Below are 113218 nucleotides of genomic sequence, written 5' to 3' on the forward strand. Positions count from 1 at the left end.
GGGGTCGCGAGCAGGTAGCCCTGCCCGATCCCCACGCTGATCGTGTCGCCGGCGTACCACTTCTGCTTGAAGCGCTGCCACTTCCAGTCGGTGGAGGGCTGCAGCCCCGACAGTTCGCCGTCGATGTCCACGCCGGTTCGGGAACCGAAACCGAACTGCGTCATGAACCGGTGGATCGCATCGACGCCCAGGTCGTTGGCGACCCCGTAATAGTACGTGTCGCACGAGACCACGATGGACTTGTGCAGGTTCACCATGCCGTGGCCTCCCGGCTTCCAGTCTCGGAAGGGACGCGAGACCCCCGGCAGCATCCAGTGGCCGGGATCCGAAATCGTGTACTCGGGCGTGCGCTTGCCGTAGGTAAGCGCCGCAAGCGCCATGAACGGCTTGATGGTCGAGCCCGGCGGATACTGCCCGCGCAGGGCCCGGTTGTTGAGCGGCTTGTCGGGCGAGTTGTTGAGCGCGTCCCAGTTGACGGGGTCGATGCCGTCCACGAAGAGGTTGGGGTCGAACCCGGGCCGTGAAACGAGCGCCAGGACGTCGCCCGTCTTCGGGTCGAGGGCCACGAGTGCGCCGCGATAGTCCTGGAAGGCCTCCTCGGCCACGCGCTGCAGCTTGATGTCGAGCGTGACGAACAGGTTGTTGCCCGATTGCGGCTCGGAGCGCGAAAGCGCCCGGATGGCGCGCCCGCCCGCGTCGATCTCCACGCGCTCGCTGCCGGTGATGCCGTGCAGCTCCTTCTCGTAGGCGCCCTCGATGCCGAGCTTGCCGATGTGGTCGGTGCCCTTGTAATTGGTCGTGGCACCCTGGGCGTCGATGTTTCGCACGTCGGCCTCGTTGATGCGGCCGATGTAGCCGACGGCGTGCGAGGCGAAATCCCCGTGCGGGTAGGAGCGGAAGAGGCGCGCCTTGATCTCGAAGCCCGGGAAGCGGTAGCGGTTCACCGCGAATCTCGCCACCTCCGCCTCGGTGAGGCGCGTGCGGATGGGCAGGCTCTCGAAGTTCTTGCTCTCTTCCTGCAGCCGCTTGAACCGCCGGCGGTCGCGGTGGCTCACCTCGATCACCTGCGAGAGCTCGTCGATGGCGCGTTCCACGTTGCCTACCTTGCTCGGCGTGATCTCGAGCGTGTAGGCCGAATAGTTGGCGGCGAGCACTTCCCCGTTCCGGTCGAGGATGAGGCCGCGGTTGGGGACCACCGGGACGACCGAGATGCGGTTCGCCTCGGCGAGCGTGTGGTAATGCTCGCGCTGGACCACCTGCAGCCAGACGAAGCGGGCGACGAGCAGGCCGAAGGCCGCGAGCGCGAGGACCCCCGTCACCGTGAGGCGGGCGCGAAAGACGTTCAGCTCGGCGCGCTGGTCGCGAAGCGCCTGGCCGACCATCATGCGGACGACTCCCCGCGCATGCGGCGCAGCCAGGGCAGGTAGAGGATCCAGGTGAGCGGTCCCCACGCGACCGAGGCGAGGAGCGGCGATAGCGCCATGGCGAGCCCCGGTGGCGGGGCGGCCAGGAGGAGGTTGAGCACCACGATCACGATCGTCGCCCCGGCGAAGAGGCCGAGCACGTGCAGCGTCTGCTCGAGGATCGGAAACGCAAGCACGCGCACGCGCAGCACCTGCGCGCCGTAGGTGGCGACGACGTAAGCGAGCGCGTGCTGGCCCAGGAGCGTCGAGTCGCCCACGTCCATGGCGAGGCCAATGGCGAAAGCCAGTCCCTGGCCGACCGATCCGGGTTGGTGGATGACCCAGAACAGGAGGACGACCAGCACGAGGTCCGGCCGCGCGAGCAATGCCCACCCCGCCCAGGGCAGCGAGTTGAAGAGGTAGGCGGCGACGAACGAGGCCAGAATGAGCCCCGGTCCCGCCGGAACCTTCATGAAGTCACGTGCGACTGGCGTGAGATCGGCCGGTCTCATGGCTGGCGCCGGCCCTTGCCGGCCGGGCGCTCCCTGACCGGCCGCTTCTCGTCCGCGCGCGCATCCGGCAGCGGCGCAAGCGCGGGGCGAGTCGTGGTGAGGATGCGCACGAAGCGATGGTTTTCCACGCCGGCCGCGGGCCTCGCGGTGATTTTCGCGAAGACGTAGGCCGCGTTCTTTTCCACCGCGGTGATGCGGGCGACCAGGAGACCGGCGGGATAGGTGCCGTCGATGCCGGAGGTCACGAAAAGGTCGCCGTTCTGGATGTCGGCCGACACGGGCATGAAGGGCACGTCGATCGAGCCGTCCTTGCCCGAGCCGACGGCGATCGCGCGCAGGCCGTTGCGGGTGAGCATCACCGGGACGGACTGGTCCTTCTCGGTGAGGAGGGTCACTTCGTTGGTGAACGTGCCCACGGCCGTCACCTGGCCCACGACGCCCTGCGCGTCGATCACGGGCATGCCCGCCTTGATGCCCTGAGCGAGACCCTTGTCGAGGATCAGCTTGCGCACGAACGGATTGCGCCCGTAGGAGAGCACTTCCGACAGGACGCCGTCGGTTGCAAAGCGGCTTCTGGCCGGCGTCATGGCGAGCAGGTGATCCTGCTCGGCCTGCAGCAGCTTCGACTGCTGCGCGGCGGCGGCATACTCTAGGAGCCTCGCTTTCAGCTCGTCGTTCTCGCGCAGCAGGCGCTCCTGCGAGGAAAAATAATCCGTGACGCGCGAAAGCGCCATGGCGGGCGCGCCAGCCACCTGCTGCAGGGGATGGACGAGCACCGAGAGCGAGAGGCGCACCGCCTCTAGCGCGCCGAAGCGATGGTCGGCGATCATCGTCGCCACCGCGAGCAACGCGAAGAAGGTGAGGCGCGCGAGCGGGCTGGGCCCGCGGTGGAAGAACTGAGGCGGCTCGCGAGTCACGCCGGCGAAGCCGTCAGTCGTTCGTGAACACCGTTCCGAGCTTGTCCATCTCCTCCAGCGCCCGCCCGGAACCGCGTACCACGCAGGTGAGCGGGTCGTCGGCGACGATCACCGGCAGGCCCGTCTCCTCCATGAGGAGGCGGTCGAGTTCGCGAAGGAGGGCGCCGCCGCCGGTGAGCACCATGCCCTTTTCGGCGATGTCGGCGCCCAGTTCGGGCGGCGTCTGCTCGAGGGCGCTCTTGACGGCGGAGACGATGGAGTTGAGCGGATCGGTGAGCGCTTCGAGGATCTCGTTCGAGGAAATCGTGAACGAGCGCGGGATGCCCTCGGCGAGGTTGCGGCCCTTGACTTCCATCTCGCGCACTTCCGAGCCCGGAAAGGCGGAGCCGATGGTCTTCTTGATGTTCTCCGACGTCGATTCGCCGATGAGCATGCCGTAGTTGCGGCGGATGTAGTTGATGATGGCCTCGTCGAACTTGTCGCCGCCCACGCGAACGCTCGCGGAATAGACTATGCCGCCCAGCGAGATCACGCCCACTTCCGTGGTGCCGCCGCCGATGTCCACGACCATGGAGCCCGTGGCGTCCGCGATGGGCAGGTCCGCGCCGATGGCCGCGGCCATGGGCTCCTCGATGAGGAACACCTGCGAGGCGCCCGCGCCGATGGCGCTTTCCTTGATGGCGCGCCGCTCCACCTGCGTGGAGCCGTAGGGCACGCAGATCACGATGCGCGGGCTCGGCCGGAACCACTGGTTGTCGTGGATCTTCTTGATGAAGTACTTGAGCATCTGCTCCGTGATCGTGAAGTCCGCGATCACGCCGTCCTTCATGGGGCGGATGGCCGTGATGTTGCCCGGCGTGCGCCCGAGCATCTGCTTGGCCGCGAGGCCCACGGCCTGGATGGTCTTCTTGCCGCTGGGGCCGCCTTCCTGGCGGATGGCGACGACCGACGGCTCGTCGAGAACGATGCCCTTGCCGCGTACGTAGATGAGCGTGTTGGCGGTGCCAAGGTCGATGGCGAGGTCGGTGGAAAAGTACTTGGAAACGAAAGAGAACATCTTGATCCGTATGAGAATTCGGGTTGAAGCCATTCCCCGGGGGGCGGGGGTCGCCTATAATAGCCCAAAATCACGATGAATTAAGGCCTTAGAGCACTTTTCGCATGCTGTCCCTTGATGAAGTCCGAGCCATCGCGGAACTCGCCCGGATCGAACTGCCCGAGACCGATGTTGCCGCAATGCAGCAGAGCCTCAACGGCATCTTCGGCCTGATCGAGCAGATGCGCGCCGTCGACACCGCCGGCGTGGAGCCCATGGCGCATGCGGTCGATGTCACGCAGCGTCTTCGCGACGATTGCGTGACGGAGCATGACCAGCACGTTCTGTTCCAGGCCGCCGCCCCGCAGGTCGAGGAAGGGCTCTACCTCGTGCCCAGGGTCATCGAGTAGAAACGGCGCGGCGCGGATTGTCGCCGCGCCCCGACACGCCTGCCCATGTTCGACCTCACTCTTTCCGCACTCGCCTGCCTGCTTCGCGACCGCAAGGCCACGAGCGAGGAGCTCACGCGGCTCTTCCTCGGCCGCATCGCGACGCTCGACCCCGGCCTCAACGCGTTCATCACCGTGGACGAGGAAAAGGCGCTTGCGGCCGCGCGCGCCGCCGACCTGCGCCTCGCGAAGGGCGAGGCGGCCGCGCTCACCGGAATCCCCATCGCGCACAAGGACCTCTTCTGCGCGAAGGGATGGAAGACCACGTGCGGCTCGAAGATGCTCGCCAACTTCGTATCGCCCTACGACGCCCACGTGGTGGAGCAGTTCGGGCGCGCGGGCGCCGTGCTGGTGGGCAAGACCAACATGGACGAGTTCGCCATGGGCTCGTCCAACGAGAACTCCTTCTTCGGACCGGTGAGGAACCCCTGGGACCGGACGCGGGTCCCGGGGGGAAGCTCCGGCGGATCGGCCGCGGCCGTCGCCGCGCGACTGGTCCCCTGCGGCGACGGGCACCGACACCGGAGGCTCCATCCGCCAGCCCGCCTCTCTCACGGGCACCTGCGGCATCCGCCCGACCTACGGCGCGGTGTCGCGTTACGGGATGGTCGCGTTCGCCTCCTCGCTCGACCAGGGCGGCGCCTTCGGCAAGAGCGCCGAGGATCTCGCCCTGATGCTGAACGTCATGGCCGGGTTCGACGAGCGCGATTCCACCAGCATCGAGCGGCCCCGGGAGGACTACACCCGGGACCTCGCCAAGCCCCTGGCGGGCCTGCGCGTGGGGTTGCCGAAAGAGTATTTCACGGCCGATCTGGCGCCCGATGTCGCCTCCTGCGTGATGGCGGCCGTCGGGGAGCTGAAGGCGCAGGGCGCCCGGATCGTCGAGGTGAGCCTTCCCAACCAGGCGCTCGCGGTCCCGGTGTACTACGTGATCGCGCCGGCGGAGGCGTCGTCGAACCTGTCGCGTTTCGACGGCGTGCGCTACGGGCATCGCGCGGCGCACTACGCCGACCTGAACGACATGTACCGGAAGAGCCGCGCGCAGGGCTTCGGCGCCGAGGTGAAGCGGCGCATCCTCGTGGGCGCCTACGTGCTCTCGCACGGCTACTACGACGCCTACTACCTGCAGGCGCAGAAGGTGCGCCGCCTCATCGCGCGCGACTTCACCGAGGCCTTCGCGCATTGCGACGTTATCGCGGGCCCCGCGGCGCCCACGGTCGCGTTCCCGATCGGCGAAAAGACGAGCGACCCGGTGCAGATGTACCTGGAGGACCTGTACACGATCTCGGTGAATCTCGCGGGCCTGCCGGGGCTCTCGGTGCCTTGCGGCTTCGGCGCGCACGGGCTCCCGGTGGGGCTGCAGCTCATCGGCAACCATTTCGACGAGGCGCGAATGCTGAACGCCGCGCACCGCTACCAGCAGGCGACCGACTGGCACCGCCGCCGTCCGCCGGGGATCGATTGACCATGCGGTGGGAAGTCGTCATCGGGCTCGAAACCCACGCGCAACTGTCCACCGCGTCGAAGATCTTTTCCGGCGCCTCGACCGCGTTCGGCGCCGCCCCCAACACGCAGGCTTGCGCCGTCGATATCGCGCTTCCCGGCGTGCTGCCGGTGCTGAACAGGGCGGCGGTGGAGCGCGCCATCCGCTTCGGCCTGGCGGTGGGCGCCGCGATCGCGCCCAGGAGCATCTTCGCGCGCAAGAACTATTTCTACCCGGACCTTCCCAAGGGCTACCAGATCAGCCAGTACGAGGCGCCGGTCGTCTCCGGCGGCGAGATCCTGATCGTCGTGGAGGGCGTGGAAAAGCGCGTCCGCCTCACGCGCGCGCATCTCGAGGAGGACGCGGGGAAAAGCCTGCACGAGGATTTCCACGGCATGAGCGGCATCGACCTGAACCGCGCCGGCACGCCGCTCCTCGAGATCGTGTCCGAGCCGGACATGCGCAGCGCGAAGGAGGCGGTCGCCTATGCGAAGGTGCTGCACTCGCTCGTGCGCTGGATCGGCATCTGCGACGGCAACATGCAGGAAGGCTCCTTCCGCTGCGATGCCAACGTGTCGGTGCGGCCGTCGGGCTCCGAAACGCTCGGCACGCGCTGCGAGATCAAGAACCTCAATTCCTTCCGCTTCCTCGAAAAGGCCATCGAACACGAGGTGCACCGCCAGATTGCGCTGATCGAGGACGGCGGCAAGGTCCGCCAGGAAACGCGACTGTGGGACCCGCAGAAGGGCGAGACGCGCTCGATGCGCTCGAAGGAGGACGCGCACGACTACCGATACTTCCCGGACCCCGACCTGCTCCCCCTCGAAATCGCGCCGTCGTGGATCGAGCAAGTGAGGATGTCGCTCGGAACCTTACCGGCCGCCAGGCGCGCCAGATACAGGGACGATCTCCACCTGTCGCCGGCCGAGGCGTCCATTCTTGTTTCGTCACGGGAGGTCTCGGAGTATTTCGATCGCTCGCTCGAGCTGACACTGGCGCGTCTGCGTGGCGATGATCGATTCACGGACACACGTGAGCCGGGCGTGGCCAAGGCCGTGTGCAATTGGGTCGCCGGGCCGCTTTCCGCACGATTGAACGAAGAGGCCATCGATGTCGAAGGTGCCCGCGTCGGCCCTCCCGACATTGCAGCCCTGATTCATCGCAGCTTCGATCAGACGCTGAACAATCGGTCGGCGAAGGACGTGTTCGATGCGATCTGGAATGGCGAAGGCGGCGTCGATTCCATCATCGAGAAGCGGGGCCTGAAGCAGATCTCGGACACCGGCGCCATCGAGGCGATCGTGGACCGGGTGCTGGCGGCGAACGCGAAGCTGGCGGATGACTACCGGGCCGGCAGGGAAAAGGCCTTCAACGCGCTGGTGGGGCAGGTGATGAAGGCCACGCAGGGCAAGGCCAACCCCGCGCAGGCGAACGCTATCCTGAAGAAGAAACTGGGCTGACCTCCCCGCAGACCGGGGAAAGCACGCGCGGGCGCAAGGCTCAGTTGGCCGGCACGAGGTAGAGGTTGTATTTCTTGACGCCCTGCTGCTTCGACGGGTCGCCCTTCCTGGCCGCCTCGATTTCCTTCTGGTCGCGCAGGTCCAGCTTGCCTTCGCGCTTGAGCTGCTTGAGCGCCACCCACCGCTTCTTGTCGGTCTCGTAGCGGCTTCGCACCTCCTGCATTTCCTTCTCGTACTCCACGATCGCCTTGGCGAGCACCACTTTCTCGTTCTTCGTGCGTTCGAGGTCGGACTTGAGCTGGGCCGGCGCCTCGCGGGTCTTGCCGGTCGCCTTGCTGCTCTTGCCCGCCTTGTAGAACTCCATCTCGGCTTCGAGCTCCGCCAGGCGCTTGTCGACCTCCACCGTCCGGTCCTGCGCGCTCTTCATCCGCAGCTCGATCGGCTTGAGGTTCAGGTCGCGCGAGGTGTCGATGTCCTTTTCCGAGCTGTAGGTCGCGATCAGCGCCAGGTCCTTGCGGCGCTGCTCGGCCGCGGCCTTCTCCGCCTCCTTCAGACGCGCGGCCTCGTCGTCCCTGGCCTTGATCTGCTCGGGCGTGAGGGAGGGCTCGATCTTTCGCAGGACCATTCCCGACCGGGACATCTCGTACATCACGACGTTGGCGCACCCGGCCGGGGGCGTGTCCCCGATGTGGGTGATGCCCTTCTCGTCCTTGCACTTGTAGGCCGCCTGCGCTGCGCCAGCGGCGAAAATCGCCAAGATAAGCAGAATCCTCATCGCACTTTCCTTTGCGCCCGGGCCGGGCTTCTGCGAGCCCGTGCACCATCAATCCTGTTATGGGGTCATACCCCGTACTGCCGCCGGTACTCCTCGATCGCAGGAACTCGATCACGCAAGTCCGCCCGCCCCCGCAGGGTGGCGACGACGTCATCCAGCGTTGCAATGGCAGTCACGGGGATGCCGTAGGCCCGGCTGACTTCCTGCGTGGCGGACATCGCTGCCCGCCCCCGTTCCTGCCGGTCCAGAGCAATTAGCACGCCAGCCGGAACGGCCCCGGCGGCCCGGATCATCGCCTCCGATTCGCGTACCGAAGTCCCTGCCGAAATCACGTCGTCGATGATCAGGACCCGTCCTTCGAGCGGCGCCCCGACGATGTTCCCGCCCTCCCCGTGATCCTTCGCTTCCTTGCGATTGAATGAAAACGGCACATTGTGACCCATTTGCGCCAGTGCAACGGCCGTCGCGCTGGCGAGCGTGATGCCCTTGTAGGCCGGCCCGAAGATGAGGTCGAAGGCGATCCCCGAGGCGAGGGCCGCCTGGGCGTAATACCGGGAGAGCTCCCCGAGGCTCGCGCCATCGCTGAAGAGGCCCGCATTGAAGAAATAGGGGGAAAGCCGCCCCGCTTTCGTCCTGAATTCCCCGAAGCGAAGCACGCCCGTCCGAATGGTGAATTCGACGAATTGGCGACGGAAATCCTGTCCGGTGACGGTGTTGGCGGTGTCCATGGAGGTCGGGACCATTAGAATGCCCACTATTTTCCCCCAAACAGCCCCCAGAAAACGAGCTTTTCCGTGCGAATCGTCACTCTCAATGCCAACGGCATCCGGTCGGCCGCCTCCAAGGGCCTGCTCGACTGGATGAAGCGCCAGAAGGCCGACCTGGTCTGTCTCCAGGAAATCAAGGCGCAGGAGGCCGACCTCCCCGGCGAGATCCTCGCGCCCCGCAAGCTGCACGCCTTTTTCCACCCCGCCGAAAAAAAGGGCTACAGCGGCGTGGCCATCTATTCGCGCAGGGAGCCCGACCGCGTGGTGCGGGGACTGGGCATCAAGGACATCGACGCGCAGGGCCGCTACCTGCAGCTCGATTTCGGCAACCTCTCGGTCGTTTCGCTCTACCTGCCTTCCGGTTCCTCGGGAGAGGAGGCGCAGGCGCGCAAGTTTTCCTTCATGAAGCGCTTCCTGCCGAAGCTGAAGGCGATGATGGCCTCGGGGAGGGAATTCGTCCTGTGCGGCGACTGGAACATCGCGCACAAGGAGATCGACCTGAAGAACTGGCGCTCCAACCAGAAGAATTCCGGGTTCCTGCCGCAGGAGCGCGAGTGGCTCACCGGCGTGCTCGACAACGTGGGCTGGGTGGATGTGTTCCGCACGCTCAACCCGCTGCCGGAGCAGTACACCTGGTGGTCCAACCGCGGGCGCGCGTGGGACAAGAACGTGGGCTGGCGCATCGATTACCACATCGCCACGCCCGGAATCGCGCGCTCGGCCGAGTACACGCGCATCTACAAGGACGCGCGTTTCTCCGACCACGCGCCGCTCACCATCGACTACGACTTCACCCTGTAGTGCTCAAGCTCTCCAACATCACCCTGGCGCGCGGCGCGCGCGTCCTGCTGAAGGACGCGTCCGTCACCGTCTTTCCCGGCCACCGCGTGGGGCTGGTCGGCGCCAATGGCGCCGGCAAGACGAGTCTCTTCGCGCTCATCCGGGGAGAGCTGCACCAGGACGCGGGCGAAGTGGAGTTGCCGGCGCGCTGGGTGCTGGCCCATGTCGCGCAGGAGCTGCACGACACGGACCGCGCCGCGCTCGACTTCGTGATGGACGGCGACACGGAGCTTCGCGAAGTGGAAGCGGCGATCCGGGAGGCGGAAGCGGCGCACGAGGAGGGCGAGCGCGCGGCGCTGCTCCACGGACGCTACGACGAGATCGGCGGCTACGCGGCGCGTCCGCGCGCGCAGTCGCTGATGTCCGGCCTGGGCTTCGCCCCCGAGGCAGAGGCAAGCCCGGTGGCCTTCTTCTCTGGCGGCTGGCGCATGCGCCTCAATCTCGCACGCGCCCTCATGTGCCGCTCCGACCTTCTCCTTCTCGACGAACCCACGAACCACCTCGACCTCGATGCCGTGATGTGGCTGGAGGACTGGCTGAGAAGCTACCCCGGCGCGCTCCTCCTCATCACGCACGACCGCGAGTTCCTCGATTCCGTGGTGGACACCATCGTGCACGTGGACGCGCAGAAGCTCACGTCGTATGCGGGCAACTACTCGGCCTTCGAGCGCCAGCGCGCCGATCGTCTCGCGCAGCAGCAATCGGCGCACGAAAGGCAGCAGCGCACCGTCGCGCACCTGCATGCCTTCATCGACCGCTTCCGGGCGAAAGCCACCAAGGCTCGCCAGGCGCAAAGCCGCATCAAGGCGCTGGAGAAGCTGGAGGTCATCGCCGCCGCCCACGTGGACACGCCCTTCACCTTCGTCTTCCGCGAGCCGCCCGTGAAGCCCAAGCTGCTCTTCCGCGTGGCCGAAGCGAGCGTGGGCTACGACGGCGAGGCCGTGGTATCGGACATCGAATGGAGCGTGTACTTCGGCGAGGCCATCGGGCTTCTGGGCCCCAACGGCGCGGGCAAGTCCACGCTCCTGAAGACGATCGTGGGCGACCTGCCGCCGGTGGCCGGGACGATCATCCGCTCGCCCGACCTGCGCATCGGGTACTTCGCCCAGCACCAGGTGGAAAACCTGCGCCTGGATGAAAGCGCGATGTGGCACGTCGCACGGCTGGCCCCCGGCGTGCGCGAGCAGGAACTGCGCAACTTTCTCGGCGGATTCGATTTCCGCGGCGACCAGGTCTTCCAGCGCGTGGCCGATTTCTCGGGTGGCGAGAAGGCGCGCCTGGCGCTCGCCCTCATCGTGTGGGAGCGGCCCAACCTCCTGGTGCTGGACGAGCCCACGAACCACCTGGACATCGAGATGCGCGAGGCCCTCGCACAGGCGCTGCAGGACTTCGAGGGCACCCTCATCGTGGTGGCGCACGATCGCCACCTGCTGGAGGCGGCAACCGACCAGTGGTGGCTGGTGGCCGACGGCGCGGTCGCGCCTTTCGAAGGCAACCTGGACGATTACCGCGAGTGGTCGCGGCGATATCGCACGCGAGGCGCCAAGCCCGACGAGCCGGGCAGGGGCGCCGATCGCAAGTCGCAGAAGCGCGCGCAAGCCGAAGCCAGGCAGAAGCTCGCCGATGCGAGGAAGCCCCTGGAGAAGAAGATCGTGGCCATCGAGAAGGAGCTGGCCAGGCTGCAACCCGAGAAGGAGTCGCTCGACGCCTGGCTTGCAACGGGCGAGGCGTACGAAGAGGCGAAGCGCGCGGAGCTTTCCGAGCGTTCGAAGCGCCATGGCGAAGTGGTCGCGCGCATCGTGCAGCTCGAGGAGGACTGGCTCTGGGCCAATGCCGCCATGGACACCGAGGTCAACCGCGTTCGCGAATGAGCGTTGTCCGGTATGCGGCCGCGCATATCGACGCGGCCTCACCCACCGGAGGCCCCATGCATCTCGAATCCGCATTGCCCATCGTGAAAGCGCTGGCGGACGGCGTGAATCCCGTCACCGGCGAGCAGTATCCCGAAGACAGTCCCTATGCCGAGCCCCGCGCCCTTCGCGCGCTCTTCTCCGCCGTCGATCTCATGCAGCGGGAAGTGGAAAAGGAAAAGCGCCGCGAGCGCCTGCCCGCCAACTTCGGCAAGCCCTGGAACGAGGGCGAGGACCGCGCCATCGCCGTGGCCTTCGACGCGGGGGTGGCGATACCCGACATGGCCCGCAAGCATGCGCGCACGCAGGGCTCCATCCGGCTGCGGCTGGAGAAGCTCGGCAAGCTGCCGCCCTCCGGCGAGGCGCGCTACGAAACCCGCGCTATCGCGGCTTGAGCCTGAGCGAAGCGGAGTTCATGCAGTAGCGCTTCCCCGTGGGCTTCGGGCCGTCGTCGAACACGTGGCCGAGGTGGGCGTCGCAGTTGGAGCACACCACCTCGACGCGAGTCATGAACAGGCTCACGTCGGCCTTTTCCTCGACGGCGCCGGGCGTGACGGGCTGCCAGAACGAGGGCCAGCCGCAGCCCGGGTCGTACTTCGTCTCGGAGGTGAAGAGGTCCTGCCCGCAGCACACGCACAGGTAGGTGCCGGGCGTGTTGCAGTCGTTGTACTCGCCGGTGAAGGCGCGTTCGGTGCTGCGCTTCCTCGTCACTTCGAACTGCCGCGGGGTGAGCTGCTGCTTCCACTCTTCGTAGGTCTTCAGGATCTTGGCCATGGCGGTCTCTCGGGCGGCCCGTCCGGGCCCGGGTAAACGGGGCATTCTAGACCTCGACAGGCGGGGACGAGCAAGGTTCCGGTATCCTTCCGGCACCTCGTTGCCGCCCCTTGGCGACGACTTCGGGGTGGTAAAGGAGCCGCGAAAATGGGGGTGAATGCATGGGGGATGGCAGCGGCGCTCGTGTTCGTCACGGGTGCGGCCGCCGTCGACTTCGGAAGCAAGGGCGGACCGGCGCCTGACAACATCGACGAAGTCATGGAAGTCCTGCGCAAGGACCCGTACGACCTGGAGCTCCTGATCAGCTTCGGCACTTCGAAGGGAGGGTCCGCGGGCCACCTGGCCCTGGCCATTCGCGACCAGGCGCCCGGCGACGACCGGGTCTATTCCGCCAACTTCTACGCCGACCGGGCGCCTGAGCACGAGAAGGACTTCTACGCGGACGACCTCGTGGTCCGGATCCCGAAGAAGGAGTACCTGTTCGGGACGGCCTCCTCGCTCGGCGACAAGGCCTCGTTCGGCCTCGATTTCGGCGAAACCTACAAGCGGTCGGTCATCGGCGTGCGCGTGTACGGCGTCCCGGCTCGGGAGAAGGAGGCGCTGACGGCCTTCTTCGCGCGCGTGAACGACGATTTCCACGGCCGCACGCGGGGGACCGAGTACCACACCGGGGAGGTCAAGTACGGATACCTCACCCTCAACTGCGCCAAGACGATCGGCTCGGCGTTCCGATACGGCGCCGGCTACGAGGGCCTCGATATCAGCGGCGCATGGCTCTTCCAGGGGATCCGGCTGGTGGCGGCCCTGACGGCCAATACGCCGACGGACATGGCGGTGAAGCTGCTCGGGCAGTGGAACGCGCGCGGCTACGGGATGGACGTGGTGCTGTACGGCAAGTACGCGGCCTCCACGTATGTGGATCCGCACGAAGACGAGCCCGTGGAGTTCCGCGACCTGCCCAACCGGTTTCCCTCGGTGCTCTCCCGCGACTTCCGGAAGGACGCCGGCGAATACCGGGATTTCGACAACCTCTACGCGATGTACCTCTTCTACAACCTGGGCAAGTACGTCGTTCGCGTGGACGAGGCGACGAAGCGGCTCGGGATCGAACGCGCCAGGAAACCCATGGCCTACCCCGAAGCGGCGGAACTCGCTGCGCAGAGCGCCCGCTCCGACAGCGCGGCCTACGAACAGCGCGCCGCCTTCAAGCCGCGGGGGACGAGGATCGGGGAGGTCGCGCAGGGCGATGAGCGCACAAGCGCGCCCTAGTTCGCGGGCTGCGCCCGGGGACGCGCCGGCTTCCGGTATTCTCTTCGCACCTTGGCGTCCCACGACTACTCTGCCGTCTTGCGCGACCGCAACCTCGCGGTCATCCTGATCCTCGGTTTCTCCTCGGGCCTGCCGCTGGCGCTCACCGGCGGCACGCTGCAGGCGTGGATGACCGTGGAGGGCGTGGACCTCTCCACCATCGGCTTCTTCACGCTCGTCGGGCTGCCGTACACCTGGAAGTTCCTGTGGGCACCGATGATGGATCGCTTTGTGCCCCCGTTCCTCGGGCGCCGGCGCGGGTGGCTGCTCGTCACCCAGTTCGCGCTCGCCGGAGGTATCGCGGCCATGGCCTTCGCGTCACCCACGGGCAACCTGGCCTGGCTCGCGGCGCTGGCCGTCCTCGTGGCTTTCACCTCCGCCTCGCAGGATATCGTTTTCGACGCCTACCGGACCGATGTCGCGAAGCCCGAGCAGCGCGGCCTTGCCGCGGCATTCACCGTCGTGGGCTACCGTGTGGCGATGCTCACCTCGGGTGCCGCAGCGCTCGTGCTCGTGGGCGGGTCGGGGTTCATTCCGGCGCTGGGCTGGAAGAACACCTATCTCGTCATGGCGGCGTTGATGGCCGTGGGAGCCGTTGCGACGCTATGGGGGCCGGAGCCGGAGACGGTTGCGCCGCCGCCGCGCACGCTCGATGAGGCGGTGTGGGCGCCTCTCAGGGAATTCTTTTCGCGGCCCGGCGCATGGGTGCTGCTGGCGCTCATCGTCCTCTACAAGCTGGGGGATGCCTTTGCGGGCTCGCTCACGACGGCATTCCTGCTGCGCGGCGCGGGTTTCTCGCTGGACGATGTGGGCTACGTGAACAAGGGCATGGGGCTCGCGGCGACGATCTTCGGCGCGCTGTTCGGCGGCGCGCTGATGGTGCGCCTGGGCCTGTACCGCGCGCTCATGGTCTTCGGCATCCTTCAGGCTGTCTCGAACCTGGGCTTCATGGCGCTCGCAAGTGCCGGGAAGAGCTGGCCCCTGATGATCTTCGCCGTCGGCTTCGAGAACCTCTGCGGCGGAATGGGCACGGCGGCCTTCGTGGCCCTCCTCATGGCGCTGTGCGATCACCGTTTCACCGCTACCCAGTACGCGCTCCTGTCGGCGCTGGCTGCCTTCGGCCGCGTCTACGTGGGACCCGCCGCCGGCTATGCCACGGACCCGAAGTTCCTCGGCCTGTCGTGGACCGCGTTCTTCTTCCTCACCTTCATCGTCGCGCTGCCGGGCCTGCTGCTCCTTTGGTGGAAGCGCGAGTCGCTGCGGGCCCTCGAATGAACGCGGGGACCGTTCCGGGGCCCCCCACGCCCGTCCCCCTTGCCGCGAGGGCCGTGCAGCGGCCACCGGCAGCAGCCAGGGGCCGGGAAGAGCCGTGCCCGGCGGCTGGCAAAGGCGGCGCTACCCTCGCCGGCGGAACCGGAATACGCCCAGGCTGCCGAGGAGGTTCGGCAGCGTCTCGACGATCTTTCCCTCGTGCAGCACGCGCTCGTCGAGGATCTGCGCGCCCACCTTCACGCACAGGTCCTCGAAGTCCTTTACCGTGCAAAGGTGGATGTTGGGCGTGTCGAACCACTCGTAGGGGAGCGACTCCGACACCGGCATGTGGCCGCGCAGGATGGCGAGGCGGTGCTTCCAGAAGCCGAAGTTCGGGAAGGTGACGATGCCCTCGTGGCCCACGCGCAGCATCTCGCGAAGGATGAGGTCCGAGCGGCGCATCGCCTGCAGCGTCTGCGACAGGATCACGAAGTCGAAGGCGTCGTCCTCGAAGGCGGAAAGCCCGCTCTCCAGGTCCATCTGGATCACGTCGACTCCGTGCGCCACCGCCGCGAGCACGCGATCGGGATCGATCTCCACGCCATAGCCCTTCACGCCCCGCGTGGCTTCCAGCCCCGCGAGCAGCTCGCCGTCGCCGCAGCCCAGGTCCAGCACGCGCGCGCCCTCCGGAATCCAGGAAGCGATGAGGTCGAATTCGAAGCGCGGCGTCATGGTTTCACCCGCCCGGAATAGCCCTTCATTTCCTCCAGCTCCGTGCCGCCGACGATGAGGGTGCGCTCGCGCCGGCCCGCCCCGACTTCCTGCGCCACGTTGTCCAGGTAGGCCGCCACCAGCCGGTGGTAGTGCGCGTTGTCGAGCAGGAATGCGTCGTGGCCGTGCGGCGCGTCGATCTCCGCGTAGGTGACGTGCTTGCCGCCCTTGACCAGCGCCTGCACGATCTGGCGCGAGCGCTCCGGGGGAAAGCGCCAGTCGCTCGTGAACGAGACCACGAGGAAGCCCGCCTTCGCCGGCGCCATGGCTCTTGCAAAGTCGCCGCCGGTCTCGCGCGCCGGGTCGAAGTAGTCGAGCGCCTTGGTCATGATGAGGTAGGTGTTCGCGTCGAACACCTGCGCGAACTTGTCGCCCTGGTGGCGCAGGTACGACTCGATCTCGAATTCCACCTCGTAGTTGAACCCGTAGTCGTCGCCCTTGATCTCGCGGCCGAACTTCTCCCCCAGCAGGTCCTCGGACAGGTAGGTGATGTGACCGAGCATGCGCGCGAGCCTGAGCCCGCGCGCGGGGAAGGTTTTCATCGCGTAGAAGTTGCCGCCGTGAAAATCGGGGTCCGACACGATCGCCTGCCGCGCCACGTCGTTGAACCCGATGTTCTGCGTGGAAAGCTTGGGCGCGGCCGCGATCACGAGGGCGTGGCGGATGCGATCCGGAAAATCGAGCGTCCATTGCAGCGCCTGCATGCCGCCCAGCGAGCCGCCCATGGCCGCCGCTAGCCGCTCGATGCCGAGCCGGTCCATGAGCCGCGCTTGCGATGCGACCCAGTCTTCCACCGTGACGAGCGGAAAGGCCGCGCCGTAGGGCTGGCCCGTGGCGCGATCGATGGAGGCGGGCCCCGTCGATCCGTGGCAGCCGCCGAGGTTGTTCACGCCGATCACGAAGAAGCGGTCGGTGTCGATCGCCTTGCCGGGCCCCACCATGTTGTCCCACCAGCCGGGCTTCTTCGGGCTGTCGGCGTGCCAGCCGGCGACGTGGTGGTTGCCCGAGAGCGCGTGGCAGACGAGCACGGCATTGGAGCGGTCGGCGTTCAGCTTCCCGTAGGTTTCGTAGACGAGCTCGTAGGAGGCAAGCGTGCGCCCGCCCTTGAGGATCAGGGGCTCGAGGAACCCCGCTCGCTGGGGAGCCACCTCACCCACCGAGCCGATGGCCATTGCATTCATGACGTGTCCCGCAAATGAAAAACCCGACCGGCTGTCGCGGGGTCGGGTTCTCGTCGGGAGACCTGCCTTTCGCTTTAGCCGTATTTGTTTCGCGCCCGCAAGCTGAAGCTCAAATCGGCGCGTGAGGACATTCTAATCCGGATTGTCGGCTGGAGAAAAGCCCGCGCGGGAACCTTCGCGCATGCCTTTTCCGGGCCGCAAACGGCGAAACGCCCGGCCAGTGCCGGGCGTTTCGTTTTCCAACCGGAGACCCGTTGCCGGGCGCGGAACCTAGAACCTGAAATCGGCGCCGATGAGGTAGCTGTCGACGTTGATCTTGTCGTTCTTCATCCATTCGCCGAACAGGCCCCACTGCTTGTTGAAGTAGTAGTGCGCGCCGACGCCGTACGTGGCCCCGGTCTGCTTGTCGGAGTCGTTGGCCGTCAGGGTGGCCGAGTTGGCGTTGGCTTTCAGTTCGGACTGCTCGATGCCGATGCGGGCGTAGACGTCGAAGGATTCGTGGATCGGCGCGATTCCGACCACGGAAATCCCCCACGACTTGGCCTTGGCCGAGCCGGAGATCTCCGTCGTGCTCGTCGGGGCCAGCCTGCCCGAGAAGCTGTAATTGCCGAGATCGTAGTAGCCCAGTTCCACGGCGATGTTGGGCGAGAACTTGTAGCCGCCGCGAATGGTATAGGTCGTGTCGCTGTCGTCGACGCTTGCGTTGTAGAGGCCCGTGAGGTCGGTGCCGCTCTTGTTGAGGTTGCCGACGCCGACACCGGCGCCGAAGTACCAGCTCTGCGCAAACGCGGGGGCAGCCGCGAGACCGGCGGCAAGGACAAGTGCAGTGGTGAGGCTCTTCATCGTTTGATGCTCCTGATCAGGTTCTGGAAGGGAAATTCTGATACCATATGCGGCGGCGAATTGCGCCTTCATGCTGCGGTGCATTATACACACGCACCTTTCGGTCGCCTGCTTGGCCCAAACACCTCGCATGGATTGCTGGACACCAGTCCCCCAAGAAGATTCCTTTTGGAGCGTCGCATGCACCCCTTCCAAGCTGTTCCGAAAGTCCTGTTTGCCCTGACCTTCCTGGCCGCGCCATTGGTCACGCTGGCGCAATCGCCGCCGCCGACCGCAGCGGCTGCCGCGCCGGCCGCGAAATCCTTCTCGCAGCAGGACCTCGACCAGATCCTTGCGCCGATCGCGTTGTACCCCGACGCCCTCATCGCGCAGATCCTCATGGCCTCTACCTACCCGCTGGAAGTGGTGGAAGCTGCGCGCTGGTCCGCGGCGAACCCGAAGGTGACGGACAAGGCGCTGGAAGCGGCGATGGAGAAGCAGCCTTGGGATCCGGCCGTGAAGGCGCTGACTGCCGTGCCGCAGGTGCTCAAGCAGATGAACGACAACCTTTCCCTCACGCAGAAACTGGGCGACGCCTTCCTGGGCGATCAGGCCGCGGTGCTGGCTACCGTCCAGAACCTGCGTGCCAAGGCCCAGGCGGCGGGCAACCTCAAATCGACGCCGGAGCAGAACGTGAAGACTGAGCAGGAGGCGGGCAAGACCGTCTACATCATCGAGTCGGCGAAGCCGGAAACGGTGTACGTGCCGGCCTACAACCCGGCCACGATCTACGGCCCGTGGTGGTACCCCTCCTATCCGCCCTATTACATGTACCCGCCGGGCTACGCCTATGCGCCGGGCCTCGCGTTCGCCACGGGCGTCATCGTCGGCGCCGCGATCTGGGGCAACTGCAACTGGCGTGGCGGCAACGTCAACGTGAACGTCAACAACTACAACCGCTACAACAAGGCGAACATCAGCAACGGCAACTGGAACCACAACGTCGACCACCGCAAGGGCGTGTCGTACCGGGACAACGCCACGGCACAGAAATACAACCGGGGCGGCGACGCGAAGGCGGCGCAATCGCGCGACCAGTTCCGCGGCCGCGCCGAGCAGGGGCGCTCCGAGATGGGCAGCATGGACAAGAGTCAACTGCAGAATCGCTCGCAGCAGGCTGATCGGGGATCGGCGGGAGATCGCGCCTCGGCAGGCGATCGGGCATCGGCGGGCGATCGGTCCTCCGCGGGCAATCGCGCCTCGACGGCGGACCGTTCCGGCGGCGGGAGCGCGTCGCGGGGAAGCGGCGATGGCGGCGGCGGATTTTCGGGCGCGGGCAGCGGATCGTCGACGCGTCAGGCCAGCTCGCGCGGCAGCAGCAGCCGGGCATCTTCGGGTGGTGGCGGCGGCGGCGGGCGCAGCGGCGGGGGTGGCGGCGGGCGTGGCGGCGGTGGCGGCGGGCGTCGCTAGCCGTTCCCCCACCAATCGATCCGGAGAATACAGACATGAACACGATGAAATGGATGGCCGCGGCGATCGCCGGTGCGATGCTCGCGGCGGCAGGACCCGGGGCCTTCGCCCAGGAGAAGAAGGCGCCCGCGGCAAGCACTGCTTCCAAGGCGGCTGCACAGAAGACGTTTGCAACGCCGGAGGATGCGGCGAAGGCCCTTGCGGATGCCGTGCGCGCCGGGAGCACGGACGCGTTGCTCGCGGTGGTGGGGCCGAAATCGAAGAGCTGGCTCTTCACGGGCGACGACGTCGCGGACAAGGCGGAATGGGCGAAATTCCTCGCCTGCTACGACAAGAAGAATTCCATCGCGAAGCAGGGGGAGGCGAAGGCGGTGCTCAATTGCGGCGGCGACGACTGGCCGTTCCCCGCGCCGCTGGCGAAGAAGGGCGACAAGTGGTCCTTCGATGCCGAGGCAGGGCACGAGGAGATCGCGAATCGCCGCGTCGGCCGCAACGAGCTCAACGCGATCCAGGCGATGCTCGCGATCGTGGATGCGCAGCGTGAGTACGCGGCGACCGATGCCGACGGCAACGGGACGTCCGACTACGCAGCGCGGTTCACTTCCACTCCCGGAAAGAAGGACGGGTTGTACTGGGCGACGAAGGACGGAGAGAAGCCCAGCCCGCTCGGGCCGATCGCCGCAAAGGCAGTCAGTGAGGGTTACGGCGCGAAGACGCGGGCCGGCAAGCCGGAGGCCTTTCATGGCTACTACTACCGCATGCTGACTTCGCAGGGCAAGGATGCGCCCGGCGGCGCGTTCGACTACGTGGTCAAGGGAAAGATGTGGGGCGGTTTCGCCGTCGTCGCGTATCCCGCGTCGTACGGCAATTCCGGGGTCAAGTCCTTCATCGTGAGCCACGACGGGGTCGTGTACGAGAAGGATCTCGGCCCGTCCTCGGCGTCGGCAGCCGGAAAGATGAAAGCCTTCAATCCGGACAAGACCTGGAGCAAGGCGCAGTAGGCCAATCGCGCGGCCGGATGGTGCATTCGATCCGGCCGTCTTGCGCCCGGCAGCGGCTGTCCCGGCTCTCTTTCCCCGTCAGCCCGTGACGAAGAGCACCCACGGCGTTCCCACCAGCAGGAACACCGCCATGAAGACGAGCGTGATCGAGAGCCCCAGGCGATAGAGCTCGCCCTGCGTGAGATAGCCGCTTGCCGCGAAGATGATGTTCTGGCTCCCGCCCTGCGGCGTGATCACCGAGAAATAGCTGCTCGCGAAGAGGAGCCCGAACGCCATCAGCGGCACCGGCACCCCGCCGCGCGCGCCCACGTCGAGGAACACGCCCAGCAATGCCAGCACCTGCGAGGACTGGCTCACGAACAGGTAGTGGATCGCCACATAGAGCACGATCAGGGTCACGTAGGTGACTGGCCACGAAAGGCCCCCGAGGTGCGAGGCGAGCCGCTCGCCGGCGTAGCTCATGAAGCCCAGCTCGTTCAACTGGCCGCTCAGGGCGAAGAGGACCGCGAGCCAGAGGAAGGTGGCGAGCGTGTCGCCCATGGCGGCGATGTCGTCGAGGGTGAGCACGCCCGCGAGCAGGAGCGTCCCCAGCCCCGCGAAGGCGATGCTGGTGACGTTTAGCTTGAGGGAATCCGCCGCTACCCAGCCGACGACCATGATCACGAACACCACGGCGGTGATGCGCTCCGCGCGCGACATCGGCCCCATGCCGGCGAGCTCAACCTTGGCAGCCTTCGGCGCTTCGGGCGTCTTTCCCACCCGTGGCGCAAACAGCTTCGACACGACCCATGGCAACATCGCGATCGTCGCGATGGCGGGCACGCAGGAGGCGAGCAGCCAGCTGCCGAAACCGATCTCCAGGCCGAACTGCTTCGCGATCTGCACGCCGATCGGGTTGGCGGAGGTGGCGGTCATCCAGAGCGCGGAGGAGACCGCAAGGCTCGCCATGCAGCAGAACATGAGGTAGCCGCCCAGGCGGCGCTTGTTCTCGTCGCCGGGTACCGAGCCCGCGCCCTGCGCGACGGAAAGCACGATGGGGAACAGCACCCCTGCGCGCGCCGTGTTGCTCGGAAATGCCGGTGCAATGAATGCGTCGGTCATGACGATGCTGTAGGCAAGCCCCAGGGACGAGCCCCCGAAGCGGCTCACCATGAACAGGCTGATGCGCCGCCCGAGCCCGGACTTCACCACGGCCTGCGCCACGATGAAGGCGACGACGACGAGCAGGACGCTCGCGTTGGCGAAGCCGGAGTAGGCCTTTGCCGCGTCGATGGTGCCGGTGAGGATGACGGCCGCCACCGCGATCATCGCCGCGGTGAGCAGCGGGAAGGCCCCCACGAGCACGGACGAAATCGCCGCGACGAACACGGCGAAGAGGTGCCAGGCCTGGGCGGTGAGGCCGGCCGGCACGGGAACCAGCCAGATGCCGATCGCGATCGCGAAGGGCAGAGCGCCCTTGAGCAGCTTGCCGGCCGGAATCATCTTGCCCCTCCTTGCGCCGCCGCCCCGATGCGGAAGCGGCCTTTCAGGCCCGTGGCGCGCCCCTGGATCGTCCCGTCCTCGGTCTCGGCCACGTATTGCCAGGAGTACTCGTAGCCCCCCGTGATTCCCGCGAATCGCCCCGTGCCGCCGGTGAACGTGCCGGTGATGCGGTTCTTCGCGGCCGTGCCTTCCCCGGTGAATTCGCTGTAGACCTGGTCGCCGCGCTCGTCGGTCCATACGCTGCGGCCCACGAGGCCCGTCCTTGCGTCGGCCAGCGCGATCGACTCCGCGCGGAAGCCGACGCCGGGCCGGCCCGCGCCCCCGAGCAGCATCGTTCCCTGGAGATCCAGGAGGGAACTGCGGCCGCGTTCGCCCAGGGTGAGCGTGCGGCGCGTGCCAACCGCATTCCAGGTGCCATCGAACTCGTGCCAGCCCGAAGAGGGGGGAACGGAAACCGGGGGCTGCTGCGCCGGTCCGCAGGCGGCTGCTGCGAGACCCAGCATCGCGACGATGGCATGACGTCCGTGCATGAATTCGCAACCGCTCTTTCGTCAGGCACCCGAGAAGCCCGGGAGGAATTCCTGAAAGTGTGCCACGCCTTTGGTATCGTCACATGAGCCGAATCAACCAACCGAGGCGATGCCCGTGTTCAAGCTTTTCCAGTCGATTTTCGGGGCGGGCGGGGACGCAGGCGATCGCTACCCCGCGGCGCTTCGCGCAGCCGCGCTCGACCGGGCGCTCGAGGCAACCGATCCGCGCATCCGTGCCGTTTCCGGCCACCGCGCCAGGCTCGAGCCGGCGATCCTGCACGCCATCGGGCACGTCGTCGGGCTCGTCGACGCACTTCCCCCGGCCATCGAGGCGAGCCGGAAGGCCTGTGGCACCGACGACCGGCTCGCGGCCTTCTTCGCGTCGGCCGACCGCATGGCGGAGGTCTTCGGCGCCGACCGCGCGCTCATCGAGTTTCTCGCGAGTCCTGCGGGGGACGGCACCGAGCCCGTGTTGGCGCTCCTGCTCGTGGAGCGCAGCGAGAAGAAGGTGCTCGGCATGGCCTTGCAGGGGGACCAGGTCCAGCATGAGGTCGCGCAGGTGCAGGTGAGCTTCGACCGTCACCGGCTCCTCGACCCGTCCGCCACCGACGAGGAGCTGCGCCGGCTGCTCAAGCGCCGCGCGTTCGACCACCTCCTCACGATGGCCCTCGCGCGCATCACGGAGGTCGCCAGCGAACGCGAATCCCTGGAACAGTCGCAGTCGCTTCTTCGCGCCAAGCTGCGGGCCCTGCAGTCGGCCCGGCTGGGATTCGAGCGGGAGCAAGGAAACGACACGCCGGATGCGGCGTCGATCGAGTCGCGGCTCGCCGAGATCGAGCTGAACCTCGCCGCAGTGGGGGCGGGGTCGACGGCACTGCCCAGGCATCTCGACATCCTCGTCGAGACGCTCTCCAGGGCGGAAGTGCAGACCTGGGTCGAGCCGGTGAGTGTTGTGATGGACCGCCTCGGCATCAAGCAGGCGGTTCCCGGCGGCCCCGTCATCGAGCTCAAGCTCCAGGAGCTGCGCAATTACGCGGGGCAGAGCGCCGTCCTGCTTCCGGTCGCCATTCCGCGCGGCGAGATCCGCCAGCGCGACGTGATGGCGCAAATCCGGCGCGAGCTCTGGTGAGGCGCCTCTAGGCGTTCAGCTTGTCCAGCAGGGCGACGAGTTTGTCCGGCTCGTCGGCCTTCATCACCCGCGCCACGATCGGCGCGATGTCCGGAAGGCTCGTCGCGAGCACGCGCTGCTTCACCGCGAGGATGCTCGTCGGGTGCATCGAGAAATTCCGCAGGCCGAAGCCCAGCAGCAAACGCGTGAGTTTCACGTCGCCCGCCATCTCGCCGCACACCGCCACCGGCTTCTCGTGCTGGAGGGCGGTGCGGATCACCGCCGAGATGAGGGAGAGCACGGCAGGGTGCAGCGGATCGTAGAGGTGCGCCACCGCGTCGTCGGCCCTGTCGATGGCGAGCGTGTACTGGATGAGGTCGTTGGTGCCGATCGAGAGGAAATCGAGCTTCCTGATGAACATCGGCAGCGCGATGGCCGCGGCCGGGATCTCCACCATGCCGCCCACGGGCACGAACTCGTCGAACTTCACCCCCTCGTCCTTCAGCTCCTCCTTGGCGCGGGCCACGGCCGCCAGCGTCTGGTTGAGCTCCAGGTACGAGGAGAGCATCGGGATGAGGATCATCGCCTTGCCGTGGCGCGAGGCACGCAGGATGGCACGCAACTGCGTGTTGAATATCTGCGGCTCCGCCAGGCAATAGCGTATCGCGCGAAGTCCCAGCGCCGGGTTCTCGGTGGTGTGCTCCTGGCCACCGATCACCTTGTCCGCGCCGATGTCGAGCGTGCGGATGGTGACCGGCCGCCCCTTCATGCCCTCGATCACCTCGCGGTAGGCCTCGAACTGCTCGTCCTCGTCCGGCAGGTCGCGCCGGTTCATGAACAGGAACTCGCTCCTGAAGAGGCCGATGCCCGAAGCGCCGCTCGCCCGGACCGCCTCCACGTCCGAGGGCAGCTCGATGTTCGCGTAGAGCTGGATCGCGGTGCCGTCCAGGGTGGCGGCCGGCGCGGTCTTCAGGCGCTTGAGCTTGTCCTTCTCGAGCCGCGCCTCGTTCTGCTTCAGCCGGTACTCGGCAAGGACAGCGCGGTCCGGGTTCACGATCAGCACGCCCTGCGTGCCGTCCACGATCACCAGCTCGTCCTCGCGGATCATGGTTCGCGAGTGGTGCAGCGCGACGATCGCGGGGATGGCAAGCGAGCGGGCGATGATCGCCGTGTGCGAGGTGGCGCCGCCCATGTCGGTGACAAACGCCGCGAAGGGGTGCTCGCGGAAGAGGATCACGTCGGCGGGCGACAGGTCGCGCGCGACGAGGATCATGTCGGAATCCTGGCGGGTCGGCTTGATCGCGATGCGCCGCTTGGATCCGGCCAGGGCGCCCAGGACGCGCTCGGCCACCTGCCGCACGTCCGCCTCGCGCTCGCGCAGGTACTCGTCCTCGATGTCGTCGAACTGGGCGGTCAGCTCGTCGAGCTGCGTGCGCAGGGCCCACTCGGCGTTGCAGCGTTGCTCGCGGATGATGTCCCGCGGGGCCTCGGAGAACGCGCTGTCTTCGAGCAGCATCAGGTGAACGTTCACGAACGGCGCCAGCTCGGAGGAAGCGCTGTGGCGCACGCTGTCGGCCAGCTCCTTCAGCTCGTCGCGCACTTCCTTGATGGCACGGTCATAGCGGCGCTGCTCCCGCCCGATGTCGTAGTGGGCGATGTCGTAGTGGTCCACCTCGGTGGACATGCCCAGGAAGAGGTGCGTGTGCCCGATGGCGATGCCATTCGACACCCCGATGCCGTGCATCGTGAAGCAGACGTTGTGCCCGGCCGGGGCGGGTGTGTCGGTGGCCATGGCGGGCGCCTTCCTACTCGCCTTCGTCGAACTTGTCGGCGATGAGCTTCACGAGGGCGGCCATGGCGGCCTCCTCGTCCTCGCCGTCGGTCTCGATCTCGACCGTGGCGCCGATGCCGGCGGCAAGCATCATCACGCCCATGATGCTTTTCGCGTTGACGCGCTTTCCGTTCCTCGTGAGGTGCACGCCGCACGCGTGCTGCGCCGCGGCCTGGGTGAGCTTGGCGGAAGCGCGGGCGTGCAGCCCGAGCTTGTTCACGATGGTGACGGTCTGCTTCTGCACGGGCGCGGGGCCTCAGACCTTCGCGGGCATGCGCGTCACGCCCTCCGTGCCGCCGGAAAGCGCCTTGGCGACGACCGCCTCGAGCGGCTCCTCGCGGTAGGTGAGGGCGCGGATGAGCATCGGCAGGTTCACGCCCGCGATGCCTTCCACGCGGCCGGGCTCGAGGAGCCGCGAGGCGATGTTCGACGGCGTGGCGCCGTAGATGTCGGTCATCACCAGCACGCCCTGGCCCTGGTCGAGGAAGCGGATGAGGTCTCTCGCCGTGGGAAGGATCTCCTCCGGGTCGTCGTGGACGGTGACGCCCAGCTGGCGCACGTAGAGGGGGCGCTTGCCCAGGACGTGGCTCGCGCAGTGGATGAGGCTTTCGCCGAAGGCGCCGTGGGAAACGAGGAGGATTCCGATCATGGGGGCATTTTAGGCTACCGGCGCGGCATCGGCGATAATAGGGGCCGAATCCGCAATGACCGGGCTCCGGCCCCTTCCCCCATGGACAGCAAATCCCCCCGCCCGACGGAAATCAAGCTGCACCAGAAGTCGCGCCTGCTCGAGATCGCGTTCGACGACGGCAAGCGCTACAGCCTCCCCTGCGAATACCTGCGTGTGTTCTCTCCCTCCGCCGAAGTGCGCGGCCACGGCCCGGGGCAGGAAGTCCTCCAGGTCGGCAAGCGCAACGTGGAGATCAGGGAGATCGATCCGGTGGGCAACTACGCGGTGAAGCTCGCGTTCTCCGACGGCCACGACACCGGCCTCTACTCCTGGGAATACCTGCACGAGCTGGGCGAAAAGCAGGCCTCGAGCTGGAAGACCTACCTTGCGCGCCTCGAGGAGGCCCACGCCTCGCGCGACCCGAAATGAGCGACAAGACCACCCACTTCGGCTACGAGCAGGTCGCGGAGGCCGAGAAGGCCACCCGAGTGGGTGAAGTGTTCAGCTCGGTCGCGACGAACTACGACCGGATGAACGACCTCATGTCGCTCGGCATGCACCGGCTGTGGAAGCACTTCGCCATCCAGATGGCGGACGTGCGTCCCGGTCAGCGCGTGCTCGACGTGGCCTCCGGCAGCGGCGACCTTGCGCTCGCCTTCGCGAAGCGCGCCGGCCCCACGGGACAGGTGGTGATGACCGACATCAACGGCGCGATGCTCGCGGTGGGCCGCGACAAGGTCCTCGACCACGGCCAGGTGGCCCCGCCGGCCCTGTGCAATGGCGAGAAGCTCCCGTTCCCGGACGACACGTTCGACTGCGTCACGATCGCCTTCGGGTTGCGCAACTTCACGAACAAGGATCGCGGCCTGGCCGAGATGGCGCGCGTGACGCGCCCGGGTGGCCGCGTGCTCGTCCTCGAGTTCTCGAAGATCTGGAAACCCCTCGCGAAACCCTACGACACGTATTCCTTCTCGGTGCTCCCGTGGCTCGGCAAGCACGTGGCAAAGGACGAGGAAGCGTACCAGTACCTCGCCGAATCCATCCGCATGCATCCAGACCAGGAGACCCTCAAGGCGATGATGGAGGCCGCCGGGCTGGTGAAGGTGGAGTACTTCAACCTGACCCTGGGCGTGGTGGCGCTGCACCGCGGCTTCAAGCCGTGATCGCGTCGGCTTCCGCCTCGCTTGCCGCGGGCGCGATCAACCGGCTCACCGCTGCGACTCCGATGGCGCGCGAACGCCTGGCGCGCTTTGCCGGGAAAACAGCCGCCTTCCGCGTGGGGCCGCTTCCCGTCGCGCTCACCGTGCAGACGACGGGCGAGGTGCTTCCGGCGCAGGAATCGGCCGCGAGCGACCTCGAGGTTCGCCTCTCTGTCTTCCTGCTGCCGCGCCTGGCCGCGCACGACGAAAGCGCCTATCGCGACGTCGAGACCACGGGCGACGTGGAGTTCGCCGGCGAGGTCGCGTTTCTCGCGAAGCACCTCAAATGGGATGCGGAGGAGGACCTCTCGAAGATCGTGGGCGATGCCGCCGCGCATCGCATGGCGTCCGTCGTGCGCGATGCCGCGGCGTGGGGCAAGGACGCGTCCGGGCGAGTCGCGGCCGGCGCTGCCGAATACTGGACGGAAGAAGATCCCCTCATCGCCTCGCGCGTGAAGGTGGAAGGGTTCGTCGCGGGCGTCACGGAGCTGCGCGACGCGGTCGAGCGGCTGGAAAAGCGCATCGAGAGACTGGAGAGGGATTGAACAAGAAAAGGGGACAGACCCCTTTTCATGAAATGGGGTCTGTCCCCTTTTTTTATCCAGGCATCGCGTTCATCGTCATCTCCGCCTGCGCGTTCGGCGCGATGGCGATCTTCGCCCGCTACGCCTACGCGGGCGGGGCCAACGTGACGGGCGTTCTCGCGGCGCGCTTCTCGATCGCGGGGATTCTCCTTGCCGCGGTGATGATCGCCACGAAACGCCCGTGGCCCCGCGGCCGCCCCCTCGGGGTGGCCATCGGCATGGGCGCCGTGGGGTACGTGGGGCAGGCAGTGTGCTTCTTCGCCGCGCTCAACTACGCTTCCGCGGGTCTCGTGGCGCTGCTCCTCTACGCGTATCCCACGCTCGTCGTGCTGCTTTCGGCCGCCTTCCTGGGCGAGCGGCTGACGGTCGAGAAGATCGCGCTGCTCGCAGTGAGCTTCGCGGGACTCGCCCTGACGCTCGGCGGGGGACAGGGGACGGTCACGGGCGTTGCGCTGGGGCTCGCGGCCGCGGCGTTCTATTCCGTTTACATCGTGATCGGCGCACGCGAGCTCAAGGACACCGACGCCCTCGCGAGCACCACCGTCGTCTGCCTCTCGGCCGCTGCGGTCCTCGCGCTGTCCACCCTCGTCACCGAGGCACGCTTTCCGGACGCGCCGTGGGGCTGGGCGGCGATCGGCGCCATCGCGATCGTGTCCACGGTCGTCTCGATCCTCGCTTTCTTCGCGGGCCTCAAGCGGGTCGGGCCGGCGGTCGCATCCACCGTCTCCACGCTCGAGCCCGTGGTCACCGTGGCGCTCGCCTGGATCGTGCTGGGCGAGAGCCTGGCACCGCTGCAACTGGCGGGAGGCGCCCTCGTCCTCGCCTGCGCCATCCTGCTCGCCCGCGCCCATTGAGGGCCTGTCCCTTAATGGGATAATTGCGCATGTCTCGAACCCTGCAGGCCAGGTGAGCGCGCGCGCCGCCGTCGCATTCGTCGCTCTCCTGGTCGCCGGGGTCGCATCGGCCACGCAGGACGGGGAAGCCGCCACTCATCCGGTCCAGTGGGACGCGCCCCAGGAATTGCGCGTCCTTTTCGAGCAGCACCTCCCGCCGCCGCCCGTCGATGCGAGGGATGATCGCGGGGCACTTCGCCGCTGGATGCGCGATGCGCGCCGCCGCACGGTGGAGATCGCCGCGGCCGAGGGATGGTTCTCGGCGCAGGTGGAGGTGACCGAAGCCGAGGGCCGCGTGCGCGTGGCCCTCACGCCCGGCGAGCGGGCGACGGTCGGCTCGGTGACGATCGAATTTCAAGGCGACCTTGGGAAAGAGGGCGCCTTTCGCGCTTCGCGACGCGGCGCACTCGAGCAGTCCTGGCTCCTCGGCAAGGGCAAGGTCTTCCGCCAGGCCGACTGGGACGAGGCCAAGGCGCGGCTCATCGAGGCGCTCACCGCCGACGACTATGCCGCGGGCGAGCTCGCGATGAGCCAGGCGCAGGTCGATGCGGCATCGGCGCAGGTGAGCATCACGCTCGTGCTCGACAGCGGCCCCGCGTTTTCGCTGGGGGAAGTGCAGGTCACGGGCCTGTCGCGCTATCCGAAATTTCTCGTCGATCGGGCCCTGGACATCGACCCCGGCGAGCCCTACCGCACCGACCGCCTGCTGGAACTGCAACGCAACCTGCAGAGCGCGCCGTGGTTCGCGAACGTGGTGGTGGAGATCGAGCGCGACCGTGCCCACCCCGTGCGTGTCCCCGTCCGCATTTCCATCCTCGAGCGGCCCGCCGCGGATGTCGGCTTGTCGCTGGGTTACGGTTCCGATGTCGGCGCGCGCGGCGAGGTGTCGTTTCGCTACCGGAACGCCTTCGGCCGCGGCTACGACATGCATTCGGCGATGCAGGTGGACAAGACGCAGCAGGTCGGTTACGCGGACTTCTACCTCCCGACGGGCACCCTCGGCGGCGCGCACCTCGGGACCCTGGCGACCCGGGACAGCTTCGGATTCCTCGCCGAGCACAAGTCCAGCCAGGGCCTCGACACGCGGCGCGGCGCGGTCGCGGGCTATCGGCAGTTGTTCTTCGAGAAGCTGGAGCTTCGCCTGGGAGTTTCCTTCCAGGTCGAGCAGGCCACGCCGGGAGGCGGCGAAACGTCGGTCAACCGCGCGCTGGCGCCCGTGGGCCAGTTGACCTGGCGGCCCGTTGACGACGTACTGAACCCGACGCGCGGCGGCGTGCTCAACGTGCAACTGGCGGGTGGCTCGAAGGCGGTCCTTTCCAGCCAGGACTTCATCAGGACCTACGCGCAGTACCAGCACTGGTTCGCGCTCTCGCCGGTGGACCAGGTCATCGTGCGGGCCGAAGGCGGCTACACGATCGCCCCGAGCAGCACCGGCATCCCCGAGGATTTTCTTTTCCGCGCGGGTGGCTCGCGCTCGGTGCGCGGCTACGAGTACGAGAGCCTGGGTCCCATCGAGAACGGTGCGGTCGTGGGCGGGCGTTACCTGGCGACCGGCTCCGTCGAGTACGTGCGCTGGTTCTCGCCCCGATGGGGAGGGGCGCTCTTCCTGGACGCGGGAGACGCGGCGGATGCGGTCAGCGATCTTCGCGTGAACAAGGGGTACGGCGTGGGGGTGCGTTGGCGCACGCCGGCGGGACCGCTTGCGGTGGACCTGGCCTACGCCGACCGCGATCGCAAGGCGCGGCTGGTCTTTTCCGTCTCGGTGGCCTTCTGAGGAAGCGATGAGCCCACCGCGTCGAATCTCGCTGCTGCGCCGCTGCGTCCTCGGGGGTGCGTGGGCCACCGCTGCGGCGGCCGTGGCGGTCGCAGCCACGGCCTTCTGGCTACTCGCGACGGCTTCCGGCGCTCAGTTCGTGTTCGATCGTGCTGCGGCGTTCGCAGGCGGCCGCGTGGGCGTGGTCGAAGGCCGCCTCGTGGGGCCGCTTGCCCTCGAGGCGATCGAGATCGCCTCGCCCGGGCTTCGCGTGCGTGCAAGGCAGGTGGCGTTCGACTGGTCGCCCCTGCGCCTCCTGGGCAGCGAGTTGCGCGTGGTGCGGCTGCAGGCGGCCCTGCTGGAGATTTCCACCGCGGCGTCGAGCGATCCGCTGCGCGAGCCCGCCACGCTGGCGCTGCCGCTACGCCTCTTCGTGGAGCAGGCCCGGGTGGAACGGCTTCGCGTGGGCACGATCGGGGACGATGCGGGCGGCGTCGAATTCCTCGACGTATCGGCGAAGCTCGCGGCGGACCGGGCCGCGTGGATACTCGGCGGCCTGGAGGCAATGACCCCCATCGGGCGGGCAAAGGCGGCCGGGACGCTCGCTGCAAGCGCGCCATTCGCCCTGGACGTGAAAGGCGAGCTCGCCGGCACGAGGAACGGCGCCGGCTATCGGGCGACCGTGGCGGCGAAGGGCACGCTCGCGAAGCTGGAAGTGACGCTCGCGGCGAGCGAGGGCGGGCTCTCGGGCACGGGTTCTGCCATGCTCGAGCCGTTCGCCTCCGTGCCCCTGCGCAAGCTCTCGGCGAAGCTCCACGGCGTGGACCTGGCCGCGTTCTTCGCTTCGTCGCACACAATGCTCGCGGTCGAGGCGGACCTCGCGCCAAGCAAGGACGCGATCCTCGCCGGGACAGTGAAGGTCGCCAACACCGCAATCGGTCCCCTCGACCAGCAACGCCTGCCCATTGCATCGGCCACGGCGCAGCTCGCCATCGAAAGGAATCGCATCGAGGCGAAGAAGCTTGCCCTGTCGTTTTCCGGCGGTGGCCGCGCCGAAGGACAGGCGGTGTGGGCCGGCGGCAATCTCGACGCGTCGCTCGCGGTGAAGGATCTCGACCTCCTCGCGTGGCATTCGTCCCTCAAGGCCACGAAGCTTGCGGGGACCCTCACGGCCGTCGCGACGGCCGAGGCACAGTCGTTCGGGGTGGCGCTCGCCGATCCGCGCTTCGAGATCCGCGGCGATGCCCGGATCGCCGATGGACGCCTGACCGTCGAGCGGGTGCGGTTGGCGCGCGGAGCGGCGTTCGCGCAGGCGAGCGGCTCCCTGGATCTGCGGGGAGGGCGAGAGTTCCAGGCCAGCGGGCGCATCGAGCGGCTCGACCCGGCCGCCTTCGCGAACGTGCCGGCGGGTGACGTAAACGCTTCCTTTGCCGCGAAGGGAAACCTCGCGAAGGGGCCGGTCGGCGAGGTGACGCTGGAAATCGCGAAAAGCCGGTTTGCCGGGCTTGCCGCCGTAGGCCGGGTTGCGATCGTCACCGACGGCGCCCGCCTTTCGCGAACCGAAGCGGACGTGTCCCTCGGCGCCACGCGGCTCGTTGCGGCGGGTGCGCTGGGCCGTGCCGGCGACTCGCTGGAGGTGAAGCTCGCGTCCCCCGACCTGGCTCCGCTCGGCCGCGCGTTCGGCCTTGTGTTGGGCGGCCGCGTCGATCTCGATGCACGCGTCTCCGGGGAGTTCACGGCGCTGTCGGGCCACGCCTGGCTCGACGCAACGGACCTTGCGTTGCCCGGCGCGATCCGCGTGGCGAAGGTCACCTCCCGCATCGAGCTGGGCTCGGGCGACCAGGGCGCGGCGAACGGGCATGTGGATCTGCGCGGCGTGGCGCGAGGCGCGGACAAGGAGGCGCTCGTCGAAAGCGTCGTGCTCGAGATCAAGGGGACGCGAAGCTCGCACGAGATCCGCGTGGAGTCGGCGTTCCCCGACAAGTTCTCGGTGCGGGCGTTGCTCGACGGCGGCATCGTGCCCGGCGCGCGTCTGCCCGAGTGGCGCGGTCGCCTCGAGTCGCTCGACATCGCGGGCCGCACGGCCTTTGCGCTGTCGGCGCCGGCCACGCTCGTGGCGGGCGCCGACCGCATCGAACTGGGCGAAGCGGTGTTCGTCGGCGAGCCCGGCCAGGTGCGCCTCGCCGTCACGAGCTGGACACCTGCGGGCATCCAGACCCGCGGCTCGTCGAGCGCGCTCGTGATCCGCACCATCCGGCAGATTCTCAACGTGCAGGGCGAAGTGGGTTCGAGCCTCGTGCTCGCGGGCGATTGGGACTTGCGCATCGGCGAGACGGTGGACGGGTTCGTTTCCATCCGGCGCGACCGGGGTGACGTGCGCGTCGGCGAGCCGAGGGTGGGATTGGGGCTCGAGACGCTTGCGCTTCGTGCGGACGCGAGTGCGGGGCGCGTGAAGGCGACAGCGGACATTCGTGGCACGCAGGCAGGCCAGTGGAAGGCAGAGGCGTCCGTGACGCTGCGACGCGGCGATGAAGGCTGGGAAGTTTCGCCGGTTGCGCCCGTGGAGGGCCATTTCACCGTCGATGTGCCGGACCTCGCGTGGACCGCGGCGTGGATCGGGCCGGAGGCGCGCGTGCGCGGCCGCCTTGCGGGGGAGGGCACGCTCGCGGGCACGTTGCGCGAGCCGACGTGGAGCGGACGGCTGGAAGCCACGGGACTTGCGGTTCGCGAGCCCACGCTGGGCGCGGAGGTGGCGGATGGCACGATCGCCATCCTGCTCAAGGACCGCGAGGCGCGCATCGAGCGCTTCACGCTCTCCATGCCCTGGCAGCCGTCGGAGGAAGCCGCGCGCGCGATCTCCGCGGTGAAATACCCCGCCACCGGAACGGTCACCGCCGAGGGCGCGATCGATCTCGGCACGCGCAAGGGGACCATCCGCGTGAAGGCCTTGGGGTATCCGTTGACGCGGCTTGCCACGCGCTTCCTTGCGGTGTCGGGAGAGGGTCGCGCCGAGCTGGATGGCAATTCGACCGTGATGACGGGTGAGTTCACGGCCGACGCCGGCTGGTTCGGCATCCCGGGTTCTGCGCCGCCTTCGCTATCGGACGACGTGATCGTGATTCGCGGGAGCCAGGCTCCGCTCGTGGCGAGGGACGCGGAGCACACGCGCATGGACCTGCGCGTGAACCTGGGCGAGCACCTGCACTTCCGGGGGCGCGGGCTTTCCACGCGGCTGGCGGGATCCTTGCGGCTCGCGGGCGAGCTTGGCGTCAACTTGCGCACGACAGGCACGATTCGCGCCGTGGGCGGCACCTACGATGCCTACGGCCGGACCCTCACTCTCGAGCGCGGCGCGCTCAACTTCCAGGGCCCCGTGGACAACCCCGGGATCAACATCCTCGCGCTGAGGAAGGGGCTGGCGGTGGAAGCCGGGGTCGAAGTGCTGGGCACGGTCGCGCGGCCGAAGGTGCGACTCGTGTCTTCTCCCGAGGTTCCCGAAGCGGAAAAGCTTGCCTGGCTCGTACTCGGTCGCGGCCGGGGCGACGTTTCCGCCGCCGATGCGGCCACGCTCGTCGGAGCGGCCAGCACCCTGCTGGGCGAGGGGGCCTTGCCCACGGCAAAGCTGATCGGCGGCCTGGGGCTCGACGAGGTGAGCGTCGGTTCCGGACTCGCATGGGGTCCTCGGGGCACTGCCCCAGAGCACCATCGCGGGACGGACAGGCGCAACGTCGGCAGCCGAGGTGGTCACCGTGGGCAAGCGCCTCTCCGACGATATCCATGTGTCCTACCGCCAGGGCCTGGCGGATGCGGAAGGATCGCTGAATGTGGCCTGGCAACTCACGCGAAGCCTGCAGCTCATCCTGCGCGCCGGCTACCTTCCCGGTGTGGATATCGCTTACCGCTTCACCTTCGACTGAAAACGCCAGGGGACAGACCCTCGAGGCCCTTCGGGCGCCATGCATGAGGGTCCGTACCTTGACTGCCCGTCCTTTTTTTTCCTAACCCCTGTCGGGGCTCTGCGAGGTGACCACCTCGCGCTCATCCAGCTCGGCTTCGATGGTCAGCAGCACCTCGTCGTTGATCTCGTCCGCGGCGTGCATCTCGTGCAGCCGGGAGCGCTCCGCCTCGATGGCCGACAGGCGCAGCCGCCGGGCGACGGCGATGCGCTCGGCGAGCCTGGTCGCCTGCTGGGGATCGGCTTCGCGAAGGGCGACCTTGTCCTCGTAGCGCTCCACCAGTTGCCGGGCGAAAGCGACGTCTTCGGGGTCCGCAAGCGATTGCTGCGCGGCCGTCACGGCGGCGATGGCCGCCCGCGCGACTTCCGCCCTCGCGGCGTTTTCGTCGGGCTTCTCGCGCGCATCGCTGCGCGCCTTGAGCTTGCGGATGATCCACGGCAGCGGAACGCCGTTCAAAGCGAGCGTGAGAATGATGGTGGCGGCGGCCAGGAAGACGACGAGTTCGCGTTCCGGAAACGGTGCGCCCGACATGGTGAGAATCGGCACCGAGAGGGCGGCGGCCAGCGTGATGGAACCGCGAACCGCGGCCCAGCTCACCAGGAACATCCGCCGGGAATCGGGGCCCGATTCGCCGCCTGCCCATCCCCAGTGCAGCCGGAAGCGCACGTGGGCGGAAGCCCACACCCAGCCGATCCGCAGCACCATCAGCAAGGCCCACAGCGCGAAGGCGTAGAACGCCAGCGCGCCCGCGTCGTAATGCCCCACGGCCGCGAGCATGTGACGAAGCTGCAGGCCGAGCAGCACGAACACCAGCCCGTTGAAGGTGTAGGAGAGCATCCGCCACACCTCGCGCGCATGGCGCCGGCCCTCGGGGGACAGCCCTTTCACCTCCTGCCCACCGGCCCACAATCCCGAGGCGACCACCGCGAGTATCCCCGAGACGTGCAATGACTCGGCCGTCAGGTAGGCCGCATAGGGAACGAGCACCGCCAGCAGCGTCTGCAGCATCTGGTCGTCGGCCTCGAAGCGCAGGAGCCGCTCGCGAAGCTTCCGGCCGCTCCACTCGATGATGATGCCGACGCACACGCCGCCGCCGGACAGGATCACGAACTGGCCGGTGACTTCGTTCATCGACACGGTGCTCGCCGCCGCGGCCGCCGCCACCGCGAGCTTGAAGGCGACGAGGCCGGTGGCGTCGTTGAGCAGGCTCTCGGCATTGACGATGTGCATCACGCGATTGGGCAACGGCAGCGCCGTCGTGGTCGCGACGGTGGCCACGGCATCCGTCGGGGAGACGATGGCACCCAGCGTGAAGGCGACCGCAAGCGGAATCGACGGGATGAGCCAGTGGATGAAATATCCCACGGTGACGACCGTGAGCACGACCAGGCCCAGCGCGAGGAGCAGCACCGGCCGCAGCACGTGCAGCAGGTCGCGGCGCGGCAGCATCCGCGCATCCGCGAAGAGGATCGGCGGGATGAAGAGCAGCAGGAAGAATTCCGGATCCACGCCGACCGCCTCGAGGCCCGGCAGGAAGGACGCGGCCGCTCCCACGACCACGAGGAAGACGGGCAACGGCAGGCGGCTGTAGCGGAAGAACGCGCCGGCCGCGGCGGTCAACAGAAGGAGGGCGAGGGTGAGCTGGACGACAGCCATGGGAAAGCCGGTCGGGGGGATCGAGGCGCTGCCGAATGTTACGGCGGGAAGCCGCTCCGGGACTTGAGCAGGCGCAAATTGAAAAAGGGGTCTGTCCCCTTTTCCTAAAGAGGGGACAGACCCCTTTTCGTCAAATCGCCTCGATCGCCGCGACGACCTTTTCACGAACCTGGCGGGCCATCGGCTCGATGTCCGCCCGGCCGGTGAGGGTCACCATCGTCTCGGGGTCGAGCACGGAAACGACCGTCTTCCCGTCCGCGGGGTTCTCGTACACCGTGACGTTGCAGGGAAGCAGCAGCCCGATGTCGATCTCGCTCGAGAGTGCCTGGAACGCGAATCCGGGATTGCAGGCGCCCAGGATCACGTACTTCGTGAAGTCCTTGTCGATCTTCTTCTTGAGGGTGGCCTTCACGTCGATCTCGGTGAGGATGCCGAAGCCCTGTTCCTTGAGCGTCGCGGTCACGCGCTCCACGGCCTGCTCGTAGGAAAGCGCAACCGTGCGCGAGTAGCCGTAGTTGCCCTTCTTCACGTTCGACATGTCTGTCGCTCCTGGCACAATGAGTCAGCAAGAGCTTATTTTACTCCCTCGGGGCGATCATGCCGCCGCAGTGCATGGGTCGTCACCGCCTCGAGCACGCGCCGCCGGCCCTCGTGCAGGTCGGCAGCATCGAGATCCTCCACGACGACGCACGCGATGCGGTCGCACGCGCTCGTGAAGCGGGGATAGCCGTCGAACTTGAAGTGTGGAACGGCCTGCCGCATGTCTGGCATGCTGTCGCCCACCTGCCCGAGGCGCGCCAGGCCGTTGCCCGCATCGGCAGGTTCATCCGCCGCGCCGTCCCTGACAAATTGCAGGCGTTGCCATCGCCACCGCCTTCCGCCGGAACCATGCCCATGCTCGGACTCATGCAGAAAGCCCCGCTGCTCATCTCGTCGCTCATCCGCCACGCCGACCGCCACCATGGCGACGTCGAGATCGTGTCGCGGCGTGTCGAAGGCGACCTCCACCGCACGACCTACCGCGAGTTGCACCGGCGCTCGCAGAAGCTCGCCAATGCGCTTGATGCGCTCGGCGTCGGGCCGGGGGACGTCGTCGGCACGCTCGCCTGGAACGGCTACCGCCACATGGAGCTCTACTACGGCGTGTCGGGCAAGGGCGCCGTCCTGCACACGATCAACCCGCGCCTGGCCCCGGACCAGGTCGCGTGGATCGCGAACCACGCGCAGGACAAGGCGCTCTTCTTCGACTTGACGTTCCTGCCGATCATCGAAAGGATGGCCCCGCATTTCCGGACCGTGAAGGCGTTCGTGGCGATGACCGACCGCGCGCACATGCCGCCCGGATCGCCCATCCCGAACCTCCTGTGCTACGAGGAATTGCTGGACGCTGCGCGCGACGGGTACCACTGGCCCGTCTTCGACGAGAACCAGGCCTCCTCGATCTGCTTCACCTCCGGCACGACCGGCAACCCGAAGGGCACGGTCTACAGCCATCGCTCGACGATGCTGCACACTTTCGCCATCGCGCTCCCCGATGCGCTCAACGTTTCCGCGCGCGACGTGGTCCTTCCCGTCGTGCCGATGTTCCACGTGAACGCCTGGGGCCTGCCCTACGCGTGCGCGATGGTGGGCGCCAGGCTCGTGTTCCCCGGCCCCGCCCTCGACGGGAAATCGGTTTACGAGCTGATCGAGGCCGAGAAGGTGACCGTGTCGGCGGGCGTGCCCACGGTGTGGCAGGGCCTGCTCAATCACACCGGCCTGCACCACCTGAAGTTCTCCACGATGCGGCGCACGGTGGTCGGCGGCGCGGCGCTTCCTCCGGCGATGCTGCGCCTGTTCGAGGAGCAATACGGCGTGGCGGCACTGCACGCGTGGGGCATGACGGAGATGAGCCCCCTGGGCACCGCCAACGCGCCGCGTCCCCGCCATGCCGATCTGGATCCCGAGGAGCGGTACAGGATCAAGGCGAAGCAGGGGCGCGCCGTTTTCGGTGTCGACATGCGGATCGTCGATGCGGATGGCAAGGAACTGCCGTGGGACGGCAACGCCTTCGGCGACCTCCAGGTGCGCGGTCCGTGGATCCTGCGCGAGTACCTGGAAGGCGACGGGGGCGATCCGCTCGTTACCGACGCGCAGGGGCTGCAGTGGTTCCCGACGGGCGACGTCGCGACCATCGACGCCGAGGGCTACATGCAGATCACCGACCGCAGCAAGGACGTGATCAAGTCGGGCGGCGAATGGATCAGCTCGATCGAGATCGAGAACGTGGCGGTGTCGCATCCAGCCGTCGCGATGGCGGCGTGCATCGGCCTGAAGCATCCCAAGTGGGACGAGCGGCCGCTGGTCGTGGTGATGAGAAAGCCCGACGCCCCGGTCACGCGCGAGGAGCTGCTTGCCCTGTATCAGGACCGGGTCGCGAAGTGGCAGGTGCCCGATGACGTCGTCTTCGTCGACGCGATCCCGCTGGGGGCGACCGGCAAGGTGCAGAAGAACAAGCTGCGCGAGCAGTTCCGCGACCACTTTTTCAGGCAGGACTGAATCAACGGGCGCTCGGGGGCACAAGACGTGATGCGCCCGCTTCGCGGCAGGACCGATCGGGGGGATGTCCTGCCCCTAAGCGCATCGCTCGCACCATGTTTTCGGCCACGACAACCGGCGACCAGCGGCTCGCTCTTACCTGACCACAAGGCGACGGATGAGCCACGGTACGCGTCGACGGCGAGCTACATTCTGGAAGTTCCGGGAACCGTACGCACCGATATCGACTAAGGGACAATGGGGGTGCTGCCCCTTCCGGGCGGCCTGTTGACCATACCCGAAACCCCCTAAATACTGCGGGACGGGCGATCGGATGTCCCTTAGCCCCACCCAAGACAGGACGACATTCCTTGAGCACCTTTGAACGGCGGCTGTCCGCCATTGCACCCGGTGCGCTCGCAGGAATCCTGCGCGGCGTGGAAAAGGAAGGGCTGCGCGTGCGGCCCGACGGCAGCCTGGCCATGACGCCGCACCCGGCAGGCCTCGGTTCGGCCCTCACGCACCCGCACATCACGACCGATTTCAGCGAGTCGCAGCTCGAGCTGATCACGGGCGTGCACACGACGCCCGAGGCGTGCGTCGCGGAGCTGACCGAGCTGCACCAGGTCGTCTACCGCAACCTCGACGGCGAGCTGCTGTGGTGCGCGAGCATGCCCTGCAGGCTGCCGGCCGACGACGAGATCCCGCTCGGGCAGTACGGAAGTGCCAACCTCGCCCGCATGAAGACCACGTACCGGCACGGGCTGTCGCATCGCTACGGCCGCCGGATGCAGACGATCTCCGGCATCCACTACAACTTCTCGCTGCCCGAGGAGGCATGGCCGCTCCTGCAGCGCGCGGAAGGCGACGACGGGCCGGCGGAACTCTTCCAGGACCGCGGCTACTTCTCGCTGATGCGCAACTTCCGCCGCCACTCATGGTTGCTGCTGCTGCTGCTCGGTGCGTCGCCCGCCGTGTGCGGCACGTTCGTCCGCGACCGCCCGCATCGCCTCCTGCGCTGGGACACGGGCACGTATGTCGCGCCATTCGGCACCTCGCTGCGCATGGGACCGTTGGGTTACCAGAGCGACGCGCAGGCCTCCCTGGCGGTGAGCTTCAACAGCCTGCGTGGCTATGCCGCATCGCTCAATCGGGCGTTGAGCGAGGCCTATCCCGCCTACGAGGCCATCGGTCTCAGGGACGCCACGGGCAACTACCGGCAACTCTCGACGACGCTGCTGCAGATCGAGAACGAGTTCTACGGCACCGTCCGGCCGAAGCGCCGCATCCATCGCGGCGAGCGGCCGCTGCGCGCGCTGGGGGAGCGCGGCGTCGAGTACGTCGAAGTGCGCTGCATCGACGTGAGCCCGTACCATCCGGTCGGGATCGATGCGGCGGGCATGCGGATGATCGACCTGTTCCTGCTGCACTGCCTGCTGACGGACAGCCCGCTGGACTCGCCGCGGGAAATCGCGTCGATGTCGCGCAACCAGTATGGAATCGCGGAGCGGGGGCGCGAGCCGGAGTTGCGCCTGGAGCGCGGGGTCGAGGCGATGGCGCCGGCCGCGTGGGGACGTGAGTTCCTCGCGCAATGCGAGCCGATAGCCGCGGCCCTCGACGCGGCGCACACAGGCACGGCATACCGCGAAGTTCTCGAGGCCGCTGTGGCGACGCTCGCCGAGCTTTCGCTGCTGCCGTCGGCGCGCATCCTGGAAGAGACGCAGTCGCGCTTCGGGCGTTCGTATCCGGCACTGGCGCTCGCGTATTCGGAGCGCCACCGCGACACGCTACTGGGGATGGCGCTGGACGCCGGGGCCGCAGCGAAATACGCGCAGATGGCCGCCGGGTCGATCGCGGAGCAGCGGGAAATCGAGGCGGCCGACGATGTCCCGTTCGAGACCTTCCGCGAGCGCTACCTCGGTCAGGACATGGTCTCCGGCGCGCATTTTCGCGAGACACGCTGACTGGGCGGCCAAGCGAAGTGAAGACCATCCTCGTTTTGGGCGGAAGCGGGCAGGTCGGAAGGCAGATCGTGGCCCAGGCCCTCGCCCATGCGGCGGTAGGGTGGGTTGTGGCCCCGACCCGCCAGCCGCTGGCGCCCGCCGCGAAGCTGTTCAATCCGCAAGTCGATTTCGCGCGGCTGCCCGAAGCGGCGGCCTGGTGGGCTGCGGACGCCGCGATCTGCGCGCTGGGAACGACGCGCCGCCAGGCCGGTTCGGCCGCCGCATTCCGCATGATCGACCACGACTACGTGCTCGCGGCAGCACGCCTTGCGCGAAAGGCCGGGACGCCGGTCTTTGTCTACAACTCCTCGCTGGGCGCCAACGCCGGCGCCGCATCGCTGTACCTTCGCGTCAAGGGAGAGATCGAGCGCGATCTCGGTGCGCTGGGCTTTTCTTCGTTATGCATCGTCCGCCCGTCACTGCTCGACGGCGGCCCGCGGCAAGACTCCCGTCCCGCGGAGGGCGTGAGCCTCTGGCTCGCCAAGGGTCTCGCGCCGATCATTCCACGCCGGTATCGCGCCATCCCCACGCGCGCCGTCGCAGGCGCGATGCTCGGTGCGGCGCTGGACGCGCGTCCAGGCACGCGCGTAATCGAATCGGACCAGCTGCACGACTACTAGCAGGGCAAAGGTCCGAAACGGGATGCTACCGTACCGGGAGCGGCTGCGTTTGCGGCGTGCGGCGGAATGCGCTGCGATCGAAGCCGAGCGTGGCGGCGCGATCCAGAGCGGCATCCAGCGTCGCAGCATCGAGCACAGGCTGGCGCGCCAGCACCCAGGCGTACTTGCGCGAAGGCTCGCCCACCAGCACCCACTGGTAACCCTTGTCCAGCGCCAGCACCCAGTAGTCGCCATAGAACGGGCGGAAGAAGCTCACGCGCAGCTTGGCGCCGTTGCTGCCTTCCACCACCTTCGCGATGCCGGTGGCCTCTTCGACCTCGCCATCGGACTTTCGGCAGCGATTGGTTACCCGTACCGTGTCGCCGTCCAGGCGATAGTTGGCCTGGGTATCCGCCACGCACATGGACTGGAACGAATTCGGCAGGAGGGCGATTTCATGCCAGGTGCCCGCATAGCGGACGAGGTCGACGGCCTCCACCGTGGGCAGGGGAACGGTGGGTCCGGTTGCACAGCCGCCCACGCACAGCAGCAAGGCGGTCCGAACGGTGGTGCACCAACGCAAGCGATCGTTCATCAGTTTCCCCGGATTCCCGGTCCCGGCATCAGGAGGTCGATTGCCGCGACCTGGCTGTCCGTCACACGCACCGCAATGCGGGCCCGCGCCGGTCGTAGCGACACCACGAACGCAGCGGCGATGGCCACGAGAACGAAGATTGCGCTCACCATACCCGCGAGAGCAATCGCCTCGCGCGTGGCGAGCTCATCCCGGACGCGCTCGTCCAGTGGCCACTTGAGCTCCTGCTCGGTGGACGCCCGCTGCCACGTGCGCGTGAAGCGCAACACGATCGAATCGATCTGTCCCGAAGTGATGACGGTCCGGCCGGATCCGGGGCTGCCGCCGTCCTGGAAGTGAAACGCCGGCGCAACGTGCCGGATTCGCCCCGTGTGCTATCGGGCGCCGGAAGTGCCCCGGAGGTTAGCTGCCGATGATTTCATTCAGGCCCTCGACAACATGGGCCAGCTCTTCGGGTGTGGAACGACCGAGCTTGGCGCCTATTCGTTCCACCGAAAGGGTGCGAATCTGGCTGATCTTGACCCAGGATCGCTTCGGCAGCTTGAGTGACTGGAGTTCATGGGTCAGCGGGAACGCGGCCCGTTGAGGTTGGCTGGTCAGTGCCAGGGCGATGACTGTTCCGGAGCGCTCGTTGAACACGTCCTGACTGAGGATCAGGACGGGGCGCAAGCCGGCCTGTTCGCGACCACGGACTGGATTGAAGTCTGCCCAGCGAATTTCGCCCCTCAATATTCTGGCCACGCCTCGAGCTCCTGGCCCAAACCTTCCTCCGCAAGCGCCTTTTCGAAGTTCGGGTCGAGCTTGGCGCACTCGGACGCGAGCCGGCTTCGTTCCATCCGCGCGAGTTTTTCGGTCACGGCTGCCTGGATCGCGCGACTGCGGTTGGGAAAGAGGTTCTTCGAAACCATGCCGTCGAGGCGGTTCAGGGTCTCACGGTCGATTGTAATCGCCACCTTGACGCTGGCCATGTCGCATTCCAAAAGTATGACAATAAATCATACCATGATGCGGTGCGGCAAGGAGTCCGGTGGCGCCCATGTTTCGGTCGTTGCCTTGTACGCCGATACCGTCAAAAGCATGCACCGGAGGAAATGGAGGGTGGAAGAACAAATCTCCATTTCCCTGCGCCGGATTTTCAGGGGGTGTACCAGATCGATGCCGTGCAGGCGCGTTCGGTGATCGTCAACCGCGTGCCGATCTTCGGTTTCAAGGGCGCTTGCACGCCCGTTCCCGCTACCAGTGGAAAACAGCGCCCAGCATGGGTCCGTTGAAGTTCAGGTTCTCGACCGGCTTGCCCGACTTCATCTTGTAGTCGAGATAGCGCCAGGTGGCGACAAGTCCACCCCACTTGAACTCGTAGCCGAGCCCGATCACGCCCTGCCATGTCAGGTCGGAATCGCCCGTGCCCACGTCGAGGTAGTAGGGGACGTACCATTTTCCGCCTTCGCCCAGGGCGATCCGCCCCTTGACGCCGACGATCGCATCCCAGTTGGTGGCGTCCACCTCACGGTTGCCCGCACGGCCCGGCGTCGGAATCGGACCGAGGTTGCCGGTCAACTCCCATTCCAGCTTCTGCTTGATGTCGAGCATGCGTGCCCCGGCGATGAGATCCATCGTCGAATCCGGCTTCGACACCATCCGCCAGGTTCCCCCCAGCGTCCACGCCAGGCCCTTGAGGTCGTAGTGCGCGTTCCCGTTGACGCCCGCGGGCAGCTCCAGCCCGCCCAGCGTCAGGTCGCGGGTTCCCGATTTCGAGCCGCCGAGATCGATGTAGATCACGTCGGTGAGCGCGCCCCAGCGCCCGTTGCTCGCCTCGAGCGTGCCCATGAACGCGAATTTCAGGCTGTCGAGGATCTTCTCGGCGTCGACGCTGATATCGCTGTTGCTTCCCGAGCCGCCGGTGCCCGGAGGAGGGCCCTGGAAAGTCGTCTTGCCGCTGATGGTGGGCAGGTAGAGATAGATGATGCCATCGTACTTCCAAGTATCCGACGTCTGGGCGTCGGCGTCGGCGGGTATCAGTGTCGCCGACGCGCACAGCGCGCAAGCGGTGATGGCAACGATTCGTTTCATGGTCTTCTTCTCCGTTGGGTCCGATTTTCGATCGATTCCCGGCCTGAAAATCCGTCACGCGTTCGCAGCGGCCTGGTCAACCCGCTATTGAAACACGACCCGTCGAAGCGGGCCCGTATTGCCTGTGCACCGAGGGGCAGTCGGCATGCGCGCCCGTTTCATTTCCTTGACGAGAGCCCGCATCACGGCCTGACCCTCGAAAACTCGACCGCGAACGTCTGTTTCTCCACCGCCTGGAAGTAGGTGCCCTGCAGTCGGTCGGTTGCCGCGTCGTATTGCAGCCTGTAGGTCGACCCGGGGTAGTTGACGTCGCGCAGTTCCACGAACACGGCCATCCGGCCGTTCGTCCTGCTCGCTTCAGCCCGGAACACCTTGATCGGCCGGGGGTTGAAGTAGGTGGCCGAGGCGCGGCCGTCCTTTCCGATCTCGCGCAATTCGAGGACATAGCCGCCATCCGATCGCCTCCAGCGCCCTTCCAGGCGCTGAAAATCCGCGTCCTTCGGCGACTGCATCCCCGGACCCGCCGTCTCGGACGCCATGACCTGCGCCACCGGCATCGCCGTGATGCCGATCGTGGCAAGGCCCAGGAAGAGCAGGCGCATCCGCGTCATCTGCGGCTTTCGATCGGCCGGTTGATGATCAACGGCGCCTTGACTGCATCCATCACGAGTGAAACGGGCAACCCGTTCTGGAGCAACTGCGTCATGGCGTGCAGGTACTTGCGGATGTGGCGGAAGAATTTCTTGTGCCCCGCGCACAGGTAATGAAGCCCCGCCTGGCCGTCATGCGTGGTGAGGAAGCGGTGCTTGGGGCATCCCCCCTGGCACGCGGCCAGCACCTCGCACTCCCTGCACGAGCGCGGCAGCGCCGTCTCCTTGGTCACGCCGAACCCGGATTGGAGCGATTTCTCCACCATGCCCGGCAGCGTGTCGGCCAGGATGTTGCCCAGCCGGTACTGCGGATAGACCGAGTGGTCGCAGGCATAGACGTCGCCGTTGTGCTCCATCACGAGCGAGCGGCCGCACTGCTTCGCATGGACGCAGACGGCCGCCGGATTGCCGATCCACGAATTGAGCGCCCACTCGAAGTTCATGACGAAGACCTTGCCCACGTCGAGGCGGACCCATTCCTCGAAGATGGCGATGAGGAAGTCGCCGTAGGGTTCCGGCTGCACCGACCACGGCGTGACTTCGGCCTGCACTTCCTTCCTGTCCAGCGCCGCAGGGGCGGCCAGGCGCAGGCCCAGCTTTGCGCTGCTTGCATCCGGGGGGCGCTCGACGATCGGGATGAACTGGATGAACTCCACGCCCGCCTCGCGGAAGAAGCGGTAGACCTCGAGCGGCCTGGCTGCCGTGTCATGGGCCACGCAAGCCAGCACGTTGTATTCGACCCGGTGCTTCTGCAGGAGCTTCAGCCCGCGCGTTGTTTCCTCGAAGGTCCCCAGGCCCTTGCGGGTCTTGCGATAGCGGTCATGGATCTCCTGCGGACCGTCGAGGCTGATCCCGACCATGAACTCGTGATGCTTGAGGAAGGCGCACCACTCGTCGTCGAGCAGCACGCCGTTGGTCTGCAGGGAATTGCGGATCGTCTTTCGCTTCAGGTACGGCTTCTGCAGCTCGATGACCCGCCGGAAGAAGTCCAGCCCCAGCAGGGTGGGTTCCCCTCCCTGCCAGACGAACTCGACGACGGGTGTGGGCTGCGCCGAGACGTAGCTTTCGATGAAGGCGCGAAGGACCTCGTCGGACATCCGGTACGAGTCCTTCGCGGCGAACAGCGCCTTCTTCTCCAGGTAGAAGCAGTACTCGCAATCGAGGTTGCACGCCGGGCCGATGGGTTTGGCGACGACGTGCAATCCCTGCGCTGCACCAGAGGCCTGCGGCACGGGGCCCTCCATGACCTTCATGCCGATTGCTTTCGAGCCAGGGTCAATCCTTGGTCTTCATCGCCGCTTCCATCTTCTTGATGTCGGCGGGCGACAACTGCGGCCGGTCGAGCTTGACCGTCAGCTTGTCGAGCCTGGCAGTCAGGGTGAACGGCGGCTTGTAGTCGGCGTCGTTCACGCCGGTGAGCGTGTCGGAGCCGATGTCGAAGCTCTCGTCCCACTGCAGGATCATCGGCAGGGTCTTGGGCATGGTCCTGGTGGCGACGACCTTGCCGTCGACCTTGAGCGTGCCCGTTCCGGGGCGGCCGACGCCACTGAAGTTGTTGTAGGTCAGCGTGCCCGCGCCCAGGCCGTCGTACTTGAAGTCGAACTCGACGGTGTGCTTGCCGGCCGTGAGCGCGTCCGGGCCTTCCCACTTGATTCGCTCCAGGTCGACCATGTTCCACAGCCACACCGGCTTGCCCTTGAGCAGGTAGAAGCCGTAGCCGGCGAACCGGCCACCCGAGGTGAGGATCATGCCCTCGGCGCCGCCCTGCGGCACCTCGATTTCCGCCGTGACGGTATAGGAGGTGTTCAGCAGCAGCGGAGAATCACCCTGCGGCAGGCCGACCATCGGCCGCGTATAGACGAACTCGCTGCGCCCGGCGGTGATGTTGGGCCGCGGTGCCACGATGCGCGCGGCCACCGATGCGTCCATCGGGAACACATGGTGCTGTTTCGCCTCGGCGATGAATTTCTGCTTCATCGCCTTGACCCTCTGCGGGTCCTTCGCCGCGAGGTCGTTGGTCTGGCTGAAGTCGGTGTTCAGGTCAAAGAGTTCGAGCACCTGGTTGTTCAGCGGGTCGGCATTCGCCGGGCCCGAAACCTCCCAAGGTGCACGGTTGACCTTGGTGCTGAGGAACCAGCCGTCCTGGTACAGCGCCCACTGGCCGAACATCTCGAAATACTGGGTCTTGTGGCGCGTTGCGACCTTGGCGTTGGTCGCGTCGAAGGTGTAGGCGAAGCTCGTGCCTTCGATCGGCGCCTGCCTGATGCCATCCACCATCTCGGGCGCGCGGATGCCGGCCGCCTCGAGGATCGTCGGCACGACGTCGATCACGTGCACGAATTGCTCGCGCAGGCCGCCCTTGTCCTTGATGCGCGCCGGCCACGACACCACCATGTTCTGGTTGACGCCGCCCAGTTGCGAGGCGTTCTGCTTGAACCACGAGAACGGCGTGTCGAAGGCCCAGGCCCAGCCGGCCGACATGTGGTTGTAGGTCTGCTCGGTGCCCCACACGTCGTAGAACTTCATCTGCACCTCGGCGGGCAGCTGGTTCACGCCGTTGAAAAACGCCACCTCGTTCGGCGTGCCCAGCGGCCCACCCTCGGCGCTGGTGCCGTTGTCGCCGTTGATGTAGATGACGAGCGTGTTGTCGAGCCGGCCCAGGTCCTGGAAGCTCTGGATCACGCGCCCGATCTCGTGGTCGTTGTAGGCGGCGTAGGCGGCGAAGATCTCGACCTGGCGGATGAAGAGCTTCTTCTCGTCGGCGCTCAACTGAGCCCACGGCTTCAGCATTTGCGAAGGCCATGGCGCGAGCTTCGTGTCCTTGGGGATCACGCCGAGCCGCTTCTGGTTCTCGAAGATGCGCTCGCGCACCTTCTCGTAGCCGTCGTCGAACAGCTTCATCTTGGCGATCTTGTCCACCCACTCCCTGGTCGGGTGGTGCGGCGCGTGCGTGGCGCCCGGCGCGTACTTGATGAAGAGCGGCTTGCCCGGCTGGATCTGGTGCATGCGCGTCATGTAGTCGATGGCGTCATCCGCCATGCCGGTGACGAGATTCCAGCCCGGCTTGCCCTCGAACGGATAGATCTGCGTCGTGTTGCGGAACAGGTTCGGCTGCCACTGGTTGGCGTCGCCGCCGTTGAAGCCGTAGAAATACTCGAATCCCATGCCGGTCGGCCAGAGGTCGAATGGCCCGGCCTGGCTGGCGGTGAAAGTCGGCGTGTTGTGATTCTTGCCGAACCACGAGGTGGCGTAGCCGTTGTCCCTGAGGATGCGGCCGATGGTGGCCTTGTCCTTGGCGATGATGCTGTTGTAGCCGGGGTAGCCGGTCGACTGCTCGGACACGACGCCGAAGCCGGCCGAGTGGTGGTTGCGGCCGGTGATCAGCGCGGCACGCGTGGGCGAGCACAGCGCCGTCGAGAACATGCGGTTGTAGCGCAGGCCTTCGTTCGCGATGCGGTCCATCGCCGGCGTCGGGATCACGCCACCGAAGGTGCTGGGCACGCCGAAGCCGGCGTCGTCCGTGATGATCAGCAGCACGTTGGGGGCGTCCTTGGGCGGCGTGATGCGCGGCGCCCACCACGGCTTGGATTGCAATGCACCTTCCTTGATCACGCCGCCGAACTTCGGGTCGGGCGCGGGAAGCTGCTTGCCGCTGATGGTCGTCGTGGCGCTGGGCGCGCCCGCCACGCCGGTAACCGTCTGCGCGCGGGATGCCGTCGTACCCAATGCCGCGATCGCGGCGACCAGCACGGCGATGGTGTGCCTCTTCATGGTGAGCTCCTTAGTCATTTCGGAAACATGAACTGGACCTGCGCACGCAACTGCCAGTTGGCGGCGCTATCCGGCTTCACGACGTTGTAGTAGGCGCCTATCTGCATGTTCACGGGCAGCCTGCCGAAGTGGAAGATGTGGCCGATGCCGCCGCCGAGCGGGACGGTCCATTTCTCGCCGTTGTCGGCCTTCCAGTTGACCGTGACGACGGGGGAAGTCGTGAGGTACGTCCCGCCCGGCAGGTTGTAGTTCAGGAAGGGCTGGATGAGGCCGTTATTGTACGACGGGGAACTGCTGCTGCCGAGCGACCAGACGTTGTTCACGAGCACCCCGTAGACCCACGGGTCGCCCTTCTCGAGCCGCAACACCACGACCGAGGGGCCGAGCCCCCAGTTCTTGTTGCCCAGCTCGTCGTTGCTGTGCGTGGGCAGTTGCGCGATCGCGCCCGCGCCCCAGATCACCTTGCCCGGTGCGGCAGGCGACAGGAAAGCCGAGAACTGGACGTCGCCGATGCCGCTGGTGCTGCTGTCGCCCGGGTAGAGCGAGGGCAGCCAGACCGCGGGAATGATCGTGCGGGTGATGATGTTCCAGTCCTTGTCCACCGAGACCGGGATCACGGGCTGGATGTTGAGCACGTTCTGCGTGCCGTCCTGTGGCCCGTAGGCGAAGTTGGTGTTGTTCTGGAATGGCACGCTCACCAGGTTGCCGATCGGGTTCTGCGCGAGCTTCGCCAGTTCCTCCTTCGACAACTCCGCGTGTGCGTGAACGGCGAACAGCGCGCCCAGGGCAAGAGGCGCTACGGCCAGGATCGGTTTCGGCAAGGTCTTCCCCTTCGTTGCCGTGGAAACGGTCCCGGCGCGGCTGGCCGGGACTTCGATTGCGGACTAGCGGCGGTTGCCGTCCGCCGCGAAGCACCCGGCGTTGTCTTCCGAGCACAGGACCACCAGCGTCTGGCGCTTGCCACAGCCCTCGACGCCGATCGTGAACTGCGCACGTTCCGGCCCGCGAAAGCGCGGGTTGCTCACGAGCGGCTCGATATCCTGGGACGAAAGCACGGTGCCCGTGGCCGCGGGGCAGTTCATGTCGAAGCGCGCCCGCGTGAGTGCCGTTTGCATCGCTTGCGACTGCTTGACCTCGGTGAGCGGCGGCTGGGCCGCACAGCCGAACATCAGCGCCATGACAGCGAAACAAAGTGCCTTGCCCGTCAGTTCCTTCATGGTGAATCTCCCGTGTGGATGTATCCGGATCGGCGACGTATGACTGGATTGGCGGCGCGTTCGATCGCCGTCCCGAGGCTCGAGGCGCCGCGGCAAACGCGTCCAGACGCGTCCCGACGCGAATTGTCCATTTACGCGCCCCCGGGCGCTTGACGGTTCATGACAACGCCTTGACAATTCACGACACAGATGTTCAGGGCAGGCAAATGAGCCGCGTTAACCCCGTCCGACGTCGTTCCGGAACGAAGCGGACCGTGCAACGGTCCGTTGCCGAAGGCACGGCTCGCGTCGGGCCGCTGATGGCCATCCCGGCCCTGCTGCACGAGTTCGGCGTCGATCCCGTCGGCTTGCTCTCCGAATTCGACCTCGACCCGGGACATTTCGACGAACCCGAGAATTTCATCTCCTTTTCGACGGGGGGCAGGATACTCGGCCGCTGCGTGGAGCGGACGGGCTGCGCGCATTTCGGACTGCTCGTCGGCCAGCGTGCGGGCCTGTCGGCGCTGGGCGCGTTCGGGTTCCTGATGCAAAGCGCTCCCGACGTGCGCACGGCGCTCAAAGGCCTGGTGGAGCACCTGCGAGTGCAGGACCGTGGCGCGATCGCGACCTTTTCCGAGGAGGGGGCCTACGCGGTACTCGGCTATGCGATTCTCAAGAGCGGGGTGGAGAACTGCGACCAGATCCTCGACCTGGCGCTCGCGATCTTGCTGAACGTCATGCGCGGGTTGTGCGGACAGAACTGGCATCCGACGCAAGCGCACTTCGCGCACCAGCGGCCACATGACGAAGCGTCGTATCGGCATGTCTTTCGGGCCTTGCCCCGCTTCAACGCCGAGCAAACGGCCCTTGTCTTTCCCGTCCGGTGGCTGGATCGGCCCATCCCCAGCGCCGACCCCCTGCTGCACAGGCTGATGGGGGAGCGCGTGAGCGAGTTGGAAAGCCAGATGGGCGAGGATCTCGTCGGCCAGCTGCGCCGCGTACTGCGAACCCTGGTCCCGTCGCCCGGTTGCTCGCTTGCTGTCGTGGCGAAGCGGGTCGGCATGCACGGGCGCACCCTCAATCGCCGCCTGAGTGCCGAGGGCACGAGCTTCCTGCAGCTGAGGGAAGAAGTCCGCTACGAGGCGGCGAGCCAGCTGCTCGAGAACACCCGCACCCCGGCGAACCAGATCGCGATGATGCTCGGCTACACCGACGCCAGCTCGTTCACGCGGGCGTTCAGGCGCTGGTCGGGGATGGGGCCGGCGCAGTGGCGAGCTTCACGCAGCCAGCGGTCGCACTCAGGCTCGCGGGGACGCAAGCGCGCCTGAATCGCGGCCACCCCGCCGGCGGGGCGCTTCCACGCGCCGGCGATCACCGGTGCATCCCGAGCGCCGGTCAAGCCCTGCGGGTTCTGGCGAGCACGGCGTCGCGCACGACCTGGATGTGCGCGCGAAGGTCGTAGTTGTCCTTCGCTTGCAGGATGGACCCCCGGACGCGCGCGGCCTCGTCGTCGATGCGGTCGAGTTCGCGAAGCAGCTCCTCGAGAACGGGAGGCGACTCGCGGTCCTCGATACGGCGCTCGACGAGCCGCAAGTCCGCGTACCACCGGTAGATGCGCTGCCTCGACATCCCCGCGCTCGCCGCGGGCAGCCAACGCACCAGCGGAAACACGACCACGGCGACGGGGATGCCGAGCGTGACGACGCGCTGCAGGAAATCGGCCAGCCACAGCGGCAGGTAGCGGCGCAGGAAGCTCGGGCCGCTGCGCGCGTAGAGCACGGCCTGCTTCGAAACCGGAACGTCGTCGACCTGGATCGTGTGCGGGAACTCGCCCCGCTTGCCGAAGTACCCTTGGCCGCCGTGGATCTCGCGGGCGGCGTCGACGAAGAGGTCGATCACCGTCGGGTGGAGGCCCTCCCGGGCCGCCATCATGGCCGTCGTGCCGATCAGCTCCACGTTTTGGTCGGGGATGTTCCGGACCATGTCGAGAGTGCCCGCGGGCAGGTCCAGGCGCGTGATGTGGGGGAAGCGGCGCGAGTAGGCGTCCGCCCGCTGGAAATCCATGAGCCGGATGCCGGAGTCGAGGAGTGCATCGCGAAATTCCGGCAGGCTCGGGCCTTCGCCCGTGAACAGGGCGTCGACTTCTTCCGCCTTCAAGGCTCGCAGCGCCTCCAGAGTGGAAACGTGGAGCAGCGTCGCGCTGTCCGCGGAAATGCCGTTGGCGGCCAGCAGCGGTGCGATGGCCGTCGCAATGCCGCTTCCGGGAGCGCCGACCGCGATACGCTTGCCCCTGAACTCCGGCAGCCTGGTGATTTCCCGCGGACCGCGATACAGGCACCACACCGGCGCGTAGAGGAGGTTGGACAGGTTGATGATGCCCTTGGTGGCGGACCCTGAGATGGTGCCGGCGACCACGATTGCCGCGTCGACTCCCGACACCGGATCCCGGAGGAGATCAGCGTTCTCGCCTGCGCCGCGGGTGGCGCGCACCTCAACGGTGACGCCATCCCTGGCCAGGATCTCCCGATAGCGCAGGCCGAGGGCATGCAGGGCGCTTTGCTCCGGACCGGCCGCCAGCACGATGCGGCGAGGAGGCATGGGGGTAAGGAACTGCGCGGCCAGCCAGAATGAGGCGGCGAGGAGAACCAATGCCGGAATCGCGATCAGCAGCCGGTCGCGGCGCGACAGGCCGGTCAGCACTTCGAATCGGGAAATCCGTTGCGGCATGGGTTCTGGGGGAGGCAGGGCGGAGGCGGCCGGACCATGATCCCTGCGCGCCGCGCGACGCGTCAACCACAGCCCGGGCTATCGCAAGCGCATTTGCCTGCGCCCACACGCGATGTCGCGAAATGCCGATTCCCTGTCGGCAATCGTCGAGTGGCGGCGCGGCGGAGGTCGCAGAATCACGGGGTCCACGCGAAGGAGAAAAACATGTCCGTGAAACCGCATCTCTCGCGGGCGGCGAGGTTCATTGCGCCGCTCATCGTGCTCTTCGTCTCGGCCCTGCCCCAAGGGGTGGCCGCCCAGCCCGCGGGTATCGATCCGCAGGCGGAAAAGCTGCTCAAGGGTTCGATGGCGTACCTCGGCGGGCTCAAGCAGTTGAGCGTCGAAGCCAGCAATTCCATCGAGGCGGTGCTCAAGAGCGGCCAGAAGATCCAGTTCAACGGCGTGGCCACGCTCTCGCTGCAGCGTCCGAACAAGCTGCGGGCCGAGCGAAAGGCGGACCTGGTGGACCAGGTCTTCTACTACGACGGAAAATCGCTCACGCTGTACAACCCGAAGGACAGGTTCTACGCCACCGTCGCCGCTCCCGGCTCGCTGGACGAGGCGATGGACTTCGCGCGCACCTCCCTCGATATCGTGTCGCCGGGCCAGGACCTGCTGTATGCCGACGCGTACGCGTTCCTCATGAAGAACGTGAACTCGGGGTTCGTGGTGGGAAAAAGCGTGATCGAGGGCGTGCGCTGCGACCACCTGGCCTTCCGGGGCGCCGGGACCGACTTCCAGATCTGGATCCAGGAAGGCAAGCAGCCGCTGCCGCGCAAATTCGTCATCACGACGACGGACGTCGCGGGCTTCCCCCAGTTCTCGGTCGTGATGTCGAAGTGGAACGTGGCGCCGGCGCTGGCAGACAAGACGTTCGCGTTCGTTCCTCCGAAGGGCGCGAAGAAGGTGGAATTCCTCCCCCCGCCCGGCAGTGCGCCCAAAGCCAAGTGAATCCCAGGAGCCTGCGATGAAGATGACCATGAAACCCCTCTTGCTGGCCCTTTCCGTTCCCGTGCTGCTGCTGGCGGACGTCTCGCCGCAAACTGCGTTCGGGCTCGGATTCGTCCGCGATGCCGCGGCCATCATCGGCCGGCCGTTCACCCCGATGTCCTTCGCGGGCGTGGCCCGGCGGACGACATTCCGCTTCGCTGCGGCGGAGACCACGGCGGTGGTGGCCACGAGCGCCGCTGTTGCGACGACCGCCGCTGTCGCGGCTTCTGCATCGGCGCAGCAGTCGGCGGCGGCAGCGCAGCAGTCGGCAGCCGCCGCGAAGGCCGCCGCACCTGCCTCACCCATGCCCGCCGGCGCTCCTCCGCTCGGCTCGATGGTACCCATGCTGCCGGCGGGTTGCGTAACGACCCCCAAGGGCGGCGTCGAGTACTACCACTGCGCCGGCGTGTTCTACCGCCCCGCGTTCCAGAGCAACAATCTCGTCTACGTGGTCGTTCCGCAGCCCTGAGGCGGTTTGGGGGCGTGTTGGCGAGCACGTCCCCGTAATTTCTCCGTGGCGGGCGCCGGTGCCCGGCGCGCAGGCGCGGCTTGCTTTCCGGTGGCGCTACAATGCGCAGAACCTCAAGCGCACCGGAAATCCGCGAACCCCCATGAGCAAGATGAACGGCGCCGACGCCCTCGTGCGCATGCTGCAGCTAAACGGCGTGAAGCACATCTTCGGGCTGTGCGGCGACACGAGCCTGCCGTTCTACGACGCCCTGGCGAGGCTCGACCACGGCATCGATCACATCCTCACGCGCGACGAGCGTAGCGCCGGCTACATGGCGGATGCTTACGCCCGCGTGACGGGCAGGCCCGGCATCTGCGAAGGGCCGAGCGGCGGCGGCGCCACTTATCTGCTGCCCGGAATCGTCGAGGCCAACGAGTCCTCCATCCCGGTGCTCGGCATCACGTCCGATGTCTCGGTGGGGTCACGCGGCAAGTTCCCGCTGACGGAGCTGGACCAGCGCTCGCTCTACCGCCCGCTCACCAAGTGGAACACCACCATCGACCGCGCGGACCAGATTCCCGGCGCGGTGCGAAGCGCCTTTCGCGCCATGACCACCGGCCAGCCGGGCGCCACGCACATCTGCCTGCCCTACGACGTGCAGAAGCACGAGGTGGATTCCGCCGACGTCTGGGCACAGGCGGGACACGCAAGGTTTCCTGCCCAGCGAACTCGCCCGGATCCCGCGGAGGTGGAACGGGCCGCGCAGAAGCTGATCGCGGCGCGCTCTCCCGTGATCATCTGCGGCGGCGGGGTGATCCTGTCGGGCGCCTGCGCGGAACTGGAGGCGCTTGCGACGATGCTCAATGCCCCGGTCTGCACCACCGTGAGCGGCAAGGGAACGCTGGCCGATGCGCACCCGCTCAATGCCGGCGTCGTCGGCACCAATGGCGGCGTGGCCGCCACGCGCGAGGTGGTGATGCAGGCCGACCTCGTGCTCTTCATCGGGGCCCGAGCCGGCTCCACGACGACGGAGCACTGGAAGCATCCCGCGCGCGAGGTGCCCATCATCCACATGGACGTGGATGCCATGACCATCGGCACCAATTACCGCACGGACGCGGCGCTGGTCGGCGATGCGTTGCTCGCCCTCACGGACCTGAACGAGGTGCTGGGCGCGCGCCTCGACCGGCGCCCTCGGGACGCTGCGGACGGCCGCGCCATCGCGGGCCGGGCGCGGGCGAAGAAGCTCGCCGACTTCGCGGCCCTGGCCGCCTCCACCGACGCGCCGATCAAGCCGGAGCGCGTGGTCGATTCCCTCAATCGCCAACTGCCCGCCGGCGCGATCGTCGTGGCCGACCCCGGCACGCCCTGCCCGTACTTCGCCGCGTTCTTCAATGCGCCGCAAGCCGGCCGGCATTTCATCACCAACCGCGCGCACGGGGCGCTGGGCTTCGCGATGTCCGCCGGCGTGGGCGCCTGCTTCGGCCGGCCCGATGCGATGGTGGTGGCCGCGATGGGCGACGGCAGCTTCAACTTCACCTGCGGGGAGCTGGAAACGATCGTGCGCCGCAGCGTGCCGCTCAAGATGATCGTCTTCTCCAACACCGTGTTCGGCTGGATCAAGGCGAGCCAGAAGACGGGATACGGCGAGCGATATTTTTCCGTGGACTTCAACCGCACCGACCACGCGCGCGTGGCGGAGGCTTTCGGGGTCAAGGCATGGCGTGTCGAGAACCCGGTCGATATCGACGCTGCCATCAAGGCGGCCCTCGCGCACGACGGCCCGGCGCTCGTGGACGTGATCTCGCAGCAGTTGCAGGACACCGCCGTTCCCGTGAGCCAGTGGATGGGCTGACTTCGCGCATTCCCCCGAACCAGGAGCCTCGAACCATGACCGCGGAAAGGAACCCGGTACATGTACCCGGTTCGTGAACCGGGTTCATTGACCATGCGACTCGACCATATCGTCATTGCTGTTGCGGACCTGGCCCGCGCCGTGGAGGATTACCGCGCGCTGGGCTTCACGGTGCAGATTGGCGGCCGGCATCCGGGACGCACGTCCCACAACGCCCTCGTGGTGTTCGAGGACGGCGCCTACCTGGAGCTCATTGCGTGGGAAGCGCCGGGCCCCGCCGAACGCTGGTACAACACGCACGCAACGCATGGCGACGGCTTCATGGATTTCGCGTTGGTTCCCGAGGACACGGCAAGCGCGATCGCGGGGGCGAAGGCGCGCGGCCTCGTTCTGGACGGGCCCCTGGACGGTGGGCGCGTTCGGCCCGATGGCCGGCAGGTGAAATGGCAGACCGGCCGTCAGGCGACATTCGATCTTCCCTTCCTGTGCGGCGACATCACGCCGCGCGAGCTGCGCGTGCCCACGGGCGAGGTGCGTTGCCATGCGAACGGAGCGCTGGGCGTGGCGAAGGTGGCCGTGGCGGTAGAGGACCTGAAGGCGTCCCTCCCGCGCTACCGGGCCCTGCTCGGCATCGATCCGGGCAGCGGCGGGCAAGGCGGAATCAGGATCGATTCGCCGGTGCTGTTGCCGAAGAAGGGAATTCGCGCCGCTGTCATCACGTTGGGCGAGACGGCGCTGGTGCTGATGACGCCTTCCGGTTCAGCCACCGCGGACAAGGACCCGGTCGCCCAGGCGTTGCGTGAAAGGCTTGCCTCGCGCGGCGAGGGTCCTTGCGCGATGTCCCTGCGCACGTCGGCCGGGCACAAGGCTTGCACGCTCGATCGCGCGCTCGCCCACGACGCAACGATCGAAATGTTTCCGGTGGGTGATGTCACTTCACGGCAAGGCGCAGCCGGGATCGTCCGGCGCGAAAGTCAGGGAGATTGGTGATGAGACGCATGGCGGCATTCGCAGCAACAACGATACTGGTCCTGTCCGGCGCGATGGCATCGCTCGCGGCGCCGATGCTCGAGCAGGTCGGGGAGTTCCCCGTTCCCGAGGCGAACCAGGGCGTTGGCGTCGACGCGGCGCACTTCTACGCCGTGGACAATTACAGAATCGGAAAGTACGACAAGAAGACCGGCAAGCTGGTGAAGAAATGGCAAGGCGACAAGAAGGGGCCGATCCAGCACCTCGACAGCGCGATGCTCATGGACGGCAAGCTCTACTGCGCGCACTCCAACTATCCCGAGTGGCCCATGACGAGCTCGCTCGAGATCTTCGATGCAGCCACGCTCGACCACGTCGGCACCCACAGCTTCGGCATCCGGTACGGCTCGCTCACCTGGGTGGACTGGCACGACGGCCACTGGTGGATGGTCTTCGCCAACTACGACCGGCTGCTCGGGCCCGGCAAGACGCCGTACGGCCACAAGGCGAACACGGTGATGGTGAAGTTCACGCGTGAATTCCAGCCCCTCGAATCGTGGACGCTGCCCAGGTCGATCCTCGACAAGTTCGAGGACATGAGCAATTCCGGCGGCACGTGGGGTCCGGACGGGTTCCTCTACCTCTCCGGCCACGATCCGGCGGAGCTCTATCGCATGCGCCTGCCGAAGGCCGGAAGCGTGCTCGAGCTGGTGGACGTGATCCCGATGAATATCCGCGGCCAGGGCATCGCCTGGGACCGCACGCAACCGGGCGTCATCTACGGGATCATCCGGGCGACGAAGAAGGAACTGGAGGCGGGCGGCCAGCACAAGGTGACGGTGTTCAAGCTGGGGGAAAGGCCGTAGGCGCGGATCGCGCGGCGACCCGGAAAGGCCCATGACATCCATCGAGGTGAGCGAGAAGCAAGGCGTGCGCACGCTGCACTTCGGCTCGCACCTGGTGCAGGGCGCGATGCGCATCGCGCGCCCCTGGTCGCTCGAGCTCGCGTACACGCGGGACATGATGTTCCCGCTGTTGCTGAACGCGCGCCCGGCGTGGCCGGCGCGCGTGCTCCAGATCGGCCTCGGCTGCGCGTCCGTCACCAAGTTCCTCGATCGCCACTGGCCTGAGGCGAGGATCACCGTCGTGGAGATCCTGCCGGAAGTGGTTGCGGCCGCGCGGCAGTTCTTCAAGCTTCCCGGGGAATCGCAGCGCCTGCGAATCGAGATCGGCGACGGCTGCGATTACGTGGCGGCCAGCCGGCGCAAGTTCGACCTGATCCTCGTGGACGGCTTCGATGCCGAGGGCCGACCGGGCATGCTCGACACCGTGCCCTTCCACCTCAACGTGCGGCAGCGGCTCTCGAGCGGCGGGATGGCTTCGTACAACCTCCTGACCGGCCGCCATGGCCCGGCGAAAAATGTCGAGCGGCTGCGGGAGGCATTCGAGGATCGCGTCCTTGTGCTGCCACATTGCGATGCAGGTAATACGGTGGCGATCGCCGCGTGCGGACCGATTCCCCGCCTGAGTGACGACGACCTGAATGCCGCCGCGCTGCGCCTCAAGTCGAGAACCGGCCTCGATCTGGCGCCGACGGTGGCGCGGATGACGCATGAGCCTTGAGGGCAACGCGGACGCAAATCGACTTGTGGCCGAAGGGGCGCGCGGCTGACCTGGCACGTCGGCCACGTCGTCGCGTGGGTCAACGTGGAACTCACGAAGAACGCCGCCGAGATCGGCTACGCGCGCTATCTCTACGCCGCCAGGAGCGGCTGAGATCAGGAAGCTCCGGGGCCGGCACAATCCCCACCGGTCGAGGAGACAGCCATGCGAAAAGCATTCAAGATCGGATTCATCCTCATTGCCGAGACGATCCGGGATCTCCTGTCGTTCGGGTTGAAGCGGTGGGCCGAACGTTCATTTTCTGAAGCGAAGGAAGCACCCATGATCCCCACTCTTGTCCGCGCCCGTTCCCGCATCGGGGGCGTGGCGGCGGCAGCGATGCTGTCCCTTTTCTCGGCAATGTCCGGCGCGAGCCATGCCGCCAGCCCCGCTGCCGGCAACGCGTCCAAGGCTCGCCCTTCGGCCGCGGTCGCGATGGTCGGCGTGCCCGACTTCGCGCGGATCACGCAGCTCTACGGCCCGGCCGTGGTCAACATCAGCGTGACGGGCATGCGCCAGGTCTCCGCGGGAACCAACGACGACACGGAGGACGATGGGGAGAGCGACGGCGACTCGGCGTCCGACCCGATGCGAGGCTTCCTGCGCCGCTTCCAGCAGCAATTCGGCGGCACGGGCGCGACGATGCAGGTGCCGGTTCGCGGGCAGGGGTCGGGCTTCATCGTGAGCGAGGAAGGCCTGATCCTCACCAACGCGCATGTGGTGGCGGATGCGAGCGAGGTGACCGTCAAGCTCACCGATCGGCGCGAATTCCGTGCGAAGGTCCTGGGCAGCGACCGGAAGACCGACATTGCGGTCCTGAAGATCGAGGCCAGCGAACTGCCCGTGGTGGCGGTGGGGAATCCCGATGACCTGCTCGTGGGCGAGTGGGTCCTCGCCATCGGCTCGCCGTTCGGCTTCGACAACAGCGTCACGGTGGGCGTGGTCAGCGCCAAGGGCCGCACGTTGCCCGACGGCAGCGCCGTGCCCTTCATCCAGACCGATGCCGCGGTGAATCCCGGCAACTCGGGCGGTCCGCTGTTCAACGCTCGCGGCGAAGTGGTCGGCATCAATTCCCAGATCTACAGCCGCACGGGCGGCTACCAGGGGCTGAGCTTTGCGATTCCCATCGACCTGGCACAAGGCGTGCAGCGGCAGATCGTGAGCACCGGAAGGTATACCCATGGTTTCCTGGGTGTTGCCGTGCAGGAGGTGAACCAGGCGTTGGCCGACGCTTTCAAGCTGGCCCGGCCCGCGGGAGCCCTCGTCTACGAAGTGCAGCCGGGAGGTGGCGGCGCCAATGCGGGCCTGCAGGCCGGAGACGTGATACTCCAGGTCGACAGGAAGCCGATCGTCTCCCCCGGCGAGCTGCCGGCCCTGGTGGCGATGTCCCAGCCCGGCCTCCAGATCGAACTCAAGGTGTGGCGAAACGGCGAGTCGCTGCAGCTGACGGCGACGCTCGGTGACTCGAGCCAGGCCCACGAACCCGCGCCGAGCGTTCCGGCCAAGCCCGCGCCAGGACAGCTCGGCATTGCGCTGCGGCCGCTGGACACCGCCGAACAACGCATGGCCGGGGCAGCGGCCGGGTTGATGGTCGAAACCGTGAGCGGCCCTTCCCAGGAGGCCGGCGTGCGGGCCGGCGACGTGATCCTGGCCGTGAACGGCAAGCCGGCTGCGTCGGTCGAGCATTTTCGCGAGGCTGTGAAGGGCGCCGGCAAAGTGGTTGCGCTGCTCATCCAGCGCGAGGGGGAAAAGAGCTACCTGCCCATCCGCGCACCTTGATGGGCGGCCATGTCGCCGGCGCGCCGAGGGACCCGCGAGCCCCGGATCACGCGATGCCCTTGAAAGGCGCTCCCCCGGACCCCAATTGACCAGGACACGGTCGACGGGAACGCACTTTCATGCTGTTCGGAATTCTCGCAGGTGTCGGCCTGCTGGTCGCGGCCTGGATCGCGGCGCAGCCCTGGCTTGCTTCGCTGCGGCGAAAGCGCGTTCGCAACCGGCCTTTCCCGGTGGCATGGCGCGCGATCCTGCGCGAACGCGTGCCTTACGCGCGCCTCCTGCCTGCCGACCTGCAGCGCCAGCTCAGGCAGCACATCCAGGTCTTCGTCGCGGAGAAGAGCTTTGTCGGCTGCGGTGGCATCGTCATCACCGACGAGATTCGCGTCACGATCGCCGCGCAGGCTTGCCTGTTGCTCCTGAATCGCCCGGACCACTACTATCCGCGCCTGCACCAGATCCTCGTCTATCCGGGGCCGTTCATCGTCAATCGCCAGAAGACCGACGGCATCGGCCTCGTCCAGGACGAGAGCCGGGTTCTCACCGGGGAATCCTGGGCGCGCGGGCAGGTGATCCTTTCGTGGCCGGACGTGCTCGAAGGGGCGGCGATCGTGAACGACGGGCGCAACGTGACGATCCACGAGTTCGCCCACCAGATCGACCAGGAAAAGGGCTATGCCAACGGCGCGCCGGACCTCGTCGACTTCCAGCGCTATCCGCGTTGGTCCCGGGTGCTGGGCCAGGAGTACGGCGCGCTGCGCGAGCGGCTTCAGAACCAGGAAGCGAGCGTCCTGGACCCCTACGCCGCCACGGATCCGGCCGAATTCTTCGCGGTCTGCTCCGAGGTCTTCTTCGAGCAGCCGCACCGCATGGCGGCGGAGCATCCGGCGTTGTACGACGAGTTGAGCCGCTTCTACCGCATCGATCCGCTGTCCTGGTAGTGCAGCGGCTGCCTCACCGCGCCCGGCGCAATGACCGCTCGCTGCGAGGGGACGGTCGCCTCGTCACGTCCCACCGATTGGCCGTCACCCGGGTGTGACCGTGAAGCAGGCCTTCCGGACCGGGATATCCCGGAGACTGAAGATGCCGATACGAAGCTTCCAGGGGAACGCGGCGTTTCCTTTGGAGGCCCGTGGTTTCCCGTATCGATGTCCAAGAAGTAGTCTGCCCAATCGGAAGCAGACCCAAATGAGGAGAAATATCGGCAAGCGGGCCGCGGTTGCGATGATGGTCGCGGCAGGTTTGTTCATGGAGGTACCCACGGCATCGGCCGACAAGCAGAGCGCGATGCCCTTCCACGGGGAATATGCATGGTGGCCATGGGCACCTGCCTCTCGTCGCCCAACGGGTTCTACCCCAACCGTGTTGCGATCGAACCGAGCTCGTCCAGCCCCGTCGTCAACCGGGGCATCCTGGCCTTCGAGCGTAACGGGACGGGGAGAGCAAGGGTTACGCAGACCGGGTTGAACGTTCCTCCCGCCGCCTTTTCGTACTCGGGCTCGGCGGAGATTTCATTCGACTTCACGTACGCGGTCATGGACGACGGAACGGTCACGGTCGACATGTTGCTCGCAACCTATTCGGCGACCTATCTCACCGGACCCGCGGCGGGAATGACCGCGGCGTTCGTGACCGATCCTCCGCTATCGCCGTTCTGGAGGTGGTCCGGCATGATCTCGGAGGACAGGAAGACCATGCTTCTCTCCAACGGGGACACGGTCTCGAAAGTCCGCTTGTCCACCAACGCGATCTCGAACGTGATTTGCCAATTCGAGCGCGTACTGGCGCGCCTGGGCCCGGAGAGGGCGCCCCGAAAAGTAGTCATCGCGCCGATGCGTGCGTTGCCCTGCACATGCGCGCGTCGGCCAGGCCGTTCCGCACGGAGCGAGGCTATAGCTCGAACACCGTGCCTTCCATTCCCGGCGTGAGCCGATAGACAGGCTTCCTCTCTTCATTGGCCTGCGCCATCATTCGGTCGATGTCCGCGTCCGTGTGGTCGGGGTCGTGGTGAAACGTCACGAGTTGCTTCACCTCGGTGAGCGTCCCGAAATCCAGCGTCTGGATGAGCGAGCTATGCCCCCAGCCGCAGTGGCCGGGGTACTCGGCGGCGCTGTACTGGCTGTCGTGAATCAGCAAGTCCGCCCCCGCAGCCAGGGTTCCGCCCGAAGTCCATTCCCGCGGCAGGGATGGAAAGCGCAGTGCGGCGAGCGCGGGTTCGTGGTCGGGCAGGTAGGTCAAAACGCTCCCCTCGGGCGCCGTAATGCGGTATCCCACGGTGGGGCCGGGGTGACACACCAACGCGGAACAGACGCGAAATTCCCCGATGTCGGTCTCGCCGCACGGGACTTCATGGAAGACCAGCTTGCAGGGCAATTCGGAAAGATTCACCGGAAATAGGGGGGGCGAAAGGTAGCGCATGAGGCGCGCCTGCAAGCGCAGGGTGGCGCTGCCCGGGCCCCAGATGTGCACTTCCAGGTCGGGCTGGCAGAGCGGGGCGAAAAATCCCAGCCCCTGGATATGATCCATGTGCAGATGCGTCAGCAGGATGTCCACGCGGCGCACGGTTGGCGCAATCGTCGCCGCCAGGCGGCGGATGCCCGTGCCCGCGTCCAGGACCAGCACCGTGCCCGCGTGCCCGACGACACTCACGCACGAGGTGTTTCCCCCGTATCGCGCCATCTCCGGCCCGGGCGTGGCGAGCGAGCCGCGCGTGCCCCACAGGGTGACCCGCATCTCAGACTTCCCAGAAGATCATCTGCGCGCCGAGGAACTGGCGTCCCTCGCCGATGAGCGGAATGGCGGTCATGTTCACGTGCAGCCACTCCCGGTGCCCGCATCGCATCCAAATCGTCCGGGAGTAGGGCTTGCGCTCGGAGATCGCCATCATCGTGGGCCGGTTTTCCTTTGCGATGGGCTTGCGCTCCTCGTCGGCGACCGCGAACAGCTCGCTCCACGCATCGGCGGGCATCTCCCCCGTTTCGTCGAAGCGCTGATCCAGGATCACCTCGGCCGGCTCGTTGTAGAAAACGAGCGTCCCTTCCGTGTCCAGGATGAGGATGGGCATCGCAAGGCTGCTCGCCAGCTGCCGGGCCAGGATGAGCTGTATGGGTTTGGGGGAGGTAATGGCGTTGCTCCTGATTCAGGCGTCGCTCGATCGACGGCGTTCACGCCAGTCGAGCGGCGATGATCGCTTCCGCCCAGGCCGGCGGTCGGTCTGCTGCCGCACACTGGGGGAGCACGGGGATCGGCGCACCGCAACCAGCGAGACCCCATCACCCGGCAACAACCCTGCCTTGCTCTCCGTGCGCTAGCGCATAGAACAGCCGCCCCGCGAAGGGGAGACTGGCGGCTGCGGGCGATGCCGGGTCACGGCAGTCCGCCCAATGAACGGAGGCAATCATGCAAGTCCTGTTGATCCTGGGCATCGTCTTCGCCATCGGCGCCGTCGCCTTTGCCCTGCAAAACAGCGTCCCGGTGACCGTGGCCTTTGCTTTCTGGCACTACGACAGCTCCCTGGCGGTGGTGCTGCTGGTGGCACTCGGCCTGGGCGCGTTGATTGCCGGGCTCGTGTCGACCCCGAGCGTGATCAAGGGGCAGTGGCTGGGTGCGCGGCTGCGGCGCCAGGTCGCGATCCTGGAAGACGAACGGGCGACCCTCGAACGTCGCGTGCATGATTTCGAGGCGGAGGCGGCAAGGAACGCGCCGGTTCCCGCGGTGGTGGCGGAAGAGCAATTGCCGTACGTCGGGTTGAAGGCACTGATCCTGGGCCACGAGGAAAAGTCGCCAGGCTGATTGCGACGGGCCCCGGATTCGGGGCACCATCGCCGGCCGCGAGCTCAGCCGCCCTGTCGTATCGCGAGCAAGCCGCGGGCGGATTCCATGTCGCTGCGATACTGCGCGTTCGCCTGCGCCACGCAATCGGCGCGTCCTGCCTGAACGACGCGGCATTCCTTCAGCGCCTCGCCCCGAACCGCTTGCGCCTCCTTCACCTGCGTCTCGTACTTGAGCTTCGGCGTGTCCGCGGGCACGTACCAGCGCGCGGGATCGCCACGCTCCGCGTCGAGGCCGACATGCTCGACGGGCGCGGGGGACGAGGACCAGGCGAGCGTTGCGGCGAGCGCGCAAAACACCGCCGTCACACTGCGAAGGGTGGGGCGCAGGAAGGATTTCATGGGTACCTCGATTCTGGAGTTGCGGCTGTTCGGAGCGCCGGATTCGCGCCGTGTGTACCGACAGCATCCCAAGGTATGGGGCACCTGTCCGTCCGGCACCCCACATAGGGAATTCAGCGCCCGGAACATGCCTGCCGCCGCCTCAACGGGCCGGATTCAGGAAGGCGTTCGCAATCAGCTCGTAGGAGCGATGCCGCGCGGCGGGATCGTGGGTCCAGGTGTTGATGACGATTTCGCCCAGGCCGAACGACGCCGCGAGGCCCTCGAGCTTCGATGCCACCTGCTCCGCCGTGCCGGCGATGGCCCGCTCGCGCAGGCGCTGGATGATCGAGCGCTCGGCCTCGGTATAGGGGTGAGCCGCCGCCGCCTCCGGAGAGAGAAGCGGCGTGCGCAGCCCCCGCTCGAAGCCCACGCGCCAGTGCTCGCGCGTCATCAACAGGCGCCTGGCTTCGGCTTCGGTGTCGGCGGCAAGCGCCCAGACGCAGATGGTGGCCAGCGGCTCGGGGTGGCGCCCGCTCGGGCGGTAGTTGCGCCGGTAGAGGGAGAGCGCCTCCTCGGTTCCGCGACCGTCGGTGAAGAAATACGCGTACGCATAAGGAAGCCCGAAGTGCGCCGCGAGCTGCGCGCCGTAGTCGGAGCTGCCGAGGATCCAGATCTCCGGCGTCGTGGGGCCCTGGGGATGCGCGCGAATCTCGCGGAACGGGTGCCCCGCGGGCAGCGGCTCGCCGCGCAGCCACGAGCCCAGTTCCTGTACCTGGACAGGGAAGTTCTCCGCCGCGTTGGGGTCGGGATTGAGCGCCATCGCCGTCATGCGGTCGGAGCCGGGAGCGCGGCCCACGCCGAGGTCGATGCGGCCGGGCGCGATCGCTTCGAGCACGCGAAACTGCTCGGCGACCTTGAGCGTCGAGTAATGCGGAAGCATGACGCCGGCGCTGCCGACGCGGATGCGTTGCGTGGTCGCCGCGATGGCCGCCATCAGCACCTCTGGCGCGGTGCCGACGATGCTTGAGCTGTTGTGGTGCTCCGAGACCCAGTAGCGGTGGTAGCCGAGCGCGTCGCAGTGCCTGGCGAGCGCCAGGGATTCCCGGATGGCGTGGTCCTGGGTCTTGTCCTGCGCGGCGGGGGATTGGTCGAGGACGGAGAGCTTCAGGGAGCTCGCCATCTAGCGGGCCCCGGCGGTCTTCACGAACTCGATCGAGGCCTGGAACAGCTCGAGATCCTCCCCGTAATCCGCCGCCTCTACCCGGTTGATCTGTATCCACTCCCTCGAGCTGGCCAGGCCGCCGGGCTGGAACGCGGCGACGTTCGCCCTCGAGAACTGCAGCTCGGTCGCGGAGGCGACGGGCAGGCGCAGCCCGACGCCGTCGCCGCTGATGCAGGCGAACATGCGGTCGCCGACGAAGTAGGCGTCGAGCCCGCTCAACTTCTTCGTGCTGACGCCCGGGAGCTTCAGTAGCACCGCGTCGATGAGTTCCTTGCGGGTGGGTTCCGGCTTGTCGGCTTTCACGGGCTTGCGTTCTCCCTTGATCTCGTCCTGGAGGAAGCGGTAACGGCCATGGAGTATGCAGCCGCGCATGCCCGGATCACAGACGGCGCCCCGGACAAGCTGGCATACGCCGTCGGTATCGTGCGGACAGGACCAGGAACTCATGAATGCATTCTTGCCCCAGCCGGGGCACTTTCGCAAGGGCGCAATGGCGACCGTGGCCTATGGCCATGTGGGGAGCGATCGGTTCATGGAGGGAAGCGGCGAATCGGGGTCAGTCTTCCCGTTGCCGCAGCGCCCGTTCGATGCGGCGGTCGGGCACCAGCCAGAGGAGCGCCACGGACGCATAGATGGCGAGGGCGATCCACTGGGTCCAGCCCGCCGCGACGATCGCGACGATGTAAAGGGCGGGCGAGAGCTTTCCCTTCCAGTCGCGCCCCACGGCCTTCGCGAGCATCGAGCCGGGGCCTTCGGAGGCGATGATCGTTCGCTGCAGCACCCAGTAGGCGATGGCGGCCATGAGCAGCACGAATCCATAGAGCGCCGCGGGCCCGGGCGCGAAATGATTCTCGCCCATCCATCCCGTGGCAAAGGGAAAGAGCGACAGCCAGAACAGGAGGTGGAGATTCGCCCACAGCATCGCGCCGGTCGCCTTGCCGCATGCGTGGAGCATGTGGTGGTGATTGTTCCAGTAGATGCCGACGTAGACGAAGCTCAGCACGTAACTCAGGAACACGGGCAGCAGCGGAAGCAGCGCATCCAGCTCCTCGCCGTGGGGCACCTTCATTTCCAGCACCATGATGGTGATGATGATGGCGATCACGCCGTCGCTGAAGGCTTCCAGGCGGCCCTTGCCCATGGCGGTCATTTCGGGTTCGTGGGCGCGGCCGGCCTGCCGCCCTCGTCCTTGAATTCATGGCGAGGAGGGTTGCCCGTCTCCCCGCCGTTCACCTTAACGCCGCGCTTGCCCATGCTGAAGAATACGTACATCGCGAAAAGGTTGTCGATATCTTCGTAGCGTCCTTCCCTCTCACGATCGCCGGCTCATTTCCACCCTCAGGCCGTCACATCCCGAAGCCGCTTGGCCATTCCTGAATCACGATCCTTGCCACGCGGCCGTGCCTGGCGCGAGCCGCTCTTCGAAATGGCGAGCGCGGGCAGGTTGCGCGCGACCTCGCGGGCAACGCGTTCGAGCTGTGCTGCAAAGGCCTGCGCCGCCGGGGAAAGGCTGCGATCGCGGCGGCGAAGCAACCCGATCCTGCGCCGGGCGGTGGCGTCCTCCAGCGGCCTTGCGAGCAGCCCGTCGAGGTTCAACTCGGGCAGGGCCAGCAGAGGCAGGACGGTGATGCCGAGGCCTTGGCGGACGAGCCCCGTCGCTGTCGTCATGTGCGTCACGTCGTAGCGTGACGAGTCCCCGGGTGCCAGGGCACCGACCTGGACCGCCTGGTCGTAGCGCGCCCGCACGCTCGAGCCGCGCGACAGCAGTATCAGGTCGTAGGGCACGACATCGCGCCAACGCAGCTTCGCGCGCGCCGCGAGGGCGTGCTTCACCGGGAAGACGGCCATGAAGGTGTCGTCGACGAGCGGCTGGAACGCCAGGTCGGAGTCCTGGTCGGGCCGGGCGGCCAGGGCGAGCTCGATCTGGTTCGTGCGGACCATGAACACCAGCTCTTCGTTGTGCGCCTCCACCACGCGCACGCGCAGCGTCGGATGCGCGATGCGCAGGTTGCGCAGCGCCGGCGGGATCAACGTGAGCGCGGTCGACGGCAGCGCGCCCAGCACCACCGAGCCGCGCCTGGCCGCGGCGAGATCGAGGATGCTGCGGTAGGCGTCCTCGAGGTCGGATATCGGGCGCTCGATGCGCGCCAGGAACTCGCGTCCCGCGGCCGTGAGCTCGATCGCGCGCGTGGTGCGGTCGAAAAGGCGCGCGCCCAGGATGTCTTCCAGGTCGCGGATCAGCGCGGTGAAGGAGGGCTGCGTGACGCCGAGGCGATCGGCGGCATGGGTGAAGGATCCGGTCTCGACGGCGAGGAGGAATGCCTTGAGCGGGCGATACTTGATATTCATTGCCATAGACTAATAATACCCATGCAATATCGAATTGTCCCAATCGGAGCGAGGGATGAAGATGTCCGTCTCGCTCAAGCGGTCCGGATGGGCCCCAAGGAGTTCCGCCAATGAACGCAGTGACCGCCAAGCCTTTCCAGGTCGGCCCCGAGTGGCGCTCCGGCCGCGGCGCCGAGGACGTGATCACCTCCATCAACGCCGCGGATGGCAGCGTGGCCGGAGTCGTGGTCCGCGCCCGCCCGGCGGACGTCGCCCACGCAGTGGGTGTCGCCGAGGAGGCGTTCCGCCGCCAGCCCTGGCGAAAGCTGCGTCCCGACCAGCGCGCCACCACGCTCTACGAGATAGGCCGGCGCATCGCGGCGGAGCGCGAGCCGCTGGCGCACCTGCAGATGCTGGACAGCGGCAAGCCGCTCAAGGAATGCCAGAACATGGTGGACAACGCGGCGTACTTCTTCCGCTACTACGCCGCCCTGTGCGAAACCTGGCAGAACGAGGTGACGAGCCCGCGCGGCGAGTACTTCTCGATGTCGCTTGCCGAACCCTACGGCGTCGTCGCCGCGATCACGCCGTGGAACTCCCCGATCATGGCGGAGGCGCAGAAGGCGGCGCCCGCGCTCGCCGCCGGCAACGCGGTCGTGCTGAAGCCTTCAGAGGAAACCCCGCAGCTCGCCCTCGAGCTGGCGCGAATCTGCGGCGAGGCGGGCCTGCCCGAGGGCCTCTTCACCGCGCTTCCCGGCTATGGCGAGGATGTCGGCGCGGCGCTGGTGAAGCATCCGGGCGTTCGCATGGTGTCCTTCACCGGCGGCACCGAAACCGGACGCGCCATCGCCACCATCGCCGGGCAACGGCTCATTCCCACAGGACTCGAACTGGGCGGCAAGTCGCCGCACATCGTCTTCGAGGATGCGGATTTCGAGAAGGCGCTGGCTGGCGTCTTGTCGGGCATCTATGGTTCCGCCGGGCAGAGCTGCGTCGCCGGCACGCGCCTCTTCGTGCAGAAATCCCTCTACGCCCGGTTCGTCGCAGAGCTCGTCGAGCGCACGAAGAAGGTCCGCGTCGGCATGCCCGACGACCCGAAGACGCAGATGGGCCCGCTCGTCTCGAGCGGCCACCGCGACAAGGTCGCCCGCTACGTCGAGATCGCGCGCCAGGAAGGCGGGCGCGTATTGACGGGCGGGGCGATCCCCGGCGATCCCGCGCTGGCCCGCGGCTGCTTCTACCTGCCCACCGTCATCGAGGGCCTTCCCAATGGAGCGCGCGCGTGCCAGGAGGAGATCTTCGGGCCCGTGCTCGTGTGCCTGCCCTTCGAGGACGAGGCCGACGTGATCGCGCAGGGCAATGACACCGTCTACGGCCTTGCTGCCGGCATGTGGACGGCCGACTACGCGCGCGCCTGGCGGGTGGCGCGCGAGCTGGAGGCGGGCTCGGTGTGGATCAACACCTACAAGCAATCGCACATCGCCACCGCCTTCGGCGGCTTCAAGGCAAGCGGAATCGGCCGCGAGAAGGGCTACCACGGGCTGCGGCTCTACAGCCAGGTGAAGAGCGTCTTCTTCGGCATGCACGACAAACCCATGGGACTCTAGACATGACGAAAGCCAAGCAAGGCGTGGCCGTGAAGCTCGAGGGCGCGCGCATCCTCATCGCCGGGGCCGCGAGCCTCGTGGGATCGCACACCGCCGACAAGCTCCTCGCCGCGGGCGTGAAGGAAGTGGTGCTGCTGGACAACTTCGCCTTCGGCACGCCGGAGGCCATCGCGCACCTGAAGGACGACCCGCGCGTTCGCATCGTGAAGGGCGACCTCATGCGCCTGCACGAGCTCATCGCCGCGACCGCAGGGATCGATGGCGTGCTGCACCTCGCCGCCTACATGACGCTCGGATTCGCGCAGTCGCCGTGGGAGGCGATCGACGTGAACATCCGCGGCGCGCAGAACATGCTCGAGGCCTGCAAGATCAACAACGTGAAGAAGGTCGTGTTCGCCTCGTCCAATGCGGTCTACGGGTACGGGCCGGGCATCGTCGGCGCGCTCGTCGAGGGCGGGCCGTTCCACTCCGCGGGCGCGCCGCCTGCGGCGATCCTCTACGGCGCCTCGAAGATCATGGGTGAGCAGCTCTGCCGCCAGTACCACCAGAAGCACGGCCTCGACTACGTGGTGCTGCGCTACTCCACCGTCTACGGCGAGCGCCAGCACTACCGCGCCGCCAACGCGCTCTACATCATGGAAACCTACGACCGCGTGCGCCGCGGCGAGCGCCCCGTGCTGCCGGGCGACGGCAAGGACAGCAAGCACTTCGTGAACGTGGCGGACCTGGCGCGCGCCAACCTGGCGGCCTTCGAAAGCGCCGCCACCGACATCGCGGTGAACGTCACCGGCCCGGAGCCCATCACCACCGGCGAGCTGGTCCAGCTCGTGCTCGACTACTGCAAGAGCCCGCTCAAGCCGGAGATCAAGGCCGACCCGCCGGGAACCGTCCGGCTCACATCCGGGGGCGCCTTCCACATCCCGCACGACCTCGCGGGCGAGGTGATCGGCTGGAAGCCGGAGGTGGGCATGAGGGAAGGCATCACGCGGCTGCTGGCGTGGTGCGAGGCCGAGGAAGCGCGCGGCAAGTGAGCCGTGACCGGAAGACGACGGAGGAAATGAAATGAAACCGATACAGATGCTTCTCGCCCGGACCGCGTTCTTCGCGTCCGCCATCCTCGCAACCGCCCCGGCCTGGGCCTGGCCCGACAAGCCGATCGAGATCATCGTCGGCTTCGCTGCGGGAGGCGGCACGGACATCACGGCCCGCACGCTCGCCCCGCACCTGGCCAAGGCGCTCGGCGGCCAGGTCGTGGTGAACAACAAGCCCGGCGCATCGGGGGCCATCGGCCTGGCGTGGGTGGCGCGGGCGAAGCCCGACGGCTACACGCTGGGCATGACCAACTTCCCGGGCCTGCTCACGCTGCCCATCGAGCGCGACGCAGGGTTCAAGCGGGGCGATTTCGCCTACCTGGGCAACCTGGTTCGCGATCCGAGCGCCTTCAGCGTCACGGTGGAGAGTCCGTACCGGAACATCGCGGAACTCATCGCGGCCGCGAAAAAGGCGCCGGGGTCGATCAGCTACGGCTCCACGGGCGTGGGCACCGACGATCACCTCCAGTTGGTGATGTTCGAAGAGCTCACCGGCACGAAGCTGCTGCATGCGCCTTTCCAGGGCGCGGGGCCGCTGCGCAGTGCGATGCTCGGCGGCCACGTGATCGTGGGCGGCCTCAATCTTGGTGAAGTGATGCCCCACGCCGGCAAGACCATGCGGCCCCTGGCGCAGGCGAGCGACAAGCGCTCCCCCCTCGCGCCCGATGTGCCCACGTTCAAGGAGCAGGGCGTGAACCTCGTGTTCGCATCCGAGCGCGGCATCGTCGCGCCCAGGGGCCTGGCGCCGGAAGTCGAGCAGCGAATCGCAGCCGCCCTGAAGCAGATCGCCGGGAATCCCGAGTTCCAGGCGCAGATGAAGTCGCAGTTCACCGAGATGGACTACCTGGCCGGCGCGGAATGGAAGAAGCGTCTGGACGGCGCCGACGCGCAGTTCAGGAAGATGTGGGCGACGAAGCCGTGGACGGAATGACAACGACGATAACGAGCGAGGAGACAACGATGACCCTTAAGAGATGGTGTGGCGGTGTCCTGGGGGCGTTCGCCCTGTTGTCCGCGTTGCCTGCGCAGGCGCAGGCCTATCCGGTGAAGCCCGTCACCATCGTGGTGCCCTACCCGGCAGGCGGTGCGACGGACGTGATCGCGCGGATGGTGGGCGAGAAAGTCGCCAAGGACTGGGGGCAGCCCGTCGTGGTGAACAACAGGCCCGGCGCCGGGACGATCATTGCCGCCGAGTCGGTGGCGCGCTCGACGGGCGACGGCTACACGCTCTACTTGACCACGGCGGCGCACACCATCAGCGCAAGCCTGTACAAGAAGCTCAACTACGATCCCATCAAGGACTTCTCGGCGATAACCCTCATCGCGACAATTCCGCTGGTGCTCGTGACCACGCCCTCGCTCCCGGTGAAGACCCTGTCCGACGTGATCGCGTACGCCAGGGCCAATCCGGGCCTGGCGTTCGCCTCGCCAGGCAACGGCTCGCCGCAGCACCTGTCGATGGAACTGTTCAAGACGCAGAACAAGCTCGAGCTCACGCACGTGCCCTACAAGGGGGATGCGCCGATGCTCACGGACATCATCGGCGGCCAGGTGCCGATGGCGCTGGTGACGCTCTCGGCGGCGCTGCCCCACATCAAGGCGGGCAAGGTGAGGGCGATTGCGCTGGCGCATCCGAAGCGCCTGGCGAGCATTGCGGACGTCCCGACGTTCGCGGAGGCCGGCATGCCCGGGTTCACCGCGGCCACCTGGTTCGGCCTGTTCGGGCCGGCGAGCCTCTCGCCCGAGTTGCAGGGGCGGATCTACCGCGACGTCTCGAAGGTCGTGGCAGACCCGGCGTTCACCGCCAAGCTCGTCGAGATGGGGGCGGAAGTCGACAGCAGCACGCCCCAGGCCTTCCAGGCGCTCATCCAGGCGGAGACGAAGCGCTGGGCCGAGGCGGTACGCATTTCCGGGGCGCAGGTCGACTGACCCCGTCACCAACGAAAGGGCCCGCGAGCGCAAGCACGCGGGCCGTCTTCCGGGGAACCGAGGGGCGTCGGCACCCGCATGCCCCCGCGAATCCGCTATCCGAATTGCCCATCCGCCAGCGCCTTCGTGAAGACCTTCCACTGGCCCTCCGTCACGAGGGTCATCTCCGCGGCGGCCTCGAGGACCTGCTTCGCCCATTCGCCCCCCTGCGCAAAGGCGATCAGCTCGTCGGCGGTTGCCGACCCCGATCGGCCCGAGGCGCGCAGGTGGTCCCAGGCAAGGACCCGCCCCATCGTCGCGGTCACTTCCTTCAGCCGGTCCAGCTTGCGGCCCCACTCTCCGATCGCGACCCGGTCCTCGGAAGGCTGCAGCCCCTTGAGGATGCAGGGCAGCGTGCCGAGCTTCGCGGGCCGCAGGAACGCGTGATCGACGGCCTGGCAGCGCTTCTGGACAGCGACCACGCGGCTCGCTTCGTCCGGCCACGCGGGCTGCTCGATGCCCTGCCGCGAAAGGTGCGGACCCATCGCGGTCGGCTTCGCCTCCTTGATGTCGAGCAGGTAATTGCCGTCGGGCGAACCCTTGCCCTCCACCAGCACGACGAAGCGCTCCACGCCGAGGCTGCCCGTCCCGGCGATACGCCTTGCCACGTCGAGCACCTGGAAGAACTTCGGGTCTTTCTGCGCGGCGGCGAACCGGTCCATGAATTCCGTCACCAGCTTCCTCTGGACCTCGGAGGCGGCCAACGCCTTCACCCCGTCCACCTTCAGGCTGCGTTGGCGGCCCTTGCGGACCGTGCGCTTGTCCAGGAAGGAAGCCCTTTCGCGATCGTGCAGGGAGGACAGCAGGTCGTTCACGAGCCCCGTGGAAGTTTCCGGCTCGACCCAGAGCGGCTTTCCCTGCACGAGCGCGGCCCGATAGGCGTCGACGCAGCTCGTGCTTGCGGCAATCGCCTCCGCACGCGTCGCGTTGAGCGCGACTTCTCCGCACTGGATGCTCGTGAGCAGGCGCACGATGTCCCAGGTCGCCGGGGCCAGGGCGGCCTCGTCGAAATCGTTGATGTCGAAATAGACGAGCCGGTTGTCGCCCTTGTAGCTGCCGAAATTCTCGAAGTGCAGGTCGCCGCAACACCACGCGAGCGGCGCGTTGCGGAACAGCGGGGCGTCCGGCAGCGCGTCGTAAAAGAGCGGGCAGGCACCGCGCAGGAACACGAACGGGCTCTGGGCCATCTTCGCGAACTTCATCGCGAGGCGCTCGGGGTCGCGCCCCTTGTTGTTGGCGGCGAGCTTCGCCACGACATCCAAGGTGCCGGCAGGTTTCAGTGTCATGGGAGGTCCTGTGCAGCGCAGCGGTTGGACAGGCCCATGCTACCGCAAAGAAAAAACCCGCGAGCTCGCGCCCGCGGGTTCTGTCGGCGGCAGACCGAGTGGCGTCAGGTCACCCGCAGGCACCCACCCATCCACAGGCGCTGCAGAAGTCGCAGCCGTCCTTGCGGATGACGGTCATGTTCCCGCACTCGCCGCACTTGGTGCCCTTCATGAGCGCGGGCTCGTCGCCGCGGCGTGGCGACTCGAGGATGCCCATTTCCTGCTTCGGGAACCCGTTCTCGTCGAGCACGCCCAGCATCGAGTAGCGGTGGATGACCAGGCGCGCGAGGTAGGCGACGGTGGAGGACCAGTTCTGCTGCCGGCGCTGGCCGGGCACGAAGGCCATGAAGTCGCCCAGCGGCTCGCTGTAGTCCAGGAGCTTGCGCAGCTTCATGCCGATCCACGCCGGGTCCATCACGCGCATGTCGAGCGAGAGGAGCTTCGCCAGCCCGTCCAGCGCGCGCGGATAGTGCCCCGAGAGCCACATCGAGTAGGGCCGCGTGCCGCCATCGGGCATGTGCATTTCCTTGAGCCCCATCACGAACTCCTCGCCGGAGGCGGGGTTCGCGATGTCCACCGTCCAGGCGAGCGTGCCGTCGGTGCCGGTGCGCGGCTCCTCGAGGCTGAACATGGCGTCCAGCAGCGGGGAGGCGCCGGCATCCTCGAATGCCTTGAGCGACTCGCAGCGCCAGCGCACCAGTTGCCCGAGCGCGGAGACCATGCTGGGCACGCGACGCTTCTCGCCGTGCGGCGGCATGCGCATGTCGAAGCCGTCGTCACCCACGGTGAGGGCCAGCGCATCGAGCTTCATCTTGAGCCAGGCGCGGTCGTTGGCGCGCATGTCCATGGAGAGCGTCTTGGCAACCGCGCCCAGCCCGCGCGGCTGCTCGGCGCCGTTCACCCACACCTCGAACGGGAAGGCGCGGTGCGCCTCGCCTTCGACGTGGCCGATGAAGAGCGCGAACTTGCCCACGGGGGAGTCGACCATGTACGTCCAGGCCGGGTTGCCATCGGGCAGCTCCGGCCGGCCGGGCCAGCGCAGGCTCGCGAGCACCGGTTCGGGCAGCGACTTGATGGCCAGGCGCCGGTTCATCGCGTCGACGGGCAATTCCGCGCGCGCGGCATCTGCCGGCTTCGCGGGCTCCGTGGAGAGCACCGAGCCCAGCACGCTGTTGGGCCGGTAGGTGGCCAGGCCCTTCAGGCCCGCCTTCCACGCCGAGAGGTAGAGCCCCTCGAATTCGGAGTACGGGTAGTCCTCGGGCACGTTCACCGTCTTGGAGATGCTGGTGTCCACGTAGGGCGCCACGGCCGCCACCATCGCCTTGTGCGCTTCGGCGGAGATCTCCAGCGCCGTCACGAACCAGTCGGGCAGCTTCGCGTCCTCGCCATTCAGATGCTTGTACAGGCGGAAGGCGTGGTCTTCGACGCGAAACTCCTTGTGCGTGCCGTCGGCCATGCGCTTCTTGCGCGTGTACGTCCACGAGAACGGCGGCTCGATGCCGTTGGAGGCATTGTCGGCAAAGGCGAGCGAGATCGTGCCGGTGGGCGCGATCGACAGCAGGTGCGAATTGCGGATGCCGAACTTGCGGATCTTGTCCTTGATCTCCTGCGGCAGGCGCGAGGCGAAGTTGCCGCCGGAAAGATAGAGGTCGGCATTGAACAGCGGGAAGGCGCCGCGCTCGCGGGCCAACTCCACGCTGGCCTCGTAGGCGCGGTCACGCATGCACTCGCTGATCTTCGAGCCCATGGCGCGAGCCTCTTCCGTGTCATAGGCCAGGCGCAGCATGAGGAGCGCATCTCCCAGGCCCGTGAACCCCAGGCCGATGCGGCGCTTGTTCGACGCTTCCTTTTTCTGCGCGGGCAGCGGCCACGGCGTCACGTCGAGCACGTTGTCGAGCATGCGCGTGGAGACTTCCACCACCTTGCCGAACGCCTCGAAGTCGAAGGCGCAGTCCTCTTCGAACGGATTGTCCACGAAGCGCGCCACGTCGATGGAGCCGAGGCAGCAGCAGCCGTACGACGGAAGTGGCTGTTCGCCGCACGGATTCGTCGCCTCGATCGTCTCGCAGTAGTAGAGGTTGTTGTCCTTGTTGATGCGGTCCAGGAACAGGATCCCGGGCTCGGCATGGTCGTAGGTCGAGCGCATGACCTGGTCCCACAACTCATGGGCGCGCACCTTGCGATACACCCACAGTCCGTCGCCGCGCTGGTAGCCGCCGCCGTCCTTCACTTCCTGCGAGGGCTCGGCGCGGTGCACCAGTTCCACGTCGCCGTCGGATTCCACCGACTTCATGAACGCGTCCGTCACGCCGACGGACACGTTGAAGTTGGTGAGCTCGCCCTGGTCCTTCGCGTGGATGAAGCGCTCGATGTCCGGGTGGTCGCAGCGCAGCACGCCCATCTGCGCGCCGCGGCGGGCGCCGGCGGACTCGACCGTTTCACACGACTGGTCGAATACGCGCATGTACGACACCGGGCCGCTCGCGCGCGAGTTCGTGCCCTTCACCCACGCGCCCTCGGGGCGGATGGTGGAAAAGTCGTAACCCACGCCGCCGCCGCGCCGCATTGTCTCCGCGGCCTCCGCGAGCGCCGTGTAGATGCCGGGGCGGCCGTCGACGAGTTCGGTGATGGAGTCACCCACCGGCTGCACGAAGCAGTTGATGAGGGTGGCGGTGAGGGTCGTCCCGGCGGCGGAATTGATGCGGCCGGCGGGAATGAACCCGTGCTCCTGGGCTTCGAGGAATTTCGCCTCCCAGAAAGCGCGGCGGTCCTCGTTCTCGTTGGTCGCCAGGGCCTTGGCCACGCGCATCCGGACTTCGCGGATCGAAGTCTCGCCGTCCTTGGCGTACTTCTCCACGAGAACTTCGGTGCTGATTTCCTGGGCGGGCAGCTTCGCGATGTCGGCTGCGGAACGGCGGGACTTGGCCACGCTCATAAGGTGATCCCCCTCGACTGCGTTATAAAATGATCTCGCCAGCTTCTTGGGCGGGCAGAGCAACGATTCTTGCCAGTCGACCCCCTTTTCCGGTTGACCCAGATCAAGTGGCCGACGCGGCTGGCAACCCCCACATTTTGTGGTCGTGTCGGGAATTCTGTCCAGTTTTTTCAACCTATAGTGGGCCCGTTTCGGGCGCATTTCTTGCGGGAGCGGCCTGATGGCAATGGAAACGGCGACCCTGGCCGGGGGGTGCTTCTGGTGTCTGGAGGCGGTTTTCGACCAGCTTTCGGGGGTCGAAAGCGTTGAATCGGGGTACATGGGCGGCCAGACGCCCAACCCGAGCTATGAGGACATCTGCCGCGGCAAGACCGGCCACGCGGAAGTGATCCGGCTGGCTTTCGACCCGGCCATCGTGAGTTTCCGGGACATCCTGGCCGTTTTCTTCACGATTCACGATCCGACGACCCTCAACCGGCAGGGAAACGACGTGGGCACGCAGTACCGCTCGGCCATCTTCTTTCATTCCCCGGAGCAGGAGCAGGCCGCCCGGGAAACGATCGCGAACCTCACGGCCAAGAAGGTGTGGAGCCACCCGATCGTCACTGAAGTCGCCGCGGCCACGACCTTCTGGCAGGCCGAGGAGCACCACCAGGAGTATTTCGAGCGCGTGGGCTCCCGGAACCCCTACTGCACGATGGTGGTGGAGCCGAAGGTCGCGAAGTTCCGCAAGCACTTCGTCGAGCGCCTGAAGAAACGGTGAGCGAGCGCGCGCAACGGTAGAATCGCGCTTCCATGCGGGTTTTCCGGCTCCTTCGAATCCTCTCCACGGTTGGTCGCCACGGTCTCGACGAGTTTATCGTCGGGCGGGGTGCCTGGCTCGTGCGCATCTCGTTCCGCGTCGCCTTCTTCTGGGCCGACCGCTCGGGTCCTCGCGGCGTGCGGCTTCGCCTCGCCTTCCAGGAGCTGGGCCCCATCTTCGTGAAGTTCGGGCAGCTCCTTTCCGTCCGTCCCGACCTGATCCCGACCGACATCACCGACGAGCTCTCGAAGCTTCAGGACAGCGTGCCGCCGTTCCCGGCCGGGCAGGTGATCGAGGAGCTGGATCGCACCTTCAGGAAGCCCTACACGGATGTCTTCCGCAATTTCAACCTGGTGCCGGTGGCGAGCGCTTCGGTGGCCCAGGTGCATTTCGCGGAGCTGCCGGATGGCCGGGAAGTCGCGGTCAAGCTCCTGCGCCCCGGCATCGTGGACACCATCGACAAGGACACGGCCCTTCTCTACACGCTGGCGGGCCTCGTCGAGCGGCTGCATCCGCTGAGCGACCTGCTGCGCATGCGCGAGGTGGTCGGCGAATTCGACAAGATCATCCACGACGAGCTGGACCTGCTGCGGGAAGCCTCCAGCATGAGCACGGTGCGGCGCAATTTCGCGGGCAGCCGGATCCTCTACGTGCCGGACGTGTACTTCGACTGGTGCACGCGCGAGGCGATGGTGATGGAGCGCATCGATGCCATCCCGGTGAACGACCTCGAGACAATCCGCGCGCACGGCATCGACACGGCCACGCTCGGCAGGAACGGCGTCGAGATCTTCTTCACGCAGGTGTTCCGCGACGGCTTCTTCCACGCCGACATGCATCCGGGCAACATCTTCGTCGCGCGCGACGGGCGCTACTGCGGCATCGACTACGGGATCATGGGGTCGCTGCCGGAAGTGGACAAGAACTGCCTCGCGATGATCTTCATCGCCTTCTTCAAGCGCGACTACAAGGCGGTGGCGCTGGCGCACATCGAGGCGGGGTGGGTGCCGGCCGACACGGGCCTGGAGGAGTTCGAGGGCGCGATCCGCTCGGTGTGCGAGCCGATCTTCGACAAGCCGCTGAAGGACATCTATTTCGGCAAGCTCCTCCTGCGGCTTTTCGAAGTGGGGCGGCGATTCCGCATGGACATCCAGCCGCAGCTGGTGCTGCTGCAAAAGACGCTCTTGCAGGTGGAGGGTCTCGGCCGCCACCTCGACCCGAACCTGGACCTGCGCCGCGCCGCGCAGCCGATCCTCGAGCGCTGGATGAGCGAACAGATGGGGCCGCGCGCCTTGTGGAGGCAACTGCGCAACGAGGCGCCGCACTGGGGCCGGCTGGTTCCCGAGCTGCCGCGGCTCGTGCACAAGATCCTCTCCGACGATGCGCCGGGACGGATCGAGCGCGCCATCCGCGAGCTCGAGGCCACGCAGCGCCGGCAGACGCGGATCCTCCTCGCCGTCGCCATCGTTCTCGGCGTGATGGTCGTCGGCCTTCTCGTCCGCGGGATGTAGCCGTGCCGGATGTAGCCGTGCCAGGCACGCGGGCCTGGCACAAAGGCTGTCCTACCTGAACAGGTCCTCGAGGATTCTGCGCTTCGCAGCGCAGCGCGCTTCCTCCCAGCACGTCCGGTAAGTCTTCACTGTCTTGCCGTCGTGCCGGATAGTGATCTCCCACGGGCGCTTCAGGAGCACGGTGTGCACGTAGCTCGCGAAGGATTCCGCGAAATCGTCGCCCGGCGAGGTGGCCGCGTAGAGCGTGGGGAAGTTCGTCCTCTCGAGGCTTGCATAGGCGGCGGCCATGTCGCTGCCCGCGAGCCTGGCGCTTCGGTAATACACGACCGAGGCGCGCATCGGGAAATCGCCGTCGAACGTCGAGACGTACCGGTTTTCCCCGCGGTTGATGGTCCACGACAGGTCGTAGAACGGGAAGCGGGCTGATTCCGGCACGTCCTTCGGCTCGAGGTCCCAGCGTGGATGGACGCCGCGATTGATCGACAGCACGTGGCCCAGCTCGTGCAGCAGGATGTAGCGAATGGCGCCGCGCCGGTTGTCCCCGGCCGCCTCCTCGATGCGCGCCTCGAGCTTCCACGCCTTGTCGGGCCGGAACGGCGTGTTCTCCTTCCACGTGGCCCAGGCGTTGGCCGTGAACTTCCCGAGCACCCGGGCGTCGAGGATGACAAAGCCGCCGGCGGGGCGGCCGTCACCGTCGAGAAACATGTCCGTGAATCCCGTGCCGCCCAGGTCGTCCATGAACCAGACACCGGCGAACGACTTGTCGAAGACGCGGCGCACAGCCGGCGGCAGGTCCGCGATGGCGCCGCGCACGTCCCTCATGAAATCGGCGGAAAGTTTGCTCGCCCAGGGCTTCTCCGGAAATCCGTTGAAGAGGTTGTCGACCAGAAGGTGCTCGACCAGTTCGTGCGGCGCGGGCCCGATGCGCTCTTCGACCGGCTTCGCGAGCGTGGCCTTCCAGTAGGCCGCCGTTCGCGTGGGCTGCGCCTTCAGGAGCTTCATCAGGCAGGGCTTGTCGCTCGCTGCGCAGGTAATCTCGACGGGCGCTCGCGCTGCGGCCGGCAGCAGCCACGCCAGCAGGAAAAAAGGGGACAGACCCCATTTCAGGAAAAGGGGTCTGTCCCCTTTTCTCATCGGTCGTCGAAGGTGAGGAGCACCGGCTGGTGGTCGGAGACCTGCGTGTCGAGGTCGACCCGGATCCCGCGCACGCGCTTGGCCAGGTCCTCGCTCACGTAAAGGAAGTCGCAGCAGTAGGGCTCCTTCGCGTAGCGGTGGTCGTGCACGCAGAAGGTGGGATCGTGGGCGCGATGGCCGTTGACCAGCGCCCATGCGTCGCGATAGGCGGGCCCGCCGCTCGCCAGCGGCTTCTGGATGTCGTCGTAGGCCGGGTTCTCGGGCGGGAAGTTGAAATCCGCCGTGAGGATCGCGGAGGGCGTCTGCGCGGTGTTGTCGAAGGGGCCGTCCTTGGCGGTGGGGAAGCCGGGCTGCAAGGCGCGACCGCAGGCCTCGTCGTGAAGATCCCGCAGCCGCGCCGCCTGCGCCGAGCGCTGCACCGGCGAGTAGTACTCCAGATGCGTGGTCGTGAAGCGCACCGGCCCCAGCGGCAGCATCAAGGTCGCCTCTATCGCCACGCGCGGCATCGATTCCCTGCCCGGGTCCGCGGGCCAGGGCAGCGCATGGCGGCGCACCGAGACCACGGGCAGGCGCGTGAGAATCATGTTGCCGAATCGCCGGCGCCGGCCGGGCCCGGCCAGGTCCACTCCGTAGCCGGGAATCGCGGTGTAGCCGGGCAGCAGGGCGGCGAGCTGCGCGAACTGGTCCGCGCTGTCGTTGCCCGCGAGGCCGGGGAAGTTGTCCGCGATCTCCTGCACGTTGAGCACGTCGAAATCCGCCATCTCGCGGGCGTGCGACACGATGCGCGCCAGATCGACACGCCCGTCGATGCCACGGCCCCACTGAATGTTCCAGGTGATCAGTTTCATGCCGCCATTATGTCTCCTTCCGAAAATCCCTTCACCTCCGGACGTAATAGAATCGGGGCTGGCTCGTGTGCACACTGCCGGAGAGGCGCGTGTCGGAAATCGTTCTCGAGAAGGTGACCAAGCGCTTCGGCCGCGTGGCGGCGGTCGATTGCGTGAGCTTCAGGGTGGAATCCGGAAAGTTCGTCGTGCTGCTGGGGCCTTCGGGCTGCGGCAAGTCGACGTTGCTTCGGCTCATCGCGGGACTCGAGGACGTGACCGAAGGCAGCATCCTCATCGACGGGCGGGATGTCACCCGCCTCGGCCCGGATAAGCGCCGCGTGTCGATGGTGTTCCAGTCGTATGCCCTGTTCCCGCACCTGTCGACCGAGGAGAACATCGTGTTCGGCCTCAAGGTCAGGCGGACGCCGGAAGATGAGCGCAGGAAGCGCCTTGCGCAGGTGGCGGAGACGGTCGGGCTGGCGCAGCTCCTGGACCGCAAGCCCCAGCAGCTATCCGGCGGGCAGCGCCAGCGCGTGGCGCTCGCCCGGGCGATCATCGCGGAGAACAGGATCTGCCTGATGGACGAGCCGCTCTCGAACCTCGACGCGCAGCTGCGCCACGGCATGCGGGTGGAAATCCGCGCGCTCCAGCAGCGCCTCGGGATGACCGTCGTCTACGTGACGCACGACCAGGTCGAGGCGATGAGCATGGCCGACCGCGTCGTGCTCGTGCGCGAGGGCCGGATCGAGCAGGAGGGCTCGCCCGAGGAGCTCTACTCCACGCCGGCGACAATGTTCGCGGCGCGCTTCATCGGTACGCCCGGGATGAACCTCGTGGGCCTTGCCAACGGGCAGGACGGCGCCGTCGTCCGCGGTTCGCACGACACCCTGTTTCCCGGGCGGGGCGCCGGGCTCACGATGGGCGTGCGGCCGGAACACGTCCGCCTCGTGGATGCCGGCGGCGTGTCGGGAGCCGTCTCGAGTTCCGAGTACCATGGGGCGGACACCATCCTGACGGTGCGGATAGGCGAGGAAACGCTGTTCCTGCGAACGCCGGGGCAGCTCACGCTGGCCCCGGGCACGCCGGTGCGGCTCGGCTGGGATCTGAAGTCGCTGCACCTGTTCGACACGGCGAGCGGCGCTCGCACGGACGAAGCCGGGCAGCCCGCCCGCCGGGCTGCAACCGCGTCTTGATGGTCGTCAGATTTGATCGTTACGCTGTATTCGGGAGATTTGGTGCGTTGAACCACTTGGGAGGAACCAGCATGCGTTCGATATTCGCAATCGTCACGGCGGCGCTGATCGGCCTTGCGCAAGCAGCGTGGGCCGACACCGAAGTCACCTTCTACTACCCCATCGCCGTCGGCGGCCCGCTCACCAAGGTGATCGATGGCTACGCCGCGGACTTCGAGAAGAGCAACCCCGGCGTCAAGGTGAAGCCGATCTACGCCGGCAACTACGACGACGCGCGCATCAAGGCGCTCGCGGCGCTCAAGGCCGGCCAGCCCGCGCAGATTTCCGTGCTCTTCTCGATCGACATCTACGAACTGCTCGAGCAGGACGTGATCATGGCGTGGGACGACGTCGCGACTTCCGCCGACGACAAGGCCTGGATCAAGTCGTTCTACCCCGCGCTCATGCTGAACGGGACCTACAAGAACAAGGTGTACGGCATCCCGTTCCAGCGCTCGACGATCGTGATGTACTGGAACAAGGACGCATTCAAGGAAGCCGGCCTCGACCCGAACAAGCCGCCGGCCAACTGGGACGAGATGACCCGGATGGCGGGCAAGCTCGTGAAGAAGGACGCCTCGGGCAACGTGCAGCGCTGGGGCGTCGAGGTGCCCTCCACCGGCTACGCCTACTGGATGTTCCAGGCCTTCGCGCGGCAGAACGGCCAGGACCTGATGAACCGGGACGGCAACCAGACGAACTACGCGAATCCGGACGTGATCGCGGCGCTGCAGTACTGGCGTGACCTGGGCGCCAAGTACAAGGTGATGCCCGAGGGAACGGTCGAGTGGGGGACGCTGCGCCAGGCCTTCACCGAAGGCAAGACCGCCATCATGTGGCACACCACCGGCAACCTCACCGCGGTGAGGGACCAGGCGAAGTTCCCGTTCGGCGTGGCGATGCTGCCCGCCGCCAAGCAGCGCGGATCGCCCACCGGCGGCGGCAACTTCTATCTCTTCAAGAAGACGACTCCGGAAGAGCGCAAGGCGGCGCTCGCGTTCGTGAAGTTCATGACCGCACCCGAGCGCGCGGCCGACTGGAGCATGGCCACCGGCTACGTCGCGACCTCGCCCGCGGCCTACGACACGCCGAAGCTGAAGGATTACGCCGCCGGCTTTCCGCCCGCGCTGGTCGCACGCGACCAGTTCCAGTACGCAACGCCCGAGCTCTCCACGTTTCAGACCGGTCGCGTGAGGAAGCTCCTGGACGACGCGATCCAGGCCTCGCTCACCGGCCAGAAGCAGCCGGCCGACGCGCTCAAGGCCGCGCAGGCGGAAGCGGACAAGCTCCTCAAGCCGTACCGCTGACCTCCCGATGAAGCATGTGTACGGATGGCTGCTGCTGACTCCGGCAGCCATCCTGCTCATCGCCTTCACGCATTACCCCGCCGCGGCGACGCTGTTCGACAGCTTCTTCTCCACCGGCACGGTGGTGCGGCCGTCGCGCTTCGTCGGTCTCGCCAACTACGCGGCGCTTCTCGACGACCCGATCTTCTGGCAGGTCCTGCGCAACAACCTCGCCTTCGCGCTCGGCACCATCCCGACCTCGATCGCCCTGGCGCTCCTCATGGCGATCTGGGTGAACGACAAGCTGCCGGCGCGGGCGCTGGTGCGCATGAGCTATTTCACGCCGACCATCCTGCCGATGGTCGCCGTGGCGAACCTGTGGCTCTTCTTCTACACCCCGCAGATCGGCCTGCTCGACAAGGTCGGCGCGATGTTCGGCGCGCCCAGCCACAACTGGCTGGGGGATCCGCACACGGTGATGAGCTGCCTCGCGGTGATGACGGTGTGGAAGGAGGCCGGCTTCTTCATGATCTTCTACCTCGCGGCGCTGCAGTCGCTGCCGCCGGAGATCGAGGAGGCGGCGAAGATCGAGGGCGCCTCGCGCTGGTACTTCTTCCGCCGCGTCACGTTCCCGCTGCTCATGCCCACGACGCTCTTCGTCCTCGTGAACGCGACCATCAACTCGTTCAAGCTCGTGGACCACCTCTTCATCCTCACCAAGGGCGGCCCCGACAACGCCTCCAGCCTGCTGCTCTACTACATCTACCAGGTGGCGTTCAGCTTCTTCGATACCGCCTACGCCTCGACGCTCACGGTCGTCCTCCTCGCGCTGCTGGCGGGGCTCGCGATCGTCCAGTTCCAGCAGATCGAGAAGCGGGTGCACTACCGATGAGGGTGCTGGCGAGGAGGCTCCCGCTGCTCGAGACGGGCGCGGCCTGGCTGCTCGCCCTGCTCTGGGTCTCGCCGCTCCTCTATGCCTTCTGGGCGGCGCTGCATCCGGCGGCGATGGCGACGCACTTCGACCCGTTCTCGATGCCGACCCTGGACAACTTCCGCAAGGCGTGGACCTATGCGCCGTTCCCGCGCCACCTGCTCAACACCGTCATCCTCGTGACGATGGTCCTCGCCGCGCAGCTGGTGCTCTGCACGCTGGCGGGCTTCGCCTTCGCGCGCTTCCAGTTCGCGGGCCACGACATCGCCTTCGGGCTGGTCCTCGTCCAGCTGATGGTGATGCCCGAGGTGCTGATCGTGGAGAACTACCGCACGATGGCGAAGCTGGGGCTCGTCGATACCATCCTCGGCATAGGACTGCCGTACATGGCGAGCGCCTTCGGCATCTTCCTGCTGCGCCAGACCTTCAAGACGATCCCGCGAGAGCTCGAGGATGCGGCGCGCGTCGAGGGCTGCTCGATGCTGGGGGTCCTCTGGCGCGTGTACGTGCCGCTCGCGAGGCCGACCTACCTTGCCTACGCGCTGGTCTCGGTGAGCTACCACTGGAACAACTTCCTCTGGCCGCTGATCATCACCAACTCGGTGAACACGCGCCCGCTCACCGTGGGTCTTGCGATCTTCGGCGCGCCCGAGTCGGGCGTCGACTGGGCGGTGATCAGCGCCGGCACGCTCATGGCCGTATCACCGCTGCTCGTCGCCTTCCTGCTGTTCCAGCGCCAGTTCATGCAGTCGTTCATGCAGGCGGGGATCAAGTAGCGGCCGGGGATGGGGGTCCGTACTGCGCCGCCGCATCGATTTTGCTACACTCGCCCCGAACTTCCGGGACCCTACCTTTTCCGACCACCCGCCGCCGCCTGGCGCGCCCATGCTCCTCTCGTTTGTCATCATCTACTGGATCATCTCGGTTGCGATCGGCCTGTACGCGGCCAGGTGGGTGCGCGACTCCCGGGATTTCGCGGTCGCGGGCCGGCGGATGCCCATGTACATCGTGACGGCGACGGTGTTCGCCACCTGGTTCGGCTCCGAGACCGTGCTGGGCATTCCCGCCACGTTCATCAAGGACGGGTTCTCGGGCGTGATCGCCGACCCGTTCGGCTCGTCGCTGTGCCTCATCCTGGTGGGCCTGTTCTTCGCGCGGCCCCTGTACCGCATGAACCTCCTCACCATCGGGGACTACTACCGCAAGCGCTACAGCCGCACGGTCGAGATGCTCACGACGCTTTGCATCGTGGTCTCCTACCTCGGGTGGGTGGGCGCGCAGATCAAGGCGCTGGGGCTGGTCTTCAACGTGGTCTCCGAGGGCTACATCTCGCAACCGTCGGGAATGATCATCGGCGCGGCGACCGTGCTCGTGTACACGATGCTGGGCGGCATGATCTCGGTGGCGGTCACCGACTTCATCCAGATGATCATCATCGTGCTGGGGATGCTCTACATCGGGTGGGAGGTGAGCGGGCTCGCCGGCGGCGTGGGCGCGGTGGTTTCGCACGCGGCGGCGAGCGGCAAGTTCAACATCCTGCCGGCGCCCGAACTGAAGGACATCCTCTGGTTCCTGGCGGCCTGGATCACGATGATGCTGGGCTCGATCCCGCAGCAGGACGTGTTCCAGCGGGTGCAGTCGGCGCGCAACGAGGACATCGCCGCGCGCTCCTCGATCCTGGGCGGCGTCCTCTACTTCGGCTTCGCCTTCATCCCGATGTTCCTCGCCTATTCCGCGAGTCTCATCGACCCGAAGATGGTGGAGGCCAACCTCACGGGCGACCCCCAGCTCATCCTGCCGAGCCTGATTCTCTCGCCAGCCGTGCCGATCTTCGCTCAGATCATGTTCTTCGGCGCGCTGCTCTCGGCGATCAAGAGCTGCGCCTCGGCCACGCTCCTTGCCCCTTCCGTGAGCTTCAGCGAGAACATCCTGCGCCCGCTCCTGCCGCGCATCGGCGACCAGCGCTTCCTGCACATGATGCGCGTGGTGATCGTGGGATTCACGGTCGTGGTAACCGCCGTGGCGCTCAGCACCGACGCGAGCATCTACAAGATGGTCGAGAACGCCTACAAGGTGACGCTGGTGGGGGCTTTTGTCCCGCTCGTGTGTGGCCTCTACTGGAAGCGCGCCACCAACCTGGGCGCGAATCTCGCCATCATCTTCGGCTTCGTCACCTGGATCGGCTTCGAGACCTACGCCACCGACGGGTTGGTGCCTCCCCAGCTGGCCGGCCTGGTCGCGAGCTTCGGCGGCATGATCGTCGGCTCGCTTTCCATGCGCAGCCTGCAGCGCGACGTAGCGACCTAGCCCCGCAACCCCCGCCTGGCGGCATTTCGCGGCGCCTTTTCCGCATTTCGTCGCATTCCGCTTCACCCCCCCCTTCGCGCCCGCCTAATCTGGCGCCAAGTCGAAAGCGCCCGCCGGGCGCCGGGCCGTGAAGGAGGAATCACCATGAGCAAATTCGAAAAACTGGACCTGATGGGCGTCGCCTCGCTGGCCGCCGTTGCGGGCGCGCTGCTGATGGGCTGGATGGTCAACACTCACGAAGCCGCCGCGCTCCATGCCCGCAGCGCCGCCCCGGCAGCCGTCACTTACACCCATGATGGCCACATGAAGCTTACGGTGACCGCCGATCGCGGCGACGCGACCGCGCCGGAATACGCGAAGACACGCACCGCCTCTGTCCGGCCGTTCGGCGGCGCGTCGCTCAGCGTGTCGCGTCCGGCCGCCATTCGCCTGTAGACCGGCCGCCATGACTTCCATCGACCAGGTCGCCACGCCCCACGCGCTTACGGTGTCGACTCTCGTGACGGTGATCGTCGCCGGCTGGTTTGCGCTGACGTTCGCGTTCACCGTCGGAGGACTCCTGGTCGGTGCCTGATCCCGCCTTGCCGTTCGGACCCCCGCCCGGCTGCCGCCGGGTTTTTTTTGGGGGGACAGATCCGGAGAACCGTCCCCGATACCTGTCCCGGCGAATGCCGCGCCCATCATCCCTAGTCGCACCCCGAGGCCCCGCCGGCGCGCTTCGTCGCAGCCGGGTGGCGCCCGGAAGCCGTCCTGCGTAGCCTCGAGTACAGAAAGGCGATTCCATGAACAGAACCAACCACCCGATTCCCGTGTCTTCGACCCCGCGCCAGCCTGCGCAACGGCCAGCTTTGCCCCCGTTCGCCCCTCGCCCCGGCATTGCCGCCCGGTGGAAGCCGCGCGATCGCGTCAGCGTCGGCGGCAACTGATACGCTTGCGGCGACTTCCCACCACCGGCCGGCCGACGTGAACCGTTACGCGCACCTGTTCGAGGGGCTCACGCTCAAGCGCGTGCTGGTCGTGACCTTGCTGTGCGCCTGGGCGGCGGCGGCCACGGTGGGGTTCGTCATCAATCCCTATTTCGACCTGCTGGTGAGCGCGCTGTGCGTGGGCTACACGAGCATGGTGCTCTTCACCATCGCGACGAACCTGCGGCAGGCGGCCATACCGCGCTGGACGGCCCAGGGGACCGCCATCGTCGTCGGCTCCTTCCTCGGCACCGTGCTGACGGGCCTGGTGAAGGGGCGAGCCCTGTCGCTCATGTTCACCGAGGGCTTCTACCGGGTGCTCGTCACCATGGGGCTGGGCATCGGCTTCGGCGCCATGGCGGTGTCGGTTTACATCCTGCGCGAGCGGGAATCGCGCCACGCGGCGGAACTCGCCCGCGCCCAGGCCGAGCGCGCGCAGCTCGAAAAGAACGTCCTGCAGGCCCAGCTCGCCCTCATGCAGGCGCAGGTGGAGCCGCACTTCCTCTTCAACACGCTGGCCAACGTCCAGCACCTGGTCGAGACCGACCCCGCGTCGGCCTCGAGCATGCTGGAGAGCCTCATCCAGTACCTGCGCGCGGCGTTGCCGCACATGCGCGAGGACGCGACCACCATCGGGCGCGAGGCGGACATGGCCCGGGCCTTCCTCGACATCCACCGCATGCGCATGGGCTCGCGCCTGGATTACGTGCTGGACGTGCCCGAGGACCTGCGCTGCCGCCCGTTCCCTCCCATGATGGCGATCTCTTTGGTCGAAAACGCCATCAAGCACGGCGTCGACCCCTGCTGCGAGGCGGGCACCGTCACGATCAGGGCCTCCGAGGAGGGCGGCAGATTGCGCTTCTCGGTAGCCGACACGGGCGAAGGCATCTCGCCCAAGAGCGGCACTGGCGTGGGCTTGTCCAACATCCGCGAGCGGTTGAAGGCCCTGTACGGCACGGGCGCCCGCCTGGTGATCGAGGAGAACGTGCCGCGAGGGGTGGTGGCGACGATCGAGGTGGACCAGGCCGCCCTGGCGGGAGGCGCCGCCCCGGCGGCTTCCGCGCCCGCCTGCCGTGCGTGATACTGCCGATCCATGGGACAGCCCACAGCGGTCATCGCCGACCGGGGGCGCGCAAGCGCCGTCATCGCCGATGACGAACCGCTGCTGCGCGCGCAGCTTCGCGCGCGGCTGGGCAAGCTCTGGCCGGAACTGGCCATCGTCCACGAGATGGAGAACGGCCGCGACGTCGAGCAGGTGATCGCGCAGCACGCCCCACGCGTCTTCTTCCTCGACATCCACATGCCCGGCGTGAACGGCCTGGAGGCCGCGCGCGTGATCGGCAAGCGGGCGCATGTGGTGTTCGTCACCGCCTTCGACCAGCACGCGGTCGAGGCCTTCGAGCAGGGAGCCGTCGACTACGTCCTCAAGCCCTTCAACGAGGAACGTCTGGCCAGCACCGTGGAGCGGCTGCACGAACGGCTCTCGGGCGCCCCTGCGGGAATCGAAGACCTCGTCGAGAAGCTTGCCGCCCGCCTGGGCCCCCGCGGCGTCGAAACGCTCCGCTGGATCAAGGCGAGCGTGGGCCAGAGCGTGCGCTTGATCCCGGTGGAGGAAGTGCTTTTCTTCCAGTCGGACGACAAGTACACGCGCGTCGTGACCGCCGACTCGGAGGCCCTGATCCGCAAGCCCATCAAGGAGCTTCTCGGGGAGCTGGATGCGGAGAAGTTCTGGCAGGTCCACCGCGCCACCATCGTCAACGTGGACGCCATCGCCAGCGTGCGCCGCGGCCTCAAGGACCAGGCCGAGATCGCCCTCAAGGGGCGCCGGGAGACCCTCCTGGTCTCCCGCAACTTCACCCACCTTTTCAAGCAGATGTAGGCAAGGGTCTGTCCCTCGACTTGCCTGCCAGCCATCCCCGCCGCCTGCATTTCGCCCCCCGTTTCCTGCACTCCGGCGCTTATCCGTCGCCCGCCCGGCCCGCCGTCCGTACTCTGGTCCCATCGAGGCTCCCTGCGGGGGCCGGCCAGACCACAGGGAGCCGGATCATGTCATTCCTCCAGTCGCTCGGACCGTCGCTCGCGACGATGACCCTTTTCTTCGGCGTGCTGATGCTTTCGCTCTCCATCGCCGCCGCTTCCCTGCTCGAAGACTACTGACCGGCGGCGTCCTTCCGGGTATCTTCCGGGGGCGCCGCGAAAGCCACGTCCATGAAGCCCCTGTCCGACCTCATCAACCGCACGCCCTGGTGGGCACTCGTCCTCGGTGGCTTCGCCGTCATCGTGACGCTGGCGGTCTTCGCCACGCCCTTCCACCTCATCGACTACCGCAAGGAAGGCGCAACGCCCGAGGAGAACCGGGCCATCAAGCGCGAGATCGACAATACCTTTGCGGAAGGGGCGCTTGACGTCGCGAGGAACGCGATCCTCGCCATGCGCGGGGCGACGTCCGACCCGATGCGCCGCGAGGAACTCGACCGCACGCTAGAGGAGCTGGATACCGCCCGGTCGGGACTGCGGGATGCCGGCAACGAGGTCCGGAAAGCCAGGCGCGAGGCCGCGGATACCGCGCGAGAGGCGGCCCGCGAGGCGGTCTCGGCGGTCGAAGAGGCCCGGCGCAGCGCCAATGAGGCGCTCAAGGAAGCCGGGGTCGAGAACGACAAGGTGAAGCAGGCCCTGGACCAGTCCCTCAAGTCGGCCCGGGAGGCCGAGGAGGAAGCGAACAAGGTGCTGGCCAAGGACGCCGGGGACGTCCCGGCGCGCAAGCGCATCGTGATCGGCATGGGCCTGGGCAAGGACAAGCCGCTGCTCGATATCGACATCTCGAAAGCCGCGCCCGGCGAAAAGCGGCGCGTCGAGATCGAGGCGACGGGCGACTCCGGCAAGGCAATCGGCGGCTCCGTCGTGATCGACCTCGATGACGAAGCCAAGGGCTCGCCGCCCAAGCCGCCTGCGCCTGCGGCCGTTGCATTGCCGCCGCTGCCTCCCGAGATGCGCGCGCAGATCCGCGAGCACGTGAGCGGCGACCTGAAGAAGATCGGCGTCGGTGCGGGCCTGGTGCTCCTCTTCATCCCGATCTTCATCCTCACGATCATCGCCAAGTTCTTCATCGACCGCTCGCGCGCAGCCCAGCGCATGGCCGAACTCAGGCGCAAGGAGGCCGAGTACCACCTCATGAGCCGGCAGGTGACGGAGGCGAAGCTGCAGGCCCTGCAGGCGCAGGTGGAGCCGCACTTCCTCTACAACACGCTCGCCAACGTGCAGGCCCTCACCGAGGTCGATCCCCCGAAGGCCAACGCGATGGTGGGCCACCTCATCCAGTATCTGAGGAACGCGCTGCCCAAGATGCGCGAGTCGATCTCCACCGTGGGTCAGGAGGTCGAGCTGGTGCGCGCCTATCTCAGCATCCTGCAGATGCGCATGGGCAAGCGGCTCTCCTTCGAGATCTCGATCCCGGAGAGCCTCGTCGCGACGCCCTTTCCGCCGCTCATGCTGCCCTCCCTCGTCGAGAACGCCATCAAGCACGGCCTCGAGCCGCAGCGCGAGGGCGGGTCCGTCCTCATCTCGGCACAGGCTCAGGATGGACGCCTCAGGCTCATGGTGTCCGACACCGGCCGCGGGTTCGGCGACTCGGTGGGTGCCGGCGTGGGCCTCGCCAATATCCGCGAGCGCCTGGTGGCCCTCTACGGCGAGCGCGCGAAGCTCACACTGGAATCGAACTCCCCCAACGGCGTCATCGCGACGATCGAGGTGCCGCTCGACGGGTTGCGCATCGCCTCGGCACCCGGAGCGGGCACGTCTTCCGCGGATTCGACGCGGGGCCAGGCGGCCGCATCGAAGACCGCGGCCGGCAAGGTGATGTCCGCGGTGGGCACCGCCGAGCGCACCTGGCGCAAGACGCTTTCGTTCGCGTTCGTGGCGATGGTCGTGGTGGCCGCCGTCGTCTCGGGTCTCGGCATTTTCGGCGTACTGACGGGTCTCGTCCCGGTGCAGGTGGGCTCGGAAACCCTTTCCGGCTCGGGCGGGGCCGTGCTCGGTGCCGCGGGCATCGCGATCGCCTTCGCGGCCGTGGTGCTGGTGCTGGCTTTCGTGGCCGCGATCATCTACGGCCTGGGGTGGCTCTTCCTGGGACTCGCGATCTTCATCCCGCTGGTGGTCCTGATCGCCACGCTTCCGGCGACCGCGCCGTTCATCCTCCTGGGCCTTTTCTTCTGGTGGGTGTTCCACCGGAAGAAGAGCGGCCCGGCCGTCGAGGCGTCCGCGCCGAAGATCGAGCCCGCGATGACGGCGGCGCCGACCCAGGGCACGCAGCCCGGAGCGATTCCGCCCGCCGTATAGAATGCCTGCATCGGCCCGGGGCGATCCGGGCCGACGATGCGGGGTCGTGGCGATCGAAGCGCGGCCGGGCCGCGACCTCCACGACCGCGAAAGACCTCCATGCCGTTTGCCATTCCGCGCACCCTGTTCGAACCCGAGCACGAACAGTTCCGCGATGCGCTTCGCCGCTTCATCGAAGCCGAAGTCCTGCCGCATCGCGAGCGCTTCGAGGCGCAGGGTTTCATCGACCGCGAGGTCTGGCTGAAGGGGGGCGCTGCCGGGTTCCTTTGCCCGACGATGCCGGAGGAATACGGGGGGGCCGCCGCCGACCGGCGGTTCAGCGTCGTGCTGTTCGAGGAGACGGCGCGCCTGGGGGCGGTGAGCCTCCTTGGCTGGTCGCTGCATTCGGACATCGTGGCGCCCTACCTTCTCCACTACGCCTCCGAGGACCTCAAGCGTGCCTGGCTGCCGGGAATGGCCGCGGGAGAGGTGATCGGCGCCATCGCGATGACGGAACCGGACGCGGGCTCCGACCTGCAGGCCATCAGGGCGAGCGCTGTGCGCGAGGGCGACCACTACCGGCTCAACGGTGCCAAGACTTTCATCACGAACGGCTGGCATTGCGACCTCGTGATCGTCGCGGCGAAGACGGACGCCTCGAAGGGCGCGAGCGGCACGACTCTCTTCGTGGTCGATGATTCGATGCCCGGTTTCACCAAGGGGCGCCGCCTGGAGAAGATCGGACTGAAGGCGCAGGACACCGGCGAGCTCTTCTTTCACGACGTCCTGGTGCCTGCCGCGAACCGTCTCGGCGAGGAGGGGCGGGGTTTCGCCTACCTCATGCAGGAGCTGCCCTGGGAGCGCCTGCAGATCGCGATCACCGCGGTCGCGCTGGCGGAAGGAGCGCTCGACTGGACCCTCGACTATTGTCGCGACCGCAGGGCGTTCGGAAGGTCGATCCTCGAATTCCAGAACACGCGTTTCACGCTCGCCGAGGTGAAGACGGAACTGCAAGTCGCCCGCGTGTTCGTCGACCGGTGCATCGAGCTCGTGGTGGCGGGCCGGCTGGACGCGGCCACCGCCTCGATGGCCAAGTACTGGTGCACCGACCTGCAATGCAAGGTGATCGATGCCTGCCTGCAGCTGCACGGCGGCAACGGCTTCATGTGGGAATATCCGATCGCGCGGGCCTGGGCCGACGCGCGGGCGTCGCGCATCTACGGCGGCACGAACGAGATCATGAAGGAACTCATTTCCCGCTCGCTCTGAGCGGCGAAGGGACCCCCGATGAGCAACCCCACCGCCATCATTGCCGAAGACGAGCCGATCCTTCGCCAGCAGCTCGAGGCCAAGCTGAAGAAACTGTGGCCGGAGCTGGAGGTCATCGCGTCGGTGGAAGACGGCGCCTCGGCCCTGGAGGCCCTCGAGAGCCGTGTGCCCGACCTCATGTTCCTGGACATCCAGATGCCGGAGCTCACGGGCGTGGAGGTGGCGCGGCACGTGGGCAACCGCGCGCACGTGGTATTCGTCACCGCCTACGACCAGTACGCGATCCAGGCCTTCGAGGCGGGGGCCGTCGATTACATCCTCAAGCCCTGTACCGACGAGCGGCTTTCGGTTTCCGTGGATCGCCTCAAGCAGAAGCTGGCGAGCCCGCCGCCGGACCTGGCCGCCATCGTCTCGCGGCTCGCGGCGCAACTTCGGGGCGGCGCGGCCGGGGAAAAGCTGCAGTGGATCAAGGCGAGCTTCGGGCAGAACCTGCGGCTGATTCCCGTCGCCGAAGTCCTCTTCTTCCAGTCCGACGAGAAGTACACGCGCGTGGTGACGGCGGACGCCGAGGCGCTCATCAAGACCCCCATCCGCGAGCTTCTCGACGGCCTGGATCCCGAGGCGTTCTGGCAGATCCACCGCTCGGCAATCGTGAACGTGAACGCGATCGCCGGCGTCACGCGCGACTTCCGCGGGCAGGCGCACGTGAAGGTCAAGGGCAAGGACGAGACCCTGACGGTCTCGCGCATCTACTCGCACCGCTTCAAGCAGATGTGACTTCGGGGAGGTGTTCGCGAACACATCCCCGGATTCTCCGGGCGGGGACGCGGGATCGCGAGCGGTGTCCGGCGCGATGGTAAAGTGCCGGCTCCGAGCGACCGGCAACGAGGCCGGTTCCTGATCCCTGGGGAGGGGAAATGACGTGCACATCGACAGGCGCCCGGCAGGCGCCGAGAGGGTCCGTTTCGCTGCCGCTGGCCGTCCTTGTGCTGCTGCTCGCGTTCTTTTCGGCAGGTGCCACCGCGCAGACCATCACCTCGTCCACCTATGACGCCTCGACAGCCACGCTGACCGTGACGGGTTCGGGCATGACCGGGGGCGACACCATCGATGTATCCAAGCTGTCGCTGACCGGGCAGGGCGGCTCCTACACCCTGACCAGCGCCAACGTCACTGCCGCCAGCGCGACTTCATTCACCGTCACCCTCAATGCCGCTGACAAGCTCAACATCAACGGCATCCTGAACAAGAACGGCACGTCGGCGGTTGATGCAACCACCTTCAGCCTGGCGGCAGCGGCGAACTGGGACCTCACCGCCGGGGCGGCGGCCGATCTGATCGGCAACGGCATCACCGTTTCCAGCGTCTCCGCGCCGACCGTCACCAGCGCCACGTACGACGCGAGTACCCACGTTCTCGTCGTGACCGGCACCGGTCTGGTCAAGTCCGTTGGCGCCACCAACGACATCACGGTCAGCAAACTGACTTTCACCGGCGAAGGCGGCGGTACCAATACCCTGTCCACCACGTCCAACGTCGAAGTCACCAGCGCCACCAGCTTCAGCGTCACGCTGGCGGGCGCCGATATCGCCGGCGTCAATGCGCTGCTCAACAAGAACGGCACCTCCTCGACCGGCGCGACGACCTACAACCTCGCCGCCGCGGACGACTGGAACACGGTCATCACCGGCGGCAACATCGCCGACTTCGGCGGCAACGGCATCACCGTCTCGAACGCATCACCGGTTGTGACCAGCGCCACCTACGATGCCAGCACCGGGAGCCTGGTTGTTACCGGTGCCAACATGGTTACCGGCGACACCATCGATGTATCCAAGCTGTCGCTGACCGGGCAGGGCGGCTCCTACACCCTGACCAGCGCCAACGTCACTGCCGCCAGCGCGACTTCATTCACCGTCACCCTCAATGCCGCTGACAAGCTCGACATCAACGGCATCCTGAACAAGAACGGCACGTCGGCGGTTGATACAACCACCTACAACCTGGCGGCGGCGGCATCCTGGGATGCGACCCGCAGCACCAGCGCCGATCTGACGGGCAATGCCGTTACGGCATCCAATGTCTCCGCGCCGACCGTCACCAGCGCCACGTACGACGCGAGTACCCACGTTCTCGTCGTGACCTGCACCGGTCTGGTCAAGTCCGTTGGCGCCACCAACGACATCACGGTCAGCAAACTGACCTTCACCGGCGAAGGCGGCGGTACCTATACCCTGTCCACCACGTCCAACGTCGAAGTCACCAGCGCCACCAGCTTCAGCGTCACGCTGGCGGGCGCCGATATCGCCGGCGTCAATGCGCTGCTCAACAAGAACGGCACCTCCTCGACCGGTGCGACGACCTACAACCTTGCCGCCGCGGACGACTGGAACACGATCATCACCGGCGGTGACATCGCCGACTTCGGCGGCAACGGCATCACCGTCTCGAACGTCGCGGTGCCGGCGATCACCAGTGCTACCTACAACGCCAGCACGGGCGTGCTCGTGGTGGCCGGTACCGGCCTCCTGTCGCTGAGCGGCGCGGCCAACGACATCGACGTCAGCAAGCTGACCCTGACGGGCGAGGGTGGTACGACCTACACCCTGACCTCCTCGGGCGTGGAGATCACTTCCGGTACCGGCTTCTCGGTGACGCTGAACGCCACCGACCGGGCGGCGGTGAACCAGATCCTGAACAAGAACGGCACCTTTTCGACCAACGCCACGCTCTATAACCTGGCCGCCGCCGAAGACTGGGCGGCGGGGGCCGATACCGCGGTGGTCGTGGCCGATCTCGCTGGCAACGGCATAACTGTCTCCAACGTGGCCGTGCCCACGATCACCAGCGCCACCTACGACGTGAGTACCGGCGCGCTCGTCGTGACCGGCACCGGCTTCCTCAGCCGTAGCGGCGCCGCGAACGACATCGTGGCCAACAAGTTCACCATCACCGGCCAGGGCGGCGCGACCTACGCGCTTACCGATACGGCGAACGTGGAGATCGCCTCCGGTACCGCCTTCACGTTGACCCTGTCGGCCACCGACAAGGCGGCGGCAGCCCTGCTGCTCAACAAGAACGGGACGAGTTCCGTGGGCGGCACCACCTACAACCTGGCCGCCGCCGAGGACTGGGCGGCAGGTGCCGATCCCGCAGTGGTCGTGGCCGATCTCACCGGCAACGGCATCAATGTAGGCAGCCTCACGGCGCCCGGCGCACCGACGATCGGCACGGCCACGGCTGGCAATGCGCAGGCGAGCGTGTCATTCACTCCCCCGGCCAGCGACGGAGGCTCGCCCATCACCGGCTACACCGTGACCTGCAATCCGGGCGCCGTCACGGGCGCGGGTGCGAGCTCCCCGATCACCGTGACGGGGCTCGTGAACGGCACGGCCTACGCGTGTTCGGTGACAGCCACCAATGCATTCGGCACGGGGATCCCTTCCGCTCCGGTGAGCGTGACGCCGGTACAGAACACCTATACGGCACCTTCGGCCACCGGAACGGGTTCGGTCACGGCGAGCTTCACCGGCGGCGGCGCAGGCTGCACGTACACGACGGCGCAATACATTCCGCTCACCGGCAACGCGGCGAGCCCGCCCGCCGGCAGCGCGCCGGTCGGCGTGGCCTTTCAGCACGGACTGTTCGACTTCACCACCGGCGGCTGCACGGCCGGAAGCACCATCACGGTGACAATCACCTGGCCCGCAGCACTGCCTGCCGGCACGCAATACTGGAAATACGGTCCCACGCCGACCGACGCCGCGCCGCACTGGTACGTCCTGCCTGCGACCATCGCCGGAAGCGTGACGACGTTCACCATCACTGACGGCGGCCTGGGCGACGACGACCTCGCAGCCAACGGCACCATCGTCGACCAGGGCGGGCCCGGAAGCTCGGGTGCGGCGAGCGCGGTGCCGACGCTCGGCCAATGGGCGATGATCGCCCTCATGCTGATCCTGGGGCTGATCGGGATGCGCAGGGCCCGTGCTGCTGCGTAGCGAAAGCCGGTTCCGGCCGCCGGGCTGACGTTACAATGTTGCCTCGCGGACAACCGAGGCATTCGATGATCTACAGTCTTTCGGATCGCACGCCGATCCTCGAAGGCGATAACTTCGTCGCCCCCAATGCCGCCGTCATCGGCTCGGTGCTCATGAAGAAGGGCGCCAACGTGTGGTGGGGCGTGACCATCCGCGGGGACAACGACCTCGTCACCCTCGGCGAGAACGTGAACGTGCAGGACGGCTCGGTGATCCACACGGATCTCGGCATTCCCGTCGTGCTCGAGAAGAACGTGAGCATCGGCCACATGGTCATGCTGCACGGCTGCACGATAGGGGAAAATTCCCTGATCGGCATCGGCGCCATCATCCTCAACCGTGCCGTCATCGGGAAGAACTGCCTCATCGGCGCCGGCGCGCTCGTGCCGGAGGGCAAGCACATCCCGGACGGCTCGCTCGTCCTGGGCATGCCCGGCAAGGTCGTGCGCCACCTCACGGCCGAGGACATCGCCAACAACACCTGGATCGCCGAGCATTATGTCGAGCGCTCGAGCGCCTACCGCAAGGGTTTGAAGCCTGTCGGCTAGCGCCGCCCGCCATCGCGGGGCGCTTGCGGTCTGGGCGCTGCTCGTCGCCTACGCGAGCCTCTACCCGTTCTACCCGCTGCGCATGCCGGGGCCGGACGCGCTGGCGATATTCCTTTGGCCTAACGTGCTGCTGGAATTCGACGTGGGGCTCAACGTCGCCGCCTATGTGCCGCTGGGGGCGCTTGCGTTCCTGATCCTGCGCTCGTCGAATGCGCCCTGGGCCGCGCGCGCGAAGGCGGTCGCCTGGTGCGCGGGGTTGAGCCTCGCGATGGAGGCGCTGCAGCTCTTCGTGCCCAACCGCGTGGCCTCGGTCTTCGACGTTGCCGCGAATGCCGCGGGCGCGTTCGCGGGAACGCTGGTCTTCGCCGAGCCGCTGAACTCGCTCGCCATGCGTCCGCTGGCACAGGCAAGGGAGCGCGTCGTGGCCTCCGGTGGCTGGGGCGATGCGGGCCTCGTGCTGGTGGTGCTCTGGCTGCTTGCGCAGTTGAATCCCGCGCTGCCTTTCTTCGAGGCCGGCAACATCGGTGGCGAAACCGGATCGTCCCCGGGAGAGTTCCTGGTGACGGCAGGGTCGGTCGCTCTTTCCGTGGCGGGATTCGGCTTCTTCGTCTCGGTCGTCCTCAAGGGGTCCGGCGGAGCGCTTCGCTGGACGCTCCTGCTCCTCACCATGGCGCTGTGGTGCAAGTTCGCCATGGCCTCGATGATGCTCAAGCCCCACCTGAGCGCGGGCTGGGTGACGGAGGGCCGCGTCGCGGGCCTCGCCGCCGGACTCCTCGCTTTCCTGCCGCTGCGCAGGGTGGGCAGGACATCGCGCATCTATCTCGCCATCGTCCTCACGCTGTCCGGCGCGCTATTCGCGAAGATCTTCGGAGCCTACAGCGAGCTGGGCGATTTCATCCGGCTCTTCAACTGGCCCTACGGGCAGCTCACGACCTTCGCGACGCTGACGCGCTACCTCCACGAGGCGTGGCCGGTGCTGGCGCTGGCCTGGCTCATCGCGCTATTCGTCTGGCGGCGAGACGAGCCGATACAATGACCGCTGCGAACAGGATGGCATCCATGGGCTACTACAAGCATCACGTGTTCTTCTGCCAGAACAAGCGCGAGGCGCCCGAGGCGTGCTGTGCCAACCACGACGCGTCGGCCATGCGCGATTACTGCAAGGGGCGCGTGAAGTCGCTGGGCCTCGCGGGCGAGGGCAAGGTGCGCGTGAACCAGGCCGGGTGCCTCGATCGCTGCGAGGAAGGCCCGGTGCTCGTGGTCTATCCCGAGGGCACCTGGTACACCTACGTGGACAAGGCGGACATCGACGAGATCATCGACGAGCACCTCGTGAACGGCCGCGTGGTGGAGAGGCTGAAGATTTGAGCGGGGCCGAGTCGCGCAGCGCCACGATCGAGGGTGCGGCCGGGGTCATCGAGATCGCGTATGCCATTCCCGCGGATCCGGTCGCGATCGCCGTTGTCGCGCATCCGCACCCGCTGTTCGGGGGCGCCATGGAGAACAAGGTCGTGACGACCCTGGCCAGGGCGTTCACGGACGCGGGGGCGGCGACCTTCCGGTTCAATTTCCGCGGCGTGGGCTCCAGCGAAGGGCGGCACGACGAGGGGCGCGGCGAGACGGACGATTTCCTCGAGGTGGCGGCGCACGCGGCACGCGCGGTCGGGGAGCTCCCGCTGTGGATGTCCGGCTTCTCCTTCGGGGGCGGGGTCGCGCTGCGCGCGAGCGGGCGCGCGGAGTTCTCGCGCCTCGTGCTGGTGGCGCCGGCGTTACGCCGCATGACGGGCCACGGGCTGGGCGAGCCGCCGGACCCGAAGGACGCGAACCTTGGTGCGCCGGGTCGCCACACGTCGGTCAACACGATCGTCGTGCACGGCGACAAGGACGAAACGACCCTGCTGGCCGATTCCCTGGCCTGGGGGGCGGTGCGAGACGTCCCGGTGCTCGTGGTCCCCGGCGCCGACCATTTCTTCCACCGCAAGCTGCACGTCATCCGCGATACGGTGGGCCGCCTGGTGCGGTAAAAAAGGGGACAGACCCCCTTTCCGGAAAAGAGGTCTGTCCCCCTTTTCATGCCCGGACGGCGCGCCTGGCGGGTGGCGAGACGAAGAGCACCTTGGCGAGCGCCTTGCGGTTCTTCACCACGTCCTCGAGGGTGTGCTTGCGTAGCTGCGCGTAGAAGGCGTCCACGGCGTCCGACAGCGCGACCTTGAGCCTGCAGTCGGCGGTGATGGCACAGGCGTTGGATTTGGCGTCGAAGCATTCGGCGGGGATGTCGCCGCCTTCGGTCAGTTTCACCACGTCGCCCACGTTGATTGTCGAGGGCGCCCGGGCCAGCGTGAGCCCGCCCCCGCGGCCGCGGGTGTTGTGCAGGTAGCCTTCCTTGCCCAGGAAATGCACGACCTTCGTGAGGTGGTGCCCGGAAATGTCGAAGGCCGCCGCGATTTCGGCGATGGTGGTGCGCCCCTTGGGGTGCGCCGCCACGTACATGAGCACGCGCAGGCTGTAGTCGGCGAAGGTGGTGAGCCGCATAACCCGCATCCTACATCCAGCTTAACGCGCGCGCACGCGGCCCGCCGGGGACCGCTACCGGTACTTGATGGTGCAACCGTAGGGCGCGTTGGAGGCGTTGCTGACCGGCTTGCCGGCCTTCATCTCGTCGAGGGCGGCCGCGACGTGGTTCCTGGCCGTCTTCACGTCGGCCACGTCGGTGGAGCGCTTGTCGTCGATGGCGCCGTTGTAAGCCACCTTGCCGCTGGGGTCGATGACGTACATGTGCGGTGTCACCTTGGCGCCGTAGGCAAGTCCGACAGTGCCGGGTTCATCCATCACGAAGCGCGTCGGCGCCGCGCCGAAATCCGCCAGCGCCTTGGTGAGCGCCGCGGGCGCCATGTAGTCCTGGTGCCCGGCGTTGGTGGAATTCACGGTGAGCCAGACCACTTCGCCACCATACTTTTTCTGCAGGGCCTGCATGTTGCCGCTCCTGTAGTGCTTCTGCACGAAGGGGCAGCCGAAGTTGTGCCATTCGAGCACCACCGTCTTGCCCTTGTAGTCGGCGAGGCTCACGGGCTTGCCGGAGAGGTCGGTGGCGGTGAACGCGGGCGCGGGCTGGCCGACGACGGCGGCGGCGAATGCGCTTGCCGCGAACGCGGCCGTCAGGGTGAATGCCACCGTCGTGAACGCAGCGGTGATGCGCTCCCCTCTGCCTCGGGAGACAGGCTGGGGGTGAGGAAAAGCTCTCTTCATGGCGGGCTCCAGTGTCAGCGTATGGTGTCGTTCGCCGCCGTCCTTGCGGCCGGCAGCTTCGAAAGTTCCTCGACAACGAGCGAGGCGGTGAGCACTTCGGGCAGCAGCTTCGGCTGCGCCTGCCCCGGCGCGTAAAGCGCGTAGACGGGAAGCGCGTTGCGCCCCAGCTGCGCGAGCGCCGCGGTGATGCGCGGATCGTGGTTGGTCCAGTCGGCCTTGAGGGGCACGACACCGCGGTCGGCGAGAGCTCTCACGACCTCCTCCCGGTTGAGCGCGACCCGCTTGTTGACCTGGCAGGTGACGCACCACGCGGCGGTGAAGTCCACGAACACGGGCGTGCCCGCCGCGCGAAGCTCGGCGAGCCTCTCCGGCGACCAGGGCTGCCAGGCGATTTCGCCGGACTTCGCGTTCGCCGCGCGCGCCTCGTTGGGCGCGGCGGTGGGGCCGGGCCAGGCCAGCCACAATCCGGCCGCGGCAAAAAGCGCGGCGAAGACGAAGCGCGCGAGGCTTTCCGAGCGCGCCCAGCGCCCGTAGATCCACGCGCCGATGGCGAGCACCAGCAGCCCGCCCAGCAGCGAGAGCACCGCGTCGTTGCCGACCTGCGCGCCCAGCACCCACGCGAGCCAGATCACGGTGGCGAAGAGCGGGAAGGCCATCACCTGCTTGAAGGTTTCCATCCACGGGCCCGGCTTCGGAAGCTTCCGGAGCGCGGCGGGGAAGAACGAGAGCGCGAGCACGGGAACGGCCATGCCCACGCCCAGCATCGCGAATACAGCGAGCGATATCGAGGCCGGCTGCGCGAGCGTGAACCCGACCGCCGCGCCCATGAAGGGCGCCGTGCAGGGGGTCGCCACCAAGGTGGCCAGCACGCCTGCGAGGAAGGCATCGGCATAGCGCCCCTTGGCGGAAACGTTGGACGTCATCGACTGCGCGAACCCGCCCCACTCGAAGACACCGAAGAGGTTGAGCGCCATGAGGAAGAAGAGGGCGGCCAGCAGCGTCACGAACGCGGGCGATTGCAGCTGGAAGCCCCAGCCCAGCTCCGTGCCGCCCGCGCGAAGCGCCAGGAGCAGACCCGCGAGCGCGAGGAAGGAAACGAGGACGCCTGCGGAAAAGACCGCGCCCTGCATCCAGAGCGCGCGCGCATCGCCGTGCGCGTGGCGCACGAACCCCATCACCTTGATGCCGAGCACCGGGAAGACGCACGGCATGAGGTTCAGCAGCAGGCCGCCCGCGAGCGCGAACACGAGCGCGAGCGCGAGGCTGGACCCGGCCTCGTTGCCTGCGGGCGCGATGGGCGCCTGCACGGGCGCGAGCGCGGCGACCACAGGCCCGGTGATCTCCACCGACCTGCGGTTCGCGGCACCCGGCCAGGCGCTGCCGGCCACGAGCACGCCTGCGAGATCCTTCACGTCCTGCGCCACGGGCTCGACCAGCTGCATCTCGAGCCGGAATCCGCCGCCGTCGCGCGTGAGGACCTGCGGCGCAGGGTGGTCGATGAAATTCTCGCGGTAGGGGAAGAACGCGACCGACGCCGGGGCAAGCGTGCCGGCAGGCGGCATGTAGCGCAGCGTGAGCCTGTTGCCGGCAATCGCAGATTCGGCCGTCCATCCGGTAAGCGTGGCGGGCAGCTTCGCGCGCGCCTTCGCGAAGAGTGCGGCCTGGGCGCCGTCGGGCGGCGGATCGCCCTCCGCGACCGCAAAGGCGAGCGTGAGCGTGGCCTTCTCGGGAATGCAGATGTCCTTGCACACCAGCCAGCTCGCGTTCGCGGTGATCGTGACCGGGCCGGGCCGGGCATCTGCGGGTGGAGTGAGTTCGGACAGGAGGATGGCTTCGTCGGAATAGCCGTAATTCAACATGGGGCCGACGCGCTGGCCCTCGGGGTGCGGCCAGGCGATGGGGCCCGCGGTCCAGCCCTCGGGAAGCCGCCACTGGATTTTCGTGGGCAGGCCCGAGTCCCCCGGGTTCTTCCAGTAGGTGTGCCAGTGCTCGTCCATGTGCAGCCGCAGGCCCACGGTGGCGGGCTTGCCCGGGGAGGCGGCCGTGCGCTCCGCGATGAGCTCGGCTTCCACGTGCTCGGTGCGCACCGGCACCGCGTGCGCCGCGATCGCGAAGGCGCCTGCAAGGACGAGGGCTGCGGCGAGGAGGATCCGGTGGCGGGGGAGGGGGTGGGTCATCACGTACAATCGGGGGAAGCCAACGCATAGAGCGGCAATCGGGGGCGAAGTTCCTCCCCGGCCGGCCAACCATGCCCTGCGTCAGATTTCATCGTTTCGCGTCCCTAGCGACCAGGATTCCGCGCCTATTCTACTTGCCGCGGGCCTACACCCTGCCGCCGCGTGCCCGCCGGACCGCGTATCCCTCCTGAGGCATCCATGGCCACGCTGACCCGCAGGAAAGCCGCGGCGCCCGAGCCCGAGTCCACCGCCGAGGTGACGCGCAAGGAACCCGACGACGTCCTGTTCTTCGCCACCTGTCCGCGCGGCCTCGCGGGCGCGCTGGCCGAGGAGCTGGCCGGGCTGGGCGCGACGCAAATCAAGGCGGGCGAGGCGGGAGTCGATTTCGAAGGGCCCTTCGCGCTCGCCTACAAGGCGAATCTGGAATCGCGGCTGGCCACGCGCATCCTCGCCCGCGTCGCGCGCTTCGATTACCGAAACGAGACGGACATCTACGAGGGCGCCAGGCAGGTGCGCTGGCACGCGCACTTCGGCCTCGAGAGAACGTTCAAGGTCGACACGAACGCGGTCAAGGCGCCGGTGAAGAGCATCGACTTCGTCACGCTCAAGGTGAAGGACGCGATCGCCGACGTCTTTCGCGACGCTTTCGGCAAGCGCCCCGACGTGTCCTCGCGCGAGCCCGAGGTGCGCGTGCACGTATTCCTCGACGCGAAGTGGTGCACGCTCTACCTGGACACCAGCGGCGAGCCGCTCTTCAAGCGCGGGCGGCGCGACCGGGCCGGGGAGGCGCCCCTCAAGAAGAACCTGGCGGCGGGGCTGCTCCGGCTCTCGGGGTGGACCCCGGAACAGCCGCTGCTCGATCCCATGTGCGGCGCCGGAACCATCCTCGTTGAAGCTGCTGAAATGGCGCTGGGGCTGGCGCCCGGCCGCGATCGCCCGTTCGGGTTCGAAAAGCTCACGCGCTTCGACGCGGCTGCCTGGGAGGCAATCAAGGCCGAGAGCGCGGAGCGCGCGCAACCGGCGGCGCCGCGCGAGATCCACGGCTCCGACCTCTACGGCAGCACGCTCGACCTGGCGCGTGCCAACCTGCGCGACATGAATCTCGAGGGCGTCGTGTCGCTCAAGCAGGCGAACCTCCTCGAGCTTTCCGCGCCCGCGCCATCGGGGCTCCTCGTCACCAATCCGCCCTACGGCGTGCGCATCGGCGAGAAGGAGGAGCTCGCGAAGTTCTACCCGGAGCTCGGCCACCTGCTGAAGCAGAAGTTCGCCGGCTGGACCGCCTACATCTTCTCCGGCGACCCGGACCTTCCGAAGCTGATCCGCCTTGCCGCCACGAAGCGCACCGTGCTCTACAACGGCGCCATCGAGTGCCGGCTCTACGAATACCGCATGGTCGCCGGCGGCAACCGACCCTGACCGCGCTGCTCCTGATCAAGCTGGCGCTGGTCCCGTTCGCGGTGTGGCTCGCGAGCCTTGCCGCGCGGCGCTGGGGGCACGCGGTCTCCGGCTATCTCGGAGGCTTTCCCATGATCGGCGGCCCGATCACGCTCTATCTCGCCGTCGATTACGGGGCGGATTTCGCCGCACGCTCGGCCCTCGTGACGATGGCGGCGGTCGCGGGACAGGCGGGGCACATGGTCGCGTTTTCCGCGGCCGGCCGCGCGGCGGGGGCGCTGGCAGGGCTCGCAGCCGGCTGGACCGCCTACGCAGTGCTTTCGGTTGGCGTGGGCTCGCTTCCGCTTGTACCGGCATCCGCGCTGGCACTGGCGATCGCGGGCCTTCTGCTCGCCGCGCGGATCCTGCCGCAGCCGCGAGACATTGCAACGCGGCCCGTGATTCCACCCGTGGAAATGTGGCTGCGGCTCGCCGCGGCACTGGCGCTGGCAGCCCTCATCCTTTTCGGCGCGGCCACGCTCGGGCCGACGGTGAGCGGCATCCTCCTGTCGCTTCCCATCACCGGCTCGATCATGCCGCCCTTCACACTGAAGCTCTACGGGCCCGATGCGCTCGCGCGGCTGCAACGCGGATTCATCACAGGCCTCACCGGATTCACCGCATTCTTCTTCGTGGTGAGTGTGGCGGTGGTGCCTTTGGGTGTCGTGGGGGCGTTCACGCTCGCCACGGCCGCAGCACTCGCCACGGTCGGGGCATTTTCGCGGTCGAGCAGGTCGCGCGCGTGAAACGCGCGCGTTGCTGATCTGCCTCAACACCTTCGGGGGAGTCTGGGGCTAGCGTGAATCGTCATGAACGGTCCCATCATGCCGCTGCACGGAATGAGACGGCGCGCGGTCCTGCCGCAGCCCATTCGCTCCATGGTGAGGAAGCTTCCTCGCGTGCCTTCCTCGGCCGTCGTGGCGGCGGTGCTCAACCTCATGATCCGCAGGCGTCTCCCGATCACGGTATTCGAGCACCTCGGCGACCGGCCGTTCTCGATCGAGGTACGCGACCTGGATCTGGTGATGGCCTTTCGCTATGTCGGCCGCCGGTTCGTGCCCGTGCCCTCGTCCGGGCAGGCGGCGCTGCGCTTCCGGGTGAATGCCTCCGACTTCACCACCCTCGCCGCACCCGGGGACGCGCCTGACGCCCTCTTCCTGCACGATCTCGTGGTGGTGGGCGACCCCGATATCGCGCAGGAGGTGCACCATGCACTGGAAGGCATCGACGTGGTCCGCACCCGCCGGATCCTGCGGCGCGCCCTGCGGCGGGTCGAGCGGGAGTGCGCCCCGGGATGAGCCGCGGCCCCTTTCTTCGATTTCCCTGATCTGTCTCAAGGAAATCGCGGGTGCGCGGACTAGCCTGTCCCGTCCCGTGATTGTCCGTCCCGAAAGCCCGAGGTGACCGTGGCCCAGGTGGTTCCCTTCCCCGCGCGACCCGCAGCCCGCATGAGGCTCGTGTGCCCCGCCGGCACGCCGCCCGCGCTGCGGATCGCCGTCGACAATGGCGCCGATGACGTTTACCTCGGCTTCCGGGACGAGACGAACGCGCGCAACTTCGCGGGCCTCAACTTCGACGACAAGGCGATACGGGAAGGCCTCGACTACGCGCATCGCAAGGGCGCGCAGGTGCTCGTCGCGCTCAACACCTTTCCGCAGCCCTCTACCTGGCGCAAGTGGCAGACCGCGGTGGATCGCGCGGCGGACCTCGGCGTGGACGCGATCATCGTCGCCGACGCGGGGCTGCTTGCCTACGCCGCGAAGAGGCATCCGCTGCTTCGCCTGCACCTGTCCGTGCAGGGCTCGGCCACCAGCCACGAGGCGATCAACTTCTACCACGAGAAATTCGGCATCAAGCGCGCCGTGCTGCCGCGCGTGCTTTCCGTGGAGCAGGCCGAGAAGGCCATCGCGCGCACGCCCGTGGAGATCGAGGTGTTCGGCTTCGGGAGCCTGTCGATCATGGTCGAGGGGCGGTGCGCGCTCTCCTCCTATGCCACGGGAGAGTCTCCCAACACGCACGGCGGCTGCTCGCCGGCCAAGGCGGTGCGCTGGCAGCAGGTTCCGGGCGGGCTCGAGTCGCGGCTGGGCGGCATCCTCATCGACCGCTTCGGCGAGGCCGATCATCCGGGCTACCCCACCCTGTGCCGCGGCCGCTTCGTGGTGAACGGCGATACCTACTACCCGTTCGAGGAGCCCACGAGCCTCAATACGCTCGAGCTCCTGCCGCGCCTGCAGGCGATGGGGGTGGCGGCGATCAAGATCGAGGGGCGGCAGCGCAGCCCCGTCTACGTGGAGGCCGTGACGCGCGTCTGGCGCGAGGCGCTGGACGACTGCGCGCGCGAGCCGCAGCGCTTCCGCGTGAAGCCCGCCTGGCAGGAAGCGCTTGCCGGCATCTCCGAGGGGCGCCAATGCACGCTGGGCGCCTATCATCGGCCGTGGAAATGAACGCGACCCCCGGGAAGACGATGAAGCTCGCCCTCGGCCCCCTTCTCTACTATTGGCCGCGCGAGACCGTGCTCGCTTTCTATCGCGAAGCGGCGGGCTGGCCGGTGGAAACCGTCTACCTGGGCGAGACGGTGTGTTCGCGCCGCCGCGAGCTGAAGCTCGCCGACTGGATCGCGATCGGAGAGGACCTTGCCCGCGCCGGGAAGGAAGTGGTGCTGTCCACCGGCGAACTCCTAGAAAGCGACGCGGACCTTCGCACCATGCACGCGGTGGCGGACAACGGCGTCTTCCGCGTCGAGGCGAACGACATGGCTGCGGTGCGGGCGCTGGCGGGAAAAGCCCCGTTCGTCGCCGGACCCTTCCTCAACGTCTACAACGCAGGCACGCTTCGGCTGCTGGCGGACCTGGGCGCGACACGATGGGTGGCACCCGTGGAGCTGTCCCGCGATGGCATCGCGGCCGTCGTGGCCGAGGGGCCCGCGGACTTCGAGACGGAGGTCTTCGCGTACGGGCGCCTGCCGCTGGCGGTGTCGGCGCGCTGCTTCACGGCGCGCTACAACAATCTCACCAAGGATCACTGCGAGTTCCGCTGCATCGACCATCCCGACGGCCTGGCGCTCGATACGCAGGACGCGGAGCACTTCCTGGTGCTGAACGGGGTGCAGACGCAGTCGGCCAGCGTGCACAGCCTGGCGCCCTTCGTGGATGAAGCGCGCGCCGCCGGTGTGGGCATCCTGCGCCTCTCGCCGCAGTCTCGCGGCACCGGCGAGGTCGTCGCAATCTTTCGCGCCCTGCTTTCGGGCGCCGTCGGTCCGGGCGAAGCGGCGGCGCGGCTCGCGCCGGTCATGCCCGCCGCCGCCTGCGACGGTTACTGGCACGGCAAGCCCGGCATCGTCTCGGATTGGGGACGCGTTCGCGAACACGTCCCCGAAATGGAGGAACGCCCATGAACGCAACTGTTGCCCGCCGCCTGCCGGCGCCGGTTCGTGCCGTCGCCAGGCGCCTGCCGCGCTTCCCGGCTTCGATCGCCTTCGCAACGGGGCTGAACCTCACGCTTCGCCGCAAGTTCCCGGACGATGTGCTGGAGCGCCTCGAGGGCCACACCTTTGCCATCGTCGTCGAGGACGCCGGCGTCGAGCTCCTGTTCCGCGTCCGCAACCGGCGCTTCGTGCCGGTGGCAAACGCCGCCGAGCCGGTGCTGCGGTTCCGCGCCGTGGCGTGGGATTACGCCGCGCTCGCCGCCCGCGAGGCGGACCCGGACACGCTCTTCTTCAACCGCCGGCTCGTGGTCGAGGGCGACACCGAAATCGCGCTCCTGGTGAAGAACACGATGGACACGATCGACATCCCGCGCACGCGCGGGCTCCTCAAGCGGGCGATGAAGGTCATCGGTCCGGGAACGCGCTGAAGACGGCGGAGCGCTCGCGCATGAGCACTCCATCGCGAACGCATGGGCGGCATTCGGTCGCGACGGAGCTGCTGGGCGCGCTGGCGGGCGTCGGCGCCCGCGAGATCTTCGGCATTCCCGGGGATTTCGCCCTGCCCTTCTTCGATGCGGTCGAAGCGGACGGTCGGCTTCCCCTCTATACGCTGTCGCACGAGCCGGCGGTGGGATTCGCCGCCGATGCCGCGGCGCGTATGCGCTGCGCGCCCTCCATCGCCGCAGTCACGTACGGGGCCGGCGCCTTCAACATCGTGAACGCGGTGGCATCGGCGTTCGCGGAGAAGTCGCCCGTGGTGGTGATCTCCGGCGCGCCCGGGGCGCACGAGCGCGGCTCGGGCCTGCTGCTGCATCACCAGGCGAAGACGATCGAGTCGCAGTACGAGATGTTCCGCCACGTGACCTGCGACCAGGCGCGGCTGGATGACCCGGCCACCGCCGGCGCGCAGATCGCGCGGGTGCTCGCCTCCGCGCAGCGCTACTCGCGACCCGTTTACGTGGAACTGCCGCGCGACACGGTGAACGCCCCGTGTGCGCCGGCGCAGGCGGAGCCGGCCCCGCCGGTGGATCGGGAGGCGCTGGCGGCCTGCGCGGACGAGATCCTGGGGCGGCTCGGGGCGGCGCGTTCCCCGGTGCTCATGGTGGACGTCGAGGTGCGCCGCTTCGGGCTGGAGCCGCAGGTCGCCGCGCTCGCGCGGCGCCTGGCCATTCCCGTCGTCACGACGCTCATGGGCCGCGGGCTGCTCGAGAATGCCGACGCGCCGCTCGTGGGCACCTATCTCGGCCTCGCGGGCATCCCGGAAGTCTCGGCGCTGGTCGAGGAGTCCGATGGCCTGCTGCTGCTCGGCGTCATCGTGTGCGATACCAACTTCGGCGTCTCGGCGCGGCGCGTGGACCTGCGGCACGCGATCCAGGCGCTGGACGGGCGCGTGACGCTCGGGTTTCACACCTATGCCGACATGCCCCTCGCCTCGCTGGTGGAGGCATTGCTCGAGCGCGCGCAGCCGCTCGCGTCGGCGCAGGCCGTGTCGCCGGTGGAGCCGCCGCGCGGCCTCGTGCGGGACGCGGCGGCGGTCCAGCCCCTCGACGTATCGCGCGCGCTCAACGACGCGATGGATACGCACGGCCGCATGCCGGTGGCGACCGACGTCGGGGACTGCCTCTTCACCGCCATGGACCTGCAGCAGACCGACCATGTGGCCCCGGGCTATTACGCGACCATGGGCTTTGGCGTCCCGGCGGGCCTCGGCGTTCAGGCCGCGAGTGGTCGGCGTCCCCTCGTGCTGGTGGGCGACGGGGCCTTCCAGATGACGGGCATGGAACTCGGGCATTGCGCGCGTCACGGATGGGACCCGGTGGTGGTTGTTCTCAACAACGGCGGCTGGGGGATGCTGTCTGCATTCCGGCCCGATGCGCACTACAACGCTCTGGGCACGTGGAACCTGGCGCGGGTGGCGGACGCGCTCGGCGGAGCCGGGCATCTCGTGCGCACTCGCGCGGAACTCGCGCAGGCGCTGGAGACGGCGATAACGCGGCCGGGGCGCTTCCACCTCCTCGACGTGCGTATCGCGCCGGGGGCGTTGTCGCCGGCGCTGCGGCGCTTTGCCGACGCCGTCGCGCGCCTGCAGGGCTGAGATGGCGGGTTCGGATTACTTTGCACGAGAAACAAGCAATGGCGGCAGCTTGTTTTCAGTGCAAAGTCACCTGACCCCGTTATCTCTTCCAGGTCCACTCCACGAGGGCGTCCAGCGCACCCTGCGCACGGTTGGCGTTGTCGTGGTTCACGATCATCACCACCACCCACCGCTCGCCCTTCGCGTCCATCACGAAGCCGGCCACGGCCTGCACGCCCGTGAGCGTGCCACCCTTGAGGTGGGCCTGGCCCGCGAACGAGCCTGTCTTCGACTTGAAGGTGCCGTCGACGGCAAAGAGCGAGAGCGACGAGACGAGTTCCGGCATCACGGGGCTCGCCCACGCGGCGCGCATGAGCGCGGCGAGCGATTCGGCGGAGATGCGCTCGGCGCGCGAGAGCCCCGATCCGTTCTCGAGCACGAGTCCCGGGACGGGCACTGCCTTGGCTGCGAGCCACTCCCGCACGATGCGCTCGCTCGCCGCCGCCTCGCCCGGCAAGCCCGTCTTCTGCGCCGAGAGGGTTAGGAAGAGCTGGCGCGCCATCACGTTGTTGGAGTACTTGTTGATGTCGCGGATGAGGGCAGCGAGCGGTTCCGACTCGAAGCGGTGAAAGAGCACGGCATTGGCGGGTGCGGTGCCGGCGCGCACCTTGCCGCTGAACCGCCCCCCGGTCTCGCTCCAGATCCAGCGGAACGCGGCTTCGGCGTAGCGATCGGGGTCGAACACCGACAGCGGCCACGTCTTCTCGCCACATTCGGCGGGATACGTGCCCGAGAACACCACGGTGGCGAGCAGCCCGTGCTCCTCCACCTCCACCTTGAGCCCGCGCCGCCAGTTGTTGCACGGCTCCTTCACGAGCCTTGCGCGGCTCGCGATCTCCACGTTCGGGAAGTCGGGCTCGCCCACCACGCGCACGCCGGCCTCCTCGGGAACGAAGCGGAAGTCGATGGCCTTGAAGTTCACGAGCAGGGCGTCGGGCCCCACGTTGTAGGCACGACGCGTCTCGCCGTCGAATTTCGCCGGGTCGTGCGCCACGGGCGCGAAGAACGAGCGGTCGAGGATCACGTCGCCACGGATATCGCGAAGCCCTCGGGCGCGAAGCTGCCGGACAAGCTGCCACAGGCGCTCGTAGGTGAGCTTGGGGTCGCCGCCGCCCTTGAGCACCAGGTCGCCCGCGAGCGTGCCCCCGGCCACTTCGCCGGTCACGAGGACATCGGTCTTGAAGGTGTAGGCGGGGCCCAGTAGGTCGAGGCCGGCGAAGGTCGTGACGAGCTTGATCGCGGAGGCGGGGTTCAGGGGCCGGGCCGCCTGGTGCGCCACGAGGCGCTTGCCGCCAGCCACCGGCTCGACCACTGCGCCCACGGCGGATTCGGGAACTCCTGCGCGGGCGAGCGCCTCGCGGACGGGGGCGGGCAGTTGCGCGGCGGCGAGGAAGGGCGCGAGAAGCAGGGCGGCGAGGGCCGGCCTCATTCCGGATGACCCAATTCGTCGGCGATCGCGGTGCCGGCTTCCACGAGGACTGCGAAAGCCTCCTCGTCCGTCACGTAGGGCGGCATGAAATAGACGGTGTTGCCGATGGGGCGCAGGAGCGCGCGATGCCGCATCGCGATCTCGAAGGCGCGCTGCGAGAATTCCGGATCGACGGCCGCGACCTCGAAGGCCCAGATCATGCCCAGGCGCCGCCAGTTGCGCACCGCCGGGTGCTTCGCGAGCGGGGCCGCGATCGCGTCGAAACGCGCGGCCTTCACGCGATTGGCGTCGAGCACGCGCCCCTCTTCGAAGAGGTCGAGCACCGCGCACGCCGCACGGCACGCGAGCGGGTTGCCGGTGTAGGAGTGGGAATGCAGGAACGCGCGGGCCGCCGAGTCGTCGTAGAAGGCGCCGTACACCTCGTCGGTCGACAGGACGCAGGACAGCGGAAGGTATCCCCCCGTGATGCCCTTCGACAGGCACATCAGGTCCGGGCCAGACTCTCCCCGCTCCTTCAGCAGGGAGGTCGGGGGTGAGGCAAACACCTGCTCCCACGCGAACATCGTTCCCGTCCGCCCGAACCCGGTCATGATCTCGTCGGCGATGAGAAGGATGCCGTGCTTCGTCGCGAGTTCCCGCGCGTGGCGCAGGAACAGCGGGTGGTACATGCGCATGCCGCTCGCCCCCTGCACCATCGGCTCGACGATGATCGCGGCGATGGAGTCCTCTTTCGACTCCAGCAGCTTCGCGAGCGCCTGCGCGGCCTCGATGGCGCTGTTCTCGCCCTGGAATTCCTTGCTGCCGGCGTGGCGCGCGGGAAACGGGGTGACGAGGTTGCGGCGAAGCAACGCGGAATACGCCTCGCGGAACGCCGGCACGTCGGTCACCGAAAGCGCGCCGAGTGTCTCGCCGTGGTAACCGCCTTCGAGGTACACGATCTGGTTGCGGTCCGGCCGCCCGCGGTTGGCCTGGTAATGGCAGGCCATCTTGAGCGCGATCTCCGTGGCCGAGGCCCCGTCGGAGGCGTAGAAGGCGTGGCCGAGCCTGCCGGGCGCGAGCTTCGCCAGGCGTTCGGAGAGCTGCACGACCGGCTCGTGCGTGAACCCCGCGAGCATGGCGTGTTCCAGCGTTTCGAGCTGGCCGGCGATGGCCGCGTTGATGGCGGGATGCGAATGCCCGAACAGATTCACCCACCAGGAACTCACGCCATCGACGAAACGGTTTGCCTCGAAGTCCTCGAGCCACGCGCCGCTTGCGCGCGCCACCGGCACCAGCGGGAAGCGCTCGTGCTGCTTCATCTGCGTGCAGGGATGCCACACCGCGGCGAGGCTGCGGCGGACGATGTCGCGGTTGGCCAAGGGGCGGCTCAGCCGGCTACGAGGCGGTTGACCTGCGCGGCCAGGGCGCTGGTGGCCTCCGTAGCGAGCGAGCCGAGGCTGTCGCGGGGAAGCGACCCGGGTCCGTCGGACGACAAGTGGCACAACGCGGTGAACAGCGTCCGGATTTCCACGCTCGCCAGGGCGTCCCCCGTGCCCGCCACGTCGATCGTGGGGCCTTTCGTGTCGAGGGCGAGGCTTACGCCGGGCGCAAGGAGGTCAACGGAACCGTGCGCGTTCCAGTACTCGGTAAGCCGTTCGAGGATCAACCTCTCCAGCTCGCTCTTCTCTCTGGGTCCCAGCAGTGGCATGTGTCCCGGACTCCTCGACGCGGCGGGTTTCCCGGCATTTTATCCTGCCTTGGGCGGACTGCTGTGGAGCGAGTGCCTGGCGCTGGCATCCATCCAGCCCGAGTGCTAGCAACACGCGCCGGGAATTCCGTGCGAGAAAGGCTACGCGTACGCAGCCTGCCTCACCGGTAGTGATCGGTTTTTGCGGCCCCTTTCTTTCGAACCCGACGAGGAACCGGACCATGCAACT

106 protein-coding genes and 1 pseudogene (2 of these 107 only partly in view) are annotated in these 113218 nt (G+C 67.4%); 60 read left to right on the top strand and 47 right to left on the bottom strand.

What is annotated here, in order from left to right; translation table 11 throughout:
- The 4 genes in view from mrdA to IPP91_09550 are tightly spaced (at most 13 nt apart) and all read right to left on the bottom strand, a layout consistent with a single transcriptional unit that may run on beyond the window.
- Nucleotides 1-1385 carry the 5' portion of a penicillin-binding protein 2 gene (gene mrdA / locus IPP91_09535; GenBank protein MBL0142311.1) on the bottom strand. It extends 514 nt beyond the left edge of the window, so 1385 of the gene's 1899 nt are visible here — the first part of the coding sequence; its start codon is at nucleotides 1383-1385; its stop codon lies beyond the left edge, outside the window.
- Nucleotides 1382-1915, bottom strand: coding sequence for a rod shape-determining protein MreD (mreD, locus tag IPP91_09540; GenBank protein MBL0142312.1), 534 nt, complete (start codon nucleotides 1913-1915; stop codon nucleotides 1382-1384). Before mreD ends, mrdA begins: the two co-directional genes overlap by 4 nt.
- Nucleotides 1912-2832 carry a rod shape-determining protein MreC gene (gene mreC / locus IPP91_09545; GenBank protein MBL0142313.1) on the bottom strand — a complete coding sequence of 307 codons (921 nt, stop codon included), beginning with the start codon at nucleotides 2830-2832 and terminating at the stop codon, nucleotides 1912-1914. Before mreC ends, mreD begins: the two co-directional genes overlap by 4 nt.
- Nucleotides 2833-2845: 13 nt before the next feature.
- On the bottom strand, nucleotides 2846-3889 hold the full coding sequence (locus tag IPP91_09550) for a rod shape-determining protein (GenBank protein ID MBL0142314.1): 1044 nt from the start codon (nucleotides 3887-3889) through the stop codon (nucleotides 2846-2848).
- A gap of 104 nt (nucleotides 3890-3993) precedes the next feature.
- On the opposite strand from IPP91_09550, the gene gatC reads away from it, so the two are divergent.
- The 3 genes and pseudogenes from gatC to gatB all read left to right on the top strand — a co-directional run bounded on the left by gatC (nucleotide 3994) and on the right by gatB (nucleotide 7260).
- On the top strand, nucleotides 3994-4278 hold the full coding sequence (gene gatC / locus IPP91_09555; protein MBL0142315.1) for an Asp-tRNA(Asn)/Glu-tRNA(Gln) amidotransferase subunit GatC: 285 nt from the start codon (nucleotides 3994-3996) through the stop codon (nucleotides 4276-4278).
- 45 nt (nucleotides 4279-4323) lie between these two features.
- Nucleotides 4324-5782: pseudogene (gene gatA, locus IPP91_09560) on the top strand (Asp-tRNA(Asn)/Glu-tRNA(Gln) amidotransferase subunit GatA).
- A 2-nt stretch (nucleotides 5783-5784) separates the two neighbouring features.
- On the top strand, nucleotides 5785-7260 hold the full coding sequence (gatB, locus tag IPP91_09565; protein ID MBL0142316.1) for an Asp-tRNA(Asn)/Glu-tRNA(Gln) amidotransferase subunit GatB: 1476 nt from the start codon (nucleotides 5785-5787) through the stop codon (nucleotides 7258-7260).
- A 40-nt stretch (nucleotides 7261-7300) separates the two neighbouring features.
- On the opposite strand, the gene IPP91_09570 is transcribed toward gatB, so the two are convergent.
- Nucleotides 7301-8035, bottom strand: coding sequence for a DUF4124 domain-containing protein (locus IPP91_09570; GenBank protein ID MBL0142317.1), 735 nt, complete (start codon nucleotides 8033-8035; stop codon nucleotides 7301-7303).
- Nucleotides 8036-8100: 65 nt separating this feature from the next.
- Entirely contained in the window at nucleotides 8101-8763 is a 663-nt protein-coding gene (gene pyrE / locus IPP91_09575; protein ID MBL0142318.1) for an orotate phosphoribosyltransferase, read from the bottom strand.
- 66 nt (nucleotides 8764-8829) lie between these two features.
- Here pyrE and xth point away from each other — a divergent pair, with 66 nt between their 5' ends.
- Genes xth through IPP91_09590 form a run of 3 tightly spaced genes read left to right on the top strand, consistent with a single transcriptional unit; the run spans nucleotide 8830 to nucleotide 11947 of the window.
- The gene (xth, locus tag IPP91_09580) at nucleotides 8830-9603 is read left to right on the top strand and encodes an exodeoxyribonuclease III (protein MBL0142319.1); all 774 of its coding nucleotides are present in this window, start codon (nucleotides 8830-8832) and stop codon (nucleotides 9601-9603) included.
- On the top strand, nucleotides 9603-11513 hold the full coding sequence (locus tag IPP91_09585) for an ATP-binding cassette domain-containing protein (protein MBL0142320.1): 1911 nt from the start codon (nucleotides 9603-9605) through the stop codon (nucleotides 11511-11513). The genes xth and IPP91_09585 overlap by 1 nt, the downstream gene beginning before the upstream one ends.
- Nucleotides 11514-11569: 56 nt before the next feature.
- A complete protein-coding gene (locus IPP91_09590; GenBank protein MBL0142321.1) occupies nucleotides 11570-11947 on the top strand; it encodes a hypothetical protein in 378 nt (125 codons plus the stop codon).
- Here the strand turns inward: IPP91_09590 and msrB are convergent.
- The gene (gene msrB, locus IPP91_09595; protein ID MBL0142322.1) at nucleotides 11934-12326 is read right to left on the bottom strand and encodes a peptide-methionine (R)-S-oxide reductase MsrB; all 393 of its coding nucleotides are present in this window, start codon (nucleotides 12324-12326) and stop codon (nucleotides 11934-11936) included. The two genes, IPP91_09590 and msrB, sit on opposite strands and share 14 nt — an antisense overlap.
- Nucleotides 12327-12494: 168 nt before the next feature.
- Here msrB and IPP91_09600 point away from each other — a divergent pair, with 168 nt between their 5' ends.
- On the top strand, nucleotides 12495-13595 hold the full coding sequence (locus IPP91_09600) for a hypothetical protein (protein ID MBL0142323.1): 1101 nt from the start codon (nucleotides 12495-12497) through the stop codon (nucleotides 13593-13595).
- A 51-nt stretch (nucleotides 13596-13646) separates the two neighbouring features.
- A complete protein-coding gene (locus IPP91_09605; protein ID MBL0142324.1) occupies nucleotides 13647-14909 on the top strand; it encodes an MFS transporter in 1263 nt (420 codons plus the stop codon).
- Nucleotides 14910-15029: 120 nt separating this feature from the next.
- On the opposite strand, the gene metW is transcribed toward IPP91_09605, so the two are convergent.
- The 3 genes from metW to IPP91_09620 all read right to left on the bottom strand — a co-directional run bounded on the left by metW (nucleotide 15030) and on the right by IPP91_09620 (nucleotide 17680).
- Complete coding sequence (gene metW, locus IPP91_09610; GenBank protein MBL0142325.1) at nucleotides 15030-15617, bottom strand: methionine biosynthesis protein MetW; 588 nt, start codon at nucleotides 15615-15617, stop codon at nucleotides 15030-15032.
- Nucleotides 15614-16837: a homoserine O-acetyltransferase gene (locus tag IPP91_09615; protein ID MBL0142326.1), complete on the bottom strand. Its 1224-nt coding sequence runs from the start codon at nucleotides 16835-16837 to the stop codon at nucleotides 15614-15616. The genes metW and IPP91_09615 overlap by 4 nt, the downstream gene beginning before the upstream one ends.
- A 270-nt stretch (nucleotides 16838-17107) precedes the next feature.
- Entirely contained in the window at nucleotides 17108-17680 is a 573-nt protein-coding gene (locus IPP91_09620) for a porin family protein (protein MBL0142327.1), read from the bottom strand.
- A gap of 180 nt (nucleotides 17681-17860) precedes the next feature.
- Between IPP91_09620 and IPP91_09625 the strand changes: the two genes are divergently transcribed.
- Nucleotides 17861-19129 (top strand): DUF3300 domain-containing protein, encoded by a 1269-nt coding sequence (locus IPP91_09625; protein MBL0142328.1) that lies wholly within the window; start codon nucleotides 17861-17863, stop codon nucleotides 19127-19129.
- Nucleotides 19130-19182: 53 nt separating this feature from the next.
- Nucleotides 19183-20130, top strand: a complete 948-nt coding sequence (locus tag IPP91_09630; GenBank protein MBL0142329.1) for a DUF2950 domain-containing protein — start codon at nucleotides 19183-19185, stop codon at nucleotides 20128-20130.
- Nucleotides 20131-20208: 78 nt separating this feature from the next.
- Here IPP91_09630 and IPP91_09635 read toward each other — a convergent pair whose 3' ends face one another.
- Entirely contained in the window at nucleotides 20209-21612 is a 1404-nt protein-coding gene (locus IPP91_09635) for a DASS family sodium-coupled anion symporter (protein ID MBL0142330.1), read from the bottom strand.
- Nucleotides 21609-22142: a hypothetical protein gene (locus IPP91_09640; protein MBL0142331.1), complete on the bottom strand. Its 534-nt coding sequence runs from the start codon at nucleotides 22140-22142 to the stop codon at nucleotides 21609-21611. Before IPP91_09640 ends, IPP91_09635 begins: the two co-directional genes overlap by 4 nt.
- Before the next feature lie 115 nt (nucleotides 22143-22257).
- On the opposite strand from IPP91_09640, the gene IPP91_09645 reads away from it, so the two are divergent.
- Entirely contained in the window at nucleotides 22258-23271 is a 1014-nt protein-coding gene (locus IPP91_09645) for a hypothetical protein (protein ID MBL0142332.1), read from the top strand.
- 7 nt (nucleotides 23272-23278) lie between these two features.
- Here IPP91_09645 and ptsP read toward each other — a convergent pair whose 3' ends face one another.
- The 3 genes from ptsP to IPP91_09660 are packed head-to-tail and all read right to left on the bottom strand — an operon-like array spanning nucleotide 23279 to nucleotide 25730.
- Complete coding sequence (ptsP, locus tag IPP91_09650; protein MBL0142333.1) at nucleotides 23279-25042, bottom strand: phosphoenolpyruvate--protein phosphotransferase; 1764 nt, start codon at nucleotides 25040-25042, stop codon at nucleotides 23279-23281.
- 13 nt (nucleotides 25043-25055) lie between these two features.
- Complete coding sequence (locus tag IPP91_09655) at nucleotides 25056-25325, bottom strand: HPr family phosphocarrier protein (protein ID MBL0142334.1); 270 nt, start codon at nucleotides 25323-25325, stop codon at nucleotides 25056-25058.
- A gap of 12 nt (nucleotides 25326-25337) precedes the next feature.
- Nucleotides 25338-25730 (bottom strand): PTS sugar transporter subunit IIA, encoded by a 393-nt coding sequence (locus tag IPP91_09660; protein ID MBL0142335.1) that lies wholly within the window; start codon nucleotides 25728-25730, stop codon nucleotides 25338-25340.
- An 81-nt stretch (nucleotides 25731-25811) separates the two neighbouring features.
- On the opposite strand from IPP91_09660, the gene IPP91_09665 reads away from it, so the two are divergent.
- The 6 genes from IPP91_09665 to IPP91_09690 are packed head-to-tail and all read left to right on the top strand — an operon-like array spanning nucleotide 25812 to nucleotide 34144.
- Nucleotides 25812-26180 (top strand): DUF971 domain-containing protein, encoded by a 369-nt coding sequence (locus IPP91_09665; GenBank protein ID MBL0142336.1) that lies wholly within the window; start codon nucleotides 25812-25814, stop codon nucleotides 26178-26180.
- Complete coding sequence (ubiE, locus tag IPP91_09670; protein ID MBL0142337.1) at nucleotides 26177-26914, top strand: bifunctional demethylmenaquinone methyltransferase/2-methoxy-6-polyprenyl-1,4-benzoquinol methylase UbiE; 738 nt, start codon at nucleotides 26177-26179, stop codon at nucleotides 26912-26914. Before IPP91_09665 ends, ubiE begins: the two co-directional genes overlap by 4 nt.
- Nucleotides 26911-27495, top strand: a complete 585-nt coding sequence (locus IPP91_09675; protein ID MBL0142338.1) for a hypothetical protein — start codon at nucleotides 26911-26913, stop codon at nucleotides 27493-27495. The genes ubiE and IPP91_09675 overlap by 4 nt, the downstream gene beginning before the upstream one ends.
- 32 nt (nucleotides 27496-27527) lie before the next feature.
- A complete protein-coding gene (locus tag IPP91_09680; protein ID MBL0142339.1) occupies nucleotides 27528-28388 on the top strand; it encodes a DMT family transporter in 861 nt (286 codons plus the stop codon).
- Nucleotides 28389-28440: 52 nt separating this feature from the next.
- Entirely contained in the window at nucleotides 28441-30201 is a 1761-nt protein-coding gene (locus tag IPP91_09685; protein ID MBL0142340.1) for a BamA/TamA family outer membrane protein, read from the top strand.
- Nucleotides 30202-30208: 7 nt separating this feature from the next.
- A complete protein-coding gene (locus IPP91_09690) occupies nucleotides 30209-34144 on the top strand; it encodes a translocation/assembly module TamB domain-containing protein (protein MBL0142341.1) in 3936 nt (1311 codons plus the stop codon).
- 34 nt (nucleotides 34145-34178) lie between these two features.
- On the opposite strand, the gene IPP91_09695 is transcribed toward IPP91_09690, so the two are convergent.
- Nucleotides 34179-35792 carry a Na+/H+ antiporter gene (locus tag IPP91_09695; GenBank protein MBL0142342.1) on the bottom strand — a complete coding sequence of 538 codons (1614 nt, stop codon included), beginning with the start codon at nucleotides 35790-35792 and terminating at the stop codon, nucleotides 34179-34181.
- Between the two features lie 130 nt (nucleotides 35793-35922).
- Nucleotides 35923-36330 (bottom strand): DUF302 domain-containing protein, encoded by a 408-nt coding sequence (locus tag IPP91_09700; GenBank protein ID MBL0142343.1) that lies wholly within the window; start codon nucleotides 36328-36330, stop codon nucleotides 35923-35925.
- Nucleotides 36331-36404: 74 nt separating this feature from the next.
- Between IPP91_09700 and IPP91_09705 the strand changes: the two genes are divergently transcribed.
- The 3 genes from IPP91_09705 to IPP91_09715 all read left to right on the top strand — a co-directional run bounded on the left by IPP91_09705 (nucleotide 36405) and on the right by IPP91_09715 (nucleotide 40932).
- On the top strand, nucleotides 36405-38330 hold the full coding sequence (locus IPP91_09705; protein ID MBL0142344.1) for a long-chain-fatty-acid--CoA ligase: 1926 nt from the start codon (nucleotides 36405-36407) through the stop codon (nucleotides 38328-38330).
- A 350-nt stretch (nucleotides 38331-38680) separates the two neighbouring features.
- On the top strand, nucleotides 38681-40273 hold the full coding sequence (locus IPP91_09710) for a glutamate--cysteine ligase (GenBank protein ID MBL0142345.1): 1593 nt from the start codon (nucleotides 38681-38683) through the stop codon (nucleotides 40271-40273).
- Nucleotides 40274-40290: 17 nt separating this feature from the next.
- Nucleotides 40291-40932, top strand: a complete 642-nt coding sequence (locus IPP91_09715) for an NAD-dependent dehydratase (protein MBL0142346.1) — start codon at nucleotides 40291-40293, stop codon at nucleotides 40930-40932.
- 25 nt (nucleotides 40933-40957) lie between these two features.
- Here the strand turns inward: IPP91_09715 and IPP91_09720 are convergent, their stop codons facing one another.
- The 10 genes from IPP91_09720 to IPP91_09765 all read right to left on the bottom strand — a co-directional run bounded on the left by IPP91_09720 (nucleotide 40958) and on the right by IPP91_09765 (nucleotide 49214).
- Nucleotides 40958-41506 carry a lipocalin family protein gene (locus IPP91_09720; protein MBL0142347.1) on the bottom strand — a complete coding sequence of 183 codons (549 nt, stop codon included), beginning with the start codon at nucleotides 41504-41506 and terminating at the stop codon, nucleotides 40958-40960.
- Nucleotides 41506-41775: a hypothetical protein gene (locus tag IPP91_09725; protein ID MBL0142348.1), complete on the bottom strand. Its 270-nt coding sequence runs from the start codon at nucleotides 41773-41775 to the stop codon at nucleotides 41506-41508. The genes IPP91_09720 and IPP91_09725 overlap by 1 nt, the downstream gene beginning before the upstream one ends.
- Nucleotides 41776-41908: 133 nt before the next feature.
- Complete coding sequence (locus tag IPP91_09730; GenBank protein MBL0142349.1) at nucleotides 41909-42247, bottom strand: type II toxin-antitoxin system PemK/MazF family toxin; 339 nt, start codon at nucleotides 42245-42247, stop codon at nucleotides 41909-41911.
- Entirely contained in the window at nucleotides 42232-42474 is a 243-nt protein-coding gene (locus IPP91_09735; protein MBL0142350.1) for a CopG family transcriptional regulator, read from the bottom strand. Before IPP91_09735 ends, IPP91_09730 begins: the two co-directional genes overlap by 16 nt.
- Before the next feature lie 265 nt (nucleotides 42475-42739).
- The gene (locus IPP91_09740) at nucleotides 42740-43576 is read right to left on the bottom strand and encodes a hypothetical protein (protein ID MBL0142351.1); all 837 of its coding nucleotides are present in this window, start codon (nucleotides 43574-43576) and stop codon (nucleotides 42740-42742) included.
- A 182-nt stretch (nucleotides 43577-43758) separates the two neighbouring features.
- Nucleotides 43759-44187 carry a hypothetical protein gene (locus IPP91_09745; GenBank protein MBL0142352.1) on the bottom strand — a complete coding sequence of 143 codons (429 nt, stop codon included), beginning with the start codon at nucleotides 44185-44187 and terminating at the stop codon, nucleotides 43759-43761.
- The gene (locus IPP91_09750) at nucleotides 44184-45470 is read right to left on the bottom strand and encodes an anaerobic sulfatase maturase (protein MBL0142353.1); all 1287 of its coding nucleotides are present in this window, start codon (nucleotides 45468-45470) and stop codon (nucleotides 44184-44186) included. The genes IPP91_09745 and IPP91_09750 overlap by 4 nt, the downstream gene beginning before the upstream one ends.
- A 31-nt stretch (nucleotides 45471-45501) precedes the next feature.
- On the bottom strand, nucleotides 45502-47997 hold the full coding sequence (locus IPP91_09755; protein MBL0142354.1) for a sulfatase-like hydrolase/transferase: 2496 nt from the start codon (nucleotides 47995-47997) through the stop codon (nucleotides 45502-45504).
- 14 nt (nucleotides 47998-48011) lie between these two features.
- Nucleotides 48012-48782: a neuromedin U gene (locus tag IPP91_09760; GenBank protein MBL0142355.1), complete on the bottom strand. Its 771-nt coding sequence runs from the start codon at nucleotides 48780-48782 to the stop codon at nucleotides 48012-48014.
- Nucleotides 48783-48881: 99 nt separating this feature from the next.
- Complete coding sequence (locus tag IPP91_09765; GenBank protein MBL0142356.1) at nucleotides 48882-49214, bottom strand: hypothetical protein; 333 nt, start codon at nucleotides 49212-49214, stop codon at nucleotides 48882-48884.
- Nucleotides 49215-49468: 254 nt separating this feature from the next.
- Between IPP91_09765 and IPP91_09770 the strand changes: the two genes are divergently transcribed.
- Nucleotides 49469-50521 (top strand): AraC family transcriptional regulator, encoded by a 1053-nt coding sequence (locus tag IPP91_09770; protein ID MBL0142357.1) that lies wholly within the window; start codon nucleotides 49469-49471, stop codon nucleotides 50519-50521.
- 67 nt (nucleotides 50522-50588) lie between these two features.
- On the opposite strand, the gene IPP91_09775 is transcribed toward IPP91_09770, so the two are convergent.
- Nucleotides 50589-51920, bottom strand: a complete 1332-nt coding sequence (locus tag IPP91_09775; protein MBL0142358.1) for a hypothetical protein — start codon at nucleotides 51918-51920, stop codon at nucleotides 50589-50591.
- 204 nt (nucleotides 51921-52124) lie between these two features.
- Between IPP91_09775 and IPP91_09780 the strand changes: the two genes are divergently transcribed.
- From IPP91_09780 to IPP91_09815, 8 genes are all read left to right on the top strand, one after another.
- Nucleotides 52125-52910 carry a DUF2092 domain-containing protein gene (locus tag IPP91_09780; GenBank protein ID MBL0142359.1) on the top strand — a complete coding sequence of 262 codons (786 nt, stop codon included), beginning with the start codon at nucleotides 52125-52127 and terminating at the stop codon, nucleotides 52908-52910.
- A gap of 28 nt (nucleotides 52911-52938) precedes the next feature.
- Nucleotides 52939-53418 carry a hypothetical protein gene (locus tag IPP91_09785; protein ID MBL0142360.1) on the top strand — a complete coding sequence of 160 codons (480 nt, stop codon included), beginning with the start codon at nucleotides 52939-52941 and terminating at the stop codon, nucleotides 53416-53418.
- Nucleotides 53419-53560: 142 nt separating this feature from the next.
- Complete coding sequence (locus tag IPP91_09790; protein ID MBL0142361.1) at nucleotides 53561-55255, top strand: thiamine pyrophosphate-binding protein; 1695 nt, start codon at nucleotides 53561-53563, stop codon at nucleotides 55253-55255.
- 87 nt (nucleotides 55256-55342) lie between these two features.
- Nucleotides 55343-56245 carry a VOC family protein gene (locus IPP91_09795; protein MBL0142362.1) on the top strand — a complete coding sequence of 301 codons (903 nt, stop codon included), beginning with the start codon at nucleotides 55343-55345 and terminating at the stop codon, nucleotides 56243-56245.
- The gene (locus IPP91_09800) at nucleotides 56245-57090 is read left to right on the top strand and encodes a cycloisomerase (protein MBL0142363.1); all 846 of its coding nucleotides are present in this window, start codon (nucleotides 56245-56247) and stop codon (nucleotides 57088-57090) included. The genes IPP91_09795 and IPP91_09800 overlap by 1 nt, the downstream gene beginning before the upstream one ends.
- Nucleotides 57091-57121: 31 nt before the next feature.
- Nucleotides 57122-57847, top strand: coding sequence for a fused MFS/spermidine synthase (locus IPP91_09805; GenBank protein MBL0142364.1), 726 nt, complete (start codon nucleotides 57122-57124; stop codon nucleotides 57845-57847).
- Between the two features lie 204 nt (nucleotides 57848-58051).
- Nucleotides 58052-59665, top strand: a complete 1614-nt coding sequence (locus IPP91_09810; GenBank protein ID MBL0142365.1) for a Do family serine endopeptidase — start codon at nucleotides 58052-58054, stop codon at nucleotides 59663-59665.
- Between the two features lie 119 nt (nucleotides 59666-59784).
- On the top strand, nucleotides 59785-60603 hold the full coding sequence (locus IPP91_09815) for a zinc-dependent peptidase (protein ID MBL0142366.1): 819 nt from the start codon (nucleotides 59785-59787) through the stop codon (nucleotides 60601-60603).
- A gap of 410 nt (nucleotides 60604-61013) precedes the next feature.
- Here IPP91_09815 and IPP91_09820 read toward each other — a convergent pair whose 3' ends face one another.
- From IPP91_09820 to IPP91_09835, 4 genes are all read right to left on the bottom strand, one after another.
- Nucleotides 61014-61226: a hypothetical protein gene (locus IPP91_09820; GenBank protein ID MBL0142367.1), complete on the bottom strand. Its 213-nt coding sequence runs from the start codon at nucleotides 61224-61226 to the stop codon at nucleotides 61014-61016.
- Nucleotides 61227-61250: 24 nt separating this feature from the next.
- Nucleotides 61251-61487 (bottom strand): hypothetical protein, encoded by a 237-nt coding sequence (locus tag IPP91_09825; protein ID MBL0142368.1) that lies wholly within the window; start codon nucleotides 61485-61487, stop codon nucleotides 61251-61253.
- A 65-nt stretch (nucleotides 61488-61552) separates the two neighbouring features.
- Complete coding sequence (locus tag IPP91_09830; GenBank protein ID MBL0142369.1) at nucleotides 61553-62395, bottom strand: MBL fold metallo-hydrolase; 843 nt, start codon at nucleotides 62393-62395, stop codon at nucleotides 61553-61555.
- 1 nt (nucleotide 62396) lies between these two features.
- A complete protein-coding gene (locus IPP91_09835) occupies nucleotides 62397-62726 on the bottom strand; it encodes a PAS domain-containing protein (GenBank protein ID MBL0142370.1) in 330 nt (109 codons plus the stop codon).
- Between the two features lie 335 nt (nucleotides 62727-63061).
- Here IPP91_09835 and IPP91_09840 point away from each other — a divergent pair, with 335 nt between their 5' ends.
- The gene (locus IPP91_09840; GenBank protein ID MBL0142371.1) at nucleotides 63062-63454 is read left to right on the top strand and encodes a LapA family protein; all 393 of its coding nucleotides are present in this window, start codon (nucleotides 63062-63064) and stop codon (nucleotides 63452-63454) included.
- Between the two features lie 44 nt (nucleotides 63455-63498).
- On the opposite strand, the gene IPP91_09845 is transcribed toward IPP91_09840, so the two are convergent.
- From IPP91_09845 to IPP91_09865, 5 genes are all read right to left on the bottom strand, one after another.
- A complete protein-coding gene (locus IPP91_09845; protein MBL0142372.1) occupies nucleotides 63499-63834 on the bottom strand; it encodes a hypothetical protein in 336 nt (111 codons plus the stop codon).
- A 142-nt stretch (nucleotides 63835-63976) separates the two neighbouring features.
- Nucleotides 63977-64984, bottom strand: a complete 1008-nt coding sequence (locus tag IPP91_09850) for an LLM class flavin-dependent oxidoreductase (protein ID MBL0142373.1) — start codon at nucleotides 64982-64984, stop codon at nucleotides 63977-63979.
- Nucleotides 64985-64996: 12 nt separating this feature from the next.
- Complete coding sequence (locus tag IPP91_09855) at nucleotides 64997-65341, bottom strand: hypothetical protein (GenBank protein MBL0142374.1); 345 nt, start codon at nucleotides 65339-65341, stop codon at nucleotides 64997-64999.
- Nucleotides 65342-65594: 253 nt separating this feature from the next.
- Nucleotides 65595-66179 (bottom strand): DUF1211 domain-containing protein, encoded by a 585-nt coding sequence (locus tag IPP91_09860; GenBank protein ID MBL0142375.1) that lies wholly within the window; start codon nucleotides 66177-66179, stop codon nucleotides 65595-65597.
- Between the two features lie 197 nt (nucleotides 66180-66376).
- Nucleotides 66377-67393, bottom strand: coding sequence for a LysR family transcriptional regulator (locus tag IPP91_09865; protein MBL0142376.1), 1017 nt, complete (start codon nucleotides 67391-67393; stop codon nucleotides 66377-66379).
- A gap of 104 nt (nucleotides 67394-67497) precedes the next feature.
- Between IPP91_09865 and IPP91_09870 the strand changes: the two genes are divergently transcribed.
- Genes IPP91_09870 through IPP91_09885 form a run of 4 tightly spaced genes read left to right on the top strand, consistent with a single transcriptional unit; the run spans nucleotide 67498 to nucleotide 71993 of the window.
- A complete protein-coding gene (locus tag IPP91_09870) occupies nucleotides 67498-68973 on the top strand; it encodes an aldehyde dehydrogenase (protein MBL0142377.1) in 1476 nt (491 codons plus the stop codon).
- A 2-nt stretch (nucleotides 68974-68975) separates the two neighbouring features.
- Nucleotides 68976-70004 carry an NAD-dependent epimerase/dehydratase family protein gene (locus tag IPP91_09875; protein MBL0142378.1) on the top strand — a complete coding sequence of 343 codons (1029 nt, stop codon included), beginning with the start codon at nucleotides 68976-68978 and terminating at the stop codon, nucleotides 70002-70004.
- 31 nt (nucleotides 70005-70035) lie between these two features.
- Nucleotides 70036-70995, top strand: coding sequence for a tripartite tricarboxylate transporter substrate binding protein (locus IPP91_09880; GenBank protein MBL0142379.1), 960 nt, complete (start codon nucleotides 70036-70038; stop codon nucleotides 70993-70995).
- Between the two features lie 29 nt (nucleotides 70996-71024).
- A complete protein-coding gene (locus IPP91_09885) occupies nucleotides 71025-71993 on the top strand; it encodes a tripartite tricarboxylate transporter substrate binding protein (GenBank protein ID MBL0142380.1) in 969 nt (322 codons plus the stop codon).
- A 95-nt stretch (nucleotides 71994-72088) separates the two neighbouring features.
- Here the strand turns inward: IPP91_09885 and IPP91_09890 are convergent, their stop codons facing one another.
- Nucleotides 72089-73318, bottom strand: a complete 1230-nt coding sequence (locus IPP91_09890) for a DUF2252 domain-containing protein (GenBank protein ID MBL0142381.1) — start codon at nucleotides 73316-73318, stop codon at nucleotides 72089-72091.
- Between the two features lie 109 nt (nucleotides 73319-73427).
- Nucleotides 73428-76292: an adenosylcobalamin-dependent ribonucleoside-diphosphate reductase gene (locus IPP91_09895; protein MBL0142382.1), complete on the bottom strand. Its 2865-nt coding sequence runs from the start codon at nucleotides 76290-76292 to the stop codon at nucleotides 73428-73430.
- 220 nt (nucleotides 76293-76512) lie between these two features.
- Here IPP91_09895 and msrA point away from each other — a divergent pair, with 220 nt between their 5' ends.
- Together msrA and ubiB are read left to right on the top strand one after the other, a co-directional pair.
- A complete protein-coding gene (gene msrA, locus IPP91_09900; GenBank protein ID MBL0142383.1) occupies nucleotides 76513-77055 on the top strand; it encodes a peptide-methionine (S)-S-oxide reductase MsrA in 543 nt (180 codons plus the stop codon).
- Between the two features lie 32 nt (nucleotides 77056-77087).
- Nucleotides 77088-78605 (top strand): ubiquinone biosynthesis regulatory protein kinase UbiB, encoded by a 1518-nt coding sequence (ubiB, locus tag IPP91_09905; GenBank protein MBL0142384.1) that lies wholly within the window; start codon nucleotides 77088-77090, stop codon nucleotides 78603-78605.
- Between the two features lie 51 nt (nucleotides 78606-78656).
- Here ubiB and IPP91_09910 read toward each other — a convergent pair whose 3' ends face one another.
- Together IPP91_09910 and IPP91_09915 are read right to left on the bottom strand one after the other, a co-directional pair.
- Nucleotides 78657-79607, bottom strand: a complete 951-nt coding sequence (locus IPP91_09910) for a hypothetical protein (protein ID MBL0142385.1) — start codon at nucleotides 79605-79607, stop codon at nucleotides 78657-78659.
- 128 nt (nucleotides 79608-79735) lie between these two features.
- Nucleotides 79736-80587: an endonuclease/exonuclease/phosphatase family protein gene (locus IPP91_09915; protein MBL0142386.1), complete on the bottom strand. Its 852-nt coding sequence runs from the start codon at nucleotides 80585-80587 to the stop codon at nucleotides 79736-79738.
- Nucleotides 80588-80676: 89 nt separating this feature from the next.
- Between IPP91_09915 and IPP91_09920 the strand changes: the two genes are divergently transcribed.
- From IPP91_09920 to IPP91_09995, 16 genes are all read left to right on the top strand, one after another.
- A complete protein-coding gene (locus IPP91_09920; GenBank protein ID MBL0142387.1) occupies nucleotides 80677-81759 on the top strand; it encodes an ABC transporter ATP-binding protein in 1083 nt (360 codons plus the stop codon).
- A 71-nt stretch (nucleotides 81760-81830) separates the two neighbouring features.
- The gene (locus IPP91_09925; GenBank protein MBL0142388.1) at nucleotides 81831-83105 is read left to right on the top strand and encodes an ABC transporter substrate-binding protein; all 1275 of its coding nucleotides are present in this window, start codon (nucleotides 81831-81833) and stop codon (nucleotides 83103-83105) included.
- 7 nt (nucleotides 83106-83112) lie between these two features.
- Nucleotides 83113-83976, top strand: a complete 864-nt coding sequence (locus IPP91_09930) for a sugar ABC transporter permease (GenBank protein ID MBL0142389.1) — start codon at nucleotides 83113-83115, stop codon at nucleotides 83974-83976.
- Entirely contained in the window at nucleotides 83973-84791 is an 819-nt protein-coding gene (locus IPP91_09935) for a carbohydrate ABC transporter permease (protein ID MBL0142390.1), read from the top strand. The genes IPP91_09930 and IPP91_09935 overlap by 4 nt, the downstream gene beginning before the upstream one ends.
- A gap of 109 nt (nucleotides 84792-84900) precedes the next feature.
- The gene (locus IPP91_09940) at nucleotides 84901-86322 is read left to right on the top strand and encodes a sodium:solute symporter family protein (GenBank protein MBL0142391.1); all 1422 of its coding nucleotides are present in this window, start codon (nucleotides 84901-84903) and stop codon (nucleotides 86320-86322) included.
- A gap of 144 nt (nucleotides 86323-86466) precedes the next feature.
- Nucleotides 86467-86757: a hypothetical protein gene (locus IPP91_09945; GenBank protein ID MBL0142392.1), complete on the top strand. Its 291-nt coding sequence runs from the start codon at nucleotides 86467-86469 to the stop codon at nucleotides 86755-86757.
- A gap of 528 nt (nucleotides 86758-87285) precedes the next feature.
- Nucleotides 87286-88368 (top strand): histidine kinase, encoded by a 1083-nt coding sequence (locus IPP91_09950; protein ID MBL0142393.1) that lies wholly within the window; start codon nucleotides 87286-87288, stop codon nucleotides 88366-88368.
- A gap of 12 nt (nucleotides 88369-88380) precedes the next feature.
- On the top strand, nucleotides 88381-89166 hold the full coding sequence (locus IPP91_09955) for a response regulator transcription factor (GenBank protein MBL0142394.1): 786 nt from the start codon (nucleotides 88381-88383) through the stop codon (nucleotides 89164-89166).
- 329 nt (nucleotides 89167-89495) lie between these two features.
- Nucleotides 89496-91622, top strand: coding sequence for a histidine kinase (locus IPP91_09960; GenBank protein MBL0142395.1), 2127 nt, complete (start codon nucleotides 89496-89498; stop codon nucleotides 91620-91622).
- A 99-nt stretch (nucleotides 91623-91721) separates the two neighbouring features.
- Complete coding sequence (locus IPP91_09965; protein ID MBL0142396.1) at nucleotides 91722-92870, top strand: acyl-CoA dehydrogenase family protein; 1149 nt, start codon at nucleotides 91722-91724, stop codon at nucleotides 92868-92870.
- Between the two features lie 18 nt (nucleotides 92871-92888).
- Complete coding sequence (locus IPP91_09970; protein ID MBL0142397.1) at nucleotides 92889-93647, top strand: response regulator transcription factor; 759 nt, start codon at nucleotides 92889-92891, stop codon at nucleotides 93645-93647.
- Between the two features lie 1028 nt (nucleotides 93648-94675).
- Nucleotides 94676-96871 (top strand): IPTL-CTERM sorting domain-containing protein, encoded by a 2196-nt coding sequence (locus IPP91_09975; protein ID MBL0142398.1) that lies wholly within the window; start codon nucleotides 94676-94678, stop codon nucleotides 96869-96871.
- Between the two features lie 65 nt (nucleotides 96872-96936).
- Nucleotides 96937-97458, top strand: coding sequence for a gamma carbonic anhydrase family protein (locus IPP91_09980; GenBank protein ID MBL0142399.1), 522 nt, complete (start codon nucleotides 96937-96939; stop codon nucleotides 97456-97458).
- A 124-nt stretch (nucleotides 97459-97582) separates the two neighbouring features.
- The gene (locus IPP91_09985; protein ID MBL0142400.1) at nucleotides 97583-98494 is read left to right on the top strand and encodes a VanZ family protein; all 912 of its coding nucleotides are present in this window, start codon (nucleotides 97583-97585) and stop codon (nucleotides 98492-98494) included.
- Between the two features lie 23 nt (nucleotides 98495-98517).
- The gene (locus tag IPP91_09990) at nucleotides 98518-98826 is read left to right on the top strand and encodes an NAD(P)H-dependent oxidoreductase subunit E (GenBank protein MBL0142401.1); all 309 of its coding nucleotides are present in this window, start codon (nucleotides 98518-98520) and stop codon (nucleotides 98824-98826) included.
- Nucleotides 98823-99482, top strand: a complete 660-nt coding sequence (locus IPP91_09995; protein MBL0142402.1) for an alpha/beta fold hydrolase — start codon at nucleotides 98823-98825, stop codon at nucleotides 99480-99482. The genes IPP91_09990 and IPP91_09995 overlap by 4 nt, the downstream gene beginning before the upstream one ends.
- A gap of 46 nt (nucleotides 99483-99528) precedes the next feature.
- Here IPP91_09995 and IPP91_10000 read toward each other — a convergent pair whose 3' ends face one another.
- From IPP91_10000 to IPP91_10010, 3 genes are read right to left on the bottom strand one after another with little or no spacing between them, the layout of a single operon-like run.
- The gene (locus tag IPP91_10000; protein ID MBL0142403.1) at nucleotides 99529-99990 is read right to left on the bottom strand and encodes an Rrf2 family transcriptional regulator; all 462 of its coding nucleotides are present in this window, start codon (nucleotides 99988-99990) and stop codon (nucleotides 99529-99531) included.
- A 54-nt stretch (nucleotides 99991-100044) separates the two neighbouring features.
- Nucleotides 100045-100704, bottom strand: coding sequence for a redoxin domain-containing protein (locus IPP91_10005; protein MBL0142404.1), 660 nt, complete (start codon nucleotides 100702-100704; stop codon nucleotides 100045-100047).
- Nucleotides 100705-100718: 14 nt separating this feature from the next.
- Nucleotides 100719-102881 carry a thioredoxin family protein gene (locus IPP91_10010; protein ID MBL0142405.1) on the bottom strand — a complete coding sequence of 721 codons (2163 nt, stop codon included), beginning with the start codon at nucleotides 102879-102881 and terminating at the stop codon, nucleotides 100719-100721.
- A 198-nt stretch (nucleotides 102882-103079) separates the two neighbouring features.
- Here IPP91_10010 and IPP91_10015 point away from each other — a divergent pair, with 198 nt between their 5' ends.
- The 7 genes from IPP91_10015 to ipdC all read left to right on the top strand — a co-directional run bounded on the left by IPP91_10015 (nucleotide 103080) and on the right by ipdC (nucleotide 109834).
- On the top strand, nucleotides 103080-104297 hold the full coding sequence (locus IPP91_10015; protein ID MBL0142406.1) for a class I SAM-dependent RNA methyltransferase: 1218 nt from the start codon (nucleotides 103080-103082) through the stop codon (nucleotides 104295-104297).
- Complete coding sequence (locus tag IPP91_10020) at nucleotides 104249-105061, top strand: hypothetical protein (protein ID MBL0142407.1); 813 nt, start codon at nucleotides 104249-104251, stop codon at nucleotides 105059-105061. Before IPP91_10015 ends, IPP91_10020 begins: the two co-directional genes overlap by 49 nt.
- 63 nt (nucleotides 105062-105124) lie before the next feature.
- The gene (locus IPP91_10025; protein MBL0142408.1) at nucleotides 105125-105613 is read left to right on the top strand and encodes a hypothetical protein; all 489 of its coding nucleotides are present in this window, start codon (nucleotides 105125-105127) and stop codon (nucleotides 105611-105613) included.
- Nucleotides 105614-105763: 150 nt separating this feature from the next.
- Nucleotides 105764-106759, top strand: a complete 996-nt coding sequence (locus IPP91_10030; GenBank protein ID MBL0142409.1) for a U32 family peptidase — start codon at nucleotides 105764-105766, stop codon at nucleotides 106757-106759.
- A gap of 20 nt (nucleotides 106760-106779) precedes the next feature.
- Nucleotides 106780-107709, top strand: a complete 930-nt coding sequence (locus IPP91_10035; GenBank protein MBL0142410.1) for a U32 family peptidase — start codon at nucleotides 106780-106782, stop codon at nucleotides 107707-107709.
- The gene (locus tag IPP91_10040) at nucleotides 107706-108167 is read left to right on the top strand and encodes an SCP2 sterol-binding domain-containing protein (protein ID MBL0142411.1); all 462 of its coding nucleotides are present in this window, start codon (nucleotides 107706-107708) and stop codon (nucleotides 108165-108167) included. The genes IPP91_10035 and IPP91_10040 overlap by 4 nt, the downstream gene beginning before the upstream one ends.
- 20 nt (nucleotides 108168-108187) lie before the next feature.
- Nucleotides 108188-109834, top strand: a complete 1647-nt coding sequence (gene ipdC / locus IPP91_10045) for an indolepyruvate/phenylpyruvate decarboxylase (protein ID MBL0142412.1) — start codon at nucleotides 108188-108190, stop codon at nucleotides 109832-109834.
- Nucleotides 109835-109913: 79 nt separating this feature from the next.
- Here the strand turns inward: ipdC and dacB are convergent, their stop codons facing one another.
- The 3 genes from dacB to IPP91_10060 are packed head-to-tail and all read right to left on the bottom strand — an operon-like array spanning nucleotide 109914 to nucleotide 112989.
- A complete protein-coding gene (gene dacB / locus IPP91_10050; GenBank protein MBL0142413.1) occupies nucleotides 109914-111302 on the bottom strand; it encodes a D-alanyl-D-alanine carboxypeptidase/D-alanyl-D-alanine-endopeptidase in 1389 nt (462 codons plus the stop codon).
- Nucleotides 111299-112660 carry an adenosylmethionine--8-amino-7-oxononanoate transaminase gene (bioA, locus tag IPP91_10055; protein ID MBL0142414.1) on the bottom strand — a complete coding sequence of 454 codons (1362 nt, stop codon included), beginning with the start codon at nucleotides 112658-112660 and terminating at the stop codon, nucleotides 111299-111301. The genes dacB and bioA overlap by 4 nt, the downstream gene beginning before the upstream one ends.
- Before the next feature lie 8 nt (nucleotides 112661-112668).
- Complete coding sequence (locus tag IPP91_10060; GenBank protein MBL0142415.1) at nucleotides 112669-112989, bottom strand: hypothetical protein; 321 nt, start codon at nucleotides 112987-112989, stop codon at nucleotides 112669-112671.
- A gap of 221 nt (nucleotides 112990-113210) precedes the next feature.
- Here IPP91_10060 and IPP91_10065 point away from each other — a divergent pair, with 221 nt between their 5' ends.
- Nucleotides 113211-113218, top strand: partial view of a diguanylate cyclase gene (locus tag IPP91_10065; protein MBL0142416.1) — the 5' portion only. 625 nt of this gene lie beyond the right edge of the window; only the first 8 of its 633 coding nucleotides appear in the window; the start codon lies at nucleotides 113211-113213; its stop codon lies off the right edge, out of view.

This window comes from Betaproteobacteria bacterium (assembly GCA_016720855.1).
GTDB lineage: Bacteria > Pseudomonadota > Gammaproteobacteria > Burkholderiales > Usitatibacteraceae > FEB-7.

What these genes read in the sequence shown, in the direction of transcription:
- IPP91_09625 (MBL0142328.1), top strand. Translation starts at nt 17,861, where the DNA reads ATGCACCCCTTCCAAGCTGTTCCGAAAGTCCTGTTTGCCCTGACCTTC.
- IPP91_09930 (MBL0142389.1), top strand. Translation starts at nt 83,113, where the DNA reads ATGAAGCATGTGTACGGATGGCTGCTGCTGACTCCGGCAGCCATCCTG.
- IPP91_09975 (MBL0142398.1), top strand. Translation starts at nt 94,676, where the DNA reads ATGGTTACCGGCGACACCATCGATGTATCCAAGCTGTCGCTGACCGGG.
- IPP91_09820 (MBL0142367.1), bottom strand. Translation starts at nt 61,226, where the DNA reads ATGTCGACCGTGACCGTTCCGTCGTCCATGACCGCGTACGTGAAGTCG.
- IPP91_09745 (MBL0142352.1), bottom strand. Translation starts at nt 44,187, where the DNA reads ATGACGCGGATGCGCCTGCTCTTCCTGGGCCTTGCCACGATCGGCATC.
- ptsP (MBL0142333.1), bottom strand. Translation starts at nt 25,042, where the DNA reads ATGGCCACCGACACACCCGCCCCGGCCGGGCACAACGTCTGCTTCACG.
- IPP91_09815 (MBL0142366.1), top strand. Translation starts at nt 59,785, where the DNA reads ATGCTGTTCGGAATTCTCGCAGGTGTCGGCCTGCTGGTCGCGGCCTGG.
- IPP91_09790 (MBL0142361.1), top strand. Translation starts at nt 53,561, where the DNA reads ATGAGCAAGATGAACGGCGCCGACGCCCTCGTGCGCATGCTGCAGCTA.
- IPP91_09785 (MBL0142360.1), top strand. Translation starts at nt 52,939, where the DNA reads ATGAAACCCCTCTTGCTGGCCCTTTCCGTTCCCGTGCTGCTGCTGGCG.
- IPP91_09875 (MBL0142378.1), top strand. Translation starts at nt 68,976, where the DNA reads ATGACGAAAGCCAAGCAAGGCGTGGCCGTGAAGCTCGAGGGCGCGCGC.
- IPP91_09800 (MBL0142363.1), top strand. Translation starts at nt 56,245, where the DNA reads ATGAGACGCATGGCGGCATTCGCAGCAACAACGATACTGGTCCTGTCC.
- IPP91_09865 (MBL0142376.1), bottom strand. Translation starts at nt 67,393, where the DNA reads ATGGCAATGAATATCAAGTATCGCCCGCTCAAGGCATTCCTCCTCGCC.
- IPP91_09805 (MBL0142364.1), top strand. Translation starts at nt 57,122, where the DNA reads ATGACATCCATCGAGGTGAGCGAGAAGCAAGGCGTGCGCACGCTGCAC.
- IPP91_09925 (MBL0142388.1), top strand. Translation starts at nt 81,831, where the DNA reads ATGCGTTCGATATTCGCAATCGTCACGGCGGCGCTGATCGGCCTTGCG.
- IPP91_09755 (MBL0142354.1), bottom strand. Translation starts at nt 47,997, where the DNA reads ATGAAGAGGCACACCATCGCCGTGCTGGTCGCCGCGATCGCGGCATTG.
- IPP91_09780 (MBL0142359.1), top strand. Translation starts at nt 52,125, where the DNA reads ATGTCCGTGAAACCGCATCTCTCGCGGGCGGCGAGGTTCATTGCGCCG.
- IPP91_09665 (MBL0142336.1), top strand. Translation starts at nt 25,812, where the DNA reads ATGGACAGCAAATCCCCCCGCCCGACGGAAATCAAGCTGCACCAGAAG.
- msrB (MBL0142322.1), bottom strand. Translation starts at nt 12,326, where the DNA reads ATGGCCAAGATCCTGAAGACCTACGAAGAGTGGAAGCAGCAGCTCACC.
- IPP91_09910 (MBL0142385.1), bottom strand. Translation starts at nt 79,607, where the DNA reads ATGAAGCTCCTGAAGGCGCAGCCCACGCGAACGGCGGCCTACTGGAAG.
- IPP91_09860 (MBL0142375.1), bottom strand. Translation starts at nt 66,179, where the DNA reads ATGGGCAAGGGCCGCCTGGAAGCCTTCAGCGACGGCGTGATCGCCATC.
- IPP91_09680 (MBL0142339.1), top strand. Translation starts at nt 27,528, where the DNA reads ATGGGGTCTGTCCCCTTTTTTTATCCAGGCATCGCGTTCATCGTCATC.
- IPP91_10030 (MBL0142409.1), top strand. Translation starts at nt 105,764, where the DNA reads ATGAGGCTCGTGTGCCCCGCCGGCACGCCGCCCGCGCTGCGGATCGCC.
- IPP91_09940 (MBL0142391.1), top strand. Translation starts at nt 84,901, where the DNA reads ATGCTCCTCTCGTTTGTCATCATCTACTGGATCATCTCGGTTGCGATC.
- IPP91_09640 (MBL0142331.1), bottom strand. Translation starts at nt 22,142, where the DNA reads ATGCACGGACGTCATGCCATCGTCGCGATGCTGGGTCTCGCAGCAGCC.
- IPP91_09750 (MBL0142353.1), bottom strand. Translation starts at nt 45,470, where the DNA reads ATGGAGGGCCCCGTGCCGCAGGCCTCTGGTGCAGCGCAGGGATTGCAC.
- ubiE (MBL0142337.1), top strand. Translation starts at nt 26,177, where the DNA reads ATGAGCGACAAGACCACCCACTTCGGCTACGAGCAGGTCGCGGAGGCC.
- IPP91_10000 (MBL0142403.1), bottom strand. Translation starts at nt 99,990, where the DNA reads ATGCGGCTCACCACCTTCGCCGACTACAGCCTGCGCGTGCTCATGTAC.
- IPP91_09615 (MBL0142326.1), bottom strand. Translation starts at nt 16,837, where the DNA reads ATGAATGCAATGGCCATCGGCTCGGTGGGTGAGGTGGCTCCCCAGCGA.
- IPP91_09660 (MBL0142335.1), bottom strand. Translation starts at nt 25,730, where the DNA reads ATGATCGGAATCCTCCTCGTTTCCCACGGCGCCTTCGGCGAAAGCCTC.
- IPP91_09890 (MBL0142381.1), bottom strand. Translation starts at nt 73,318, where the DNA reads ATGACACTGAAACCTGCCGGCACCTTGGATGTCGTGGCGAAGCTCGCC.
- IPP91_09775 (MBL0142358.1), bottom strand. Translation starts at nt 51,920, where the DNA reads ATGCCGCAACGGATTTCCCGATTCGAAGTGCTGACCGGCCTGTCGCGC.
- IPP91_09955 (MBL0142394.1), top strand. Translation starts at nt 88,381, where the DNA reads ATGGGACAGCCCACAGCGGTCATCGCCGACCGGGGGCGCGCAAGCGCC.
- IPP91_09845 (MBL0142372.1), bottom strand. Translation starts at nt 63,834, where the DNA reads ATGAAATCCTTCCTGCGCCCCACCCTTCGCAGTGTGACGGCGGTGTTT.
- IPP91_09965 (MBL0142396.1), top strand. Translation starts at nt 91,722, where the DNA reads ATGCCGTTTGCCATTCCGCGCACCCTGTTCGAACCCGAGCACGAACAG.
- msrA (MBL0142383.1), top strand. Translation starts at nt 76,513, where the DNA reads ATGGCAATGGAAACGGCGACCCTGGCCGGGGGGTGCTTCTGGTGTCTG.
- IPP91_09740 (MBL0142351.1), bottom strand. Translation starts at nt 43,576, where the DNA reads ATGAAACGAATCGTTGCCATCACCGCTTGCGCGCTGTGCGCGTCGGCG.
- IPP91_10010 (MBL0142405.1), bottom strand. Translation starts at nt 102,881, where the DNA reads ATGACCCACCCCCTCCCCCGCCACCGGATCCTCCTCGCCGCAGCCCTC.
- IPP91_09630 (MBL0142329.1), top strand. Translation starts at nt 19,183, where the DNA reads ATGGCCGCGGCGATCGCCGGTGCGATGCTCGCGGCGGCAGGACCCGGG.
- IPP91_10005 (MBL0142404.1), bottom strand. Translation starts at nt 100,704, where the DNA reads ATGAAGAGAGCTTTTCCTCACCCCCAGCCTGTCTCCCGAGGCAGAGGG.
- IPP91_10040 (MBL0142411.1), top strand. Translation starts at nt 107,706, where the DNA reads ATGAACGCAACTGTTGCCCGCCGCCTGCCGGCGCCGGTTCGTGCCGTC.
- IPP91_09550 (MBL0142314.1), bottom strand. Translation starts at nt 3,889, where the DNA reads ATGTTCTCTTTCGTTTCCAAGTACTTTTCCACCGACCTCGCCATCGAC.
- IPP91_09980 (MBL0142399.1), top strand. Translation starts at nt 96,937, where the DNA reads ATGATCTACAGTCTTTCGGATCGCACGCCGATCCTCGAAGGCGATAAC.
- IPP91_09735 (MBL0142350.1), bottom strand. Translation starts at nt 42,474, where the DNA reads ATGGCCAGCGTCAAGGTGGCGATTACAATCGACCGTGAGACCCTGAAC.
- IPP91_09970 (MBL0142397.1), top strand. Translation starts at nt 92,889, where the DNA reads ATGAGCAACCCCACCGCCATCATTGCCGAAGACGAGCCGATCCTTCGC.
- metW (MBL0142325.1), bottom strand. Translation starts at nt 15,617, where the DNA reads ATGACGCCGCGCTTCGAATTCGACCTCATCGCTTCCTGGATTCCGGAG.
- gatB (MBL0142316.1), top strand. Translation starts at nt 5,785, where the DNA reads ATGCGGTGGGAAGTCGTCATCGGGCTCGAAACCCACGCGCAACTGTCC.
- dacB (MBL0142413.1), bottom strand. Translation starts at nt 111,302, where the DNA reads ATGAGGCCGGCCCTCGCCGCCCTGCTTCTCGCGCCCTTCCTCGCCGCC.
- IPP91_09990 (MBL0142401.1), top strand. Translation starts at nt 98,518, where the DNA reads ATGGGCTACTACAAGCATCACGTGTTCTTCTGCCAGAACAAGCGCGAG.
- pyrE (MBL0142318.1), bottom strand. Translation starts at nt 8,763, where the DNA reads ATGGACACCGCCAACACCGTCACCGGACAGGATTTCCGTCGCCAATTC.
- IPP91_09935 (MBL0142390.1), top strand. Translation starts at nt 83,973, where the DNA reads ATGAGGGTGCTGGCGAGGAGGCTCCCGCTGCTCGAGACGGGCGCGGCC.
- IPP91_09840 (MBL0142371.1), top strand. Translation starts at nt 63,062, where the DNA reads ATGCAAGTCCTGTTGATCCTGGGCATCGTCTTCGCCATCGGCGCCGTC.
- IPP91_09830 (MBL0142369.1), bottom strand. Translation starts at nt 62,395, where the DNA reads ATGCGGGTCACCCTGTGGGGCACGCGCGGCTCGCTCGCCACGCCCGGG.
- IPP91_09825 (MBL0142368.1), bottom strand. Translation starts at nt 61,487, where the DNA reads ATGACTACTTTTCGGGGCGCCCTCTCCGGGCCCAGGCGCGCCAGTACG.
- mreD (MBL0142312.1), bottom strand. Translation starts at nt 1,915, where the DNA reads ATGAGACCGGCCGATCTCACGCCAGTCGCACGTGACTTCATGAAGGTT.
- IPP91_09700 (MBL0142343.1), bottom strand. Translation starts at nt 36,330, where the DNA reads ATGTCGAACGTGAAGAAGGGCAACTACGGCTACTCGCGCACGGTTGCG.
- IPP91_09570 (MBL0142317.1), bottom strand. Translation starts at nt 8,035, where the DNA reads ATGAGGATTCTGCTTATCTTGGCGATTTTCGCCGCTGGCGCAGCGCAG.
- gatC (MBL0142315.1), top strand. Translation starts at nt 3,994, where the DNA reads ATGCTGTCCCTTGATGAAGTCCGAGCCATCGCGGAACTCGCCCGGATC.
- IPP91_10035 (MBL0142410.1), top strand. Translation starts at nt 106,780, where the DNA reads ATGAAGCTCGCCCTCGGCCCCCTTCTCTACTATTGGCCGCGCGAGACC.
- IPP91_10060 (MBL0142415.1), bottom strand. Translation starts at nt 112,989, where the DNA reads ATGCCACTGCTGGGACCCAGAGAGAAGAGCGAGCTGGAGAGGTTGATC.
- IPP91_09600 (MBL0142323.1), top strand. Translation starts at nt 12,495, where the DNA reads ATGGCAGCGGCGCTCGTGTTCGTCACGGGTGCGGCCGCCGTCGACTTC.
- IPP91_09590 (MBL0142321.1), top strand. Translation starts at nt 11,570, where the DNA reads ATGCATCTCGAATCCGCATTGCCCATCGTGAAAGCGCTGGCGGACGGC.
- IPP91_09915 (MBL0142386.1), bottom strand. Translation starts at nt 80,587, where the DNA reads ATGAAACTGATCACCTGGAACATTCAGTGGGGCCGTGGCATCGACGGG.
- IPP91_09880 (MBL0142379.1), top strand. Translation starts at nt 70,036, where the DNA reads ATGAAACCGATACAGATGCTTCTCGCCCGGACCGCGTTCTTCGCGTCC.
- IPP91_09810 (MBL0142365.1), top strand. Translation starts at nt 58,052, where the DNA reads ATGCGAAAAGCATTCAAGATCGGATTCATCCTCATTGCCGAGACGATC.
- IPP91_09870 (MBL0142377.1), top strand. Translation starts at nt 67,498, where the DNA reads ATGAACGCAGTGACCGCCAAGCCTTTCCAGGTCGGCCCCGAGTGGCGC.
- IPP91_09885 (MBL0142380.1), top strand. Translation starts at nt 71,025, where the DNA reads ATGACCCTTAAGAGATGGTGTGGCGGTGTCCTGGGGGCGTTCGCCCTG.
- ubiB (MBL0142384.1), top strand. Translation starts at nt 77,088, where the DNA reads ATGCGGGTTTTCCGGCTCCTTCGAATCCTCTCCACGGTTGGTCGCCAC.
- IPP91_10025 (MBL0142408.1), top strand. Translation starts at nt 105,125, where the DNA reads ATGAACGGTCCCATCATGCCGCTGCACGGAATGAGACGGCGCGCGGTC.
- IPP91_10015 (MBL0142406.1), top strand. Translation starts at nt 103,080, where the DNA reads ATGGCCACGCTGACCCGCAGGAAAGCCGCGGCGCCCGAGCCCGAGTCC.
- IPP91_09960 (MBL0142395.1), top strand. Translation starts at nt 89,496, where the DNA reads ATGAAGCCCCTGTCCGACCTCATCAACCGCACGCCCTGGTGGGCACTC.
- IPP91_09695 (MBL0142342.1), bottom strand. Translation starts at nt 35,792, where the DNA reads ATGGCTGTCGTCCAGCTCACCCTCGCCCTCCTTCTGTTGACCGCCGCG.
- IPP91_09690 (MBL0142341.1), top strand. Translation starts at nt 30,209, where the DNA reads ATGAGCCCACCGCGTCGAATCTCGCTGCTGCGCCGCTGCGTCCTCGGG.
- IPP91_09705 (MBL0142344.1), top strand. Translation starts at nt 36,405, where the DNA reads ATGGGTCGTCACCGCCTCGAGCACGCGCCGCCGGCCCTCGTGCAGGTC.
- IPP91_09895 (MBL0142382.1), bottom strand. Translation starts at nt 76,292, where the DNA reads ATGAGCGTGGCCAAGTCCCGCCGTTCCGCAGCCGACATCGCGAAGCTG.
- IPP91_09635 (MBL0142330.1), bottom strand. Translation starts at nt 21,612, where the DNA reads ATGATTCCGGCCGGCAAGCTGCTCAAGGGCGCTCTGCCCTTCGCGATC.
- IPP91_09720 (MBL0142347.1), bottom strand. Translation starts at nt 41,506, where the DNA reads ATGAACGATCGCTTGCGTTGGTGCACCACCGTTCGGACCGCCTTGCTG.
- IPP91_09835 (MBL0142370.1), bottom strand. Translation starts at nt 62,726, where the DNA reads ATGCCCATCCTCATCCTGGACACGGAAGGGACGCTCGTTTTCTACAAC.
- IPP91_09765 (MBL0142356.1), bottom strand. Translation starts at nt 49,214, where the DNA reads ATGAAGGAACTGACGGGCAAGGCACTTTGTTTCGCTGTCATGGCGCTG.
- ipdC (MBL0142412.1), top strand. Translation starts at nt 108,188, where the DNA reads ATGAGCACTCCATCGCGAACGCATGGGCGGCATTCGGTCGCGACGGAG.
- IPP91_09620 (MBL0142327.1), bottom strand. Translation starts at nt 17,680, where the DNA reads ATGAAGAGCCTCACCACTGCACTTGTCCTTGCCGCCGGTCTCGCGGCT.
- IPP91_09945 (MBL0142392.1), top strand. Translation starts at nt 86,467, where the DNA reads ATGAGCAAATTCGAAAAACTGGACCTGATGGGCGTCGCCTCGCTGGCC.